Here is a 115,343-nt window from a genome sequence, read left to right as displayed (position 1 = left end):
CGAGGCGCCACGGAAACCCAGCATCGGGTTTTCTTCTTCCGGCTCGTAGAGCTTGCCGCCGATCAGGTTGGCGTATTCGTTGGACTTGAAGTCCGACAGACGCACGATGACCTTTTTCGGCGTGAACGCAGCGGCCAGGGTGCTGATGCCTTCAACCAGTTTCTCGACATAGAAACCGACCGGATCGTCGTAACCGGCAATGCGCTTGTCGACGCTGTCCTTGATGTCCTGCGGCAGCCCGGCGTAGTTCAGCAGCGCCTTGGGGTGCACGCCGATCATGCGGTTGATGATGAATTCCAGACGGGCCAGGCCCACACCGGCGTTCGGCAGTTGCGCGAAGTCGAATGCACGGTCCGGGTTACCGACGTTCATCATGATCTTGAACGGCAGATCAGGCATGGCGTCGACGGAGTTTTTCTTGATGTCGAAGCCCAGTTCGCCTTCGAAGATGTAACCGGTGTCGCCTTCAGCGCAGGAAACAGTCACGCCCTGGCCGTCTTGCAACAGCTGGGTGGCGTTGCCGCAACCGACCACGGCCGGGATGCCCAGCTCGCGAGCGATGATCGCCGCGTGGCAAGTACGGCCGCCACGATTGGTGACGATGGCGCTGGCGCGCTTCATGACCGGTTCCCAGTCCGGGTCGGTCATGTCGGAGACCAGAACGTCGCCTGGCTGGACCTTGTCCATCTCGGACACGTCCTTGATGATGCGGACCTTGCCGGCGCCGATGCGCTGGCCGATGGCGCGACCTTCAACCAGCACGGTGCCGGTTTCTTTCAACAGGTAACGTTCCATGACGTTGGCCTGGGTGCGGCTCTTCACGGTTTCAGGACGGGCCTGAACGATGTAGAGCTTGCCGTCGTCGCCGTCTTTGGCCCATTCGATGTCCATCGGGCACTTGTAGTGCTTCTCGATGATCATCGCTTGCTTGGCCAGTTCGCTGACTTCAGCGTCGGTCAGGCAGAAACGGGCGCGATCGGCCTTGTCCACGTCGATGGTCTTGACCGACTTGCCGGCCGTGGCGACTTCGCCGTAGATCATCTTGATGGCCTTGCTGCCCAGGTTGCGACGCAGGATGGCCGGACGACCGGCGGCCAGCGTGCCTTTGTGGACATAGAACTCATCCGGGTTCACCGCGCCTTGTACGACGGTTTCACCCAGGCCATAGGCGCCGGTGATGAACACCACGTCACGGAAGCCCGATTCGGTATCGAGGGTGAACATCACGCCGGCGGTGCCGGTTTCGGAGCGGACCATGCGCTGCACGCCAGCCGACAGGGCAACCAGCTTGTGGTCGAAGCCCTGGTGGACGCGGTAGGAAATCGCGCGGTCGTTGAACAGGGAGGCGAACACCTCTTTGGCGGCGCGAATAACGTTTTCGACACCACGGATGTTCAGGAAGGTTTCCTGCTGACCGGCGAAGGAAGCGTCCGGCAGGTCTTCGGCGGTAGCGGAAGAACGCACGGCCACGGCCATGTCAGGGTTGCCGGCCGACAGCGTGGCGAACGCAGTGCGGATCTCGGCGTTGAGTTTCTCGGGAAATTCGGCTTCCATGATCCATTGACGGATCTGGGCGCCAGTCTTGGCCAAGGCGTTGACATCGTCGACGTCCAGGGCGTCGAGGGCGGCGTGGATCTGATCGTTCAGGCCGCTCAGTTCCAGAAAATCACGATAAGCCTGAGCTGTCGTGGCGAAGCCACCGGGCACCGATACACCGGCACCTGCGAGGTTACTGATCATCTCGCCCAGGGATGCGTTCTTGCCCCCTACGTGCTCTACATCATGGACGCCGAGCTTATCGAGGGAAACTACGTACTCTACCAAGGTGATCTCTCCACTAACTGTGTTGGAAAAGCTCAGAAGCCGGGCGCTCGGGGGAGCGTTTGCCAGCTGTATGGCCTGGACCTGGAAAATAAGTGAGAATGCGGGCCACTGGCGGCCGGCAAATCGCGCCTATCATATCCAAGATTCGTCACTAGCTTAAGGCCCAAGGTGCAAATGAAACGATCTGCTTTCTTTATTTCCGACGGCACCGGCATCACAGCCGAAACCCTCGGCCAAAGCCTCCTGGCGCAGTTCGAAAACATTACCTTCAGCAAATTCACGCGTCCGTACATCGACAACGTGGATAAAGCGCGGGCCATGGTACAACAAATCAACAAAGCCGCCGAAACCGACGGTTTCCGGCCGATTATCTTTGACACCATCGTCAATCAGGACATCCGTGAGATCCTCGCCACGTCCAATGGTTTCATGATCGACATTTTCTCGACCTTCCTGGCGCCGCTTGAACAGGAACTGACCGAGCATTCTTCCTACACCGTCGGCAAATCCCACTCCATCGGCACCAACTCCAATTACATGGAGCGGATCGAGGCGGTGAACTTCGCCCTCGACAATGACGACGGCGCGCGCACGCATTATTACGACAAGGCCGACCTCATCCTAGTGGGCGTGTCGCGTTGTGGTAAGACACCGACGTGCCTGTACATGGCGATGCAATTCGGCATCCGCGCGGCCAACTACCCGCTGACCGAAGACGACATGGAACGCCTGCAACTGCCCACCGCCCTGCGCGCCCACCAGCACAAGCTGTTCGGCCTGACCATCGACCCGGATCGTCTCACCGCGATCCGCAACGAGCGCAAGCCCAACAGCCGCTATTCGAGCTACGCCCAGTGCGAGTTTGAAGTGCGCGAGGTGGAGAACCTGTTCCGCCGGGAGAACATTCCGAACATCAATTCCACGCATTTTTCGGTGGAAGAGATTTCGGCGAAAATCCTGGTGGAGAAAGGGGTGGAGCGGCGGTTCAAATAGTTCTGCGGCGCCCGTTATAGCGCTTTCGCGAGCAGGCTCGCTCCCACAGTTGATCTCCAGTTGACACAAAGTTTGTGTACGACAGAGATCCACTGTGGGAGCGAGCCTGCTCGCGAAGAACGATTACACGGTCTCTGCCAATGCCCTCGCCAATGCTTCAAACCCCTGCAGCAACAACCGATCATCCCCCGCCGAATGACACACACTCGCCCGAATGAATTGCGGCACTGCGGCATGCCCGACCGCAAATGCCTCCGCGGTGGCCACCAGGTAATTGTTCTGCTTGAGCTCCGCCGCAATCTGCGATGCTCGCCACGGCTCGGGCACTTCGATCCAGAAGTGTGGGCTGTGGGGATGAGTCTTGTACCCGACCTCTTCTAACATGGGGCTGACCAAACGCTTGCGGCGACTGATTTCAGCAATCTGCTGCCCCAGCAACTGCTCGGCGATACCGTTTTCGATCCACGCCGTCGCCAGCTCCATCGACAGCGGACTCGCCATCCAGCACGTCCCGCGCACCGCCGCGCTCAAACGTCCGATCAACGGTTGCGGCGCATGCAGATAACCCGCCCGTAAACCCGCCGAAACCGCTTTGCTCAGACTGCCGATCAACACCGAACGCTCCGGGGCAAAGTGGCTCAAGGGCAACGGACGCTGCTGCGCGAGCACGGCGTGGGCTTCGTCCTCGATGATCAGCAGATTATGTTGGCGACAGACCTCGGCAATCGCCTCACGTCGTGGGACGGACATCACCGCCGCCGTAGGATTTTGGAGGGTCGGCGTGCAGTACACCGCTGATACCCGATGATGCTGGCAAACCTCCGACAAAGACTCGGGCAACAATCCTTCGTCATCCATCCCGACACCGATCACCTTGATGCCGAGCATGCGGGCGACACTGATCAACCCGGGGTAAGTCAACTGCTCGGTGACCAGAGTGTCGCCGGGCTTGAGCAGCGCCATCAGCACGCAGAGCAAGCCGTGCTGGCCGCCATTGACGCAAATAACCTGCTCGGCGCTCGGCACGAAGGCCTGATGCCGCAGCCAATGGGCACCTGCCGCACGATGGCGCGGCAACCCGGCATCGGCCGTATAACCGCTAAGCAGTTGCAAGGTGTATGGATCGCTGGCCAAGGCCTGCAGGCTTTGACTCAGAAAAGCGCCTTCCTGCCCCGGAATCGGCTGATTCCGACTCATATCGAAGTAAGGCTGTGGGTCGTCGCTGACATTGCGAAAGCCGCCATCCCGCACCCGCTCCATCCCGCGCTGACGCACATAGGTGCCATCTCCTACACGAGCCACGACCAACCCTACCCGTTCCAGTTCGCCATAGGCACGGCTGATGGTGCCGATGGTCACTCCCAGGCTGTCTGCTAACAGACGATGGGGTGGCAGCTTGCTGCCGGGTTCGATCAAACCTTCGCCGATACTCTTTTCCAGGGCTTCGGCGAGGCGCTTGTACTTCACGCCGCGCCCCTGAGCCAGGCCTTCGCGCAAGATTGGCACGGTGGCAATACTTACTTTGACAGTCATTTCCATCCCGAATAGCGTGCTGAAAACAGGTTCAATCAGGGATAGACCTATTTGGTAACCGGGTCAATTTCGACGACGAAGGAGCACGATCATGTCCACGGCCCTCAGCGCCTTTTCCAGTATCCGAAAACCGTGGCTGGCCGGAGGGGTCACCAGCGTGCTGTTCCTGATCGTTTGCCTGAGTTGGGGCACGACGTGGCTGGGCATCAAGATTGCCGTCGAAAGTGTGCCCCCGCTGACCGCCGCCGGGCTGCGTTTTCTGATCGCCTTTCCGCTGTTTTTGAGCTTCGCCCTGCTGCGTCGCGAGCCGCTGCTGTTTCCCCGGCAAAGCCGCTGGTTTTTCGTGTTCGTCACCCTGTCGTATTTCAGCCTGCCGTATTACTTGCTCAACTACGGCGAGATGCACGTGTCGTCCGGCCTGACCGCGCTGCTGTTCAGCTGCATGCCGGTGTTCATCCTGCTGTTTTCCGCCGTGTTTCTGCGGCAGAAAATCTACCCTTCGCAAGTGATTGGCATCGCCATCGGTTTTGGCAGTCTGTTCATGATTATCCGCAGCCAGGGGCTGCACCTGGACCATGCCGAATTGTTCGGGGTACTGGCGATTCTGGCGGCGGCGGTCATGCATGCGCTGTGTTACGTCATCACCAAGAAGCAAGGCAGTGCGATCAGTGTGATTACTTACAACACGCTGCCCATCGGCCTGGCCGGTTTGATGCTGTTTGTGGCGGGATTGAGCGTTGAGGCTCCGGTGTTCGAAGACATCACTGCGCGTTCGTGGGGCGCCTTGCTGTATCTGGGACTTGTGGCCTCGGTGGGCGGGTTTATCGTTTACTTTTTGCTGCTCAAACGCTTGAGCCCGATCATTCTGTCGTTCGTGTTTATTATTTTTCCGGTGTTCGCGGTGGTGATTGGCGCGTGGTATGAGGGGCACAGTCTGACCCGGGAGTTGATGGGGTATTCGGCGGTGTTGCTGACCGGGTTTGCCATCACCAAATTACCCGTCGAAAAATGGCTCAAGGGTTGACGCCGGCCGCCCCTGCAGGAGCCAGGCTGCCGGCGAAGGCGTCTTCAAATACGCCTTCGCCAGTAAGTCGGATCGCCGCCCCCCTGTCTTTTGCAGGAATTCGTGTCAGATCACGAACAGGTCGACGAAGCGATTGACCGGGGTTGCCTCCAGCACAGCCTGATCCTTGCACAACGCAAAAATCTCCGCACTGCGCTGGGCGGTGAAGCGCGTCGCCAGGTTGGCCTTGAACTTGTCCTCCAGCAACGGAATGCCATCGGTGCGGCGACGGCGATGCCCGATCGGATATTCCACCACGACCTTCTCGGTGCTGGAGCCGTCCTTGAAAAACACCTGGATCGCGTTGGCGATGGAACGCTTGTCCGCCTCGAGGTACTCGCGGGTGTACTGCGGGTCTTCGACGATGACCATTTTCTCGCGCAATACATCAATGATCGGGTGCGCCGCGTGGAAACTGTCTTCGTACTGCTCGGCGACCAGATTACCGAAAGCCAGCGGCACCGCCGTCATGTACTGAATGCAGTGGTCGCGGTCGGCAGCGTTGGCCAGCGGGCCCACCTTGGAAATGATCCGGATCGCCGACTCGTGGGTGGTGATGACGATTTTGTCGATCTCATGCAGACGATTTCTAACCTGTGGATGAAGCGTCACTGCCGCTTCGCAGGCTGTTTGTGCGTGGAATTCAGCGGGGAAACTGATTTTGAACAGCACGTTTTCCATCACGTAGGTGCCGTATGGGCGGGAGAAGCTGAAGGCGCGTTTGTCTTCGGGCTTGAGCGCCAGATCGTTGTTGGTGTGGCTGAACAATACATCGTAAAAGCCCCACTGCTTCGCCGTCAGCACGCCGGGAATGCCCATCTCGCCACGCATCGCCATGTCCGCCAGGCGCACACCCCGACTGGACGCATCGCCCGCCGCCCAGGACTTGCGCGACCCGGCATTCGGCGCATGCCGATACGTGCGCAGCGCCTGGCCGTCGGCGAAGGCATGGGACAACGCTGACAGCAACTGCTCGCGATTGGCGCCCATGAGTTTGGCGGTGACGGCGGTCGAGGCGACTTTCACCAGGATGACGTGATCGAGCCCTACCCGATTGAAGGAGTTTTCCAGTGCGATCACGCCTTGAATCTCGTGGGCCATGATCATGGCTTCGAGCACTGCGCGAACGGTCAGCGGCGCATCGCCATTGGCCAGGCGCTTTTGCGACAGGTGATCGGCCACTGCGAGAATACCGCCGAGGTTATCGGACGGATGGCCCCATTCGGCGGCGAGCCAGGTGTCGTTGTAGTCGAGCCAGCGCACGATGCAGCCGATGTCCCAGGCCGCCTTGACGGGATCGAGCCGGAATGGGGTGCCTGGCACGCGTGCACCGAACGGGACGATGGTGCCTTCCACGATAGGGCCCAGGTGTTTGGTGCATTCGGGGAAGCGCAGGGCCAGCAGGCCGCAGCCGAGGGTGTCGATCAGGCAGTTGCGGGCAGTGTCGAGCGCTTCAGCGGACTCGATCTTGAAGTTGAGGACGTAATCGGCAATGTCCTGCAGGACGGTGTCGTAGTCGGGGCGGTTGTTCAGGTCGACGTTGGCGCTCATGTTCGATTCACTCTTGAAGTGGTTCGTTGATGGGACCTCGGTTCAGGGATCAATCTCGATGGGTTACAACATTCTTATTGTTGAAATCGGACCTGTAGGAGCCAGGCTTGCCGGCGAAGGCGATCTTGAGGGCGCCTTCGCCGGCAAGCCTGGCTCCTACAGGCGTTAGATGTTGTTAGAAGGAATCGCCCGGCACGCGGACGTAACCTTCCATCAACACCCGCGCACTGCGGCTCATGATGGCCTTGTTCACTTTCCATTCACCGTTCACCAGGCTAGCTTCAGCGCCCACCCGCAAGGTGCCGGACGGATGCCCGAAGCGCACGGCATTGCGTTCGATTCCACCCGCAGCGAGGTTGACCAAGGTGCCGGTAATCGCCGCTGCCGTGCCGATGGCAACGGCCGCCGTGCCCATCATCGCGTGGTGCAATTTACCCATCGACAACGCACGTACCAGCAGGTCGACATCCCCTGCCGCAATGGCTTTGCCGCTGGACGACACGTAGTCCGCCGGCTTTGCCACAAAGGCCACCTTAGGTGTGTGCTGACGCTTGGCCGCTTCGTCCAGGTCCTTGATCAAGCCCATGCGCAACGCGCCATAAGCACGGATCGTCTCGAACATCAGCAGCGCTTTCGGATCGCCATTGATCGCCCCCTGCAACTCGGTGCCGGTGTAGCCAATGTCTTCGGCATTGACGAAAATCGTCGGGATACCGGCATTGATCATGGTTGCCTTGAAAGTCCCGACGCCGGGCACTTCCAGGTCATCCACCAGATTGCCGGTGGGGAACATTGAACCGCCGCCACCCTCTTCTTCCGCGGCAGGGTCCATGAATTCGACCTGCACTTCAGCGGCGGGAAAGGTCACGCCGTCGAGTTCGAAATCGCCGGTTTCCTGCACTTCACCGTTAGTGATCGGCACGTGGGCGATGATGGTCTTGCCGATGTTGGCCTGCCATACGCGCACCACGGCGATGCCGTTCTGCGGAATGCGGCTGGCGTCCACCAAACCATTACTGATGGCGAACGAACCGACCGCTGCCGACAGGTTGCCGCAATTACCGCTCCAGTCGACGAAAGGCTTGTCGATCGAGACCTGACCGAACAGGTAATCGACGTCGTGATCAGCCTTGGTGCTTTTCGACAGGATCACGGTTTTGCTGGTGCTGGACGTCGCGCCGCCCATACCGTCGATTTGCTTGTCGTAGGGGTCGGGGCTGCCGATCACACGCAGCAACAAGGCATCGCGCGCCGGGCCGGGAATCTGTGCCGCTTCGGGCAGGTCTTTGAGGCTGAAAAACACGCCTTTGCTGGTGCCGCCGCGCATGTAGGTGGCGGGGATTTTGATCTGAGGTGCGTGAGCCATGATGGTCCTTTTAGGATCGAGCGGGACCGCAGGGTCCCGCCCGAACTCATCGTGTTAAACGGCAACCGCCGATTCTTCGAGGAAGTCCTGAGCGAAACGCTGCAACACGCCGCCGGCTTCGTAGATCGACACTTCTTCAGCGGTGTCGAGGCGGCAGGTCACCGGCACTTCGACGCGTTCGCCGTTCTTGCGGTTGATCACCAGCGTCAGTTCGGCACGCGGCGTGCGCTCACCGATCACGTCGTAGGTTTCGCTACCGTCGATGGCCAGGGTATGACGGTCGGTGCCCGGCTTGAACTCCAGCGGCAACACGCCCATGCCCACCAGGTTGGTGCGGTGGATGCGCTCGAAACCTTCAGCGGCAATCGCCTCGACACCCGCCAGACGCACGCCCTTGGCGGCCCAGTCGCGGGACGAACCCTGACCGTAATCGGCACCGGCAATGATGATCAGCGGCTGCTTGCGCTCCATGTAGGTTTCGATGGCTTCCCACATGCGCATCACTTTGCCTTCCGGCTCGACGCGAGCGAGAGAACCCTGCTTGACCTTGCCGTTTTCCTGAACCATTTCATTGAACAGTTTCGGGTTGGCGAAGGTGGCGCGCTGCGCGGTCAGGTGGTCACCGCGGTGAGTCGCGTAAGAGTTGAAGTCTTCTTCCGGCAAACCCATTTTCGCCAGGTATTCACCCGCCGCGCTGTCCAGCATGATCGCGTTCGACGGCGACAGGTGATCGGTGGTGATGTTATCCGGCAGCACCGCCAATGGGCGCATGCCCTTGAGCGGACGTGCGCCGGCCAGCGCGCCTTCCCAGTACGGCGGACGGCGGATGTAAGTGCTCATCTCGCGCCAGTCGTACAGCGGCGTGACTTTCGGGCCGGTGTCTTCATGGATGGCGAACATTGGAATGTAGACCTGACGGAACTGCTCCGGCTTGACCGACGCCTTGACCACGGCGTCGATTTCTTCGTCGCTCGGCCAGATGTCTTTCAGGCGGATTTCCTTGCCTTCGGCGTCCAGGCCCAGCACATCTTTTTCGATGTCGAAACGGATGGTGCCGGCGATGGCGTAAGCAACCACCAACGGCGGCGAAGCAAGGAACGCGTTCTTGGCGTACGGGTGAATCCGGCCGTCGAAGTTGCGGTTACCGGAGAGCACGGCGGTGGCGTACAGGTCGCGGTCGATGATCTCTTGCTGGATCACCGGATCCAGCGCACCGGACATGCCGTTACACGTGGTGCAAGCGAACGCCACGACGCCGAAACCAAGTTGCTCCAGCTCAGTCGTCAGGCCGGCTTCGTCCAGGTACAGCGCCACGGTTTTCGAACCCGGCGCCAGGGACGATTTGACCCACGGCTTGCGGGTCAGGCCGAGCTTGTTGGCGTTGCGCGCCAGCAGGCCGGCGGCAATCACGTTGCGCGGGTTACTGGTGTTGGTGCAGCTGGTGATGGCGGCGATGATCACCGCGCCATCCGGCATCTGGCCAGGAACGTCGTCCCACTGACCGGAGATGCCTTGGGCGGCGAGATCCGAGGTGGCGACGCGGGCGTGCGGGTTGCTCGGGCCGGCCATGTTGCGCACGACGGTGGACAAGTCGAACGTCAGGCCGCGCTCGTATTGCGCGCCTTTCAGGCTGTCAGCCCACAGGCCGGTTTGCTTGGCGTAGTTCTCGACCAACTGCACCTGCTCGTCTTCACGGCCGGTGAGTTTGAGGTAGTCGATGGTTTGCTGGTCGATGTAGAACATCGCCGCCGTGGCGCCGTATTCCGGGGCCATGTTGGAGATGGTGGCGCGGTCGCCGAGGGTCAGCGCGGCGGCGCCTTCGCCGAAGAATTCCAGCCATGCGCCGACCACTTTTTGCTTGCGCAGGAACTCGGTCAACGCCAGCACCATGTCAGTGGCAGTGATGCCCGGTTGCAGCTTGCCGGTCAGTTCAACGCCGACGCTTTCCGGCAGACGCATCCACGACGCACGGCCGAGCATCACGCTCTCGGCTTCCAGACCACCGACACCGATGGCGATCACGCCCAGTGCATCGACGTGCGGGGTGTGGCTGTCGGTGCCGACGCAAGTGTCGGGGAACGCCACGCCGTCACGTACCTGGATCACCGGAGACATTTTCTCCAGGTTGATCTGGTGCATGATGCCGTTGCCCGGTGGAATCACATCAACGTTCTTGAAGGCCTTTTTGGTCCAGTTGATGAAGTGGAAACGGTCTTCGTTGCGACGGTCTTCGATGGCGCGATTCTTCTCGAACGCCTCCGGGTCGAAGCCTCCGCGCTCGACGGCCAGGGAGTGGTCGACGATCAACTGCGTCGGCACCACCGGGTTCACTTGCGCCGGGTCACCACCTTGCAGGGCGATGGCGTCACGCAGGCCGGCGAGGTCGACCAGCGCGGTCTGGCCGAGGATGTCGTGGCACACCACGCGAGCCGGGAACCACGGGAAGTCGAGGTCGCGTTTGCGCTCGATGAATTGCTTCAGGGATTCGGTGAGCGTGGCCGGGTCGCAGCGACGTACCAGGTTTTCCGCCAGCACGCGTGAGGTGTACGGCAGAGTGTCGTAGGCGCCAGGCTGGATGGCCTCGACAGCCGCGCGGACGTCGAAGTAATCCAGATGGCTGCCGGGCAGCGGTTTACGGAATTCAGTGTTCATCGTCAGGACTCGGTCACGGTAGTTTCAAAAGGTGGGGCCTGGCACAGCACCTGAAATGCACACAATCCACTGTAGGAGTGAGCCTGCTCGCGATAGCGGTCAATCAGTCGACATCCATTTTGAATGTCAGTCCGTCATCGCGAGCAGGCTCGCTCCTACAGGGATCTGCGTAGAGTTCAGATCCCGGTGCAGGCCTTCACCATTCAGCGTTGTTCGATTGGCACGAACTTGCGCTGTTCGACGCCGACATACTCGGCGCTCGGGCGGATGATGCGGTTGTTGGCGCGTTGTTCGAACACGTGCGCCGCCCAGCCGGTCAGGCGCGAGCAAACGAAGATCGGTGTGAACAACTTGGTCGGGATGCCCATGAAGTGGTACGTCGACGCATGGTAGAAGTCGGCGTTCGGGAACAGTTTCTTCTGTTCCCACATGGTCGCGTCGATGGCTTCGGAAACCGGGAACAGCACGGTGTCGCCCACTTCTTCAGCGAGTTTTTTCGACCAGCCCTTGATCACTTCGTTACGCGGATCGTTGTCTTTATAGATCGCGTGGCCGAAGCCCATGATCTTGTCCTTGCGCGCCAGCATGCCGAGGGTGCCCTCGACGGCCTCTTCAGGCGACGAGAAGCGCTCGATCATTTCCATCGCCGCTTCGTTGGCGCCGCCGTGCAGAGGGCCGCGCAACGAACCGATGGCCGCGGTGACGCAGGAATACATGTCCGACAGCGTCGAGGCGCACACCCGTGCGGTGAAGGTCGAGGCGTTGAACTCGTGTTCCGCGTAGAGGATCAGCGAAACGTTCATCACTTTGACGTGCAAATCGCTCGGTTTCTTGCCGTGCAGCAAGTGCAGGAAGTGGCCGCCGATGGATTGTTCGTCGCTCACGCAGCTGATGCGCTTGCCGTCATGGCTGAAGCGATACCAGTAGCACATGATCGCCGGGAACGCGGCCAGCAGGCGGTCGGTCACGTCGTGTTGTTCGGAGAAGTCTTTCTCCGGCTCGATGTTGCCCAGGAACGAGCAACCGGTACGCATCACGTCCATCGGGTGGGCGTCGGCAGGAATGCGTTCCAGCACTTCTTTGAGCGCTTGCGGCAGGTCGCGCAGCTTGCCCAGTTTGCTGATGTAAGCGGCGAGTTGTGCCTTGGTCGGCAATTCACCGTAAAGCAGCAGATAAGCCACTTCTTCGAATTGCGCGTCGGCCGCCAGTTCGCGAACGTCGTAGCCGCGATAGGTCAGGCCTGCGCCCGATTGGCCCACGGTGGACAGAGCGGTTTGCCCGGCAACCTGGCCACGGAGCCCGGCGCCACTGAGTACTTTTGCTTCGGCCATTGCTGTCTCCAGTTTTTCTTGAATTTGTCAGGGAAACTTGTAGGAGCGATGCTTGCTCGCGAAAGCGCTGATCAGACGACATTAATGTGAATGTCAGTGCGTCTTCGTCGGATCGCCGCCCAGAGCAAGCTTCGCTCCTACAGGGCTTTCGTTACTTCTTCGCGGCAAACAACGCATCGAGCTTCTGCTCGAAGGTGTGGTAGTCGATGCGATCGTAGAGCTCCATGCGGGTCTGCATGGTGTCGATCACGTTCTGTTGCGTGCCGTCGCGACGGATTGCGGTGTAGACGTTTTCCGCCGCCTTGTTCATCGCGCGGAAAGCGGACAGCGGGTACAGCACCAGCGACACATCGGCAGCGGCAAGTTGCTCGGTGGTGTACAGCGGCGTCGCGCCGAATTCGGTGATATTGGCCAGGATCGGCGCTTTCACGCGGTTGGCGAACAGCTTGTACATGTCCAGTTCGGTGATGGCTTCCGGGAAGATCATGTCGGCGCCGGCTTCGATGCAGGCGGCGGCGCGATCCAGCGCGGATTCCAGACCTTCCACTGCCAGGGCGTCGGTGCGAGCCATGATCACGAAGCTGTCATCGGTACGCGCATCGACGGCGGCCTTGATCCGGTCGACCATTTCCTGCAGCGACACGATCTCTTTATTCGGACGGTGACCGCAGCGCTTGGCGCCGACCTGATCTTCAATATGAATCGCCGCCGCGCCGAACTTGATCATCGACTTGACGGTGCGCGCGACGTTGAACGCCGAGGAACCGAAACCGGTGTCCACGTCCACCAGCAGCGGCAGGTCGCACACGTCGGTAATGCGACGCACGTCGGTCAGCACGTCATCCAGGCCGGTGATGCCCAGGTCCGGCACGCCGAGGGAGCCGGCAGCCACCCCGCCACCCGACAGGTAAATGGCCTTGAAACCGGCGCGCTTGGCCAGCAGCGCGTGGTTGGCGTTGATCGCGCCGACCACTTGCAGCGGATGTTCGCTGGCGACCGCATCGCGGAAACGCTGGCCTGGAGTGCTCTTGTTGGAACTCATGACTCACCTCGTTCAGTGGCTGTCTGGTTAGCGCCGTCCTGGTAGTGACGGGCGATATTGCGTTTGGAGGCGCCGATGTGACGGCGCATCAACAACTCGGCTAGCTCACCGTCACGGTCGGCGATGGCGTCGAGAATTCGGTGGTGCTCGGCAAAGGCCTGGTGCGGGCGATTGGGCGTGGTGGAAAACTGGATGCGGTACATGCGCACCAGCTGGTAGAGCTCGCCGCACAGCATCTGCGTCAGGGTGCGGTTGCCGCTGCCCTGGATGATCCGGTAGTGGAAGTCGAAGTCGCCTTCCTGCTGGTAATAGCCAACGCCGGCCTGAAACGCCTCATCGCGCTCGTGGGTTTCGAGGACACGGCGCAGTTCGTCGATTTCTTCGACGGTCATGCGTTCGGCCGCCAGCCGACAGGCCATGCCTTCGAGGGATTCGCGAATCTCGTAGAGCTCCAGCAGCTCGGCATGGCTAAGCGAAACCACCCGCGCCCCGACGTGCGGTACGCGGACCAGCAGGCGCTGGCCTTCCAGTCGATGGATCGCCTCGCGCAACGGCCCGCGGCTGATGCCGTAGGTGCGCGCCAGCTCCGGCTCGGAGATCTTGCTGCCCGGGGCGATCTCGCCTTTGACGATGGCCGCCTGAATGCGGCGGAAGACGTTTTCGGAAAGCGTCTCCGATTCGTCTTGCGTAACCACCGGGGGATCGAGTTGATCCAGCATATTGTCGACACCTTGAAAGCCAATGCCGCAAAAACTAGCGAAAACAGCCGCAACAGTCAAAGGATAAATAGGTATTGTCGACAATCGTCTAATAACCGACTGCACCACAACAAGGCAGCCCTTCTGTTTATAGCCCCCCGCCAGCGCTGGCGCCATAAACCCACCGTGCTAGAATGCCGCCCGCATTTGTCTGTGACATCTGCACGGCTTGTCATAAATAGTTGATAGGCATACGAGGGAGCTTGCGCAGCGATGCCAGGGCCTTGAATTGAAGTACGGACCGCTGCGCACCAGGATTTATGAGACTCAAGCCCCTCCCGACATTCCTTTATCTTCTTTGCCTGCCCGGTTTCGCCGTGGCGGGGGAAAAGACCGTGTACGGCCTCAACGAGTATGCTTCCCTGGATGGCATCAACCTGGAAGTCGCCGCCAAACTCGACACCGGGGCGAAAACAGCGTCCCTGAGTGCCCGCGACATCAAACGTTTCAAACGCAATGGCGAGTCCTGGGTGCGCTTCTATCTGGCCATCGACGCAGCGCATTCGCACCCCATCGAACGGCCACTGGCCCGCGTCAGCAAGATCAAGCGTCGTGCCGGCGACTACGACCCGGAAGAGGGCAAGAAGTACACCGCCCGTCCGGTGATCGAGCTGGATATCTGCATGGGTTCGGCTTTACGCAGTATCGAAGTGAACCTAACCGACCGTAGCGCCTTCCAATACCCGCTCTTGATCGGCTCCGAAGCGCTGAAACGCTTCGACGCGCTGGTCGACCCCAGTCTTAAATACGCTGCTGGCAAACCCGCCTGCGCCACCGACGCACATACCGCAGAGTAATTCCAATGCGCGCTCTTACCCTCCATCTGAAACTGCTGATCGCCATCCTGGTGGTGCTGGGCATTTCAGTTACGGCCTATCAGATTTTCGTGCTCGGCATTCCCGTGACCGAGGACGCCACCGACGACTTGTGGAATATCGACGCCAAGGTCGAGTTCGTCGCCAGTGCCAAAGACCCGGTCAAGATCCAGATGTTCGTGCCGCCGCTGAGCCGCGACTACGTCAGCCTCAACGAGAGTTTCATTTCCAATAACTACGGCGTCGCCGTGAACCGCGTAGATGGCAACCGCAAGGTGACCTGGTCGGCGCGCCGGGCCAAGGGCAACCAGACCCTTTATTACCGCCTGGTGCTGACCAAGCGCTACACCGGCGAAAAATCCAAGGTCAAGGGCCCGACCTTCCGCGACAGCATCGCCGTCGAAGGTGCGGAAAAAATCGCCGCCGAAGCCCTGCTCGCGCCGATCCGCCAACACTCGGCCGACGTCGAAACCTTCATCGGCGAAGCCATCAAGCGTGTCAACAATCTCAACGATGACAACGTGAAGCTGTTGCTGGGCGGCGATCCTTCCACCGGGCACAAGGCGAAAATCGTCGAGCTGGTCCTGTCCATCGCCCACGTGCCGGTGGAAAAGGTCCACACCATCCGTCTGGTGGCCGATCAGCCGCAAACGCCGGAACTCTGGCTGCGCAGCTTCAACGGCACCGACTGGCTGTACTTCAACCCGGAAACCGGCGAACAAGGCCTGCCGTCCGACCGCCTGCTGTGGTGGACCGGCGACGAGAACCTGATCACCGTCGATGGCGGCAAGAAAGCCAACGTGACGTTCAGCCTGAACAACAGCGAAATGAACGCGATTCGACTGGCCAAGCTGACCGACGAAAACACCGACGCCAACTTCCTCGAATACTCGCTGTACGGTTTGCCCCTGCAAACCCAGCAGACCTTCATGATCATGGTGATGATCCCGATCGGCGTGCTGGTGATCCTGATCCTGCGTAACCTGATCGGCCTGCAGACCCTCGGCACCTTTACCCCGGTGCTGATCGCCCTCGCCTTCCGCGAAACCCAGCTTGGCTTCGGCATCGTGCTGTTTACGGTCATCACGGCGCTCGGGCTGTCACTGCGCTCCTACCTTGAACACTTGAAGTTGCAGATGCTGCCGAGGCTGTCGGTGGTGCTGACCTTCGTGGTGGTGCTGATCGCGGCGATCAGCCTGTTCAGCCATAAACTCGGCCTGGAACGCGGGCTGTCGGTGGCGCTGTTCCCGATGGTGATTCTGACCATGACCATCGAACGCCTGTCGATTACCTGGGAAGAACGCGGTTCCGGGCATGCGATGAAAGTGGCGATCGGCACGCTGTTTGCCGCCTCCCTGGCGCACCTGATCATGAGCGTGCCGGAGCTGGTGTACTTCGTGTTCACCTTCCCGGCGATCCTGCTGATCCTGGTGGGTTTCATGCTGGCGATGGGGCGTTATCGCGGTTACCGCCTGACTGAACTGGTGCGCTTCAAGGCTTTCCTCAAGAAGGCTGACTCTTGATGTTCGGCTTCTGGAAGACCTGGAAGGCCCTGGAAGCCCGGGGCATCATGGGGATCAATCGGCGTAACGCGGACTACGTGCTCAAGTACAACAAGCGCAGCCTGTACCCGATTGTCGATGACAAGATCATCACCAAGGAACGCGCGATCGCCGCCGGTATTCATGTGCCGGAACTGTACGGCGTGATCTCCACCGAGAAGGAAATCGATAACCTCGACAAGATCATCGGCGGGCGCACCGACTTCGTGATCAAACCGGCCCAGGGCGCGGGCGGCGACGGCATCATTGTGGTTGCCGACCGTTTCGAGGGCCGCTATCGCACGGTGTCCGGCAAGATCATCAGTCATGAGGAGATCGAGCACCATGTCTCCAGCATCCTCACCGGCCTGTATTCCCTGGGCGGTCACCGTGACCGCGCACTGATCGAATACCGCGTGATCCCGGACCAGATCTTCAAAAGCATCAGCTACGAAGGCGTCCCGGACATTCGCATCATCGTGTTGATGGGCTATCCGGTGATGGCGATGTTGCGCCTGCCGACGCGCCAGTCCGGCGGCAAGGCCAACCTGCACCAGGGCGCCATCGGCGTCGGCGTCGACCTCGCAACCGGGCAAACGCTGCGCGGCACCTGGCTGAACAACATCATCACCAAACATCCGGACACCACCAACGCGGTGGACGGCGTGCAACTGCCCTACTGGGACGGTTTCATGAAACTCGCTGCCGGCTGTTATGAGCTGTGCGGGCTGGGCTACATCGGTGTCGACATGGTGCTCGACCAGGAAAAAGGCCCGCTGATTCTTGAGCTCAATGCCCGGCCCGGGCTAAACATCCAGATTGCCAACGATTGCGGCCTGACGCTGCGCACTCATGCGGTTGAAGCGCGGCTGGAAGAGCTGAAAGCGCGCGGGGTTGTTGAGTCGGTTCAGGAGCGGGTCGAGTTTGTTCAGGAGATGTTTGGGCATATTCCTGCCGTCGAAGGCTGATCCGAAACCGAGTCGCTGCCTTCGCGGGCAAGCCTCGCTCCTACAGATCTAGCGTCGTTCACATTCTCGGCGAACGGCACAAACCCGTAGGAGCGAGGCTTGCCCGCGAAGACTGACTAACAGTCACCAAACCTCGCAACCCTGTCCCCAATCTGCCAATCCCCGACATCCCCTCTAGGAGCAAATCCTGCAGAGGACTACAATCGCACCCCCGCCTCGATGGCTGATCTGCCCCGCCCATGTTGACCTGTTCCGTACACCCGCTGCCCTATCGCGCCAACCCCGCCGAGTACTTCGCGGCGATTCGTCATGCCCCCGGTGCCGTGCTGCTCGACAGCGGCCGGCCCACCGCTGATCGCGGGCGTTATGACCTGCTCAGCGCCTGGCCGCTGCAGCAAATAGCAGTATTGCCTGACGAAAGTGGCAGCGATTTCCTGCAACGCCTTCGCGACCATCTGGCACGACTGGGTGAAGCGGCAGTCTCCGATGAACTGCCATTCGCCGGCGGGCTGATCGGTTATCTGAGTTATGACTTCGGACGGCATCTTGAACACCTGCCGAGCCAGGCGCAGGACGACCTGCAATTGCCGGATGCGCGTTTCGGGCTGTACGACTGGGCATTGATCAGCGATCACCAGTTGGCTACCAGTCAACTGGTGTTCCACCCGACACTGATCGACAGCGAGCGCCAGCGCTTGATCGCCTTGTTCAGTCAGCCTGCGGTTGAGCCGATCGAGCCGTTCAGTTTGAAAGCCCCGATGAAGGCCGACCTGAGCGCTGACGAGTATCGCCACGCACTTGAGCGCATTCAGCAGTACATCCAGGCGGGCGATTGTTATCAGGTGAATTTCGCCCAGCGCTTTCGTGCGCAATGTGCGGGTGATCCGTGGGCCGCGTATATCGCGCTGCGGGCCGCGTGCCCGACACCGTTTTCCGGTTTCCAGAGCCTGCCCGACGGCGGCGCGGTGTTGAGTCTGTCGCCTGAGCGCTTCGTCAAAGTCAGTGAACGTCATGTGGAAACCCGCCCGATCAAAGGTACCCGTCCGCGTGGCCTGACGGCTGCCGAAGACGCCGCGAACGCTGCCGAACTGCTGGCCAGTCCCAAGGACCGTGCCGAGAACCTGATGATCGTCGACCTGCTGCGCAACGACCTCGGTCGCACTTGCCGCATCGGCTCGGTGCGGGTGCCGGAGTTGTTCAGTCTGGAAAGCTATCCGAATGTGCATCACCTGGTGAGCAGCGTGACCGGCGAACTGGCGGATGACCGGGATGCGCTGGATCTGATCGCTGGCAGTTTTCCGGGCGGATCGATTACCGGTGCACCGAAGATTCGCGCCATGCAGATCATCGACGAGCTGGAGCCGACCCGTCGTGGGTTGTACTGCGGCTCGTTGCTGTACCTGGACGTGCGCGGCGAGATGGACAGCTCCATCGCCATTCGCAGCTTGCTGGTCAAGGATGGGCAGGTGTGCTGCTGGGGCGGTGGCGGGATTGTCGCGGACTCGGAATGGCAGGCGGAGTATCAGGAATCAATTACCAAGGTGAAGGTTCTGCTCGACACCCTGCAAAACCTTTGATTCCGGGCTTTTGTGGCGAAGGAGCTTGCTCCCTCGCCACAGGTTGTGTTTACAGACTTAAGGCCCGATTCGAAGCCTTGATGAACTCCTGCTTCAAGTCCTCAAAGGTATGCACCGCCGGGAACTGCGGAAACTCGCGAATCACATTATCCGGCGCATGAAACAGAATCCCCGCATCCGCCTCACCCAGCATGGTGGTGTCGTTGTAGGAATCCCCTGCCGCAATGACCCGATAGTAAAGACTCTTGAACGACAGAACCGACTGCCGCTTCGGATCTTTCTGACGTAACTGATAGCTCGTCACCCGTCCCGAATCGTCGGTGATCAAGCGATGGCACAGCAAGGTCGGGAAGCCCAGTTGACGCATCAGCGGCTGGGAAAACTCGTAGAACGTATCCGACAGAATCACCACCTGAAACCGCTCACGCAGCCAGTTGACGAACTCGATAGCGCCGTCCAGCGGCTTCAGCGTGGCGATCACTTCCTGGATGTCAGTGAGTTTCAAGCCGTGCTCGTCGAGAATCCGCAGGCGCTGCTTCATCAGCACGTCGTAGTCGGGAATGTCCCGGGTGGTCGCCCTCAGGGATTCAATACCGGTTTTTTCAGCGAACGCGATCCAGATTTCCGGGACCAGCACACCTTCGAGATCCAGACAGGCAATTTCCACAAGACACTCCCATTTGTATTGATTATTGAGTCGAGCGAGTAAAAGACTGCCGAACTCTAGCGACTCAGGCTGCCCCGCGCAACGCACAGGGCGCGCCCGCCGCCGCAGGATTTTGTTACCATCAGCCCCATATAGAGCGCCCAGCGCCACCGACCTGTAGGAAGCCGCCCTGATGAGCCCATCGTTCGATGTTGTGGAACTCGCCACGACCTATGCCAACAAATCCGCCCAGGACATCCTGAAACTTGCGTTTGCCGAGTTTGGCGATGACCTGTGGATATCTTTCAGCGGCGCCGAAGACGTGGTGCTCGTGGACATGGCCTGGAAGCTGAACAAGAACGTCAAAGTGTTCAGCCTCGACACCGGTCGCTTGCACCCGGAGACCTACCGCTTCATCGATCAGGTGCGCGAGCACTACAAGATCGACATTGAGCTGGTGTCCCCGGACTACACGAAACTGGAGCCGTTCGTGAAGGAAAAAGGCCTGTTCAGTTTCTACAAGGATGGCCATGGCGAGTGCTGCGGCATCCGCAAGATCGAACCGCTGCGTCGCAAACTGTCGGGCGTGAGCGCCTGGGCCACCGGCCAGCGTCGGGACCAGAGCCCGGGTACCCGCAGCGCCGTAGCGGTGATGGAAATCGACACCGCGTTTTCCACCCCGGAACGCACCCTCTACAAATTCAACCCGCTGGCGCAGATGACCAGCGAAGAGATCTGGGGTTACATCCGCATGCTCGAACTGCCGTACAACAGCCTGCACGAACGCGGCTTCATCAGCATTGGCTGCGAACCCTGCACCCGCCCGGTGCTGCCGAACCAGCATGAACGTGAAGGCCGTTGGTGGTGGGAAGAGGCGACGCAGAAAGAATGCGGGCTGCATGCGGGGAATATCATCAGCAAGTCCAAGGCCTGAGCCCGAGCCGGGTGAATTCCCCTGTGGGAGCGAGCCTGCTCGCGATAGCGGTGTAACAGTCAACAATACTGTTGAATGCCCCGGCAAGCCGGTCTCACTCCCGCAGGATTAGTGTTCTGTTTTATAAATGTGTACACACGAATGTCACCATAGGTGCCATTTATGTGTGCACTTTTGTTTTCTGCGCCCCAAAAAGTTACACCCTTTTTCCTGACTTCCCCAGTCGAGTTTTCCCACCTCCTCCGACGAAAAATAAAAACCTATTCAACCGGTCAATTTATATCGCCTTTTTTTCAGTCACTTATCGTGGTCCATCAACAAAACGAAATGAGAACCTATTTTTATAGATCGGTAGCTGGCATGGATCTGGCTTAAGTGCATACATGTTTTGTATACAATCAACTCAAAACATACACACACTTAGATCCGCAAGCCTGAAGCGCCCTATCCCGTACAGGCTGCAGATGCCCCGTAACCAATGATGCTTTTGCCCGCGACGAAGATTTGTCGAGCTCACGCTCATGCACAGTCATCGCGACGCCAAGCTCGGAGCCTGCCGGAATGCGTACTAGCCTCTCCAATAACAACATCGCGCTGGATCTGCCCTCCTTTCCACCCACCGCTCAAGATCAAACTGTTCAAGAACCCGTGGTGCTCAGCCCGCGCCTGCACAACAAGGACCTGGCGCCGACCAAGGCCGAAGGCCGACGCTGGGGCCGCTACAGCATCTTCGCCCTGTGGACCAACGACGTTCACAACATCGCCAACTATTCCTTCGCCATTGGCCTGTATGCGCTGGGTCTGGGTGGCTGGCAGATTCTGTTGTCCCTGGGGATCGGCGCGGCGCTGGTGTATGGCTTCATGAACCTTTCCGGCTACATGGGGCAAAAGACCGGCGTGCCGTTTCCTGTCATCAGCCGGATCAGTTTCGGTATCCACGGGGCGCAAATTCCTGCGTTGATCCGCGCCATTATCGCCATCGCCTGGTTCGGCATTCAGACGTACCTGGCGTCCGTAGTGTTTCGCGTGCTGCTGACGGCGGTGCATCCCGGCTTCGCCGACTACGACCACAACTCGATCCTTGGTCTGTCGAGCCTGGGCTGGGTATGTTTCGTGGCGATCTGGCTGGTGCAACTGGGCATCCTCGCCTACGGCATGGAAATGGTACGGCGCTATGAAGCGTTCGCCGGGCCGGTGATTCTGCTGACCGTCGCCGCGCTCGCCGCCTGGATGTACACCCAAGCCGACGCAACCATCGCCTGGTCGATCCGCGAGCCGCTGACCGGTGGTGAGATGTGGCGCAATATTTTTGCCGGCGGCGCATTGTGGCTGGCGATCTACGGGACGTTGATCCTCAACTTCTGCGACTTCGCCCGTTCATCGCCGTGCCGCAAAACCATCAAGGTCGGAAATTTCTGGGGCTTGCCGGTGAATATTCTGGTGTTCGCGGCCATCACCGTCCTGCTTTGTGGTGCGCAATTTCAGATCAATGGCCGGATCATCGAAAGCCCGACTGAAATCATCGCCTCGATCCCCAACACCTTCTTCCTGGTGCTCGGCTGCCTGGCGTTCCTGATCGTCACCGTAGCGGTGAACATCATGGCCAACTTCGTCGCCCCGGCGTTCGTGCTCAGTAACCTGGCGCCTAAATACCTGACCTTCCGCCGCGCCGGGCTGATCAGCGCAACCATCGCGGTGCTGATCCTGCCGTGGAACCTCTACAACAGCCCACTGGTGATCGTGTATTTCCTGTCCGGCCTCGGCGCCCTGCTAGGCCCGTTGTACGGCGTGATCATGGTCGACTACTGGCTTGTACGAAAAGGTCAGGTCAACGTGCCGCAGTTGTACAGCGAAGACCCCAACGGCGCTTATTACTACAGCCGCGGGGTCAATTTACGCGCCGTAGCGGCGTTCATTCCTGCCGCATTGATTGCCATCGTCCTGGCGCTGGTGCCGGGCTTCCACCTCGTTTCACCGTTCTCGTGGCTGATCGGCGCCGGGATTGGCGCAATGCTCTACCTGATCATCGCCAAGCGACAGCCCCATTACGCCGACGTCAGCGGTGAAAGCATCGCAGTCGACAACGTCTGCCACTAATCCACTCGCGGCCCGCCAGCGCCGGGCCGCAGAACCGCCCTGCAATAAGGACTACTCATGCGAATTCTCGTGGTCAACGTCAACACCACCGAATCCATCACCCAGGCCATCGCCCGATCCGCCCAGGCGGTGGCCGCGCCGGGAACGGAAATCGTCGGCCTGACGCCCTACTTCGGCGCCGACTCCATCGAAGGCAATTTCGAAAGTTATCTGGCCGCCATCGCCGTAATGGACCGGGTCATGGCCTACGACCAGCCCTTCGATGCTGTGATCCAGGCCGGCTACGGCGAACACGGTCGCGAAGGCTTGCAGGAATTGCTCAACGTGCCGGTGGTGGACATCACCGATGCAGCGGCCAGTACGGCGATGTTCCTCGGCCATGCCTATTCGGTGGTCACCACCCTGGACCGCACCGTGCCCCTGATCGAGGACCGGCTAAAACTGTCGGGGCTGTGGGACCGCTGCGCGTCGGTGCGGGCCAGTGGTCTGGCGGTGCTGGAACTGGAATCCGATCCGCAACGGGCGCTGGAGGCGATTGTCCGTCAGGCGGAACTGGCGGTGCAGGAAGACAAGGCCGAAGTGATTTGCCTGGGCTGCGGCGGCATGGCCGGGCTGGATGAACAGATTCGCCAGCGCACCGGGGTTCCGGTGGTGGATGGCGTGACGGCGGCGGTGACCATTGCCGAATCGCTGGTGCGATTAGGGTTGTCCACTTCCAAGGTGCGGACGTATGCGACGCCACGGCCAAAGAACATTATTGGTTGGCCGGGGCGGTTCGGGCGGTAGACCGCGTTATCGTTCATCGCGAGCAGGCTCGCATTGGATCTGTGTCATTCACAAATCCCCTGCTCGCGAAAGCAGCGACTCGGTCTCAAGCCAGGCTCAAACCGCACTGAACCGCTGCACCCACCCCCGCTCCGCAAACTGCTCAATAATGAAATCCACAAACGCCCGGGTCTTGCCCGGCAGCAGTTTGTGTTCCGCGTAATAGATAGAAATGTTGCCGTCGTCGACATACCAGTCCGGCAAAACCCGTTGTAACGTCCCGGCTTCCAGATACCCCACAGCAAACGGCATGCTCACCAACGCAATGCCCAACCCCTGCGCCGCCGTCGCACACGCCGCTTCCGAATCGCTCATGGTCATGCGCGCCTTCAGCGCCAGCGGGTTGTGTTGCTGAGTACGACTGGTCAATTGCCAGGAACGCACCCGACCGGTCTGTGGGGAGCGGATCAGGATGCCGTCGTGGTCCTTGAGTTGATCGGGCTCGACGATCACAGGCCGCGCCGCCAGATACTCCGCCGACGCCACCAGCACCCGATGCGCCGGCGTCAGCTTGCGCGCCACCACGCCTTGCGGCAGCTCAAATCCCCCACCAATCGCCGCATCGAAGCCCTGAGCAATCAGATCGACCTGCCGGTTGTCGAAATGCCAATCCGGGTTGATCGCCGGAAATCGCCGCAGAAACTCGCCCAGTAAGGGCACCACATATAAACGCCCGAACACCGTGCCCATGCTGACTTTCAGTGTTCCCGCTGGCCGACCCTCAGCGCTGGCGAGGTTGGCCACCGCATTCTGGATCGTGTGCAGGCTGGAACTGACTTCGCCGAGAAACAGGTGACCTGCCTCGGTCAGCGTCAGGCTTCGCGTGCTGCGCTGGAACAGCCGCACACCCAGCCGGGCCTCAAGCTTGGCAACACTTTTGCCCACCGCCGCCGGGGTCAGGCTCAAGCGTCGCGCGGCTTCGGCGAAGCTGCCAACCTCGGCGCTGCGCACGAAGCATTCGATACTGCTGAAGGTTTCCATAGGCGCCACTATAAACTTCTGGTTTACACAGACTATCGTAATTGCCGTCTACACAGCGTGTAATCCGCAATCAATACTAGGCTCCATCAACCGAGGCATCTCGCCTCGGGACTTCGGAGATCGTTATGACTACTCAGAACCTCAGCGGCAAAGTGGCTTTGATTCAAGGCGGGTCCCGCGGCATCGGCGCCGCCATTGTCAAACGCCTGGCTGCTGAAGGCGCAACCGTTGCCTTCACCTATGTCAGCTCCACGGCCAAAGCCGAAGCCTTGCAAGACAGCATCACCGGCAATGGCGGCAAAGCCCTCGCCATTAAGGCCGACAGCGCTGACGCCGAGGCCATTCGCCGCGCCGTGACCACCACCGTAGACACCTTTGGTCGCCTCGACATCCTCGTCAACAACGCCGGCGTGCTGGCCGTTGCGCCACTGGAGGATTTCAAACTCGAAGATTTCGACCAGACCCTGGCCATCAACGTGCGCAGCGTGTTCATCGCCACCCAGGCCGCCGCCAAACACATGACTGAAGGCGGTCGCATCATCAACATCGGCAGCACCAACGCCGACCGCATGCCCTTCGCCGGTGGCGGCCCTTACGCCATGAGCAAATCAGCGCTGGTAGGTCTGACCAAAGGCCTGGCCCGCGACCTCGGCCCGCGCGGCATCACCATCAACAACGTGCAACCGGGCCCGGTCGACACCGACATGAACCCGGCCGACGGTGACTTCGCTGACAGCCTGATCCCGCTGATGGCGGTGGGCCGTTACGGCACTTCCGAGGAAATCGCCAGCTTTGTGGCCTATCTGGTCGGGCCGGAAGCCGGTTACATCACAGGGGCGAGCCTGACCATCGACGGTGGTTTTGGCGCCTGATGCGCTAGACGCAATCACTATGTGGGGGCGAGTCTGCTCGCGAAAACGGTGCGTCAGGCGACATTGATGTCGTCTGACCTTCCGCTTTCGCGAGCAGGCTCGCTCCCACACTTTTTACTTCAAGCCCATTCGAGGGCTGGCAAACCACAAGCACTCGGCTTGAACGCCTTCAACGAACGAAGAATGCCATCGGCATGCGCATACTTTTCGTCAGCCATCGCCGCGTCGGGAATCGCAATCGCCGTCATCCCCGCCGCTTTCGCCGCCGTGACACCGAACGGCGAGTCTTCGAACACCAGGCAGTCTTCGGGCGCAACGCCCAGGCGCCGCGCCGCCGTGAGGAAGATGTCCGGCGCCGGTTTGGCCGCGCCCACTTCAGGGTCATCGGCCGTCACGACAAAGTCGAACAGCGCAAACCAATCGCGGTGCAAGGTGGTTTTCTGGCCGAACGACTGACGCGAAGAACTGGTGCCGACCGCGATCGGAATGTTGTTGGCTTTCAAGTGCCTGACCAGTTCCTCGGCGCCAGGCATCGCCAGCGCTTGCGGAAAACGCTCGCGCATCAGCGGTTCGCGGATCACCAGAAACTCTTCGGCGGTGATCGGCAGGTCGAGAGCCTCGACCACGTACCGCGCCAGATCACCCGCGCCACGGCCGATGATGTTCTGTTTGATGCTCCAGTCGAAGACCCGACCGTAGCGCTCGGCAATCATGGACGTGACCTCGGTATAAATGCCCTCGGTGTCCAGCAGCAAGCCGTCCATATCAAAAATCACGGCCTTGATCGGGCCGTATTCATTCAGCGGTGCATTCATCGCATCTGATCCGTTTTCTAATGACATCCCAGAGGCGGCTCAGGTGCGGCCGGGTCCGTGATCGATTAAAGGATTCAGCAGCATAGCGAGCGCGGCGGCCATCGAGCAACGGGCAATCCCTGACAGATACAAAAAGTGCTCGTCGTCATTTAGCGATTTTCCCTACATAAAACGCCTCCTTTCCCGACTTCTTTACCCGTTGATCCCAAGCAAAGTCCCGCGCTCAAACTTGATCTGCGCGAGGGACTGCGAATGTTCGTACCTGACAAGGTACTGGCCTTGAATAACGCCATCGGCCTGTTGGTGGTTGCCGCCATGGACCCCGAGCGGCCGGATGTCGAAGCGCTGTTCGCTGACTTCCGGCTTTGCCTCAATGACTACGACGCCTGGGCCGAAAGTTTCTGGACCGGCAAGGCGCTGGATATCGAGCAGGTGTTCAAGGTGGGGCACGACGTTCGCCTGGTCGCGCCGAAAAACTCCACCACCCCTGTCAGCTCGACCGTCGCCGCATGCCCGGCAGCGGGTCCCCTGACCCTCGTGCACATGTTCGACGCTGCGCGGTTCGTGCCGATCGGCAACACACCGGTGATGCTTGAGCCTTTGAACGCTGACGGTACGTTCGGCAAACCGGTTTATGACGAGATCGGCCCTAGCGGCATCCTCGAAATCCGCGAGTGCGAACGCAGCCTGCGTTATCGCATCACCTTCTTCCCGAATGTTTCCGCTGAGCATGTCAAAGCGCTTTATGCCTCCTATCAAGGCGTCATCAGCGGTCTGGAAGGCTGGCTGCGTAACGAGTGGACGACCGAATTCGAACCCTCATGGGCCGAGTTCGCCGAGGCCGGTTTCATCAAGCGTTACGGCCAGCTGCAACAGGCCGACTGGCGCGGTTTCGAGAATTCGCTGAACGGGTTGTGGGATGACGTGAAGCAGATTTACGCGCTGTTCGCGGACCTGCAAGCCAACAGTGAAAAACTCCTTGAGTACCTGACCGAAACCGAACTTGAAACGCTGCTGGAGGCTTCAGCGGAATCCATCGCCAACCTGTTGCTGGTGTTGAGTGATGAGCCGCTGATGTTCATTCATCTGGCGGCGATCACCAGTTGGCTGAGGATGTTGCCGCCGCAGTTCATCGCCGAAGTCGTGGCGCAGATTCGCACAGGCATATTGATCGGCTTCCTGCTGGCGCGCTTCACAGGCCCTGCCGGGTTGAAGCTCGGCATCAGCGCCAAGGTGCTGGACAAGGTCAAATCCGAGCGCGCGCGCAAATGGCTGGCTGCCGCGAGCCTGAGGTTGGCCGAGCTCGGCACCCAGTCCGACCTGACGACCCACGCGGGCGTACTCAAACCCCTTGCGGTCAATGTCCGAAATGCTCCGCTAAACCCCGCACCCGCCGTGCCGTTGCAGATCAACCTGGGCACTGCGCCGGTTCTGACAGTGCAGAATCCAGTCGCCATCGCTCGCGACAAATCCGCAGCCATGACCCGATTGGGTCGGCAGGAGCACCGTGACGACGTTCCCGATCAAGCGAAAAATCCCAACGGCGATAGTGCCGATTGCGGGCTGCTGACCTGCACCAACGGTTGCCCGGTGTCGATGGTCACCGGCGAAGAATTGCTGACACTGGACGATGGATCGCTTAACGGTTTGCTGCCTTTCGCGTTTACCCGGTTGTACCGAACCAGCGCCGTGGAAATGGATTGCGGGCTGGGTTGGGGCTGGAGTCATTCGCTGGCGCATCGCCTGGAGCTGGACGCAGAACAGGTCGTCTGGACCGACCATGAAAACCGTCGCACGACGTTTCCACTGCCCGGTCTTTCGCGTCCGGCGATTCATAACAGCCTGTCCCGCTCGGCCATTTATCTCGGAAACAAACCCGAGGAGCTGATTGTTGCGCTGGCGGGTGAGTCTCCACGGTTCTATCACTTTGAGAATGGTCGCCTGACGTCCATCAGTGATGCCTACGACAACCGGCTGCATATCACCCGCGACCGTCAGGATCGCATTCAACGCGTCGATAACGGCGCGGGACGTTCACTGCTGTTGCGTTACGAGCGCCGGCACATCGTTACGGTCGAGTATCAGTCGTTTCATCCCGCCGACGGGTTGGTGGACGCCTGGCGTAGAGAGCAAACGCTGATTGCCTACCGCTACGACGCCCGTCACCGCCTGATCGAAGCGACCAATGCTGCCGGCGAAAGCGAGCGGTACGACTACGACGACCAACATGTGATTCTCCAGCGGCAACTGGCCGGTGGGGCCAGCTTCTTCTGGGAGTGGGAAAGGTCTGGCAAGGCGGCCAGATGTGTCAGGCATTGGGCGACTTTTTCGCAGATGGATACGCGATATGCCTGGGATGACGACGGCGCAGTGCTGGTTAAAAACGCCGATGGCAGCGAAGAAGTTTACGTCCATGACGATAAGGCGCGATTGGTGCGCCGGGTTGAGCCGGATGGCGCAGAGCATCTCAATGCCTACGACGACCAGGGCCGTTTGACGAATGAGTGCAGTCCGTCAGGGGCAATCACTCAATATCGCTACGACGAGGTCGGGCGGCTGATCGCGCTGATTCCACCGGAAGACGAGCCAACGTCCTACGAATATCGCTACGGTTTCCTGCATGCGCGATATCGCGGTAAAGCGGTGTGGAAATACCAACGCAATGCTCAGGGGGATGTCACCGAGGCCATCGATCCCGACGGCCACATCACTCACTACCACTACGATGCTCAAGGCCGGCTACTGTCTATCCGTTACCCGGACACCAGCCGTCATGTGTTCGTGTGGAATGCCATCGGGCAACTGGTCGAAGAGACGTTGCCAGACGGCAGTCAGCGGCGGTTTTCCTACGATGTATCGGGTCGTCAGATTGCCCGTCAGGACGAACATGGTGCCGTCACTCAATACCAATGGGACGCCGTTGGCCGACTGATCCAGACGGTTCTTCCTACAGGCGCCAGCCGCGCCTTCAGTTACAACGCCTACGGCAAAATCACCGCCGAACGCGATGAACTGGGGCGGGTCACCCGTTTTTAATACGACGATGACCTGCATCTGGTCAGCCGCCGAATCAATCCCGACGGCACGCAGCTGCGTTATCGCTACGACAACGCACGGCTGCTCCTGACGGAAATTGAAAACGAATCCGGCGAACGCTATCGACTGGACTACACACCTGGCGGATTGATCCGACAGGAAACCGGCTTTGACGGCCGTCGCACAGCGTACGCCTACGACCTCAACGGCCATCTGCTGGAAAAAACCGAATTCGGTGATGACGGCTCGCAGCTGTTTACGAGTTACCAACGGGATACGGCCGGACGCCTGCTGGTCAAAAACCTGCCCGATGGCGTCAACGTCGAATATCGCTATGACAGCCTCGGTCGATTGGTCAGCGTCGATGACGGCCACGACCATCCGCTGGAGTTCGCGTACGACAAGCAAAACCGCCTGATCACCGAACATCAAGGTTGGGGCACGCTGCGCTACGGCTACGACGCTTGCGGCAAGCTCAACCATCTGCGTCTGCCGGACAACAGCCAACTCGACTATCACCACGCCAAGGGCGGTGCGCTGACAGCCATCGACCTTAACGGCACACGACTTACAAGCCACACGTATAAAGCCGACCGCGAACTGCAACGTCAGCAAGGCATGTTGTCGAGCCGGTACGACTACGATGAACAGGGTCGCCTGAAAGCTCACGCTATCAGCCAACCCCAGCATCCGCTGTATCGGCGCGACTATACCTACAGCGCCAACGGCAATCTCGAACACATCGCCGACACCCGTCATGGCCAACGCAGCTATCAATACGATCCGCTTGACCGCCTGATCCGCGTCCGCCACTCCCGCGACCAGCAGCCCGAAAGTTTCGCCCATGACCCCGCCGGCAACCTGTTGATGCAGGACCGGCCAGGCCCAGCCACCCTCAAAGGCAATCGCCTGCTGATGCAGGGCGATCGCCATTTCGACTACGACGCCTTCGGCAACCTGATCCGCGAGCGCCGCGGCGCCGCCCAAAAACTCGTCACCGAGTACCGCTACGACTGCCAGCATCGATTAATCGGCGTCACCCTGCCGAACGGCAACACCGCCAGCTACCGCTACGATGCCTTCGGCCGCCGCATCTGTAAAACCGTCGACGGCCACATCACCGAGTACTTCTGGCAGGGCGACAACCTCGTTGCCGAAAGTGGCCGCGAACATTACCGCAGCTATGTCTACGAACCCGGCACCTTCCGCCCGCTGGCCATGCTCGACGGCAAAGGCCCGCACCAGGCCTGCCCGTTCTACTACCAACTCGACCACCTCGGCACACCACAAGAACTCACCGACTACAGCGGCGACATTATCTGGGCCGCCCAATACACAGCCTATGGCCGCCTGACACGCCTGAATCGCGATACCCATCAGGTTCTGGATCAGCCATTGAGGTTTCAGGGGCAGTATTACGATGCGGAGACGGGACTGCATTACAACCGGCACCGGTACTACAACCCGGATCTGGGACGGTATCTGACGCCGGATCCGAGTAAGTTGGCGGGTGGGTTAAACGGATATCAGTACACGCGCAATCCAACGGGGTGGGTTGATCCGTTGGGGTTGAATGATTGCCCTGGAGGGGACGGGTGCAAGAGGCCTTCGTTTGGGGATGAGGATCCGGCGGGGAAGGTGAAGGTTGATGAGGGGGAGCCCGGCGTTCCATCGCCTAAACCAAAAAAACGTTATTTATATCGCGGAGATTCACGGGAATCGTGGGAGATATTTGAAGCCGGCTTTGAGCCTTTGGGAGACAGCATGGACCTTTACTTACACGCATTGGACAACCGAAGCCCTCCCAGTTTTTTTGTCAGCACCTCAACTTCGGAAAAGGAAGCTATAAAATTTGCAACGGGTTATGGATATGAAGACGGGTTCGTCTATGTAATAAAAAACATTCGTGGGATAGATGTGAATAAAAAACTTGGCATAATTTCGCCTCATAGAGGTGAGGTTGAAATAGCTTTGCCTGGCGGAGTAGACAGTCGAGACATTCTAGGTGTCACCCCCGTCAATGCCGATGGCAGCTATAAGGGCTACTCAACCCCTAACCCACGCAGGAAGTGATCGTGAGCAAATCAATAGAAATATTCATAAACACCTGCGGAGTCACCGAGAAAGTTTTAATCGAATGCGACCGAAGAAATTTGACGTTAGTTTTCACAATGAAAAATGGATTAAGAAAAACATACACAGCTCACGATCTTTATGAATGTTTTGGCCTTCTACGAGCCGATTTTCCAGAGATAAAATTTCTATGCAAAGGCGCTAAACTCAACGTTCATCCCTCGCGCATGGCATCACAAATGGCAGGTGGCATAGTGGCGTACGAACTTCATATGGGACTGCCAACTGTAGCTGAGGACGTGGTTAATATCTTCGCCTTCGAAGAACAAGACATCACAACTGACATTCAGCAACAAAGGGATTTCTACAAGCGTTGGCTCGCATCGATCGTGCACTAGCAGGGGCCTGGCAGCAGTCACTTTTAATAGTGCCGCTCAATCGACGAATGATTTTTTTCAAATTGGCTCACCGGACGCATCGTCACCGGCAATATCCGGGTCTTCAGGGGTGGCTTCAACGTCGCCACGTTTCACGTCATCAGTGGGCAATTGCTCTTCCGCAGTGTTGTCGTCCGGCGGACGTTGATCGCGACTCAAGGAATCGGTGGGCCAAGGCAGCGGGTATTCAGGGGTGTCGTCATCGTCGACTTTCAGATCAGCATTTATAAAGCACCTCTCGAAGGGCCTGAAAAACAGGCCCTGAAATTTCGAGAGCTGGGCAATGCTTGCGTTCGATCAGTGAGACGATCGGTCGATAGCACATCAACGCCGGTCAATCCTCGTCTTCTTCATCTTCTTCGACTCGACGTTTCCCTCATCCCAGCGTCATCGAAGTCGTTGAGCGGGACCGTTGCTTCATCCATCAACGATCCCGGATCTTCGTTGCCGGGGTCATTGATGAACGGAAGCCCACTCGGGCTAAGGCGACAGATTTATTTATGCCGGATGGCAGCTACAAGGGCTACTCAACTCCCAACCCACGCAGGAAGTGATCGCGAACAAAACAATAGAAATATCCATAAACTCCTGCGGAGTCACTGAGAAAAGAACCTGGATTAACCGCCGGAACCACTCGTCCCCCCACCAGCACCACCCGTCCCTCCTCCCGCACTTCCCGAACTCCCACCACTCCCACCACCGCTCATCCCGGAACCACCAGAGCTACCGGATCCTCCAGACCCACTCCCAGAACCACTCCCCATCGAACTTCCACCACTCATCGACCCGCTTCCCGCTCCCGGGCTGGTGCTACTCCCGCTCGCATCACCCGCATTCCCACCACCAATGGAGCCAGGCGGCAACGCCTTCCCGTCTCCAGAACCCGCGTTCATTTCAGTAGACGGCGGCATCCCGCCCTTATCGACCGGTGCATCGTTGCCGGAAGACTGAGCAAACGCCGCCATTGAACTGATCGACAACACGCTGCTCACCGTCAGGACCATCAATGTTGACCTGATCATGGTGCATCTCCTCTAAAAAGGTGCGTACCTGATTTCTGGCAGCATTGGCTTTTTAAAGGTGCCGCTCAATCGACGAATGGCTTTTCAGCTGGGCTCACCGGAGCCATCGTTACCGGCAATATCCGGGTCATCGGGGGTGGCCTCAACATCGCCACGCTTCACATCATCAGCCGGCACCTGCTCAACCGCAGTGTCGTCGTCCGGCGGACGTTGATCGCGACTCAGGGAATCGGTGGGCGAAGGCAGCGGGTATTCAGGGGTGTCGTCGTCATCGTCGACTTTCGGATCAGCATTCATAAAGCACCTCTCGAAGGGCCTGAAAAGCAGGCCCTGAAATTTCGAGGGCTGGACAATGCTTGCGTTCGATCAGTGAGACGATCGGTCGATAGCACATCAACGCCGGTCAATCGTCGTCTTCTTCCTCTTCTTCGTACTCGACGTTTCCCACATCCCCAGCGTCATCGGAGTCGTTGAGCGGGACCGTTGCATCATCCATCAAAGAACCTGGATCTTCGTTGCCGGGGTCATTGATGAACGGAAGCCCACTTGGGCCTTTTTCTTCCTTGCCTTCGGTTTCAGGAGTCATGGCAGTCCTCGCGACGTTGGGGGTGTATGACGTTCGAGGCGGCTTGCGACCAAACGTTCCGGGGACTACCAGGCAGATACGAAAAAACCCGGCCTGGGCCGGGTTTCTGATATCACTCGATGTCGAATCAGTGATGTTTATTCTTGTGTTTGTTTTTGTGCTTATTCTTATGACCGCCTCCAGAATGGGAGCCGCCGTTGTCGTTGCCGAGGTTGTTGCCGACCGCACCACCCGCTGCGCCACCCAGGCCTGCGCCAATGGTCGAACCGGTAGAACCGCCGAGGCTATTGCCGATCACGGAACCGCCTGCCGAACCTAACCCACCACCAATCGCGGCCTCTGTGCGACTGCCCTTGTTCGCGCCAACAGCGCTGCCCGCAGCACCGCCAACGCCGGCGCCAATCGCTGCGCCTGTGCTGCCGCCCATTTGCTGACCCACTACGTTACCCAGTGCGCCGCCAAGACCGCCACCAACTGCAGCAGTGCCATCACCGGCAGCCATTGCACCTTGAGCGACCAAAAGTCCCAGAAACAACGTGGACAATGTCAAACGCATGATATGAACCTCAAATTCCGCATCGGGGGTAAGAGTACGCATTGCGGATGGGCGTGAGTCTAGCACCTGCACTCACTGAATCCGGCCAGCGATGAAGGTTGGACATCTGCAAATTCAAAGTCTGTGAAAAACGAAACATCCAGATACGAAAAGCCCGGCATTTAGCCGGGCTTTTCGAGGTTATCGCTCAGGATCAGTGACGCTTGTGACCTTTGGCCAGATTGCTGCCCACGCCGCCGCCCAATGCGCCGCCCAAGCCTGCACCAATGGTCGAACCAGTCTTGCCGCCCAGGCTGTTGCCGATCACCGAACCACCGGCCGCACCGACGCCGCCACCAATGGCCGCTTTGGTGCGGCTGCCTTTACGTGCTGCCACGGCACTGCCGGCTGCGCCCGCAACACCCGCGCCGATTGCCGCGCCGGTGCTGCCACCCATGCTCTGGCCGACCACGTTACCCAACGCACCACCCAGACCACCACCGATCGCAGCAGTGCCATCACCGGCAGCCATCGCACCTTGAGTCACCAGAAGTCCCAGAACCAGAGCAGGCAGTGTTAAACGCATGACGAAAAACCTCAAAAATAGGGAATACCGAAAAGCCGGGGATTGAATGCTTTCGAGGAGGAAACGTCCACACAAAATCCGCCGCTCCTCGCAATTGGCGACGTTTGGACAGCTTTTATGGAAAAGGTTTTATGACAGGCAAAAAAAAGCCCGCTGGGGAACGGGCTAGGGTACTGCTTTCTAACGGATGAGCTGAGACTACGTACTTGGGTGTGAAAACTTTGTGAAAAAACATCAACAGAAAATTCTCGCTTGTCGGTCGACCATTTTTTGGGGTGTCGAGCCCCTCTAAAAATAAAAAAACCCCACTCATTGGCGGGGTTTGTCCGTTTGACCATTACTTCCTGGATGTCACTCGTTTTGGCAAAAACTTCGACCTGAGCACCTTGGTTGCCGCGGATCTGACTTTGCTGGTTTCGACCTGATCTTCACCGAAGCTCGCCACATACTCCGTCTGGCCACACTGCACGCAATTGTTGATTGGAAATTCTGCCCCGTCGTCTTCGATATACGGATCAGTCATAGCGCTTCCCCTCTCAAAGCGGGATCGATACCGGCAAGCCCTATTGCCTGAAAAATATCGACCACCAAGGCTTTTGAGACTAGCCGGTCATTACCAGACTTGTAGTTCAGATCTCCGCATGCCCGACGAATGGACCCCGCCGTTTCCTACAAAATCAGCTGGCGATCAAACAGATTCATTCCGTCACTCACCTCAACTTGACCGCCGTCCCGGTTACAAACACCACGACCATCCCACCCTTGCCGGCCGGCATGCTGATCTCAAAATCGAGCCCCACCACCGCATCCGCCTGAAGCGCCCGCGCCCGCTCCTTGATCTCGTCGGTCGCCTGAATCCGCGCTTCCTTCAACGCCCGCTCCAGCGTCTGGGAACGCCCACCGAAGAAATCCCGCATGCCGGCGAACACGTCGCGAATAACGTTGACGCCCTGCACCGACTCGGCGCTGACGATGTCCAGATAGGCGGTGATTTGGCGGCCTTCGATGGCGTGGGTTGTGGTGGTGATCATGGGGATTCCTTCTTCATAGAGGCGCGCATTATTCCTCTGCGGCCAATCGTTGAAAACAAAAAGCCCAGCAACGGCTGGGCTTCGATAATCAGGTATCACAGTTCTTCAGGCATATTTACAGAGTCAAAGAAGCTTGCCGTCGGAAGCCCCCATCCGCTTGGCGCTCCTGCGTTACTTCCCACACGCCTTTCACTATTCCTACACCATTTTCAGAAGCGACTTCGCTTATTCGCTTGAGCCAACAACGGTGCCATGATTCAAATACTAACGCCAGAAACCACAAAACCCCTGATTTCTCTCGAAATCAGGGGTTCTGGTTACATCGAATTTGGCGGTGAAGGAGAGATTCGAACTCTCGATACAATTTCTTGTATACACACTTTCCAGGCGTGCTCCTTAAGCCACTCGGACACTTCACCGTATATCTTCAAACATGTTCTGTCTGTCGAGGCGCGCTAATGTAGTCGAAAGCTTTTCTGATGGCAAACTTTTTTTGCAGAATTTTCATGCGCTTAGCGTTTCAGTCGTTCCTGTCGGTTCCGGGCGATGGCAAACCTGCCAATCTCCGGCTTCGCGCCCTCTTCTATAAGCAGAGGAATGCGCGGCGGGAGTGGCGAGCTACGCTTGCCCGGCGGGGAAAGGGTGACTGGCGGGTCAGTCACGGCGCTTTACCTGGCCTGCGGCGGTGGGTAACGTCTGCCCAACTTTCATACAAGGAATAGCGTCATGAGTGAGTTGATTTCCTACCATCTCGAAGACGGTATCGCGACCCTGACTTTGAGCAATGGCAAGGTCAATGCCATTTCCCCGGACGTGATTGCTGCGTTTAATGCTGCGCTGGATCAGGCGGTGACTGATCGTGCAGTGGTGATCATTACCGGTACGCCGGGGATTCTGTCCGGCGGTTATGACTTGAAGGTGATGACGTCCGGCCCGAAAGAAGCGGTCGCGCTGGTGACGGCCGGCTCGACGCTGGCCCGTCGTCTGTTGTCGCATCCATTCCCGGTGATTGTGGCGTGCCCTGGGCATGCGGTGGCCAAGGGCGCGTTCCTGCTGTTGTCGGCGGACTACCGCATTGGTGTCGACGGCCCGTTCAGCATTGGCCTGAACGAAGTGCAGATCGGCATGACCATGCACCATGCCGGTATCGAGATCGCGCGTGATCGTCTGCGCAAGTCGGCGTTCCACCGCTCCGTCATCAACGGTGAGATGTTTAATCCACAGAGCGCCGTGGATGCCGGCTTCCTCGACCTGGTGGTGTCGGCCGAAGAGCTGCAAAGTGCTGCGCTGGCGGCGGCGCGTCAGTTGAAGAAGATCAACATGACCGCGCACAAGAACACCAAGCTGAAAGTGCGCAAGGCGCTGCTGGATACGCTGGACAACGCGATCATCCTGGATCAGGAACACATGGGTTAAGCCCGGACAGTCTGCACAGAAAAGCCCGACCGTCGTGTCGGGCTTTTTCATACGCACGCTGTTGAAAAATCAACAACCGCTCTAGCACGCGTCTGACCCTCAAGTCGGAAACATGCGCACAAACATCGCCTATCTCCTTCCTCTATAGCGGCAATTGCCGAAAACAGTGCACATCCGTACACTGCGCCACCTTTTGTCCCGGTGGGGCCTGTAAATGCTGTTTGCGTTTCGTATGTTATTGATGGGCCTGCACTTTATTTTGGCCGGTGTGCTTGGGGTGATTCTGGGCCTGTGCCGCCCGTTCAACCCGGACAACAGCCGGTTGTGTGCGCGCCTGTATGCGTGGCCGGCGATGTGTATTTTGCGTTTGCGGGTGAAGGCCGATGTCGGACCGTTGATGGATAAGCCCGACAGCTGCGTGATCATCGCCAACCACCAGTCCAACTACGATCTGTTTGTGTTCGGCAACGTGGTGCCCCGCCGCACCGTATGCATCGGCAAAAAGAGCCTGAAGTGGGTGCCGCTGTTCGGGCAGTTGTTCTGGCTGGCCGGCAATGTGTTGATCGACCGCGGCAATGCGCACAAGGCGCGCCAGTCGATGTTGACCACCACGCACACCTTGCAGCATCAAGACACATCGATCTGGGTTTTCCCCGAAGGTACGCGCAACCTCGGGGAAGAGTTGTTGCCGTTCAAGAAAGGCGCGTTCCAGATGGCGATCGCCGCGGGCGTGCCGATCGTGCCGGTGTGTGTCAGCAGTTACGTCAAACACATGCGATTGAACCGCTGGCGTAGTGGGAAAATTCTGATCCGCTCGCTGCCGGCAATTCCTACGGCGGGATTGAGCCTGGATGACATGCCCCGGCTGATGGCACAGTGCCGCGAGCAGATGCGCGAATGCATCGAGTCGATGGACCGGCAACTCCAAGCCGTTTGACAATAAAACCCGCCTAGTGCGGGTTTTTTTCGCCTGTGAACTTCTGCCGGCGAACTCGGCAGATTTCATTGACTCTCAAGCAGCAGACAAGGCTAAGCTGAGCACGGCTCGCCACTGGGTCTTTGTTAATCAAAAGCGCAAATAAGAAGTGAACCAAAATCATGGGTAGAGTTGTTGCTGCTGCGGTTTATAGCGCCGGTAAAAAAGTCACCAATATCACCCTCGACGAAGGCGCGGCCTGGGCAGCAAAGCCTGGCCACTTTGTCTGGATCGGCCTTGAAGAGCCGAACGCGCAGGAACTGGCCAACCTGCAACGCCAGTTCAACCTGCACGAGCTGGCCATCGAAGACGCCTTGGAAAAACACAGTCGACCGAAGCTCGAAACCTTCGGCGATGCCTTGTTTATCGTCACGTATTCACCGGTCCGGCATGAAGGCAAACTGGAGTTCATCGAGACTCATATCTTTGCCGGCAACGGTTACATCATTACCGCGCGCAACGGTCATTCGGCGTCCTACGCCCTTGTCCGCCAACGTTGTGAGGCGCGTCCGCTGTTGTTGGAGCACGGGGAAGATTTCGTCCTCTATGCCATCCTCGATTTCGTGATTGAAAACTACCAGCCGGTGGGCGAAGCGATCCATGCCGAGATCGATGAGCTGGAGCGCAATGTGTTGTGCAGCGCGCTGAATGAACATGACATCCAGAAGCTGCACGGCCTGCGCCGGGACGTCTTGCGCTTGCGGCGTTATGCGGCGCCGATGGTGGAGATCGGTGAGGAACTGCAGAAGCTGAGCTTTCCGTTTATCGACAAGAACATGCGCCCGTACTTTCGCGATGTGCAGATTCACGTCACACGGCAGATGGAAGACCTGACGACCCTGGCGGACATTGCCAGCCAGACCATCGAGGTCGGTGTGTTGCTGGAGGCGTCACGGCAGAGCGTTGTGCAGCGCAAGTTTGCGGCGTGGGCGGCGATCCTGGCGTTTCCGACGGCGGTGGCGGGGATTTACGGGATGAACTTCCAGAACATGCCGGAGTTGACCTGGCATTACGGGTATTTCGCGGTGCTGGGGTTTATTGCGGTGGGATGTGTGAGTTTGTGGGCGAGTTTCAAAAAGTCCGGGTGGCTTTGAAACGCTTGTGTGGCGAGGGCGCCTGCTCCCTCGTCGCACATTCGCTGCAATGTTTTAAACCGCTTTAGCTTCTGGCTTATGCGCCACAAACCGCATCATCCACTCCGCAACGGTCGTGCCGTGATGCTCTTGCTCAAGGCTCGCCACACCTTTCGTATAAACCTGCTGACCCAGTGCCTCCTGTCGAATCTCCAACAGCGCACGGGAATAATCGTGAATGAACTCCGGGTGCCCCTGGAAGCACAGCACCTGATCGTTGATGTGGTACGCGGCGAAAGGACAGAAATCGCTCGAGGCGATAACCGTGGCGTTTTCCGGTAGCGACGTCACCTGGTCCTGGTGGCTGATCAACAAGGTCAGTTCTTCACGCACCGGACTCATCCATGGCGCCTTGGCAGCGAGTTTGTATTTGTGAGTGCCGACGCCCCAACCTTGGGTCGCTCGTTCGCTCTTGCCGCCCAGCAGCAGCGCCAACAACTGATGGCCGAAACACACGCCCAGCAACTTGTCGCCGCGTTCATAACGCTTCAGCAAGTAGGCCCGCAGGGTTTCGATCCACGGATCGGTGCCGAAGGAATCGGCCTTGCTGCCGGTGACGAGGTAGGCATCGAAGGTCAGATCGTCACTGGGGTACTCGCCCTGCATCACGTTGTACACGGTGAACTCGGCAGCGATGGGTTGCTGCGAAAACAGATTCTGGAACATCTGCCCGTAACCCTGATATTGATCGACCAGTTCCGGACGCAAGATGTCGGTTTCCAGAATGCAGATGCGTAACGACATAAAAAATACCTGACACGTGATGGGAATAATGCACACCCCAGAGCCTGCCTCGAAACACGGTGACAAGGCAAGCCCCGGAAGGCGTCATACGTCCCTTAGAACGCCTCCCCTTTGGCCGCTTTCTCCAGCAATAACGCAGGCGGCGCGAAACGCTCGCCATACTGCTGGGCCAGGTACTGGGCGCGGGCGACGAAGTCTTTCACCCCGTACTGGTTGATGAACTGCAGCGCGCCACCGGTCCAGGCCGCGAAGCCGATACCGAAGATCGAGCCGACGTTGGCGTCCGCCGTCGAGGTCAGCACACCCTCCTCCACACAACGCACGGTTTCGATGGCTTGCACGAACAGCAGGCGATCGCGCACATCCTTTGGCGAAATCTGCCCGTCGGCTTTCTCGAAACGGCTTTTCAGCTCAGGCCACAGATGTTTCTGGCCACCGACCGGGTACTCGTAGAACCCGCCCCCTGCGGCTTTACCGGGCCGCTTGTATTCGTTGAGCAGCAAGTCAATCACGGCGAACGCGGGGTGCTCAATCAGCAGTTTCCCTTCTGCTTGCAGGTCTTTGGCGGTCTGCTGGCGGATATGACTCATGAGGCTGAGGGAAACTTCGTCGGAGATCGCCAGAGGCCCGACAGGCATACCGGCCTTGCGCGCTTCCGTCTCGATCATCGGTGCACTCACGCCTTCGCCGAGCATGGCGATGCCTTCGTTGGTGAAGGTGCCAAACACCCGGGAAGTGAAGAAACCACGGCTGTCGTTGACCACAATCGGCGTCTTCTTGATTTGCAGGACGAAATCGAACCCGCGCGCCAGGGTTTCGTCGCTGGTGTTGGCGCCCTTGATGATTTCCACCAACGGCATTTTCTCCACCGGGCTGAAGAAATGCAGACCGATGAACTTCGTTTGATCCGGCACGGCGGTGGCCAGGCCGCTGATCGGCAAGGTCGAGGTGTTGGAGGCGATCACTGCGGCCGGGCCGACGACCTTTTGTGCCGCCGAGGAGACTTTGGCTTTCAGCTCGCGATCTTCGAATACCGCTTCAATGATCAGGTCGCAACCGGCCAGGTCGGCATCGTTTTCGGTGGTGTGGATCCGCGCCAGGATTGCCTCTCGCTGTTGCGGGAGCATCTGGGCGCGTGCGACTTTCTTGTCCAGCAGCGCCGCCGAGTGGGCCTTGCCCTTCTCCGCTGCTGCGAGGTTGATGTCCTTGAGCACCACTTCAATGCCGGCCGAAGCGCTGACAAAGGCGATGCCCGCGCCCATCATCCCGGCGCCCAGCACGCCGACTTTTTGCGTGACACAAGGTGCAAAACCCTTGGGCCGCGAGCCGCCGGCGTTGATCTCGTTGAGCTGGAACCAGAAGGTGCCGATCAGGTTTTTCGAAATTTGCCCGGTGGTCAGTTCCGTGAAATAGCGGGTTTCGATCAGGTGCGCGGTGTCGAAATCCACTTGAGCGCCTTCGACAGCGGCACAGAGAATCTTCTCCGGCGCAGGCATGCAGCCCTGGGTTTTGCTGCGCAGGATCGACGGTGCGATGGCGAGCATTTGCGCGACTTTAGGGTTCGACGGCGTGCCGCCGGGTATCTGATAACCCTTCGCGTCCCACCGCTGTGCGGCGGCCGGATTGGCAATAATCCAGGCGCGCGCCTTGCTCAGCAATTCATCGCGATCCGCGGCCAGTTCATCAATCAAACCCGCTTGCAAGGCCTGTTGCGGCCGGACTTTCTTGCCTTCGAGCAGGTACGGCAAGGCTTTTTCAATGCCCAGCATGCGCACCATACGGACTACCCCGCCACCGCCCGGCAGCAAGCCAAGGGTGACTTCCGGCAGGCCGAGTTGCACGGATGGATTGTCCAGCGCGACGCGGTGATGGCAGGCGAGGCAGATTTCCCAGCCACCGCCCAACGCAGCGCCATTGATCGCGGCCACCACCGGTTTGCCGAGGGTTTCCAGGGTACGCAACTGGCCTTTGAGCGTCAGGACCATGTCGTAAAAGGCCTTGGCCTCGGGTTTGCCGACCTTGATCAGTTCATTGAGGTCGCCGCCGGCAAAGAAGGTTTTCTTGCCCGAGGTGATGATGACCCCGGCAATGCTGTCCTTTTCGGCCACCAGGCGGGCGACGCAGGCGGCCATGGCCTCGCGATAGACCGCATTCATGGTGTTGGCGCTCTGGCCCGGCATGTCGATGGTCAGGACGACGATCTGGTCCTGACCTTTTTCGTAACGAATGGCTTCAGTCATGTCACTTGTTCCTTAAGGTCGAGGCTCAGAGGCGTTCGATGATGGTGGCAATGCCCATGCCGCCGCCGACACACAGGGTCGCGAGCCCATAGCGCAGACGCCGGGTTTCCAGTTCATCGAGCAGAGTGCCGAGAATGGCGCAGCCAGTGGCGCCCAGCGGATGGCCCATGGCGATGGAACCGCCGTTGACGTTGACCTTGTCCGGGTCGATGGCCATGTCCTTGATGAATTTCAGTACCACCGAGGCGAAGGCTTCGTTGACCTCGAACAGATCGATGTCTTCAACCCGCAGCCCGGCCTTGGCCAGTGCTTTGCGGGTGGCCGGCGCCGGGCCGGTGAGCATGATGGTCGGGTCGGTGCTGGTGACTGCGGTGGCGACAATCCGCGCCCGAGGCTGCAGACCCAGCGCACGGCCCTTGGCTTCGGAGCCAATCAGCATCAGGGCGGCGCCATCGACGATCCCGGAGCTGTTGCCCGGTGTGTGAACGTGGTTGATCCGCTCGACCTGGCTGTAAACGCGCAGCGCGGTGGCGTCAAAGCCCATCAGCCCCATCATCTCGAAGCTGGGCTTGAGCTTGCCCAGTCCTTCCAGGGTGGATTCGGCGCGGATGAACTCATCGTGATCGAGCAGGATGATGCCGTTCTGATCCTGCACCGGCACCAGTGATTTGTTGAACGAACCGTTGGCCCGCGCCCGCGCTGCCTTTTGCTGGGAATACAGCGCGTAGGCATCGACGTCCTGGCGGCTGAAACCTTCAATCGTGGCGATCAGGTCGGCACCGACGCCTTGCGGGGTGAAATGGCTGTGCAGATTGGTTTCCGGGTCCAGCGCCCAAGCGCCGCCGTCGCTGCCCATAGGCACACGGGACATGGATTCGACGCCGCCGACCACCACCAGGTCTTCGAAACCGGAACGAACCTTCATCGCACCCAGGTTCACGGCTTCAAGCCCCGAAGCGCAGAAGCGATTGATCTGCACGCCAGACACGCTGACGTCCCAATCGGCGACTTGTGCCGCCGTCTTGGCGATATCGGAGCCCTGATCGCCAATTGGCGTGACGCAACCGAGCACCACATCATCGACCTGGCTGGTGTCCAGCGACGTGCGCTGCTGCAACGCCGTGAGCAACCCGGCCACCAGATTTACTGGTTTGACGCTGTGCAAGGCGCCATCGGCCTTGCCTTTGCCACGGGGCGTGCGTAACGCGTCGAAAATCAAAGCTTGGGTCATGACGTCCTCGAACCTGGGCGGTGATTAAATACTGAGCTTCCACCTTAGGCCGAGCCGCCATGGATTCAATGACCGCAATGCTCACTGGCGTTGACGGACACGCTCAGACGGACGGTCACTCGGATGCGGATTAACCGATTAACGTCACCAAGCTGTCTAGCAAACGGGCGCCCAAGAAGCTGGCAATAGGCCTCATGCCTTTTTAAAAGCTTTAAGCAAGCAAACCATACGAAATGGATCTAAACCAAGCGTGACGCGGGCTCTAAGGTGAACATGTACGAAGTTGTCGTCGGGTTTTGCCGAGGCACTCGTCTTACAGGAAGTTCAGCGCTCTGCCGTCATGGAGATATGCAGGCAGGCATCAGGAAATAACAAAAAAGGCGGTCAAGCCATGTTCAAGCATTCGAAAGTACGTCAAGCCGGGCTCATTCTTTTCGCCACTACGCTGTTGTTGATTTTGCCGAACTTGACCAAGGTGATCGGTTAAGCGGTCTTCAAATAATACGGCGCCAGGTTTTTACATCGCCCTCTTAAAAATGTGACTGGCTCGCTACCCGGGCCAGCGTGGGTGTGCCAACCTTTGCGGCACTTCCACGACATGGACGGCGATCATTTGAAAACGCTCATTCTCTTTGGGGCCTTGCTGCTCAGCACGCCCTCGTATGCCGCACAGCTGAACCTTGAGCTGGGCGCGAGCAGTCGCACCTGGCAGACCGAGGAATTGCTCAAGCATCCTCAGGTCCAGACCATCACTATCAGCGACGACGTTTCCTACAAGCGGGACATGAGTTATCGCGCAGTTCCGTTGGCGGCGTTGTTGACCGGCATCAAGCCTGAAGACCATCTGCAAGCCGTGGCGCTGGACGGATTTGCCGCTGAACTGTCGGCGGCGCCGTTGCTGAACGCCAAGGGCGCGCGCGCGTGGCTGGCGATTGAAGACCCGGCGAAACCGTGGCCGGCGTTATCTGAAGGGAAACCGGGTGCCGGGCCGTTTTATCTGGTGTGGGTCGATCCGCAAGCCGGCAACATCAGCCCGGAGCAATGGCCGTTTCAAGTGGCGAGTATCAAGCGCATGGCGCCCGTGGCCGAGCGCTTTCCTGCGCTGCTGCCGGATCCGGCCTTGAAGGCGGATGATCCGGTGAACAAAGGCTTTGCGCTGTTTCAGAAGAATTGCCTGGCATGTCATCGATTGAACGGTGCAGGGGATGCGCAGTTCGGGCCGGATCTGAATATTCCGTTTAGCCCGACCGAGTACTTCGGGGCGGATTTTCTGAAGCGCTACATTCGAGATCCGCAGAGTTTGCGCCAGTGGCCTCAGGCGAAGATGCCGGGTTTTGCGCCGACGGTGTTGCCGGAGGGGGATCTGGAAATGCTGGTGGGGTATTTGAAGCATATGGCTGGGCGCAAAGCTAAGCCCTGATCCATTCCCTGTAGGAGCGAGGCTTGCCCGCGAAGGCGTAGTGTCAGTCGACATCAATGTGAATGACACTACGCCTTCGCGGGCAAGCCTCGCTCCTGCAAGGGGACCGTGGTGTTCCGGTTATTGCTGCTGAACGGAGATAATCGGCGCCGGCATCGGCGTCGGCGAAACAAACACCTTCGCGTGCATTTGCTCACACCCACCGCCCCGGCGCATCCCGCGTACAGGGCAGGCATCCAGGTAATCCAGGCCCACCGCCAGTTTCAAATGCCGTTCCGGCCGGGCCAATTCATTGGTCACATCGAAGCTGTACCAAGCGTCATCGAGCCAGGCTTCGGCCCAGGCGTGACTGGCCAGGTGTTCGCTATTCTCGCTGTACAAATACCCCGACACATAACGTGACGGAATGCCCAGGCTGCGGGCGCACGCGAGAAACGCGTGCGTGTGGTCCTGACAGACACCGGAACGCCCGGCGAAGGCCTGGGCGGCGCTGGTGTCCACTTCGGTGGAGCCCGGCGTGTAGGTCATGTGCGAATTCAGGCCATGCATCAAGTCGATCAACGCCGTGCGATCCCGGCGTTTTTTGCATTCCTTTTCCGCGAACGCACGCAGGGCTTCGTCGGCTTCGGTCAGGCGCGTGAAGCGCAGGAACGGCAGTGCCGACTGGCTTTCATGTTCGGCTTCGCGCAGCTCGTCGATGTCCACCTGGCCACGGGCGCCGATGATGATCGCCTCGTGGGGTTCGTCCATGGTCAGCACATGCAGGATGTTGCCGAACGGATCGAGTTGCGCGCGTACCGGGCGCGGCAGGTCGAGTTGCCAGCTGAGCACATGCTGACGCTCGCTGTCGTGGGGTGTCAGTCGCAGGTACTGGATGCTCGCCCGCACCTGATCTTCGTAGTGATAGGTGGTTTCGTGGCTAATGGAAAGTCTCATGCAGCCTCCAGGTAGGAACTGTGAATGGCGTTACCCAACTGGCGCACCAGCGGGATGAATTCGGTCAGCCAGGCGTGCAGGCCTTCGTCGAGAATTTCGTTGATGCCGGTGTAGCGCAGGCGCGCGTCCATCTCCGCCGCCAGACGTTGCGCGGGACGGCCATTTGCCCCCGGCAACTGGGCAAGGATCTGGTCGATTTCTTCGGTGCAGGCACGCAGGGAACGTGGCACATCGGCGCGCAGCAACAGCAACTCGGCCACATGCCGGGCACCGGGTGCATCGCGATAGATCTCGGTGTAGGCCTCGAACGACGACAACGCCCGCAACAACGCGCTCCACTGGTAATACGCGTGAGCAGTGCCGTCGCTGACCGCTTCTGCCTGATCGCCGGCCATTTCGTAGCGGGCGTCGAGTAGGCGCAACGTGTTGTCGGCCCGTTCGATAAACGTCCCCAGGCGAATGAAGCGGAACGCATCGTTACGCATGATCGTGCCGTAGGACGCGCCACGGAACAGGTGGGAACGTTCCTTGATCCACTCGCAAAAACGGCTCATGCCATAGCGACTCAGGCCTTGCTCGGCGATCCCGCGAATTTCCAGCCAGGTGGCATTGATGTTTTCCCACATGTCGGCGGTGATTCGCCCACGCACCGCATGGGCACTGGCCCGCGCCGCGCCCAGGCAGCTGTAGATGCTCGCCGGGTTGGCCGCGTCCAGTGCGAAGAAATGCAGCAGCCGCTCGGCGTGCAAATCACCGTGGCGCTCCAGGTAATCGTCCAGGGTGCCGGTAATCAGCAGCGGCATGGCCAGTTCGTGCAGACCGTCACCGCGACCGTCCTGCGGCATCAGCGACAGCGAATAACTGATGTCGAGCATCCGTGCGAGGTTTTCCGCCCGCTCCAGGTAACGCGACATCCAATACAAATCCGAGGCAGTTCTACTTAACATGGCAGGCTTCCTTCAATCCTCGACCACCCAGGTGTCCTTGGTTCCGCCGCCCTGGGAAGAATTCACCACCAGAGAGCCTTCACGCAGGGCGACACGGGTCAAACCGCCGGGCACAACCCGGGTTTCGCGGCCAGACAATACAAACGGACGCAGGTCGATATGGCGTGGCGCAATGCCGTTTTCGACAAAGGTCGGACAGGTCGACAGGGACAACGTCGGTTGCGCGATATACGCGTGGGGCTTGGCTTTGATCCGCGCGCGGAACGACTCGATTTCCGCTGCGGTCGCCGCCGGCCCCACCAGCATTCCGTAACCGCCGGAGCCCTGGGTTTCCTTGACCACCAGGTCTGGAAGATTGGCCAGCACGTGGGACAGTTCAGAAGGATTGCGACACTGGAACGTCGGCACGTTCTTCAGGATCGGCTCTTCGTCCAGGTAGAAACGGATCATGTCCGTGACAAACGGATACACCGATTTGTCGTCCGCGACCCCGGTGCCGATGGCATTCGCCAGCACCACGTTGCCGGTTCGGTAGGACGACAGCAGCCCTGGAACGCCGAGCATCGAATCCGGGTTGAACGCCAGCGGGTCGAGGAATGCATCGTCGAGGCGACGGTAAATCACGTCGACCGCCTTCGGCCCGTCCGTGGTGCGCATGAACACCTTGTCGTCGCGCACGAACAGGTCCGCGCCTTCCACCAGCTCCACGCCCATCTCTCGCGCCAAAAAGGCGTGCTCGAAAAACGCGCTGTTGAAGCGACCCGGCGTCAGCACCACCACGCTCGGATTATCGATCGGGCTGGAGCTTTTCAGAGTGTCGAGCAGCAGGTTCGGATAGTGGTCGATCGGCGCGATGCGCTGGGCCGAGAACAACTCGGGAAACAGTCGCATCATCATCTTGCGGTCTTCGAGCATGTAGCTCACGCCGCTGGGTGTACGCAGGTTGTCTTCGAGCACGTAGTACGTGCCGTCGCCATCGCGTACCAGATCGACACCGGAAATGTGCGAATAGATATCGCGGTGCAGATCGAGCCCTTGCATCGCCAGCTGGTATTGCTCGTTGGCCAGCACTTGCTCGGCCGGGATGATGCCGGCCTTGATGATGCGCTGCTCGTGGTAGAGGTCGGCGAGGAACATGTTCAACGCCTTGACCCGCTGGATACAGCCGCGCTCGACGATCCGCCATTCACTGGCGGGGATGCTGCGCGGGATGGTATCGAAGGGAATCAGGCGCTCTGTCCCCTGCTCATCACCGTAGAGCGTGAAGGTAATCCCGGCGCGATGAAATAACAGATCGGCCTCGCGTCGCCGTTGTGCCAAGAGCTCGTCAGGCGTCTCGGCCAGCCAACGGGCAAACTCCCGATAATGCGGGCGGACCTGGCCGCCGGCATCGTACATCTCATCAAAATAGGTGCGGATCATGCCGTACTCCTTGTCACCCGGACATCTAGGCATCGCAAGGCCCGTGCCATCGGCAGAAACGCTTTGTTATCAATCAGTTGGAGAATCACGCCGTTTGCACCGCACCAATCCTGTGCAGCAAACGCCCCACGCTGATCGCCCCCGCTTCATTGCAAGGCGACGTTGTCACCTATCACCAGCATAGTCAGAGTTGATTTCACTGCCCGGCCGGCGGTGCGGATAATCCGCGCATCCGCTGCAAAACCTGACCAAACTTCCCTTTAGCCGCCTGCTCAGGCGGTTTTTTTTGCCTCGGGATTCTTGTTTCAGGGTTTTGCCAAGGGGCGGATGCCACAAACGAAAACGGCCAACCCGAAGGTCAGCCGTTGCTGAGCGTTGTCACTGTTCATAACGTTATGCGAGACGCCCTCGTATTTCCTGCTTGACGCCCCACCCTTCGAGGATGCCGCCCAGAGGCTCAACCACCGCCTCGAAACCCTGTTCGAAATCGCCGATATCATCGTAGGTGGCGTACATGACTTTGCTCAGTTCGAGCGCCCATGCGCCGTCATCGCGCACACTGATTTGCGCGTTCAAGGATTCACCTTTGTATTGCCCTGCCGCCCTGCGTGCCCGCTCCTCGTCCGGGAAAATGGCGTAGAACTCGATGGGATGGAACCGTGAAAAATCGAAACCGCCTTCTTTCATGCGGCGCAACACGCTGCTGCTGATGTCTTCTTGATAGGCTGTGCTCATGAAACGTCCCCCTCAATCATGATGGATAGACTTTCCGTATTCCCGGCACGCGCAACCGATTGGTGCGAGCGATGCGGCAACCAGGTCGCCGGTGGGAAGCAAGCATGTAGCTGACAAGTCCAGACCTTAGCGATCCGTTCGCTGATCTCGATTGCAGAGTAGCCCCAAGACGGAGGCGCTGCCAAGGCCTGGATAAGAATGAGACAGGTGTTGTTCAGATTGGCGTGATGACGAGGATTTGAATGCTGTTCTGCGCTTTGAGACTTTTTACGCCGGCATCAGCGGTTCGCCCTTCCAGATCATTCAGATCCAGTTCAGCGGCGACAGGAAGGAGCCGGCCTTTGATGAGTTTCGCGGCTTGCTCGTTATCCGGGCACTTGTCGCACTCAAAGACTTCATCGACTGTTTCACCGTGATCATCCACGAAAGTGATTTTCCACTTTTGCATCAGTGCCTCCTCGAACAAACCCGCAAATGGGCTTACATCCATCTGGACGTTTGGCCTGAGTGATCGTTCAAACGGATTACCGCATGCAGGTATGAAAAACATACAGGAACCTGCAGGAGCGAAGCTTTCGCGAGCAAGCTTCGCTCCTGCAAGGGGGTTATGCGTACATCTTCAGTTTAGTCGTTGCTTGGCTTGTTGATCGCTTGCAGCACGTATTGCGGCAAGGCGAAGGCGCCGATGTGGATTTCCGGGTTGTAGTAGCGGGTGATGATGCCGCTGCCGGCGAAACGCTGTTGCAGGGTTTCGCGGGACAACTTGCGATAGGCGGTGTTGGTCGCCCCCCAGGCAAAGGTCATCGAGCCGCCGATGTAGGTCGGCACCGCGGCCTGATAGAAGTGCCAGTCCGGGAACAGACTGCGCAGGCGACCCGCGGTGGTTTTGACTTCTTCGATCTGCATGAACGGTGTGCCGTTCTGCGTGACCAGGATGCCGCCCTCGTTCAGGCAGCGACGGCAGGCCTGGTAGAAGTTTTCGGAGAACAGCACTTCACCCGGACCGATCGGGTCAGTGGAATCGGAAATGATCACGTCGAATTTTTCGGTGGTGGTGGCGACGAAACGCATGCCGTCATCGATTACCAGATTCAGGCGGGGATCATCGAACGCACCCTTGGAGTGGTTCGGCAGGAATTCCTTGCACATGTCGACCACGGTGCCGTCGATCTCGACCATGGTGATGTGCTCGATGCTGCGGTGCTTGGCCACTTCACGCAGCATGCCGCCGTCGCCGCCACCGATAATCAGTACACGTCTGGCGGCGCCATGCGCCAGGATCGGCACGTGGGTGAGCATCTCGTGGTAGATGAATTCGTCGGCCTCGGTGGTCTGGATCACGCCGTCCAGCGCCATGACCCGGCCCATGCGCGGGTTCTCGAAAATCACCAGGTGCTGGTGTTCGGTGCGCACTTCGTGCAGCAGTTTTTCCATGCGAAAACGCTGGCCGTAGCCTTCGTAGAGGGTTTCCAGGTATTCGCTGGTGGTGATGTTGCTCATGGGAAGTGCTCCGATGAATGCGGTGGCAACGGACGGTTACCCGCCCATGATGGCCAATCGATCGGCTCGATTAACCAGGAAAGGCGCGCATTCTACGTTGCGGAAGATGACAGGTCGAACCTTCTGACACCCACATACCTGTAGGAGCGAGGCTTGCCCGCGAAGAACGATAACTCGGTCTCTCTGTTAAACCGTTTAATCGTTCTTCGCGGGCAAGCCTCGCTCCTACAGGGGAGCGGTGTTGGGGTCAGATCCGCACATTGCCCCGGGGCCCGGCGATAGCCCAGATGATCAGGCCCAGGACAGGCAGCAGCAGAATCAGCAGCACCCAGATGATTTTCATCCCTGTGTCAGCGCCACTTTTGAGCACGTTGATGATTGCCCAAATGTCCAGGACAAGAATAATCAGGCCGATCAGGCCATTGAACGTGGAACCCATGGTGTCGCTCCCTAAGAGTGGTGTGCACTCTTAGGATAGCCGGGCCTTGCGAGGGTTCCGTTTTTTAAACGTGGACCGCTATTTTCAGGGCTTCGAGCGATGGCGCGGCGGTGATACCCACTTGCGCGCACAACTCGAGCACGCGCGGTACGTCGTTGCCGTAGACCAACACCACTTGCAGTTCGTCGTCGAGCAACTGGCTGAAGTTCATCAGCGTGTAACCGCCGTTTTCCTTGTTCATGCTGCCCATCTGCACCTGAATGCGGTTGAGCGCTGTCAGAGCTTCGGTCTTGGCCAGTTGCTTGGGTTTGATGTTGAAATCAACGCCGGGGCCGAACGAGGCGACGATCTGGGCGAACAGGTCGACGTAGGTGTCGGCCTGGAACAGCACGGTTTCGGGCAGGCTGCCCACTACAACCCACTCGCCCAGTGGAATCGGGAAGGAGTCGTCGTAGTTGATATCCGGATTGGCCGTCAGAAAAGCCTCGGGATCGGCGTAGGCCTGAGCCGCTTCGTCAGCGACTTTCAGGATTTCGTCATCGCTCATGCACCCGGAGCTGATTTTAGTGATGAGTTCGACGAGTGCGGCTTTCATGGGGCGGATCCTGTAGCGAGTGAATTTTGAGGGCGCGAAGGATAGCGCATTCGGAGAGAGTTACCGAGCAGACCAAAACTGCGTGGCGAGGGCGCTTGCTCCCGCTCGGCTGCAAAGCAGTCGTCAATCAGGTGAAAGCGGTCGACCTGATCTACTGCGGTGAATGGTTTTGGGGCCGCTTCGCAGCCCCGCGGGAGCAAGCTCCCTCGCCATAAAAGCCTCGATACCACAGGGGAGCGTGCGTATTCAGGCCAGCAATTTTTGCAACTGCGCGGTGGTATCGACCGCGCCCATGGTTTTCGCGGCGTCCAGCGCGGTGACGCCATTGGCATCCTTGGCTTTCGGGTCGGCGCCTTTGCTGATCAGGTAATCGACGATTTCAACGCGGTTGAACATCGCCGCCATCATCAGCGCGGTGCGGCCGTCGAAGGATGAGCCTTCCACTTGTGCGCCACCCTCGACCAACGCCTTGACCACCGCCAGGTCGCCCTTGAACGCGGCGCCGGCAATCGGGCTCTGGCCGTTGTCGTTGCGGATTTCCGGGTCGGCCTTGTGTTCCAGCAGCACTTTCACCGTCTCCACGTGGCCGTGGTAGGCGGCGAGCATCAGCAAGGTGTCGCCCTTGTGGTTGCGCAGGTTCGGCGGCAGGCCTTTGGTCAGCAACGCAGCCATCATGGCCGCATCGCCCTCGCGTGCCTTGTTGAATACCTGTTCGGCAAATTCAGCGGCTTCTTCGGGGGTCATCTGGCGGCTTTGGTCTGACATCGGGGACTCCACTGTCTGTCATTCGGAAAGCCGACAGTTTCCCGAGCAGCCCCAAGGCTGTCACTTCTTTTTTCTCAAGAGCCGCCATAGCCACATTCAATAGCGGTACTTGCCGCCGCGAATATCCGCCAGGATCTGGTCGGTGACTTGCACGTAAGTCTGGGTGCCAGGCAGCCAGGCGTAGATCGGGTCATCGCCGGTTTTGCCGGGGTCGAAGGCTTCGTCCTTGAGCCGGGTCTTCTGGTATTTGAAGGTCCCGGTGGTTTCCATTTTCACTTTCACCCGCAGGAAAAGCGGCACCGCATACGCGGGCATTTGCTCGCGGGCAAACGCCAGTAACTCGCTGAAATCCAGGGTCGCCAAGGATTCGGCAGGCGTGATCGCGGCCATGCCGGCACGTCCGTTGGTGTTCAGGATTTCCACGCCATACGCCACGGCTTCTGAAATATTCGGGTGTTGCAGCAAGATGTTCTCGACCTCGGTCGTCGAGACGTTCTCACCCTTCCAGCGATAGGTGTCCCCCAACCGATCAACAAACTGCGCATGGCCAAAACCGATATTGCGCAGCAGATCGCCCGTATTGAAGTAACGGTCGCCCCGGGTGAACACGTCGTGGAGCACGACTTTTTCAGTCTTCTGCGGATCGGTGTAACCGTCCAGCGGCGCCTTGTCGTCGATTCTCGCCAACAACAGACCCTGCTCGCCTTTGGCGACTTTGCGCATGAAGCCCTTGGCGTCACGAATCGGCTGGCCGCTGTCGTGGTCGTAGGCCACCAGCTCCCAGGCCATCAGGGAAAAACCGATGGTGTTGTCGAAGTTGAGGATGTTGGTGAAGCCGATATTGCCGTCGCTGGCGGCGTACAGCTCACAAATGTGCTCAACCGCAAAGCGCGTCTTGAACTCGCGCCAGGCGCCGGGCCGCAGGCCATTGCCGATCATCTTGCTCACGCGGTGTTTGCTGTCCTCGGCCGTGGGTGGTTGATCCACCAGGTAGCGGCATAATTCGCCGACGTAACCAAGGGTGGTCGCCTGGTATTTGCGCACGTCGTTCCAGAACTGGCTGGCGCTGAATTTGCGGCGGATGGCAAATCCTGCGGCGCCGCTGATCGCCGCCCCCCAACACACGCAGAGCCCGGTGGCGTGATACAGCGGCAAGGTGCAATAGACGACATCCTCAGGCTGCATATTCAGGGCGATCTGGCCGAAGCTCGCCGAGCTGCGCATCCAGCGACCGTGTTTGAACACGCCCGCCTTGGGCAACCCGGTGGTGCCTGAGGTGTAGATATAGAAACAAGGATCGTCGAAGAAAACCTGCTGGCTGCTGGCCGGATTTTCACTGGACGCCTGGGCGCTGGCGCTCATCAGGTTGATGAAACCATCGGGGGCATGGCCGGGATGTCGATAGGTGTCTTGATCGGCGACGAACCAGGTGCGCGTCGGCTCGATCGACACCCGCTCGCGGACGGCACTGAAAGCCGGGACCAGTTCTTCGCCCACAATGATCGCCGCAGGCGCCACGAGGTTCAGGCTGTGGGCCAGGGTGTCGCGGGTTTGCGAGGTATTGAGCAAGGCACTGATCGCGCCGACCTTGGCCACTGCCAGAATCGTCACCAGCAGTTCTGGACGGTTCTCGAGAAAAACCGCCACCACATCACCCTTGCGGATGCCCTGGGTAATCAGGTGATGGGCGATGCGATTGGCCCACTGATTGACCTGTGCATAACTCAGCGTCACGTCGCCTTGCAGCAACGCGGGCCCATCGGGATTGCGCAAGGTCGCTTGCTCGAACGTCCAGCCGAGGCCACACGCTTGGGTCGGGTCCTTGACGTTGGCAACCTTCATGCCCTTCACCACCCGAGGAATGGCTTGGGCAATGGAAGGCAGTTTGCGGAGCATCATGCTCCAGGTAATCGTGTCGCTCATGCTTGCTCCCGTTCGATCTTTTTATTGTCGGGCGGCGGTCTATGAGTCCGAAAATACGTCAGCGGTTCTTGAGCTGTACACGCGGTTTTTGAAATGTTTTGTATCCGCGCCCCGAGCGTTCGAGATCGCGAACCTCAGCGCGGGTGATTGGTTCCATCCAATCGAGGCCGACCCCGCAAAATGCAGGATGCACGATGGCCATTCATGCAGATTGCACGAAACCGAAAATCCACCAAAAATATAAATCATTGATTTATAACGATTTTAAAAATATCAGGTGCTGGCACAATCACTGCAACTACCTCTCCATGCTTGCCAATCAAGTGCTAACGGAGCTGATAGACATGAGCCTGATCCAAGAAAAATTTACCTCCCTGTTCTCCAACTTCGAAGTGAACACCCAACCACGTCCGGATGGTGGCATTCTGCTGACCCTGCGCAGCACCGAAGGCAAAGTGTTCAAGCGTTCGATTTCGTACCAGCAATTGCATGCCGGCGATCAGTTGTCGTGGGTGATCAGTGCAATTCGCCGTGATCTGGCCGAACAGGCCAGCGAACTGCCGCAGATCTCCATGCTGCAAAGCCAGCAGCGGTTTGCCCTGCCGACCTATCACTCGGCGTGAACCTTGCGGTTGTGTAGATAAACGCGCTGTAAAAAAACAGGCCGTGAGAGCTTTCGCTCCACGGCCTGTTTTGTTTTTGAAGCTGCACTGAGCCTTTGTAGGAGCGAAGCTTGCTCGCGAAGGCGATGGAGCAGATGTCAATAATGTTGACGGACACGCCGCCTTCGCGAGCAAGCTTCGCTCCTACAGGTAAGTCGTTTCGACGTTAAAAGGCGGAAAGATCAATCCGGGCAAAACTGTCGACGGTGACATGCCCTGCCAGCGCCCCGCCTTCCCGGGCCAGTCCGCAAGTGGCCATGCCAGCGGCGCGCGCCGCGTCCAGTTCCTCGACGATATCGGACAGAAACACAATCTGCGCAGCCTCCAGCCCGATCGCCTGGGTGATGCGCTCGTAAGAGTGTGCTTCACGCTTGGGCCCCGACGTGGTGTCGAAATAGCCGCTGAACAAGGGCGACAAGTCCCCCGCCTCCGAGCAACCGAAGATCAGCTTTTGTGCCTGGATCGAGCCCGAGGAATACACAAACAGTTTAAAACCGTCCTGATGCCAGCGCTTGAGCGCTTCAACGGCGTCCGGGTAAACGTGACCTTTCAACTGTCCGGCCTGATAGCCCTGCTCCCAGACCATGCCTTGCAATGCTTTCAGCGGCGTGGCCTTGCGGTCTTCGGCAATCCAGCCCAGCAGGATTTCGATCACCCGCTCAACGTCGGCGTCCGGTTCGTTGCTGTCACGGCGCACGGCGGCCAGTTGCTCGGCCACATCTGCGCGCCCGGCGTGCTGGCGAACAAATTCCGGCAGGTGTTTGGCGGCATACGGAAACAGCACGTCGAACACAAAACTCACCGCGCTGGTGGTGCCTTCGATGTCGGTGAGAATCGCTTTGATCGGCATCGGCTCAGTCCTCAAGACGCGGGAAGCGGCTGGCGATGTCTTCGCCGGTGAAGTTGGCAACCCAGCCTTCAGGGTTGTTGAACAGTCGGATCGCGACGAAGTGCGGATGCTCGCCCATGTCGAACCAGTGCGGCGTGCCGGCCGGTACGGAGATCAGGTCGTTCTTCTCGCAGAGCACCGCGTAAACGTAATCGTCGATGTGCAGGGTGAACAGCCCACGGCCGGCGACGAAAAATCGGACTTCGTCTTCGCCATGGCGGTGTTCGTCGAGGAACTTGGCGCGCAGTTCGGCTTTTTGCGGGTGATCGCTGTTCAGGCTGATCACGTCGACGGTGACGTAACCGCGCTCGGTCATCAGTTTGTCGATCTGTTCCTGGTACGCCGCGATCACTTCTTCCTGACTGGCGCCCGGCTGGATTTTCGCGGTAGCTTGCCAGCGGTCGAAACGCACGCCCTGCTCGGCCAGGGTCGAGGCGATGTCTTCGAAATGGGTCAGCACCTTGTTCGGAAGATCAGGGCTTGAGACGTGGTAAACGGACAGGCTGCTCATCAGGGCAACTCCTTAACGGTTCATGCGTTGCGGTTCATGCTTGACGGTTCAAAACCGCGCGCATCTTCAACTCGCATTCGAACAAAAATTCAAACGCTTCGATCTGCCTCAGGGCGTCGCTCATGCGCGCGCCCCAGGTGTAGAGGCCGTGGCCGCGAATCAGGTAGCCGACGCAATCGGGATGGGCTTCTAGCCAAGGCTGCACCTTGGCGGCGAGGCGCGCAATGTCCTGGTCGTTGTCGAAAATCGGCACGCACACCCGGGACTCGTGGGTCGAGACGCCGCTGAAAGCTTTTTGCAGTTCGTAATCTTCGAACTCGATGAAATCTTCTGGCGTCAGGCGCGACAGCACCGTGGCGTTCACCGAATGGGTGTGCAGCACCGCCCCGATCTCCGCGCGCCAGCTGTAGAGCTGGGTGTGCAGCAAGGTTTCGGCGGACGGTTTTTTGCCCGGTTCCAGGCTGTTGCCCAACAGGTCGGTGACCAGCACATCATCCACACCCAGCTGGCCTTTGTGCTTGCCGGACACGGTCAGCAGCGCCTCGGTCGGCGACAGGCGGGTCGAGTAGTTGCTGCTGGTGGCCGGCGACCAGCCGCGACCGTACAGAAAACGCCCGGCGTCGATGATTTCCTGGGCGAGGTGTTCACGGGTAAGGCTCATGGCCTGTCCTCTTGCATGCGTGTGGCAATGATAACGGCAGCGGCGAAGGCTGCGAGACTGGCAATACTAAAGGTGAGCGTGGCCCCGAGGGCGTTCCAGCTGTAGCCGGAATACAACGCGCCCAATGCGCCGCCAGTGCCGGCGAGCGCGGCGTAAAGCGCCTGGCCCTGACCTTGCTGACGCGCACCGAAGCTACGTTGCACGAACTGGATGGCAGCGGCGTGAAAGCTGCCGAATGTTGCAGCGTGCAGCACTTGGGCAAACAGCAGCACCCAAAGGAATTCGGCCAGCGAGCCCAGCAGCAACCAGCGCACGGCCGCCAGCAGGAAACTCACCAGCAGCACCCGACGCACCGAGAAGCGCGCGAGGATTTTGCTCATGGCCAGAAACATCAGGACTTCGGCGACCACGCCGACCGCCCAGAGCATCCCGATCACGCCTCGACTGTAACCGAGCCGTTCGAGGTGCAGGGTCAAAAAGGTGTAATAAGGCCCGTGGCTCACCTGCATCAGCGCCACGCAAGCGTAAAACGCCAACACGCCGGGATTGCGCAATTGCCTGAGAAAACCGTCTCCGGCAATGCGTTCGCCCTGAACCGGTTGAGCGTTGGGCACCCACAGGCTGCTGACGACGATGCCGGCCATGATCAGCACCAGCGCCACCGGGTAAATGTCGAGGCTCAGCCATTCGAACATCCGGCCGAGCGCGACCACGGTGATGATGAAACCGATGGACCCCCAGAGGCGGATCTGACTGTAGCGCGACGTCTGCCCTTTCAAGTGCGCCAGGGTGATGACTTCGAACTGCGGCAACACCGCGTGCCAGAAGAACGCATGCAGCGCCATGACCATCGCCAGCCAGGCGTAGGTCTGGCTGACGAAAATCAGCGAAAACGTCAGCAGGGTGCAGACGGCGCCGAAGCGCACGATGGCCAGGCGGCGGCCGGTGTAATCACCCAGCCAGCCCCAGATGTTCGGTGCCACGCAACGCATCAGCATCGGGATCGCCACCAGTTCGCCGATGCGCGCGCTGGAGAAACCCAGGTGATCGAAGTACAGCGCCAGAAACGGCGCTGTCGAACCGAGCAAGGCGAAATAGAACAGATAGAAACTGGAGAGCCGCCAGTATGGGAGCGCCGCCACGTCGTCAGACCGCAGCGGCGTTGAGGTCAGCCATTAAAGCTGACCCAGCACCGGCGTGCTCACACGCACGTCGGCATTCTGCCCGCGATGACGCAACAGGTGATCCATCAGCACAATGGCCATCATCGCTTCGGCGATCGGCGTGGCGCGGATGCCGACGCAGGGGTCATGTCGGCCCTTGGTGATGACGTCCACCGGGTTGCCATGAACGTCGATCGAGCGGCCCGGCGTGGTGATGCTCGAGGTCGGCTTGAGGGCCAGGTGCGCAACGATCGGCTGACCGGAGGAGATCCCGCCCAAAATGCCGCCCGCGTTGTTGCTGAGGAAGCCTTCCGGGGTCATTTCGTCGCGGTGTTCAGTACCGCGCTGGGCGACGCTGGCGAAACCGGCGCCGATTTCCACGCCTTTCACGGCGTTGATGCTCATCAGCGCATGGGCCAGTTCGGCGTCGAGGCGGTCGAAGATCGGCTCGCCGAGGCCTGGCATCACGCCTTCGGCGACGACGGTGATCTTCGCGCCGACCGAATCCTGATCGCGGCGCAACTGGTCCATGTAGGCTTCCAGCTCCGGCACCTTGTCCGGGTCAGGGCTGAAGAACGCGTTCTCTTCCACCGAATCCCAGGTCTTGAACGGGATCTCGATCGGGCCGAGCTGGCTCATGTAGCCGCGAATGACGATGCCCTGGGTGGCCAGGTATTTCTTGGCAATCGCACCAGCGGCTACACGCATGGCGGTTTCGCGGGCGGAACTGCGTCCGCCACCGCGGTAATCGCGCTCGCCGTATTTGTGGTGATAGGTGTAGTCGGCGTGGGCCGGGCGGAACAGATCCTTGATCGCCGAGTAGTCCTTGGACTTCTGGTCGGTATTGCGGATCAACAGGCCGATGGCGCAACCGGTGGTGCGACCTTCGAACACGCCGGAGAGGATTTCGACTTCGTCGGCTTCCTGGCGCTGCGTGGTGTGGCGGCTGGTGCCGGGTTTGCGGCGATCCAGATCGCGCTGCAGATCCTCAACGGAAATCTCCAGCCCCGGCGGGCAGCCGTCGACAATGGCGACCAACGCCGGACCATGGCTTTCGCCCGCGGTGGTGACAGTGAACAGCTTGCCGTAGGTATTGCCGGACATGCAGGACGCTCCGTGAAATGAACCTGAATACGTAATGCGCGCCAGTATACGCAGGCTACCCAAGTAGTTCATCCTCGAACCTTATGGGTGCCCGCGAGTCCAACCGGCACCTTTGTGAATGATGGCGTGATGATGCTGCGAGTTCTAGCCTTGAGCCTTACCCTGTTTACCGGCTTTGCCCAGGCCACTGTCCTGCAACGCCCGATCACTTTGGATACCGGCACCGGGGAGCTTTTCGGCTCGCTGTTGCTGCCTAAATCCGACACCCCCGTGCCCGTTGTCCTGATCATTTCCGGCTCCGGTCCTACGGATCGTGACGGAAACAACCCCGACGGCGGCCGTAACGACAGCCTCAAGCGGCTGGCCTGGGTGCTGGCCAAACACAACATCGCCAGCGTGCGTTACGACAAGCGCGGCGTGGCGGCGAGCCTCGCAGCGACGCCGGACGAGCGCAATCTGTCGGTGGAAGCTTATGTCGCCGACGCCGAGGCCTGGGGCCGCAAGCTCAAAACCGACCCGCGCTTTGGCCAGCTGATTCTGCTGGGCCACAGCGAAGGCGCCTTGATCGCCAGCCTTGCGGCGCCCAGCGTCGATGCCGCCGCGGTCATCTCCATGTCGGGCAGCGCCCGGCCGATCGACCAGGTGTTGCGTCAGCAATTGAGCAATCGCCTGCCACCGCCGTTGATGCTGCGCAGCAATGAACTGCTCGACAGCCTCAAGGCCGGCAAAACCGACGACAACGTGCCGCCGCAGTTACAGGTGATTTTCCGCCCGAGCGTGCAGCCGTATCTGATTTCGCTGTTCCGTCAGGACCCGGCGGCGGCGTTCGCCAAATTGAAGATGCCGGCGTTGATCATCCAGGGCAGCAACGACATTCAGGTCGGCGTCGGTGACGCCAGGATGCTCAAGGCGGCCAAACCGGACGCCGAACTGGCGCTGATCGAAGGCATGAACCACGTCATGCGCATCGTGCCCAACGACGTGAAACGGCAAATGGCCTCTTACAAGGACCCGCAATTGCCGTTGGCCGCCGAACTCGGCGCGCGAATCCTCGAGTTTATTGACGGACTTCGCACCAGTTAGCCACTACTCACCCTCCAGTCCTGAAAAAAACGGCCGATAAGCCTTTGTCGCCAGCGCTATGACTGACGACAAGCAGAGCTTGGACAGGATCTCGCCGTTATGACTGATACCCAGACTTCACCCGACACGACCGCTGAAAAAGACACACCGCCAGCGGTCGAGCTGCCGTGGGCGGACGTTCACGTCGAGCACCACAAGATGCTCCGCCTGGCGCCGCTGCAAACCGACCGCAATACCGGTGGGCGGCCATTGCGCTTTGTCGAATTCGGTTACGCCGACCGCCACAGCAAGGACCACAGCCTGATGCGCATGAGCATCAAGCTGCCCAGCCAGCGCGTGCGCAAAGAGCAGAACCATCTGGACGTGTGGGTCGATCACACCGCCAAGCGTGTGCATTTCGAGCCTGAAAGCGGTTTGCAGATTGAACCGATGAACCGTGGCATCGGCCGGTTCATGGCCGCCCAGGGCATCACTTGGGCGAAGAAGCGTTGGCCCGGCTACACCGTCGACGGCACGGATCTGAACAATAAAGATGCGTTGAACGAAGACACGCGCCTGCGCCGCGATCACTTTCTCAAGGCCCATGGTTTTGAAGTGGTCTACGCCGACGCCCAGCATTTGAAAGGCAGCGTCAAAGAAGTAAAGGTCGAAGACCTGCTGGGTGACTGGAACAGCGAAAAGCTGCAAGTGGTGGAAATACTCGAAGCCGCGCAGATGCTTCAACAGGCCGAGCAGAATCTGGCCGAGCAGGAAGTGAAGCTGAAGAAACACGAAGAGAAGGTCAGCAAGTACAAGCGTGAAGACGCCGGTCTGCGCTTTACCATTACGTGCCTGGTGGCGTTTGCGGTGTTTCAGGCGGGGTTACTGATCTGGATTGCTACGCACCGGTAACGATCCGAGACCGCGGCGCGGTCTTCGCGGGCAAGCCACGCTCTCACCGATTTTGCGTCGTGCCCAAATGATGCGGCACACACAAGACCTGTAGGAGCGAGGCCTGCCTGCGAAAGCGCCCTAAAGTCAGACGCGGGAAGCGAACAGGGCCTGATGATCGCGGCACTGCTCCGCACTCAACATAAACACACCATGCCCACCGCGCTCGAAATCGAGCCAGGCGAAGTCGACTTCCGGGTACAGCGCCTCAACGTGAACCTGGCTGTTGCCCACTTCAACTATCAGCAAGCCCTTCTCGGTCAAATGATCCGCTGCTTCAGCGAGCATCCGTCGCACCAGGTTCAAACCATCATCACCGCAGGCCAGGCCCAGTTCAGGTTCATGCTGATATTCGTCCGGCATGTCGGCGAAATCTTCCGCGTCAACGTAAGGCGGGTTCGACACGATCAGGTCGAAACGCTGACCCGGCAAGCCGTCAAACCCATCACCCTGAACGGTGTACACCCGCTCATCAACGCCATGGCGCTCGATGTTCTGGTTGGCCACTTCCAGCGCTTCGAACGACAGATCGGCCAGCACGACTTCGGCGTTCTGGAATTCGTAGGCGCAGGCGATACCGATGCAACCGGAACCGGTGCACAGGTCGAGAATCCGCGCCGGCTCGGCACCCAGCCACGGCTCGAAACGCTTTTCGATCAGCTCGCCAATCGGCGAGCGCGGGATCAGCACACGTTCGTCGACAATGAACGACATCCCGCAAAACCACGCTTCGCCCAGCAGGTAGGCGGTCGGAATGCGGTCTTCGATGCGGCGTTTGAGCAAGCGTTGCAGATTGACCAGTTCGTCATCTTCCAGGGCGCAGTCGAGGTAGCTGTCGGCGATTTCCCACGGCAAGTGCAAGGCACCCAACACCAGTTGACGGGCTTCGTCCCAGGCGTTGTCGGTCCCATGGCCGAAAAACAGATCCTCCCCATGGAAGCGGCTGACGGCCCAACGGATATGGTCACGCAGGGTACGAAGGCGGGAAGTGATCACGGGGGTAAACTCCAGAAAAAACGACTGGCGATTCTAACAGCCAAAACGCGCCACGACGACGCGGGAAAACAGCAGATCAGATGTAGGACATGTCCATTTTCACTGTTGGCTATTGAACAAAACCTGCATCTTGACAAGGCTGCACGCCAGCAACGACGGCGCCTGCGATAGTAGCGATTCACAGAACCGCTCAGCCAGAGGACAATGTCGCAAAAGCCCCACTCCAAGGAGCCCCAGAATGTCCGTTCCAAAAACGATGTTTCAACTCAGCGGCCGCGGTTACGCAGCAGCCAATCTGGGTCATGCGACCCTTGTCATCATCGATGCCCAGAAAGAATACCTCAGCGGCCCGCTGGCCCTGACCGGCATGGATGCTGCCGTCGCGAACATCAAGCAACTGGTGGCCGCTGCCCGTGCCGCCGGTCGTCCGATCGTGCATGTGCGCCATCTCGGCACCGTGGGCGGGCTGTTCGATCCACAGGGCGAGCGCGGTGAGTTTATCCCGGGCCTGGAGCCGCTGGCGGACGAAACCATTATCGGCAAACTGCTGCCGAGTGCGTTTCACGGCACCCCATTGTACGATCGACTGCAAGAACTCGGCTCTCTGGACCTGATCGTGTGCGGCTTCATGAGTCACTCCAGCGTCAGCACCACCGTGCGTGCCGCAAAGAACCTGGGCTTTCGCTGCACCCTGGTTGAAGACGCCTGCGCGACTCGCGATCTGCCCTACAAAGGTGGCGTACTCACAGCCGAGCATGTTCAGCACACCGAAATGGCGATCATGGCGGACAACTTCGCCACCCTCGCGCTCACTCATGAACTGATCTGATCGGCCTCGAAGAGCGGTCAATACCGCCGCTCATCCGCAAAAGCCTCTCATTTGCTGCAATTGACTTAGCCTCAGGAACAACCCGGACAACTCCCGGTCGAAGGGCCGATACCCATTGAGGAAGGTCGGAATGAAGTTATCCGATGGTTTTGACGCACGCCGCTTGCGGCCCAAGGGCCAACGCAACTGGCGTTTTCGATTCGGCGCAGCCTTTGCTGCCTTGCTGGCGACGTGCGGTGTGTTGCTGGCAATGGCCGGCGCCGCCAGCCTGCTCGGCCGCCCTCCGGCCCTGGGCGAATTGAATGCCAGCCCGCTGGGCTCGGCGATCATTCTGGCGGTTGGCCTGTTTGTGCTTTATATCGGTGTGTGGCTGTGGCGTCGATGCCGGCGTCGTTCGCGCCAATCGCGAGAGCTGAACATGTCCCCGCACCTGATGAAAAAACACGATTGAATCGAAGGCCCGGCTTTTAGGCGGGCCTCAATTGTTATGGATAGTGCCTCGACTTGGGTAAACTGGCCGCCCTTCGCGGAGGCTGACATGCAAGACGACGATTTTTCCCTGTTCAAAAGTGCGATCCAAGGCGTCAAGCCGATCAAGCACGATCGCGCCGAAACCGGCAAACCCAAGGCCGACCGCGCGCAAATCGCCAAGTTGCGTCAGGCCGCGACCGTTCGCACCGATGCCACCACCGTTGATGGTCTGTCCGATCAGTTCGTGATCGACGTCGGCCCGGAAGACGAGTTGATGTGGGCCCGTGACGGCGTTCAGGAAAGCCAGATACGCAAGCTCAAGATCGGACAGATTCCGTTCGAAGGCAGCCTCGACCTGCACGGCATGACGGTGGAAAAAGCCCGGGAAACCCTCTGGGCGTTCCTGGCTGAAGCAACCAAATTCGAAATCCGCTGTGTGCGTGTCACCCACGGCAAAGCCGTGCGTCTGGACGGCAAGCGGCCGATGATCAAAAGCCACGTCAACACGTGGTTGCGTCAGCATTCCCAAGTACTCGGCTTCACCTCTTGCCAACCGAAACATGGCGGTGCCGGCGCGGTGTATGTGATGCTCAAACGGACCATGATGGAAGGTCGTGACGAGTAAAGCTGTCGCTTCACGCTTGCAGCGCCGTGTTTGCCACCGTACCCTTGCCCTTTGCGAAAATCCCCACAGGTAGTTTCATGTCCCTGGAACAGAATTACACCGCGATTCTCGGCCAATTGGGCGAGGACGTCTCCCGCGAGGGCCTGCTCGACACGCCAAAGCGTGCCGCCAAAGCCATGCAGTACCTTTGCCGCGGCTATGAACAGACACTGGAAGAAGTCACCAACGGTGCCTTGTTCAGCTCCGACAACAGCGAAATGGTGCTGGTCAAGGACATCGAGCTTTACTCGTTGTGCGAACACCACCTGCTGCCGTTCATCGGCAAGGCTCACGTCGCCTACATCCCGAGCGGCAAAGTATTGGGCCTGTCGAAAGTCGCGCGAATCGTCGATATGTACGCTCGCCGCCTGCAGATCCAGGAAAACCTCAGCCGCCAGATCGCCGATGCGGTCCAGCAAGTCACCGGTGCCCTGGGCGTTGCGGTGGTGATCGAGGCCAAGCACATGTGCATGATGATGCGCGGTGTGGAAAAGCAGAATTCGTCGATGATCACGTCGGTGATGCTGGGTGAGTTCCGCGAAAACGCCGCGACACGCAGCGAGTTTCTCAGCCTGATCAAGTAATTCGTTACACGAAGAAAACCGGCATTCATCGCCGGTTTTTTTTCGTCTGTGAAAAATCAGGTAAGCTGCGCGCCTTCCGTTCGCCCTGTGAGGCTTATTCCGTGTTCGTAAAAGCGCTTCGTGTCGGCCTTGGCCAACTGATCATCTTCATCGACTTCATTACTCGCCCAGGCAAGAAGCAGCGCCCCGCCGCCGCTCAGGCTCAGGTCGAAACAGCGGCCAAGGACCTGACGCTGTATCAGTTCCACGCCTGCCCGTTCTGTGTGAAAACCCGTCGCACCCTGCGTCGTCTGAATGTGCCGGTAACGTTGCGCGATGCGAAGAACAACGAACAGGATCGCCAGACCCTGCTGGAGCAAGGCGGCAAGATCAAGGTGCCGTGCCTGCGCATTGAAGAAAATGGGCAGACCACCTGGATGTATGAGTCCAAGGTGATTATTGATTATCTGGATAAGCGGTTCGCAGCTGCCTGACACGGCGGATCTCGAACAAAAATAAACCGGCCCATTGGCCGGTTTATTCGTTTCTACCCTCCCCCCCAGTCGTTTCCCCGCTTGCTTGTGATGCGAGCCGGGCTCGGTCAGCGGTACGACGAAGGTCTCCCTCCCGGCGATATATCCCTATTGCCAAACTTTTCGTCTACAAAATCAAAAACATTATTTGCTTTATTTGTATACAAAAGCATAATCCACTTCGTGCGAGTTTCTGACCAGCCGGTCAACAAATTCGCAAGTGCCTCAAAGGGCCGCTGCCACCCTCATGGGTCCGGCCCTGGAAATAACAATAAAACTCTTGAGGAGTATTCGCTGTGGAAAGCCGCAAATCCGAAGCCCCGACGCTGGAACTCTCGCCGCCGTTACGCAATGGCTTGCTTGAGCGCATTTTCAAACTCAGCTTGCACGGCACCACGGTGAAGACCGAGCTGATTGCCGGTCTGACAACCTTCATCACCATGGCCTACATCATCTTCGTCAACCCCAACATCATGGCCGACGCCGGGATCGATCACGGTGCCGCGTTCGTCGCGACCTGTATCGCTGCTGCGCTCGGTTGCCTGTTAATGGGCCTGTATGCCAACTGGCCGGTCGGCCTGGCACCGGGCATGGGGCTGAACGCCTTCTTCACTTACACCGTGGTCGGCACCATGGGCTACAACTGGGAAACCGCCCTTGGCGCGGTGTTTGTTTCCGGTGTGTTGTTCATGTTCCTGACCTTTTCGCGGATTCGCGAATGGTTGCTCAACAGCATTCCTGTGAGTCTGCGCTACGCCATGGGCGCCGGCGTGGGGCTGTTTCTTGGGTTGATCGGCCTGAAAACCGCCGGCATTGTCGTTGATAGCCCGGCCACCCTGATCAAGCTCGGCTCCCTGCGCGAGCCCGGCCCGTTGCTGGCCGCCATCTGCTTCCTGATGATCGCCGTGCTCAGCTACCACAAAGTGTTCGGTGCGATCCTCATCAGCATCATCACCGTGACCCTCGCGGGCTGGGGCCTGGGCCTCGTCCACTACGAAGGCATCATGTCTGCCCCGCCAAGCCTGGCGCCCACCTGGATGGCCATGAATGTTGCCGGCGTGTTCAACGTCAGCATGATCAGCGTGGTGCTGGCCTTCCTCTTCGTGCACATGTTCGACACCGCCGGCACCCTGATGGGCGTCGCCCAGCGCGCCAACCTGGTGAACGCGGACGGCCGGATCGAAAACCTTTCTCGCGCCATGAAAGCTGACAGTGCTTCCAGCGTGTTTGGGGCTGTAGTCGGCGTCCCACCCGTCACAAGCTATGTGGAAAGTGCCGCTGGCGTAGCGGCGGGTGGTCGGACTGGTCTTACCGCCGTCACCGTGGGTGTGTTATTTATTGCAGCCATGTTCTTCGCTCCACTGGCGGGCATGATCCCTGCTTATGCAACAGCGGGTGCGCTGATTTATGTGGCGATGCTGATGATGGGCGGCATGGCGCACATCGAATGGGACGAAGCGACCGACAGCATTCCGGCGATCGTCACTGCGATCATGATGCCGCTGACGTTCTCGGTTGCCGATGGCATCGCGCTGGGCTTTATCACCTACGTGGTCCTGAAAGCCTTCACCGGCAAGCACAAGGAAATTTCCGTCAGTCTGTGGGTGTTGTGCGCGATCTTCATCGCCAAGTTTATTTTCTTGTAAGCGTTACGGCGTCAGTGTTTCAAATCAGCCTCACCCCGTCGGGTGGGGCTTTTGCACAAATGGAGGAAAGTGATGAGTCTGGAAACCTGGCTGCTGTTCAGCGGCGCTGCGCTGGTGGTGATCCTGATCCCGGGGCCCCTGTCTTTGCTGATGATCAGCAACAGTCTGAATTACGGTTTGCGCCGCTCTTACCCGGCGTTCCTGGGGGGCGTTATTGCCTCGATCTGCCTGCTCAGTGCCTCGGCGCTGGGCCTGGGCGCCCTGTTGCTGGCATCGGAACAGTTGTTTAGCGCGCTGAAAATCGTTGGTGCGCTGTACCTGTTCTACCTCGCCTGGCAGAGCTGGCAGCAATCGCGCCAGCCATCGGTTGGCGCTGAAGTGCCCCAGGCTGCACCGGTGCCACGTTTTCGTGCCCTCTTCGGACGCGCATTCGTGTTGGGCGCGAGCAATCCGAAGGATATTTTGTTCTTTGCTGCTTTCCTGCCGCAGTTTCTGAGCGCCGAACAACCGTTCCTGCCGCAGTTGCTGATGATGATTGCGACCTGGACTGTGCTGGATCTGCTGTGCAAATTAGCTTATGGGCTGGGCGCTCATGGTGCGGCCAGGTATTTATGCAGTGGCAAAGGACAAAGTTGGTTTAACCGGGTGAGCGCAGGACTCTTCAGTGGAGCGGGCGCAGCCTCCTTACTAAGCAACCACTGATCGTATTGCCCTATTACTTGAACACTTGGTTTCATTAGATGTTATCAACGCCAACGCACTAAGAAGTGTTTGCCAAGGATGGCAACACTTCAACCCCGCCCCGCAACAAACCGCAACACGCGATATAAATATATATAGTTGTCTTTTCAGAACTCCCCCTACCATGGCGCTGCGATTTTGCACACGACGCCAGGAAAAGGAAGTTCCTATGGCAATGGTTTTCCAAACCCCCGATCCCGATCACTACAATGCCGTCGAAGTGACGGATATTGAACTGCAAGCCAATGAGTACTCCCCAACCACTATTGATTTCGATAAAGAAAGCATCGCCTCCGCCCCGCAACAAACAAATGCCAATAAAAGCCAGCTACGCGTTATTGATGAGCTGTTCGGCCCTATAAAAATAGGCACCCACTCGATTACCCGGTGTGCACTGGATGCACTGGGCGCGACATCAAATGGTCAGGGATTGAACGCTCAAAACACGTTCTTTCGACACCCCAAGCGGTCTTTTATCAACGCCTTGCAATTTGACCCTTTATTTATTGAAGCGCGTATGCGATTCACCGGCACCCGGGATGATTACGCACTGCCTTCCTTGCTGTTTGAAATGGCGTCGCAACGCCCATTAACGGCTCCGCCCCTGCTAAGAGAATTACCTGATCCCGCTGCCGATCCTGAACAGTACCGCCACAAACTGGACAAATTGCTGAACGCGGCGCAGAGGCTTGATATACGCCACGCGCACTTGTCCAAAACCACACCTCCCTGGGTGAATCGGGTCAAAAGTAGCAGCATGGTCAGCATGGGGACCGGGCTTCAGGCCTTCGGTATTTACAGCGGGCTGCGCGGCCTGCAAGACGCCATTGCAAGAAAAGATCATGGCGAAGTTGTATTCAACAGCCTCAGCACTTCAGCGGAAGTCACTTCATTAGCCGTCGAAGTGGCGGTCACCAAGCAAGCAAAATACATGATCGAAGCCGGGCAAAAAGCCTACAGGGATTTTGCCAAAACCAGCTTCGGCGTTCGACTGGGGCGTGGCGCGGGGCTGATCGCGAGCGCACTGACGTTGCCCTTCGATGTCATGTCCGCCGTCAAATCCTTTAATAGCGCAGCGGCAACCACAGGCAAAGAAGCCACGGATCACTATGTCGCTGCTGGCTTGAGTGTGACCAGCGCGGCCATGACGTTGATTCTGGGTGCCGCCGCACTGGCAGGTTTCTCCTTTATCGGCCCGGTGGGGCTGACGGCCGGACTTCTGCTGGTGGCAGGTTCTCAGGTCTATGCGGCGGTACGCGTTGTCGACGATATCGATGATTACATCGAACTCACTACCCATGAGCGCCTGCGCACGGGCTGGTTCGCCTTTTGGGGAATTCTCCCCGACGACGACATACAAACCCGCCACGCGATTGCAAAATCAACGGTTGAACATTCTAGATTGTTACAAGCGACCGCCCGAAAATTACTGGAAGGAAAATTAAAAGACAGTACAGAAGTCATTGTAAACGGCAAGTTCAAGGTCGAGCTAAAGCCGACACAGGTGCCTAGCTTCGATTGGGAGGCGCAACAGTACCTATATAAAACCATACAAAAACCGCACGTCATTGATAGTAACGACACGATTGATGCTCGGAACGGTGTGACTGACGACATGCCCGGCGCGGAGTTCGGAACGCCAGGAGAGAACAAAGGTGCGGTGTGGTTTATGGGTGGCGGCGACGACACCATCGTGGGTGTTGAAAAAAAGCCAAACAGATTCTATTACGGCGCAGGTATCAAGCATCTGACCGGGGGAGAGAAAGACGATGAATTCATCTTCGAAGGCGCCGCCGAACTTCTCAAAAACGGTCCAAAAGACCCTCTACCCACTCTTCTGAAAGGTGGTTTGGGCAGCGACACGCTAGTGGTTACCGGGAGCTATCCTGAGGGCAACCGCCAAAGATTCGGGTATTTCATCGATCTGAACGAAGGACGACTGTCCATCATCACCCGTGACCAGACCAATGAGGGCCGTTTCAACTATCGGCACACGCTTCTGGAGAGCATTGAGAACGTCGAAACCCTGGCCGGTGCGCAAAACAAGGTCATCGGTACGGGCGGCCCGAATGTCATCAAGTCGCGCGGTCGCGACACCATTGAGGCGGGCGCCGGGGATGACAAAATCTATCTCCTGAACAATGAAGGTACGGCCGCCGGAGGTCCCGGAAAGGATCACTACGCGGTGGCCCATAAACCCGGCAACGTATTCATTACTGAAGATGGCGTGGAAGAGAGCGTCATTGCACTTGACTGGAGAATGGACCTGATAAAGAGCTGGAAAATCGACAATCACGAACTGGTCATCACCTCAGGCTTTGATCTCGACGATCTTAAAGAGCGGGATGTCTACATCAAGGGCGTCTATAAAACAGCCAACGATCGACGGCAACTGCAGAACAGGAAACTGACTTTCGTTACAAAGGACGGGTTTCATTTGATGCCTGAACTTCCTGAAACCATAGAGGCTGCCGGTTCCCTCGAGATTAAAACAGTCGTTACTCAACAGGGAAAAACCCAGAACCCGGTCATCCTTTACAACCGTGAATACACGATCGCACACGACAAAAACACGAGTTATTTTGTTTCGCGACTCAATAAACATACGATCCTTACAGTAAAACAACGAAGCACAAACACGCTGGCAACCCTTTATCTGGAATATGCCAGCCATGAACTGACGCGGGTCGAGGCTTACTTCAAGGTAGACCTGATGCGCCAACGTGACTTTGATCGCATCATGTATAAAGAGTGTGGTGTGACCTTTCACTTTGACAGTCAGCAATTGACTATCAACAACCTGGCCAGCTCTATCTGGGGCGGCGACCAGAGAATCACAAGCCGACTGACGCGCCCCACCAACGTGTTGAACCAAGCTGTTCTTCTGATCATGAATGACGGTGTTTCTTATAGAGTCGATCCACCCTCCTTGCCCGATTCAGCTTTTTCCAACGATCAGTTCGAAATAAACGGTCCAATGGAGCGCACCCGCCAAGTGCCGCTGCCACTCGTGGCCAGAGATGGAGCGCCTGTTTTTTGTCAGCCCTTGGACAACGAGGCCCATCACCTGGGCAACCGGGAGAAGTGCGTCCAACTGGTCGCTTACCCTGAACAAACAACCATCGAACATCTGGAGGGTGACGGCTCGACGTACCTTGTCCACCTCAGCTCCGAAATGACGCTAGGCATTTCAACGCCAGGCGCTCGAGCGAACGCCCTACTCAAATCGCCATCGGCGTCTACCTGGGAATTCGATGCAACGAGCCTCGCCTACACCAGAATCAAACGGGTGGACGACTGTCTGCTGATCGGACATACCGTCATTCACCTTCCGCACTACGACGACCCACAAGATTTGATCGATCAGATACGGGTCATCACGCCAGACGGCGTTGTCTATAAAGTCGATCTGGATTTCGACGAAGTCTATATCGACTCACTGGATGGCCGGTATTTCAAAGGCGATGTTCTGAACGAGGGCGCCCTATTGGCAGAACTGAGAGCCTTGGAAATGGAGGACCTAGCCGTTCGAAACATAGCCCTGAGAGACGGTACTGTCGGCAGTCTGTCTTACAACCTGTCGGACCGTCGTTGGATACTTGATACAGACACGTCCCGCACTGTCCTTTATGTCGACCTGGTGCCTTTACACCGGTGCGCCCACCAACTCGAACACTGTTATGAGTTGATGGAGTTTGGCACTCGTTCCACCCCTCCGGTAAGCGCCGCCGATCTGCGGATACTTTTAGACACCTGCAAACTTCTATAGCGCCTACGCAAGACTTCAAACCTCAGGATAGGCAGACGTCTTTTGTAGCAAATACCGCCACACCCTATACATATCTATCGCCTCTCGACGGCTGATCCAATCAAAACTAACCACCGTGTTTTCCAGGGCCGTGCTTCTTCACGAGCCCTGCTTTTCACCCAACTAATTTTTCGTCTGTATCAGCGGCCAGTCCTGATTCAGACCTTCACCAGATTATTATCGGATCTACGGCCATGGCTAAACCACCCAAGAAAATTCCAAACCCTAATACGCCTGGCACTTCATCATCCTCCACCAGACTCTCTTCTGAGGATGACGTGCCCAGGGTCGGCCCGTCCGGCCGTAATGACACGCCCGTGCAGGGAGAACTCGCTCCCCCTGTCCCTGCCTCAAATACGTTGCCAGGCGACACTTCCCAGCAACAGCCCGTGGTTGTCACCCACATGCCTGCTCGCACTCCTCACCCCTTTTTGCAACCGGAGAATAGGGTGTCCTGGCCTCTTGAGCAGGTTGATCAACTGATACGCATCGGTGACACCGGGCTCTTCATGAGCAAAGAGCAAAGGTTATATGCCCACATTGAATACGCAGGCATTGGCAGAGTGGAACCGAACGCCAACGGAGACTACCAAGTCTATTTCCCTTTCGCCCCTGACCATGCCGGACCGGTGCTGAAGAAGGTTGAAGGCAAGCCGCTGTGGTCCATTTTTCCGTCAACTCCAGGCGAACAAAAAGGGGGTTCGCGCGTGACCGCTTCGACCTTCGCGGCCCCCGTCCATCTGATCAACAATCCACTGGTGATCAGAAAACTACCCGCCGCTGACAGGCTTGGAATTCGTTGGCACAACCTGAGAAGTTATGTCGAGTTGCTCGACGAAGGCATTGTTCAAGTCGTCAGAAACGCGAATGGCGATTATCAGGCGACCTTCGGCCAGGAATGGACACCTTCCGGCCCCGTACTCGAGAGGGTTGGACTGACACGATTCTGGCGACGTAAAGCTCCGACGCAAACCACTGATCAACTGACGGCTCGTCAACCGTCCTCCACCGTCGAAGAAGCCGGTCCGAGCAAGCGCCAGCGCCTTGAGGAACATGAACAGCAGCCAGGCCCCCGTGGACCCGAGCAACAGGATATTCCTCTCTACCCCGCCCACCCGACCAATGAAAATCCCTACCTGTGGGCATCTTGGGGAAAGGTCAACAAGCCGCATTCAACGGAATCCATACAGATCGGTGAACTGCATTATGAAACGGTACCCAAGGTCAAAAACGTACCAAAAGTCTTGAATTACCTCCAGCATCCCCAATTCCAGCCTTCTCGTTTCGACTTGTTTGAACAGATGTTGCACGCGAAACCCTGGTTGCAGCCCGTACCGGTAGTCCTGAACAGCGATGGCAAGTGGATTGTGAATAGCACCCGCCGATTGTTTGAAAAACCGATGACAGAGTCTGTTTCAACTACCTTCCCGGACTTTTCACCGGTCACCTCGCGCGCTGTCGCAAAGCGACTATTCGAATATTCGGGGGGATCCGAGGTAATCGCCCGCGACGGCTTGTACACCACCATATTGACGCTGGATCACTGGAAGGAACGGGCGGGCATCTTTGATGCAAAGTTCGAAAATCCGATTGATTTATTGCCTGTCGCTTCACGCATGGATGATGAGGGGACAATCATTTCCATGGTGCCTCCGGAATTTGGCGAACCCTTGCGCAGGCTGGACTTCCTCCCCAGGCATTTCCAGATGGAATGGGACAGCTTTGTCGCGGATCGCTCTGACTACAACCTCAAACGGTTAGTCAGCACCGCATTGATCCGCAACGGGTATGACGTGTTTCCTTTATTGAATGAACATCGCAATCCCAAGTTGATTTTCAAACGCGAGGGTCATGACAAGGTTTACTTCCTGAAACTCGGTATCGTCGAGAAAAATGCGATTGGACTAAAACCGTCTCTTGCGCCCGAACTTGCCCACCAGGCGTTAGCTTCACAGGTGGGGAATGAAGCCCGGCAAGCGCTCATTACCGCCGACCAACAAAACAACATTGTCTGGTTATTAGGCGGCGTTCAAACAACGCCGTCTGGATGGCAGTCTGTTTTTATTATCAGAGAGCGCTGATACCGCGTTTCTTCAGTGATAGCCGCACATCATTAAACGCCCCTTATCGGGCCTCAGATACTTATTGTTTAAACATTACCCACTTATATAAACATTCAGGAATACGACCGATGGCCAAACCACCAAAAAGAGTTTCAACTTCCAATACACCTGATACCTCGACAACACTTCCAAGGTCTTCGTCAGAAGACAGCCGGGTACGAGGCGGCCATCAGGCCGCAACGGTTGGCACATCGCGGGGAGACGCCAATCCCGTTTCAGACGCCAATGTGCCAGGTTCATCGCAAAGTACCTTGCCTCGTCAGCCTGTCGTCGTTAGCGACATGTCGGCTAACCCTACAAGCGATGCCGAGATGGCTACCCGCATGATTTCCTGGCCTCGGAACAAGGTCGACGAACTATTCAGCATCGCCGACACCGGGCTTTTCATGAGCCGCCAGCAGCAGCTTTACGCCGATATTGGAGAGGAAGGCATTTTTCTGATCAGGGCAAACGCGAGAGGCGACTACCAGGTGCCTCTTCCGTTTGCCCCGGGCCAACCCGGGCCGATCCTCACGAAGGTGCCTGGCCAGGCGCAGTGGAAAATCACTCGCGAGGGCATGGTCCTTCCCATCGCAAGCGTTCCCGTGAGGCAGGAAACGCTGGAGATCATTCCTCGGCATCTGGCCGACAAACTGACGTCACCCGATGCCAACGGTCTTCGTTACGACAAGCTGAAGAGAACCTATGTCGACGTGACGGAAGAAGGCACGGTCATGGTCCGCAAAAATACGGACGGCCACTATCAGGCCTCCTCGACGAGCGAATTGATCCCTTCGGGCCCGTTACTCGAAAACATTGAAGGGATGACACTTTGGCAACGCAAGGCAACCAACACACCGGCCTCAGACGCTGAAGATTCAGGACCCACCCCAGGCAAGCGCCCTCGTCTGGACGAACAGGTCGAGGCGGCCAACCCCGTGGCCGATAACAACCCTCCTGCTGCCACCCTGAATGACAACCCGTATTTATGGGCCTCCTGGGGGAAAATAACCAAGCCTGATTCGGTGGAATCCATCATGATCGGCCAACTCCATTATCCGATCGTGCCAAAGGGGCCAATGGCCGATCAGCTCCCCCTCGTGTTCATTCAACACCCGGAATTTGCGCCCTCACGCTTCGAGGCCTTCGAGCGCATGTTGCAAGAGGCACCTTCGTTGCAACCCGTTGCCACCAGCCACCACGCCGCAACAAATACCCGGAAAGTCGACGGCGCTGCTCGGCTCTTTGAGAAAACACTGACGCAACAGGTCGCGGATGTTTACAAGGGTTTCACCGAGCCGACATCCCGCGCCGTCGCCAAGCGACTATTTGAGCTATCCAACGAGTCGGCGGAGTTCAACGGCAGCGGTTTGGCCCGAATGAAGCAAACCTTTCGCTACTGGGAGGGCAAATCGAACCTGGGCGTGCCACGGCTCGGCGACCCATTGGACATGTTGCCTGTTGCGTCCAGTAATGATGGCGCCAGACGCATCGTCGAATTACACGCTCCGGATTCCGTGACGCCTTTACAGCAGTTGAACTTCAACCCCGAGAGCACTCATGCCTGGCAGTTCTACACCGAGTTGCCCAACGCGCCGGGGCGACTTTCGTTGTTGCTCGCGTCGATACTGGGCCACAGCGGTTACAAGGTCTTCCTTCCCGCAAACGTAGAGAATGTTCAGCTCACGCCTCCAACGCTGGTATTTAAAAGGCCCAATCACGACAAGGTGTACTTTTTGAAAGTGGGACGTGTGGAGACCGATGCGATTGAAATTCTGCCGCCGTCCATGGCAGAGCTTGACGACCCTCATCTGAAGACGCGAATCGGCGACGAAGCGCACCAGTCACTGGTTACCGCCGATGCGAAGGGTGATGTGGTATGGCTGATGGGCGGCGTCCAGCACCTGCTCGCTGGAAGCCCTTCGGTGTTCATCATCAAGGAACGCTGATAGCGAAACGTGCGCACCTCGCCGTCCATCAGCGGGGTGCAACCCAAGGTATCCGTGCCAAACACAAGACAAAAAAAAGCCCGCAGTGTGAGCGGGCGAAAGACCAAAGAAGCTATATGCGCAGTCGCTTCCAGGTTGAGGCAGCTGCTTGGGGGATCAGCTGCCGCGGTACGTGGAATAGCTGTAAGGCGAAATCAGCAATGGCACATGGTAGTGATCCTGTTCCGCAGAGATGCCGAACCGCAGCACCACCACGTCCAGGAACGCCGGTTCCGGCAACTGAACACCACGGGCGCGGTAGTAATCGCCCGCATGAAACTGAACCTGATAGACCCCGGAACGGTAGTCATCGCCTTGCAGCAACGGTGCGTCGACACGGCCGTCGCTGTTGGTGATCGCGCTGGCGACCAATTCCAGCTGCGAGCCTTCAACGCGGTACAACTCGACCTTGATCGAGCTGCCCGGGCAACCGTGTGCAGCGTCCAAAACGTGTGTAGTCAAACGTCCCATTGATTCTGCGCGCCTGCCTGCATGGAGCAGTCAGACCTCGCGCCTCCCGAAGTCAGTTGAAAGGAGACCGCACCGGTTCGGAGCACGAAACGCTGCGGCGAGCGACTGATTAAGACACTTTTCAAAAAAATTGTACACAATAAAAACGACATTTTTCCAACCAGTGCCGCCATCCAGGATTTCATAACAAATCTGACGCCAAACCATGCGCTAAAAGGTCCTTCCATCCATTAGCTGACCATTCGGGCAGGTTTCTTGCAATAACATGCAAAGATGACAGCTCATCAAAAATGCAAAAAATCAGGCTTACAAAGTGAACATAAAGTTGTATACAATCAGCCCATCGCTGTGACGCCAGCCTGTCATCTCACCGCCAGGCCGCCACACAACCTGTCAACGAACAAGAAGGAAGACTGCAGTGAGCGCTGACTACCCACGCGACCTGATCGGTTACGGCAGTAACCCTCCTCACCCACACTGGCCCGGCAATGCCCGCATCGCCCTGTCGTTCGTGCTCAATTACGAGGAAGGTGGCGAGCGCAATATCCTGCACGGCGATAAAGAATCCGAAGCCTTCCTCTCGGAAATGGTCTCGGCGCAGCCGCTGCAAGGCGCGCGCAACATGAGCATGGAATCCCTTTACGAGTATGGCAGCCGCGCCGGCGTCTGGCGGATTCTGAAACTGTTCAAGGAATTCGACATTCCGCTGACCATCTTCGCCGTGGCCATGGCCGCCCAGCGTCACCCGGACGTGATTCGCGCGATGGTCGATGCCGGCCACGAGATCTGCAGCCACGGCTACCGCTGGATCGACTATCAGTACATGGATGAGGCGCAGGAACGCGAGCACATGCTCGAAGCGATCCGCGTCCTCACCGAAATCACTGGCGAACGCCCGCTGGGCTGGTACACCGGCCGCACCGGCCCGAACACCCGTCGCCTGGTGATGGAAGAAGGCGGTTTCCTCTACGACTGCGACACCTACGACGACGACCTGCCCTACTGGGAACCGAACAACCCGACCGGCAAGCCGCACCTGGTGATTCCGTACACCCTGGACACCAACGACATGCGTTTCACCCAGGTCCAGGGTTTCAACAAGGGCGACGATTTCTTTGAATACCTCAAAGACGCGTTCGACGTGCTGTATGCCGAAGGCGCCGAAGCACCGAAGATGCTGTCGATCGGCCTGCACTGCCGCCTGATCGGCCGTCCGGCGCGCCTGGCCTCGCTCAAGCGCTTTATCGAATACGCTAAAAGTCATGAACAGGTGTGGTTCAGCCGTCGCGTCGACATCGCTCGCCACTGGCACGAAACCCACCCGTACCAAGGGGCTGCCCAATGAGCACCTTCCAGACCGTCAAACCTTCGAGCCTGAGCCGCGACGCGTTTGTCGCCGCGTTCGCCGATATCTACGAACATTCGCCATGGGTGGCCGAGAAGGCCTTTGACCTGGGGCAGGACGCCTCGATCGATGAGATCGAAACCCTGCACCAGCGCATGAGCGACATCCTGTTGAGCGCCGATCATCAAAGCCAACTGGCCCTGATCAACACTCACCCGGACCTGGCCGGCAAAGCCGCTGTCCAGGGCCAGCTTACCGCGGCCAGTACTGAAGAACAGTCGGGCGCGGGGATTCACCAATGCACGGCCGAAGAGTTTCAACGCTTCACCGAGCTGAATGACGCCTACAAGGCCAAGTTCAAGTTTCCCTTCATCATGGCGGTAAAAGGCAGCAACCGGCATCAGATCCTCGCGGCGTTCGAAACGCGCATTCACAATTCGGCGGATACCGAATTCAAATGCGCGCTGGCGGAGATTAACAAGATCGCCCTGTTCCGTTTACTGACTCTCTAGCAAGCTTGGCCCGAGAAACCTCTAGAACGCTTGCGTTTCCCAGGGCCCTGCAAGCATCCCAAGCCAACTTATTAAAGGCAGACAAGAAGAATGAAAGCTTACGCCGTACCTTTCGAGAAGTTCGTCAACCTGGCCGACGCCCGCCTGGGCACCAAAATCATCTCGGTCACCGATGACTGGTTCGCAGACGCCAACCGTCTGTTCCAACCGACCCCGGCCGTATGGAAGGAGGGCGTGTTCGATGACAACGGCAAGTGGATGGACGGCTGGGAGTCGCGCCGCAAGCGCTTTGAAGGCTACGACAGCGCCGTCATCCGCCTGGGCGTTCCGGGATCGATTAAAGGCGTGGACATCGACACTTCATTCTTCACCGGCAACTTCCCGCCGTCGGCCTCCCTGGAAGCCTGCTTCCTGGCCTCGGGCGAGCCGGACGACAACACCCAGTGGACTGAAGTGCTGTCCGCCGTCGAGCTGCAAGGCAACAGCCACCATTACCACGAAATCAGCAATGACCAGGCCTTCAGCCACTTGCGTTTCAACATCTACCCGGATGGTGGCGTGGCCCGTCTGCGTGTCTACGGTATTCCGTTCCGCGACTGGTCCGCTGTCGGCGACAACGAACAGGTTGACCTGGCAGCAGCCCTCAACGGTGGCCGCGCCCTCGCCTGCTCCGACGAACACTTCGGCCGCATGAGCAACATCCTCAACCCGGGCCGTGGCATCAACATGGGCGACGGCTGGGAAACTGCACGTCGTCGCACGCCGGGTAACGACTGGGTCATCGTCGCGCTGGGTCATGCCGGCGAGATCGAAAAAGTCATCGTCGACACCCTGCACTTCAAGGGCAACTACCCGGACACGTGCTCGATCCAGGGCGCGTTCGTGAAGGGCGGCACCGACAGCCAGATCGAAACCCAATCGCTGTTCTGGCGTGAACTGCTGCCGGCGCAGAAACTGGAAATGCACGCCGAACACACCTTCGCCGAACAGATCAAGGCCCTGGGCCCGATCACCCACATCCGCCTGAACGTGTTCCCGGATGGGGGCGTGAGCCGCCTGCGGGTATTGGGCAAGGTCGCTAAATAAGCGGCGCGCCCTTCGCGGGCAAGCCTCGCGCCTACGGGCATCACCGACCGTAGGAGCGAGGCTTGCCCGCGAAGACGCCAGAACAAACAACATTGAATTCGGAAAAGAAGACCAGCATGCGCACATTGACGATTGAACCGCTGACCAAAGAAGCCTTCGCCCCTTTCGGTGACGTGATCGAAACCGACGGCAGCGATCACTTCATGATCAACAACGGTTCGACCATGCGCTTTCACAAACTGGCGACGGTGCAAACCGCCACGCCAGAGGACAACGCGATCATCAGCATTTTCCGCGCCGACGCGCAGGACATGCCGCTGACCGTCAGCATGCTGGAGCGTCACCCGCTGGGCAGTCAGGCGTTCATTCCGCTGCTCGGCAACCCCTTTCTGATCGTGGTCGCGCCACTTGGCGATGAACCTGTATCAGGCTTGGTCCGCGCCTTCGTCACCAACGGCAGGCAGGGCATTAATTACCATCGCGGCGTTTGGCACCATCCGGTGCTGACGATCGAAAAGCGGGATGACTTCCTGGTGGTTGATCGCAGTGGCACAGGCAATAACTGCGATGAGCATTTTTTCAAAGAGGATGAGCGTTTGATCCTTGCCCCCCACCAATAAGAGAAGGTCTGATCACTCGACAACAGAGTGACAGGCGAGAGGTAAAGACTGTGGAAGCACATCTGTTGGAATGGCTGAACCTGAGCGTGCGCTGGGTTCACATGATTACTGGCGTGGCCTGGATCGGTGCGTCGTTCTATTTCGTCTGGCTGGAAAACAACCTCAATCGGGTCAACCCGAAAAGTGGTCTGGCGGGCGATCTGTGGGCGATCCACGGCGGCGGTATCTACCACCTGGAAAAATACAAACTGGCCCCGCCGACCATGCCGGACAACCTGCACTGGTTCAAATGGGAAGCCTACTTCACCTGGTTGTCGGGGATCGCGCTGCTGTGCGTGGTGTTCTACTCCAACCCGACGCTGTACCTGCTGGCACCGGGCAGCAGCCTGACCGGCCCTGAAGGGGTCGCACTGGGAATCGCCTCGTTGTTCGTCGGCTGGTTCATCTACTCCTTCCTCTGCGACTCGGCCCTGGGCAAACGCCCTGCCCTGCTAGGCTTCATCCTGTTCGTGCTGATCATTGGCGCCGCTTACGGCTTCAGCAAAGTGTTCAGCGGTCGTGGTGCGTACCTGCACGTCGGCGCGATCATCGGCACCATCATGGTCGGCAACGTGTTCCGCATCATCATGCCGGCGCAACGAGCATTGGTGGCGGCGATTGCCGAAAACCGCACGCCGGACCCGGCACTGCCGGCCAAAGGCTTGCTGCGTTCGCGTCACAACAACTACTTCACCTTGCCGGTGCTGTTCATCATGATCAGCAACCACTTCCCGAGCACCTACGGCAGCCAATACAACTGGCTGATCCTGGCCGGGATCGCAGTGCTGGCGGTGTTGGTGCGTCACTACTTCAACACCCGTCATGACAGCCACAAGTTTGCCTGGACTCTGCCTGTCGCGGCTGTTGGCATGATCTGCCTGGCTTACGTTACCGGCCCGGCGCAAATGCCGAGCGCACCTGAAGTGGCCAAGGCGCCTGGCACCATCGAGTACCAGCCGCTGCCGGAAACCGCCATCGGTGGTGGTGCCAAACCTGCCGCTGCGAAGCCTGCTGAAGCACCGGTCCAGGCGTCCAACGCCGGCCCGAGTTTCGACAAGGTGCACAGCGTGATCCAGGAACGTTGCTCGGTGTGCCATTCGGCCAAACCGACCAGCCCATTGTTCAGCGCGGCTCCGGCCGGTGTGATGTTCGACACCCCCGAGCAGATCCGCCAGAACGCAGCGCGCATCCAGGCTCAGGCCGTTACCAGCCAGATCATGCCACTGGGCAACATCACCCAGATGACCCAGCAGGAACGTGACCTGATCGGGGCGTGGATTGTTCAGGGCGCTCCGACCAACTAACCGTTGAAAAGCTTCGCGGGCAAGTCGGATCGCCACACCGCTCGCTCCTACGGATATGCAGTGTCCCTGTAGGAGCGAGCGGTGCGGCGATCCGACTTGCCCGCGAATGGCCGCGCCGCGGTCAATCCTGATGCACAAAATCACAAGAATAAAAAAGATCCGAGGTGTTGCATGTCCGAGCTATCCGAAGCACGCATCCCCGACGCACCCGCAATTCAGCGTTTGCCCCTTTTGCAACTGATCCTGGTCGGCCTGCAACACGTTCTGCTGATGTACGGCGGCGCCATCGCGGTGCCGCTGATCATCGGGCAGGCCGCCGGCCTGAGTCGTGAAGAAATCGCCTTCCTGATCAACGCCGACCTGCTGGTGGCCGGGATCGCGACCATCGTGCAATCGCTGGGCATCGGCCCGATGGGCATCCGTATGCCGGTGATGATGGGCGCCAGTTTCGCCGCCGTCGGCAGCATGGTCGCCATGGCCGGCATGCCCGGGATCGGCCTGCAAGGAATCTTCGGTGCAACCATCGCCGCCGGTTTCTTCGGCATGATCATCGCGCCGTTCATGTCCAAAGTCGTGCGCTTCTTCCCGCCGCTGGTGACCGGCACGGTCATCACCTCGATCGGTTTGTCGCTGTTCCCCGTGGCCGTCAATTGGGCGGGCGGCGGTGCCGGCGCCACTCAATTCGGCTCACCGATTTACCTGGCCATTGCCGCGCTGGTGCTGGCCACCATTCTGCTGGTCCACCGCTTCATGCGCGGGTTCTGGGTCAACATTTCCGTGTTGATCGGCATGTGCCTGGGCTACGTAATCTGCGGGCTGATCGGCATGGTCGACCTCAGCGGCATGGCGGATGCGCCCTGGGTGCAGATTGTCACCCCGCTGCACTTCGGCATGCCCACGTTTGAACTCGCACCCATCCTGTCCATGTGCCTGGTGGTGGTGATCATCTTCGTCGAGTCCACCGGGATGTTCCTCGCGCTGGGCAAAATCACCGGCCAGGAAGTCTGCCCACGGATGCTGCGCCGCGGCTTGCTGTGTGATGCCGGCGCCTCGTTCTTCGCCGGTTTCTTCAACACCTTCACCCACTCTTCGTTCGCGCAAAACATCGGCCTGGTGCAGATGACCGGCGTGCGTTGCCGCTCGGTGACCATCGTTGCCGGCGGTTTGCTGGTGGTATTGAGCCTGTTGCCGAAAGCGGCGTTTCTGGTGGCCTCGATTCCACCGGCGGTACTGGGCGGCGCAGCGATTGCGATGTTCGGCATGGTGGCCGCCACCGGGATCAAGATTCTTCAGGAAGCCGACATCGGTGACCGTCGCAACCAGTTGCTGGTGGCGGTGAGCATCGGCATGGGACTGATTCCCGTGGTGCGTCCGGAGTTCTTCGCGCACTTGCCGTTGTGGATGAGTCCGATCACCCACAGCGGCATTGCGATGGCGACGTTGAGTGCGCTGTCGCTGAACCTGCTGTTCAACATTCTTGGCGGCAAAGAACGCGCCGCGATCAACGACTGTCACGCCCACTCGCATTAAGTCAGCAACGCACGAACCCTTTAGGAGCCGGTTTGCTGGCGAAGGCGGCGTGTCAGACGACATCAAAATTGGATGTTCTGACCTCATCGCCAGCAAGCCAACTCCTAAAAGGTCGGGGACTGCCTGCGCCTTGCAAAAATAAAAACAAGAGGGAGCAACAGATGATTCGGACACAGAAAAACCTGCTGTTGGGCAGTGGCCTTCTGGCCGCAAGCCAGGCCATGGCTGGCGATTTACTGCTGTGGCAGACCAACAGTCTGAGCTATTTGTACGGCAAGGATTTTGCGGTCAACCCGTCGATCCAGCAGACGATAACCTTTGAGCATGCCGACCGCTGGAAGTACGGCGACAACTTTCTGTTCGTCGACAGCACTTACTACAACGGCGAGAAAGACCGGAACAAAGGCGTTCACGCCTATTACGGCGAGTTCAGCCCGCGCCTCTCCTTCGGCAAAATCCTCGACCGCCGTTTCGAGTTCGGCCCGATCAAGGACGTGTTGCTGGCCATGACCTACGAGAATGGCGAAGACGACACCGAGGCCTACCTGATCGGCCCCGGTTTCGACCTCGCGGTTCCCGGCTTCAACTTTTTCACCTTGAACTTCTACTATCGCCAGACCGAAGGCTCGCGCCCTGGCGACGATGTCTGGCAGATCACGCCGGCCTGGTCCTACTCCCTGCCATTGGGCAACTCGAACCTGTTGATCGACGGCTACATCGACTGGGTCGTGGATAACGACCAGAACTCACAGGGCACCTACCACGCCAACTTGCACGTCAACCCGCAGATCAAGTACGACCTGGGCAAGGCCCTGGGCTGGCGGGAGAAACAGGTGTACGTCGGCGTCGAGTACAGCTATTGGAAAGACAAGTACGGCATCGAAAACAACGGCAACTTCGACACCAATGAAAACACCACCAGCCTGCTGGTGAAGGTGCACTTTTAAGATGGCCCGCAACCGTGCTCCAAACCTGTCGTCGGTGCGCTGTTGCGGGGCACTTGAGACCTGGCCAAGGAGTCAGTATTCTCCGCGGCCGCCTGAATCCGCTTTAAAAAAAAGCCCGGATTTAATTCCTGACCAGAAAGCCAACTTATCCCGGCTCTGCACGGTTCCAAGGCACTCCAAAACCCCTCTCAATCGACTGCTCTTGAGCAGCCGAGCGGGAGTTTTTTGGCTTTTCGAACGCCTTGGCTCAGCTCTTGCTATCAGCACTGAAGCTGACCGACTGGATGATTTTTTACCGCTACAGAAAAAGGCGCCACACCAGAGCGTCGACCTTAGAAAAATAACGTGGAACCACCTACTTTTTGGGAGCAACCGAATGAAACGTACGTGCACCAGCCTGATGCTCGCGGGATCGTTACTGGCCGGGGGCCAGGCCATGGCCGGCGACTTGCTGCAATGGCAGGACAACAGCCTGACTTATCTGTATGGCAAGGACTTCCAGGTCAACCCGCGCATTCAGCAGACGGTGACCTTCGAACACGCCGACGGCTGGAAATATGGCGACAACTTCTTCTTCATCGACAAGATCTTCTACAACGGCAAGGAAGACGCCTTCGCCGGTGAGAACACCTACTACGGCGAATTCAGCCCGCGTCTGTCGTTCAACAAGATCTTCGACCAGAAGCTTACGTTTGGCCCGGTCAAAGACGTGCTGCTGGCCATGACTTACGAGTTCGGGGAAAACGATACCGAGTCCTACCTGATCGGTCCCGGTTTCGACCTGGCGATCCCTGGGTTCGACTACTTCCAGCTGAACTTCTACAACCGCCATACCGAAGGCGACCGTCCGGGTGACAACATCTGGCAGGTCACCCCGGTCTGGTCCTACACCATTCCGGTCGGCGACTCGAACATCCTGATCGATGGCTTCATGGACTGGGTGGTCGACAACGACGTCAACAAAAAAGGCGAATATCACGCCAACCTGCACTTCAATCCGCAGGTCAAATACGACCTGGGCAAGGCACTGAACCTGGGCGAAAAGCAGTTGTACGTCGGCGTCGAGTATGACTACTGGAAAAACAAGTACGGCATCGAAGACAGCCAGGGTTTCAAGACTGATCAGAGCGTGACCAGTTTCCTGGTCAAGGTTCACTTCTGATCCGACGGCGTCTCTAAGGACGCCATCGCTAGCAGGCTAGCTCCCACAGTTGATCTTCGTCGCGCTGAAGATCCCCTGTGGGAGCTAGCCTGCTAGCGATAGCAACACCGCCGATCTCAGGCCGTAACCACAGGCTCCGACAACCCCAGAAACCGGCACAACTCCCCGCGCTTGGCCAACGCATCCCGCCGCCCCAGATCAATCAGCTCGCTGCAATACCCCGCCTCGAACAGCAGATAACTCAACACCCCCGCCCCGCTCGTCTTGGTCGCCCCCGGCCCGCGCAGAAACAGGCGCAACGCCGCTGGCAATTCCTGCCGATGCCGCGCGGCAATTTCATCGATCGGCTGACTCGGCGAAATCACCAACACGTCCACTGGCGCCACGCCCAACGCGCGCATCGGCGTGCCGTCGGGCAGCAAGTGACTGAACTGATTCAGACGCTGCAGCAACTCGATGTCACTTTCCAGACTGTCAATGAACGTGCTGTTGAGCATGTGCCCGCCGATCTGCGCGAGGGTCGGCTGCTGACCGGTGTAGGCGCGTTGCAGCGGTTGCTCCGGGTCGACCCCGCGCGGGTTGCCGCTGACGCCCACCACCAGCACGCGGCTGGCGCCCAGGTGCAGGGCCGGGCTGATCGGTGCCGATTGGCGCACCGCGCCATCGCCGAAATACTCTTCGCCGATTTTTACCGGTGCGAACAACAAGGGAATCGCTGAACTGGCCAGCAAGTGATCGACGGTCAATTGCGTGGGCACGCCGATCCGCCGATGGCGCAACCATGCATCGATGGTGCCGCCCCCCTGATAGAACGTGACGGCCTGCCCGGACTCATAACCGAATGCCGTGACCGCCACCGCCTGCAACTGCTTCTGGGCAATGGCCTCAGCGATGCCGTTCATGTGCAATTTGTCGTTGAGCAACCCGCGCAGCGGCGAACTGTTGAGCAAGGCCACCGGAACCTGAGCGCCGATGCCGAGCAAACTGTGGCTGACGAAGCGGCTGGCCTGATGGATCACGCCCGGCCAGTCGCTGCGCAGCACCAAGTGACTGCGAAAACCCTGCCAGAACGCAGTCAGGCGCTCGATCGCGCCACGAAAGTCCATCGCCCCGCTGGCCAGGCTCACTGCATTGATCGCCCCGGCCGAGGTACCGACAATCACCGGAAACGGATTCGCCGCGCCCACTGGCAGCAACTCCGCAATCGCCGCCAGCACGCCCACCTGATACGCCGCCCGAGCCCCGCCGCCGGAAAGAATCAACCCTGTAACCGGTTCAGCAGGACTCATCGCAACACTCCATGGTGCAAAAAAGGGATCAGCCGCGTTTCTTGTACAGCTTCGGCTCGCCCGGTGGACGGCTCTTGAAGCGCCGATGGGCCCAGAGGTATTGCTCGGGGCACTCACGCAGAGCGCCTTCGACCCACTGATTGATGCGCAGGCAATCGGCCTCTTCGGTCTCGCCAGGGAAACCTTCGAGCGGTGGGTGGATCATCAACCGATAGCCGCTGCCGTCCGCCAGACGCTCCTGGGTGAACGGAACCACCAGCGCCTTGCCCAGCCGGGCGAATTTGCTGGTGGCCGTGACCGTCGCGGCCTGAATCCCGAACAGCGGCACAAAGATGCTCTGCTTGGCGCCGTAGTCCTGATCCGGTGCGTACCAGATCGCCCGACCGGCCCGCAGCAATTTGAGCATGCCGCGCACGTCGTCGCGCTCCACGGCCAGCGAATCGAGATTGTGCCGCTCGCGGCCCCGGCGCTGGATGTAGTCGAACAAAGGATTCTTGTGTTCGCGGTACATGCCGTCGATGGTGTGCTGCTGCCCCAACAGCGCCGCGCCGATTTCCAGCGTGGTGAAATGCACCGCCATCAGGATCACGCCCTTGCCTTCGCGCTGGGCCTTTTTCAGGTGCTCCAGGCCTTCGACATGGGCCAGCTTCGCCAGACGCTGACGCGACCACCACCAGCTCATGGCCATTTCAAAGAAAGCGATGCCGGTGGAGGCGAAGTTTTCCTTGAGCAGGCGCTTGCGCTCGTCGGCGGACTTTTCAGGGAAACACAGTTCCAGATTGCGTTTGGCAATGCGCCGTCGGTCGCCGGCCAGCCGATACATCAAGGCGCCCAACAAGCGACCGATGAACAGCAGCGCCGGATATGGCAACTGAACAATCAGCCACAACAGCCCCAAGCCACACCACAGTGGCCAGAAACGCGGCATAAGAAATGTTTTTCGAAAACGCGGGCGATCCATTAAAGGTTCCGGAAAGACAATGGCCGCGCATTCTACATCGTTCGACCCGGCTTGCGGCTTGCGGGCGTTCTCGTTATAAGTCTCGGCACTTTTAGTGACAAGCCGTTGTATGCCGACCATGAGCCAAACCGAACCGCAAGACCAGGATCCCGTGTTCCAGTTGAAGGGCAGCATGCTCGCCATTACGGTGCTGGAACTGGCCCGCAACGACCTCGAGAACCTTGATCGGCAACTGGCCGCCAAGGTCGCCCAGGCGCCTAATTTCTTCAGCAATGCGCCGCTGGTGCTGGCCCTGGACAAACTCCCGGCCAGCGAAGGCGCGGTCGATCTGCCGGGCCTGATGCGCGTGTGCCGCCAGCATGGCCTGCGCACCCTGGCGATCCGTGCCAGCCGCATCGAAGACATCGCCGCCGCCATCGCGGTGGATTTGCCGGTGCTGCCGCCATCCGGCGCCCGTGAGCGTCCCCTCGACCCGCTCGAAGGCCAGGTGAAGAAAAAGCCGGAAAAGCCGCCAGAGCCGACCATCAAACCGACGAAAATCATCACGTCGCCAGTACGTGGTGGCCAGCAGATTTATGCCCAGGGCTGCGACCTGGTGGTGATCTCCTCGGTCAGCCCGGGTGCGGAACTTCTCGCCGATGGGAACATCCATGTATACGGTCCGATGCGCGGTCGCGTGCTGGCCGGGGTCAAAGGCGACACGAAAGCCAGGATTTTCTGTCAGCAGATGAGCGCTGAACTGGTCTCCATCGCCGGCCACTACAAGGTTTCCGAGGATTTGCGCCGTGACCCTTTGTGGGGCGCGGGCGTGCAAGTCAGCCTGTCAGGCGACGTGTTGAACATCATTCGGCTTTAACGGATACTGCCGCATTTTCCAAGCATCTCTAAAACGTAGCGAAAACGGCTCAAACGAAGTAGGAAAAAGGCCAAACGCAGTGTTTATCGCTGTTCTGGACCGGATTCCAGCCAAGGCTGTCCGACTGCAGTAGTTTTTCAAGAGATGTTTTTCAGGGGCTAAAAGTCCTTTTTCCTTAGGGGTGAAACACCTTGGCCAAGATTCTAGTGGTTACATCCGGCAAGGGTGGTGTGGGTAAGACCACCACCAGCGCCGCTATCGGTACCGGCCTCGCACTGCGCGGCCACAAAACAGTGATCGTCGACTTCGACGTCGGTTTGCGTAACCTCGACCTGATCATGGGTTGCGAGCGCCGTGTGGTGTATGACTTCGTCAACGTTGTGAACGGCGAAGCCAACCTGCAACAAGCCCTGATCAAAGACAAACGCCTGGAAAACCTCTACGTCCTGGCCGCCAGTCAGACCCGCGACAAAGACGCGCTGACCGTGGAAGGCGTAGAAAAAGTCCTGATGGCGTTGAAAGAAGACTTCGAATACGTGGTCTGCGACTCCCCGGCCGGCATCGAGAAAGGCGCCCACCTGGCCATGTACTTCGCTGATGAAGCGATTATCGTGACCAACCCGGAAGTGTCCTCGGTACGTGACTCGGATCGCATGCTGGGCCTGTTGGCCAGCAAATCCCGTCGCGCCGAAAACGGCGAAGACCCGATCAAGGAACACTTGCTGCTGACCCGCTACAACCCGCAGCGCGTCAGCGATGGCGAAATGCTGGGCGTTGAAGACGTCAAGGAAATCCTGGCGGTTGCCCTGCTGGGTGTCATCCCGGAATCCCAAGCGGTACTCAAGGCTTCCAACTCGGGCGTGCCCGTGATTCTCGACGACCAGAGCGACGCCGGTCAGGCATACAGCGATGCAGTCGATCGTCTGCTGGGCAAGGAAAAGCCGCATCGATTTATCGATATCACGAAGAAGGGCTTCTTCGAGCGCCTGTTTGGAGGTAGATAATGAATCTTTTTGACTTCTTTCGTGCCAGCAAAAAGGTCAGCACCGCGTCGGTAGCGAAAGAGCGTCTACAGATCATCGTGGCGCATGAACGCGGCCAACGCAGTACACCGGACTACTTGCCAGCCTTGCAGAAGGAACTGGTGGAAGTAATCCGCAAGTACGTCAATATCGGGTCCGACGACGTGCATGTCGCGCTGGAAAACCAGGGCAGCTGCTCGATCCTGGAACTCAATATCACCCTGCCGGATCGCTAGTCGGTCCAGCGGGAGCCACGGCGGCTCAGGCCCTTACGCTTTTGTAGGAGCGAAACTTGCTCGCGAAGCAGGCAACTCGGTGTATCTGATAGACCGAGATGATGTGTTCGCGAGCAAGCTTCGCTCCTACGGATGCGGGGGCCTGAGTCGCCGTTGGCGTTTGTTACGAGGCTGTTTTAATGCCGTTGTCCAACATCCGCATCATCCATGAGGACGCCGCCGTACTGGTGGTGGATAAACCGACCCTGCTGCTCTCTGTCCCTGGCCGGGCCGATGACAACAAGGACTGCCTGATCACCCGCCTGCAAGAAAACGGCTACCCGGAAGCGCGAATCGTCCATCGCCTGGACTGGGAAACGTCCGGCATCATCCTGTTGGCCCGTGACCCGGACACTCATCGCGAGTTGTCTCGGCAATTTCACGACCGCGAAACCGAAAAAGCCTACACCGCCCTGTGCTGGGGACAACCGGAACTGGACAGCGGCAGCATCGACCTGCCCTTGCGCTACGATCCGCCGACCAAGCCACGCCACGTGGTGGACCACGAGTTCGGCAAACACGCCCTGACCTTCTGGCGAGTGCTGGAACGTTGTGGCGACTGGTGCCGCGTCGAACTGACGCCGATCACCGGCCGTTCCCACCAGCTACGCGTACACATGCTTTCCATCGGCCACCCGCTGCTGGGTGACGGGCTCTACGCCCACGAACAGGCCCTGGCCGCCTGGCCGCGCCTGTGCCTGCACGCCAGCATGCTCAGCTTCACCCATCCTCAGACCGGCGAACGCTTGCGTTTCGAATGCCCGGCACCGTTTTAAGCACTGCCTGACACGCAGTCGCCCGTTTTGAAAGGATCCCCATCCGGATGCGTTTTACCGATTCCCTGGCAACACCCGTCAAGAAAACCCGACACCAACTGCTCTACCTGATCTACGGCAACCAGGACGTTTACCGGCGTGAAGCCAAGTTCAGTATCTTGACCGCGCTGTCCCACGCGAAGAACGGCAAGCTCCCGAGCATCCGAATCCTCACGGATCGTCCTCAGGACTACGCCGGCTGGCCGGTCGAAACGGTCATGCTGACCCAGGAAACCCTGACCCTGTGGCAAGGCGAAAACGGCTATCACCATCGTCGCAAGGCCTGCGCGATTGCCGCCGGCCTGCAGCATGCTGAAAAAACCCTGTTCGTCGACACCGACACGCTGTTCACCAGCGACCCGAACCTGATCTTCAACCAGATTCAGCCGCAGCACTACTTGATGGATCGCTTCGAGTACGACTGGCAGGACGTGTGTGAACGTCCCGACTATGTGAAGCTCGGCGGTTGCCTGCAGGCTCACGGCGTCAGCGCGGACAATGGTTTCAAGCTGTACAACAGCGGATTGTGCGGCGTGACCGACCGCGACAGCGCCCTGTTCGAAGAGTCGATCACGCTCATCGACGAATGGACCCGGGACGGCTTCGACATCCACACCATCGAGCAGATCGCCCTGTCGTTCGCCATGCGCGACAAACCGGTTCATGAAGCGAAAAAATACATCTATCACTACTTAGCGGAAAAACGCTTTTTCCATGCGATGCAAGCGTATTTCTTTTCTCAGCATGGCGAGCGGTTCAGCCAGGAGCTGGTCGAACTGTGCCAGGACGTGCCGCGGGTCAAACCCTTCCCATCGGCCTGGCAGCGCCTGAAAATCAAATGGAAGCTGCGTAACCAGAGTGGCGCCCTGCGCAAAGTCGGCCGCGATCTGCTTTACGGCAGCGCGGCACCCGATCATCCGTACTACACGGCCTGCCGCCACGAATGGTGGGAATGTGCCTCGCGGGAGATCCTTCGCTGGGACAAGGCTCAACAGAAAAAGCTGCTGGAGACTCATCAGAACGCCTGGCCCCCGCAATTGCCCAAGCCAGAAAAGCCCGAAGATGAGCGGATTATCATGAAGTACCTGAAAAAGCGGGTAGAGGCTGCCAGCTGACGTGACCGGTTCACGTCATGCCCAAAGGCCTCGGCCAATACGTTAAACTCCCGCCCACTGCTGTCTGGAGCTTCTTATGCGCGAAGAGTTGAACCAAGGCCTGATCGACTTCCTCAAGGCCTCCCCTACCCCGTTCCATGCCACTGCCAGCCTCGTTCAGCGTCTGGAAGCGGCGGGTTTTGTGCGCCTTGACGAGCGCGAGCCCTGGACCACTGAAGCCAACGGTCGTTACTACGTCACCCGCAATGACTCGTCGATCGTCGCGATCAAGATGGGACGGCATTCGCCGCTGCATGGCGGCATTCGCCTGGTCGGCGCCCACACCGACAGCCCGTGCCTGCGGGTCAAACCCCAGCCGGAATTGCAGCGCCAGGGTTTCTGGCAACTGGGCGTCGAAGTCTACGGCGGTGCGCTGCTGGCGCCGTGGTTTGACCGCGACTTGTCCCTGGCCGGCCGCGTGACGTTCCGCCGCGACGGCAAGGTCGAGAGCCAACTGATCGACTTCAAGGCGCCGATCGCCACCATCCCGAACCTGGCGATCCACCTCAATCGTGAAGCCAATATGGGTTGGGCCATCAACGCCCAGACCGAACTGCCCCCGATCCTCGCGCAATTTGCCGGTGACGAGCGTGTGGACTTCCGCGCCGTGCTCACCAATCAGCTGGCGCTGGAACATGGCCTGAATGCCGACGTGGTGCTCGACTACGAGCTGAGCTTCTACGACACTCAGAGCGCCGCCATTATCGGTTTGCATGGCGACTTCATCGCGGGCGCGCGCCTGGACAACTTGCTGTCGTGCTATGCCGGCCTGCAAGCCTTGCTGACTGCGGAAACCGACGAAACCTGCGTGCTGGTGTGCAACGACCACGAAGAAGTCGGTTCCTGCTCGGCGTGCGGGGCCGATGGTCCGATGCTCGAGCAAACCTTGCGTCGCCTGCTGCCTGAAGGTGACGAATTCGTGCGCACCATTCAGAAATCCTTGCTGGTCTCGGCCGACAATGCCCACGGCGTGCACCCCAACTATTCGGAAAAGCACGACGCCAACCACGGCCCGAAACTCAACGCCGGCCCGGTGATCAAGGTCAACAGCAACCAGCGCTACGCCACCAACAGCGAAACCGCCGGGTTCTTCCGCCATCTGTGCATGGCCGAAGAGGTGCCGGTGCAAAGCTTCGTGGTACGCAGCGACATGGGCTGCGGCTCGACTATCGGCCCGATCACCGCCAGCCACCTGGGCGTGCGCACCGTGGACATCGGCCTGCCGACGTTCGCCATGCACTCGATCCGTGAACTGTGCGGCAGCCACGACTTGGCCCACTTGGTCAAAGTGCTGAGCGCGTTCTACGCCTGCCAGGAATTGCCGTAATTTCGCGCCAATGAATGGCCGGAATGCTATCTGTGGCGAGGGAGCTTGCTCCCGCTCGACTGCGCAGCAGTCGCAACCCCCGGTGAATGCGTGCTGTCTGAAAGATCGCGATAGCTGGGTTTGGGGTTGCTTCGCAACCCAGCGGGAGCAAGCTGCCTCGCCACAATGATCGCGCCGCATTCATGATTGATCTCTGACCACCGGTCGCCCAAAAGCCACCTAGACTCAAGCTATCCCCTTCGACAAGGCAGTCACCCATGATCTCGATGTCTTCATTCCATGCCATGCTGATCCCCATTCTCGCCGGGATGATCTTGCTGGCAATCGGCTTCAACTTCCGCGACAAAAACGCCGGCGTGTTCGCCATGTGGATCGGCATGCTGACGATCCTCGCCACCGTGGTGTTCAAGATCCTCGCCAAACTCAACGAATAAATCCTGTCCCTGGCTCGCATTGATTTTGACGGGCTCGTACACTCGGCCGATCCGTCCCCCCCGAGGTTGACCGCCTAGTGTTCGCTCGTCTTTTCGCCCTGCCGTGTTTCCTCCTTGTCTGCCTGATGACGCTGCTGCCGATGGCGCCTGCCCAGGCGGTCGGTTTGCCGGGCTTGCTCAACAGTTCGGCAAAGGCCCAGCCAGAAGCGCAAGAACCGCTGGGCCAATCACTGGACGAAGTCATCAAGTCGCTGGAGAACGATCAGCAGCGGAGCAAACTGCTGGCGGACCTGAAAAAGCTGCGCGACGTCACCAAAAAAGCTCAGCCGGCCGCCGAAGAAGGCGTGCTCGGCCTGATCGGCGGCACACTGGCCACCTTCGAAAAACAGTTTTCCGGTGCCGACAGCCCGCTCACGCGCTGGTCCGAAGAATTTGACCTGGCCAAAGACGAACTGACCGCGCTGATGCTGCCGGCCAACGAGTGGCTGCCGATCATCTTTGCCTTCGCCATGATTCTGATGGTCTGGAGCCTGCTGGCCGCTGCGCTGATCTGGGTCAGTCACCGGGTGCGCATGCGCTTCGGCCTCACCGAAGAACTGCCGCAACACCCCAAGGCCCTGGACATGTTGCGCTTCGCCCTGCGCAAACTCGGGCCGTGGCTGATTGCCTTGGTCATCACGGTCTACATGAGCTATGCCCTGCCCTCATCCTTGGGCAAAAGCCTGGCCATGGTGCTGGCCTACGCGCTGGTGGTCGGCACCTGTTTTTCGGCGATCTGCGTGATCGCGTTTTCCTTGCTCGACGGCCCGCATCGTCATCGGGCCTTGTACATCCTGCGCCATCAAGCCTTTCGACCGTTGTGGCTGATCGGCAGTTTCGCCGCATTCGGTGAAGCACTGAGCGATCCGCGCCTGGTCGCCAGCCTGGGCAGTCACCTGGCCCACTCCGCCGCCACCGTCGCCAACGTCCTGGCGGCGCTGTCCACCGGGCTGTTCATCCTGCGTTTCCGCCGCCCCATCGCCCACCTGATCCGCAACCAGCCGTTGTCCCGACGTCTGACGCGCCGCGCGCTCAGCGACACCATCGAGATTCTCGGCACCTTCTGGTACGTGCCCGCGCTGGTGCTGGTGGGCATCTCGCTGTTCGCCACCTTCGTCTCGGCGGGCGACACCAGCACCGCATTGCGCCAGGCGCTGATCTGCACCGTGCTGCTGGTGTTGTGCATGGTCATCAACGGCCTGGTTCGTCGTCATTCGCTTAAACCGCAAAAGGGTGTGAAGCGTCATGCGCTGTATTCAGAGCGCCTGAAAAGTTTCTTCTACACCCTCGCCCATCTCGTGGTCTGGCTGGTGTTCATCGAACTGGGCCTGCGAGTCTGGGGCATGTCGCTGATTGCCTTCACCGAAGGCGAAGGCCATGAAGTCAGCGTCAAACTGTTCAGCCTCGCCGGTACGCTGATTTTTGCCTGGCTGATCTGGATCCTCAGCGACACCGCGGTGCACCACGCCCTCACCCGCTCGCGCAAAGGCCTGGCCAACGCCCGCGCGCAGACAATGATGCCGCTGATCCGCAACGTGCTGTTCGTGGCGATTTTCATCATTGCGCTGATCGTCGCGCTGGCGAACATGGGCATGAACGTCACGCCACTGCTGGCCGGTGCCGGCGTGATCGGCCTGGCCATCGGTTTCGGTGCGCAATCGCTGGTCGCGGATTTGATCACCGGCCTGTTCATCATCATCGAAGATTCCCTGGCTATCGATGACTACGTGGATGTCGGCGGCCACCTCGGCACTGTCGAAGGCCTGACCATCCGCACCGTTCGCCTGCGGGACATCGACGGCATCGTCCATACCATTCCGTTCAGCGAAATCAAAAGCATCAAGAACTACTCCCGGGAATTCGGCTACGCGATCTTCCGGGTGGCGGTGCCCGCCAGCATGGACATCGACGAGGCGATCAAACTGATGCGCGAAGTCGGCCAGAAAATGCGCACCGACCCGCTGCAACGGCGCAATATCTGGTCGCCACTGGAGATCCAGGGTGTCGAAAGTTTCGAGTCGGGCAACGCGATTCTTCGGGCGCGGTTCAAGACTGCACCGATCAAGCAGTGGGAAGTTTCACGGGCGTTCAATCTGTCGCTGAAGCGGCATCTGGATGAGGCCGGGATGGACCTGGCGATGCCGCGAATGAGTGTGCAGGTGCTGACGGCCGGTGGTGGGCCGCAGAAGGATGTATCTGCTACTTGATTGATAGGGTGGCTGTGAGGACGCCATCGCGAGCAGGCTCACTCCTACATTTGAAATGCATTCCAATGTAGGAGTGAGCCTGCTCGCGATGGGAGCGACGCGGTCTCCCTGGCTAAACCACATCCACCCCGACATGAATCGCATCATGGCGCCAAAACTCCAGGTCGCAATCGATCAACCGCTCGTGCTGATCGTAGTTGACCCGAGCAATCCGCAACCCCGGGCTCCCCACCGACACCCGTAACGCTGCCGCCGCATCCACCGACAACGCCGTCGGCACGATCTCGAAACGCACCCGACCGTAGTGCAAGTCGTAATGCCTGGCGTACAACTCGGTGATCGACTGATTCAGATCGAAATCCAGAATCCCCGGAAAGTACTGCGGATTCAGGTAGTGCTCCACATAGAGCACCAGCCGCTCATCAATGCGCCGCGCCCGGCAGATCTGAATCACACTGGACAGCGCCGGCAACTGCAACCACGCACACACCGCCGCCGACGCCGGTTGCAACCGCGCCGAAATCACCTCGGTGGACGGCACCCGCCCCTGCGCACTGACCATCGCGTGGAAGTGACTGCGCTGCATCAAGTTGTAAGCCAGACGCGGTGGCGACACGAACCAGCCACGGCGTTCCTCCCGATAAATCTGCCCTTGGGCTTCCAGTTGCAACAAGGCTTCACGCACCGTGATACGCGTGGTGCCGAACAACTCACTGAGCTTGCGCTCGGCCGGCAGTTTGCTCCCGGGCGCCAACAGGCCATGGTCGAGCTGTTCTTGCAGAACCTGCCCGATGGCTGTCACCGCTTTGGTTGTCTCGATGCGCATCAACGTTACCTATCTGGACTAGACCAGCACTGTTTCGGGGCAGAACCGTGATTCAAACTGGCTCCATCAACTCCCTGCAAGCCTAGGCACTGCTTGTGACTGGCAGATGACAAAGCCGCCGAACGGTTGCGCCAGACACCTGCAAATTCACGGCCAAGTCCTTTCGTATCAGCCCTTTAGCCATGGTCTACGCTTACTCGCAAGCCTGAGCATCACCGCTCGAAAAATGTAGGCCGACCGATCGTCGACATCAAAATGTCATCAGCGGCGCCTAAATTGGCTCAGGTATTGCTGACCTAGACCAACACAACCGCAATCGCAGCGTTGAAAACGCCCAAAGGAGCTTCGGATGAAAAAGCTTTTCCTGGCATCACTGTTAGGCTCGACCATTGCCATGTGCAGCGCCGCCATGGCCGCTGATGATATGAAAACCCTGGAAGCCGCTGCGAAAGCGGAAGGTGCGGTCAATAGCGTCGGCATGCCCGATGACTGGGCCAACTGGAAAGGCACCTGGGCAGACCTGGCCACGAAATACGGCTTGAAACACATCGACACCGACATGAGCTCGGCGCAGGAAATCGCCAAGTTCGCCGCCGAGAAGGACAACGCCAGTGCCGACATCGGCGACGTCGGCGCAGCCTTCGGCCCGATCGCGGTCAAACAAGGCGTGGTGCAACCCTACAAGCCAAGCACCTGGGACCAGATCCCGGACTGGGCCAAGGACAAGGACGGCAACTGGGCACTGGCGTACACCGGCACCATCGCGTTCATCATCAACAAGAAGCTGCTGCACGGTTCCGAAGCTCCGACCAAGTGGGCGGATCTGAAAACCGGTAAATACAAGGTGTCGATCGGTGACGTGAGCACCGCCGCCCAGGCCGCCAACGGTGTACTGGCCGCCGCACTGGCCAACGGTGGCGACGAAAAGAACCTGCAGCCAGCGTTGTTGCTGTTCGCAGATATCGCCAAGCAGGGCCGCCTGTCCATGGCCAACCCGACCATCGCCACGATGGAAAAGGGTGAAATCGAAGTCGGCGTGGTCTGGGATTTCAACGGCCTGAGCTACAAGGCCAAGATGGCGAACCCCGATGACTACGTGGTGCTGATCCCTTCCGACGGTTCGGTGATTTCCGGCTACACCACCATCATCAACAAATACGCGAAGAACCCGAACGCCGCCAAGCTGACCCGCGAATACATCTTCAGCGATGCCGGTCAGATCAACCTGGCGAAAGGTAATGCCCGTCCAATCCGCGCCGAGCACATCAAGCTGCCGGCTGACGTCCAGGCCAAGCTGCTGCCAAACGAGCAGTACAAAAAGGTCACGCCGATCAAAGACGCGGATGCGTGGGAAAAGACTTCCAAGGCTTTGCCGCAGAAGTGGAACGAAGAAGTCCTTGTTGAAATGAAATAACCCTGTAGCCCGACTTCTGTCGGGCTGATGGAGATCCAAATGCAGGAGCGAGCCTGCTCGCGAAAAGCGGACTGACATTCAACACCTGTGTTGACTGACTCAACGCCTTCGCGAGCAGGCTCGCTCCCACAATGGACCGTGGTGAATTCAAGTTTTATGAATGTCTGTTTCGCGGAGTTTTTGCCCCTATGAAGCACAACGTCATCCTTGTCGTGCTCGACGGCCTCAACTATGAAGTCGCGCGCCACGCCTTGGGGCACCTGCAGGCTTACGTCGGCGCAGGACGCGCGGCACTCTACAAACTGGAGTGCGAACTGCCGGCCCTGTCCCGACCGCTTTACGAATGCATCCTCACCGGCGTCCCGCCCATCGAGAGCGGCATCGTCCACAACAACGTCGCGCGCCTGTCCAACCAGCGCAGCATTTATCACTACGCCACGGATGCCGGCCTGACTACCGCCGCCGCGGCCTATCACTGGGTCAGCGAGTTGTATAACCGCTCGCCGTTCGAGGCCGCCCGGGATCGTCACACCGACAACCCCGACCTGCCGATCCAGCACGGTCACTTCTACTGGAACGATCACTACCCGGATTCGCACCTGTTCGCCGACGCTGAAAACCTGCGTCTGCGCCACGCGCCCAACTTTTTGTTGATCCACCCCATGAACATCGACGACGCCGGGCACAAGCACGGCCTCGACACCCCGCAATACCGCAACAGTGCCCGCTCGGTGGACATTATCCTGGCCGACTACCTGCAAACCTGGCTCGACGCCGGCTACCAAGTGCTGGTGACCGCCGACCACGGCATGAACAACGACCGCTCGCACAACGGCCTGCTGGCGGAAGAACGGGAAGTACCGCTGTTTGTCCTGGGCGATGCCTTCAGCTTCAACGCCAGCGCCGCGCCCAAACAGACTGACATCTGCGGCACGGTCTGCGAACTGCTGGGCGTGGCCCACGACAAACCTGTCTGCCGGGAGCTGCTCAAGTGAATGCCATGACCCGTGGTAAATGGCTGGCAGCGTTGTGCCTGGTGCCTTTCGCTCTGTTTTTTATCGTGTTCGAGATCGCGCCGCTGGTCTGGGTAATGATCAACAGCCTGCAATCGGAAGAGTTCGGCTGGGGCCTGGCCAACTTCACCAAGATCTTCAATTCGAAGTTCTATCTGCAAGCGATCCAGTACAGCCTCGAGATCAGTTTCTGGTCCAGCGTATTCGGGATCATCATCGCGGTGCTCGGCGCCTATTCCCTGCGCCGGGTCGACTCGAAACTGCGTAACTTCGTGAATGCTTTCGCCAACATGACCAGCAACTTCGCCGGCGTGCCCCTGGCCTTTGCCTTCATCATTTTGCTGGGGTTCAACGGCAGCTTCACCATCATGCTCAAGCAGGCCGGGATCATTCAGGACTTCAACCTGTATTCGAAAACCGGGCTGATCATTCTCTACACCTACTTCCAGATTCCATTGGGCGTGCTGCTGCTTTATCCGGCGTTCGATGCCTTGCGCGAAGACTGGCGTGAGTCCGCCGAACTGCTCGGCGCCAACGGCTGGCAGTTCTGGCGCCACATCGGTTTGCCGGTGCTGACCCCTGCGCTGCTCGGCACTTTCGTGATTTTGCTGGCCAACGCGCTTGGCGCCTACGCCACGGTTTACGCGCTGACCACCGGCAACTTCAACGTACTGCCGATCCGCATCGCGGCGATGGTGTCCGGCGACATTTCCCTGGATCCGAACCTGGCCAGCGCCCTGGCCGTGGTACTCGTGGCGTTGATGACCCTGGTGACCATCGTGCATCAGCTGCTGTTGAAGAGGAGCTACCATGTCTCGCGCTGAACTGGGCCCCGCCGGCGTCTATCACCGGGTGGTGGTGTACGTGCTGTTTGCCATTCTGTTGTTGCCGCTGGCCGGGACGTTGATCTACTCGATCGCCAGCAGCTGGTCGGCGACCATTCTGCCGAGCGGCTTTACCTTCAAGTGGTACATCCAGCTGTGGAGCGATCCGCGCTTTCTGCATGCCTTCGGGCAGTCGCTGCTCGTCTGCGTCGGCGCGTTGATTCTGTCGGTGGTGCTGATTCTGCCGCTGCTGTTCGTGGTGCATTACCACTTCCCCAAACTCGATGCGCTGATGAACATCCTGATCCTGCTGCCCTTCGCAGTGCCGCCGGTGGTGTCCTCGGTGGGGCTGTTGCAGCTCTACGGTTCCGGGCCATTTGCGATGGTCGGTACGCCGTGGATTCTGATCGGCTGCTACTTCACCATCGCGCTGCCGTTCATGTACCGGGCGATCACCAACAACCTGCAAGCGATCAACCTGCGCGACCTGATGGACGCCGCACAACTGCTCGGCGCCAGCACCTGGCAAGCCGCGTTCCTGGTGGTGCTGCCGAACCTGCGCAAGGGGTTGATGGTGGCATTGCTGCTGTCGTTCTCGTTCCTGTTCGGTGAATTCGTGTTCGCCAACATCCTGGTCGGCACCCGCTACGAAACCTTGCAGGTCTACCTCAACAACATGCGTAACAGCAGCGGCCACTTCACCAGTGCGCTGGTGATTTCCTACTTCTTCTTTGTGCTGGTTCTGACCTGGGCGGCCAATATCTTGAACAAGGACAAAAGCGAATGAGCTATGTCAGCGTCCAACATCTTCAAAAAAATTACGCGGGCACCACCGTCTTCAGCGACATCAACTGCGAAATCCAGAAAGGTGAGTTCGTCACCCTCCTCGGCCCGTCCGGTTGCGGCAAGTCCACGCTGTTGCGTTGCATCGCCGGCCTGACGTCGGTGGATGGCGGCAAGATTCTGCTGGAGGGCGTCGATCTGGTTCCGATGAGCCCACAGAAACGCGGGATTGGCATGGTGTTCCAGAGTTATGCACTGTTCCCCAACATGACCGTGGAGCAGAACATCGCCTTCGGTCTGCGCATGCAAAAGGTCAACGCCGACGACAGCCAGAAGCGTGTCGCCGAAGTGCTGAAACTGGTGGAGCTCAATGACTTCGCCGCGCGCTACCCGCATCAATTGTCGGGCGGCCAGTGCCAGCGCGTGGCCCTCGCCCGCTCATTGGTTACCCGTCCGCGGCTGTTGTTGCTGGACGAACCACTGTCGGCCCTCGATGCGCGGATTCGCAAGCACCTGCGCGAACAGATCCGTCAGATCCAGCGTGAACTCGGTCTGACCACGATCTTCGTCACACACGATCAGGAAGAAGCCCTGACCATGTCTGACCGGATTTTCCTGATGAATCAGGGAAAGATCGTACAGAGCGGCGACGCCGAAACCCTCTACACCGCGCCCGTGGATGTGTTTGCCGCCGGTTTCATCGGCAACTACAACCTGCTGGACGCCGACAGCGCCTCGAAACTGCTGCAACGGCCGATCAACCACCGCATCGCGATTCGCCCGGAAGCCATCGAGCTGAGCCTCAATGGCGAGCTGGATGCGCAAGTACGCAGCCACAGTTTGCTGGGCAACGTGATTCGCTATCGGGTCGAAGCCCGGGGCGTGGAATTGGTGGTGGATGTGCTGAACCGCTCGGCGGCCGATCTGCACCCCGATGGTCAGCGCCTGGCACTTTCCATCGATCCGACTGCCCTGTGTGAAGTAGCTTGAAAACAGCTGCAAGCTGCAAGCTGCGAGCGACAAGTTGTAAACTGCTCACCACCTCAATCACTTCTTGCGGCTTGAAATTTGCCGCTTGAAGCTGTTCTCGGAGAGAACCGCACTAATGGCCTTGGCAATTTTTGATCTGGACGAAACCCTGATCCACGGCGACTGCGCCACCCTCTGGAGCGCGCAAATGGGCCGCCTGGGCTGGGTCGATCCCGAGTCGTTCATGCGTCAGAACAACGAACTGATGGACGCTTACAGCCACGGCAAACTGCGCATGGAGGAGTACATGACCTTCAGCCTGGAGCCGATGATCGGGCGCACACCGGAAGAGGTCGAGCATCTGGTCGGGCCTTGGGTGGAAGACTTCATCGAGCCGATCATCTTCAGTGACGCCACTAAAGCCATCGCCGCCCATCGCAAGGCCGGTGACCGGATTCTGGTGATCTCGGCCTCGGGCACGCACTTGGTCAAGCCGATTGCCGACCGTCTGGGCATCGACGAGATTCTCGGCATCGAACTGGAAGTGACGCATGGCGTTTATAGCGGTCAGACCGTCGGCACCCTGACCTACCGCGAAGGCAAGATCGTCCGGTTGCTGGAGTGGCTGGATGCGGAAGAGGAGAATCTGGAAGGTGCGAGTTTCTATTCCGACTCGCGTAACGATTTACCGCTGCTGTTGAAGGTGGATTTCCCACACGTGGTGAACCCGGATCCGGTGTTGCTTGAGCACGCCGAAAAAGCCGGCTGGCCAATCCATATCTGGAAGTAACCGATATCCCTGTAGGAGCGCCGCCCGCTCGCTCCTACAGGTTCAGTGTGTCCTTCAGGTCAGGCTTGGGTCGATTATCAGGACCAGCTTCCCCGCCACCTTATTACTCGCCAACTCCGCAAACGCCGCTTCGGCGTCCTTGATCGGGTAGGTCTTCGCCAACTGGGGACTCAACCGCCCTTCAGCAAACAACGGCCACACATGCTGGCTCAAATCACTGAACAAATCCGCCTTGAACTGCTCATCACGACTGCGCAACGTCGAGCCCAGCAGTTGCACGCGCTTGGCCAGAACCTGCGCCAGATCCAGGTTCGCATCACGACCGCCCATCAAGCCGATCAGCACCCAGCGACCATCCAGAGCCAGCATTTTCAGGTTCAGCGCGGCGTAGTTGCCGCCGACCGGATCGAGAATCACATCGAACGGTCCCAGGTCGCGCAAGCTGTCCAGGTCGCCCGTGCGCACCACACCCCCCTGCGCACCCAGCGCTTCGCAATAAGCCAGACGCTCGGCGGAACCGACGCTGACCCAGCACGGGTTGCCAAAGGCCTTGCATAGCTGAATGGCCGCTGAACCGATTCCACTTGCTCCGGCGTGCAGAAGAACTTTCTCACCCGGTTTGAGCGCAGCGAGTTGAAACAAATTCAGCCAGACGGTCGCGTACACCTCCGGCAACGCCGCCGCCTCGGCCAGGGACAAACCTTCGGGGACCGGCAGCACATGCCGTCCGTCGACAACTACCTCTTCGGCCATCCCGCCCCCGGCCAGCAAGGCGCAGACCCGATCGCCGACCTGCCAGGACGAGCCCGGGCCGACTTCGCTGATCACCCCCGAACACTCAAGACCCAGTACCTGACTGGCTCCCGGCGGTGGCGGATAAAGCCCTGCTTTCTGTAACAAATCGGCGCGATTGAGGCCCGCTGCCGCCACTCGAATCCGAACTTGTCCTACATCGCATGTAGGACTGGGCTCTTCAACCCACTCCACTTGACCTTCCACGCCTTGCAATGCTTTCACCGTGCCTCCATAGTGAGTCTGGACTGAGCCCGTAGCTGTAGCGCCGGGCTTTCTTGCATTATGTGACCGGCCCTTTGTGGAACCGGCGACTTCAAAGACGGCCTAATATGCGTGATCAATTGTCTCCGCGTCGAATCAGCATGAAGCATTTTTTCCCCAGCACCGCCCTAGCCCTATTCATTGGTATCGGCCTGTTGCCGATGTCGAGCAATACATTCGCAGCCAATAGCTGGGACAAGCTTCAGCCTGATCGTGACGAAGTGATCGCCAGCCTGAACGTCGTCGAACTGCTCAAGCGCCATCACTACAGCAAGCCGCCGCTCGATGACGCGCGCTCCGTGATCATCTATGACAGCTACCTCAAGCTGCTGGATCCGTCGCGCAGCTACTTCATGGCCAGCGACATTGCCGAATTCGACAAGTGGAAGACCCAGTTCGACGACTTCCTGAAAAGCGGCGATCTCAACGCCGGGTTCACCATCTACAAGCGCTACCTGGACCGCGTCAAAGCGCGTCTGGACTTTGCCCTTGCCGAGCTGAACAAGGGCGTCGACAAAATCGACTTCAATACCAAGGAAACCTTGCTGATCGATCGCAAGGACGCCCCTTGGCTCAAGTCCACCGCAGAACTCGACGACCTGTGGCGCAAACGCGTCAAGGACGAAGTCTTGCGGCAGAAGATCGCGGGCAAGGATTCCAAGCAGATTCAGGAAACCTTGACCAAGCGCTACAAAAACCAGTTGGCGCGCCTGGACCAGACCCGTGCGGAAGATATCTTCCAGGCGTACATCAACACCTTCGCCATGTCCTACGACCCGCACACCAACTATCTGTCGCCGGATAACGCGGAAAACTTCGACATCAACATGAGCCTGTCCCTCGAGGGCATCGGCGCCGTGTTGCAGAGCGATAACGACCAGGTGAAAGTCGTGCGCCTGGTGCCTGCCGGCCCGGCCGACAAGACCAAACAGGTTGCACCGGCCGACAAGATCATCGGCGTTGCCCAAGGCAACAAAGAGATGGTCGACGTGGTCGGCTGGCGCCTGGACGAAGTGGTCAAGCTGATCCGTGGTCCGAAAGGCACCGTGGTGCGCCTGGAAGTGATTCCGGCCAGCAATGCGCCAAACGACCAGACCAGCAAGATCGTGCCGATCACCCGCGAAGCGGTGAAGCTTGAAGACCAGGCAGTGAAGAAGTCGGTGCTCAACCTGAAACAGGATGGCAAGGACTACAAGCTCGGCGTCATCGAGATCCCGGCCTTCTACCTCGACTTCAAGGCGTTCCGTGCCGGCGATCCCGATTACAAGAGCACCACTCGCGACGTCAAGAAACTGCTGACCGAGCTGCAGAAAGAGAAAGTCGACGGCGTGGTCATCGACTTGCGCAACAACGGCGGCGGCTCTCTGCAGGAAGCCACCGAGCTGACCAGTCTGTTCATCGACAAAGGTCCGACCGTGCTGGTGCGTAATGCCGACGGCCGTGTCGATGTGCTGGAAGATGAAAACCCGGGCGCATTCTACAAAGGCCCGATGGCGTTGCTGGTCAACCGCTTGTCCGCCTCGGCTTCGGAGATTTTTGCCGGCGCCATGCAGGACTACCACCGTGCACTGATTATCGGTGGCCAGACCTTCGGTAAAGGCACCGTGCAGACCATTCAGCCGTTGAACCATGGCGAGCTGAAACTGACCCTGGCCAAGTTCTACCGGGTTTCCGGCCAGAGCACCCAGCATCAGGGCGTACTGCCGGACATCGATTACCCGTCGATCATCGACACCAAGGAAATCGGCGAAAGCGCCCTGCCGGAAGCCATGCCGTGGGACACCATCCGCGCGGCCATCAAGCCGGCGGCCGACCCTTTCAAACCGTACATCACGCAGCTCAAATCCGAGCATGACGTGCGCACGGCCAAAGACGCCGAATTCGTGTTCATTCGCGACAAGCTGGCCTTGGCCCAGAAGCTGATGACGGAGAAAACCGTCAGCCTCAATGAAGCCGATCGCCGTGCGCAACACGCCGATATCGAAGCCAAGCAACTGGTGATGGAAAACATCCGTCGCAAGGCCAAGGGCGAAGAGCCGCTCAAGGAGCTGAAGAAAGAAGACGAAGACGCCATCGCGGCCGAGCCGGACAAGACCAAGCCAGAAGACGATGCCTACTTGAGCGAGACCGGGCGGATTCTGTTGGACTACCTGAAACTGAACACCGCGGTCGCCAAGCACTAAAATGATGGCAATTTAATGCTGACGCTCCCCGGAGCGTCATCAAACAGTCATCATTCTGTCGTGAAATAAAGGACTGGGAGCTCATGGCTCCCAGTCCTTTTTTTATCGCCAGAGATCGCCATGACCACCACTGAACAGCTGAGTGCATTGAGTTCCATTCTGGCTCAAAGCGGTTTGCACAGCCTGTTCCAGCCGATCATTTCCGTCTCTGAGCGACGCATTGTCGGCTTCGAAGCCCTCACTCGCGGCCCCTCGAACAGTCCGCTGCACTCCCCCATCGCATTGTTCGCGGTTGCCCGTCAGGCCGGTCGCTTGAGCGAGCTGGAAATCGCCTGCCGTGAAAGTGCCTGCCGACGCTTCAATGAACAACAGCTGCCGGGCAAACTGTTTCTCAACGTCTCTCCGGAATCCCTGTTGGAAGCCGCTCACCAACCGGGTCGCACCCTGCAATTGCTGCAGGACTTCGGCATCCCGCCGAGCCAGGTGGTGATCGAACTCACCGAACAGACCCCGACCGACGACTTCCAGTTGCTGCAAAATGCCCTGCATCACTACCGGGCGATGGGTTTTTCCATTGCGCTCGATGATCTGGGGGCCGGTTATTCGAGTTTGCGGCTCTGGTCCGAGCTGCGGCCGGATTACGTGAAAATCGACCGGCACTTTATCGACGGCATTCACCAGGATGCCCTCAAACGTGAATTCGTCGGCTCGATCCTGCAAATCGCCAAAGCCTCACGGGCACAAGTGATCGCCGAAGGCATCGAATTGCCGGAAGAACTCGCGGTGTTGACCGAGATGGGCGTCGATCTGGTGCAAGGCTACTTGCTGTGTCGGCCTCAAGAGCATCCACCTCGCGACGCCCGAGTCTTGATGCCAAAACGGGAAAGCACAGCAGTGGCTTTGAATGATGACGCCAGTGACCTCAGCGCCTTGCTCAACGACCAACCGGCCGTGGCCCGGGACACACCGACGGCCACGGTGCTGGAAGCCTTCCGCCGCCAGGCCAACCTGAACTCACTGGCGGTGCTTGACGAGCAAGGCCATCCCTGCGGCATCGTCCATCGGCATTCGCTCTCGGACGCACTGCTCAAACCCTTTGCTACCGACCTGTTCGCACGCAAGCCCATCAGCCGCTTGATGAACGACGATTTCCTCGCCGTCGAGATGAGCCAGTCACTGCAACAAGTCAGTCGCTTGATCACCAGCCGCGCGCGCCAGCGCATCGAGGAGGACTTCATCATCACCCTCAACGGCGGCTATCTGGGCCTGGGCCGGGTGATCGATGTACTCAAGCTGATTACCGAACTGAAAATCCAGCAGGCCCGCTACGCCAACCCGCTGACCCTGTTGCCAGGCAACGTGCCCATCCAGCAATGCCTGACGCGGCTGCTGCAACAGGAGCGGGAGTCGGTGATCTGTTACGTCGACATCGACAGTTTCAAACCCTTCAACGACATCTATGGCTACGGCCGTGGGGACGAAGTCCTGCTGTGTCTGGCTCAATGCCTGAACGATCGGGTGGACCCGGCCCGCGACTTCGTTGGCCATATCGGCGGGGATGACTTCCTGCTGGTGCTCGGCCCGGAAGACTGGCGCAAACGTCTGAACCAGTTGCTGGACGACTTCCACAGCCAGTGCCGACGCTTCTACCGCAGCGAACACCTGGAAGCCGGCTGCTTTATCGCACCGAATCGCCAGGGCATGCGCCAGGAGTTTCCACTGCTGTCATTGTCGATCGGCGTCGTGCATTTACACCCACAGGCCTGTGGACAACTCGATGCGAGCCAGTTGGCAGAGATGGCTTCGCAGGCCAAGCATCACGCGAAGAATGTGGCGGGGTATAGCGTGTATGTGATTGATAGTTTGGTGGTGCCGGTGGCCGAAGAAACCTTGATTGCCGGGCATCGCTAATCCTGCTTTTGTGGCGAGGGAGCTTGCTCCCGCTAGGCTGCGCAGCAGACCCAAAACCTAACTGCAATCCCAAATCCTGTGGCGAGGGACTTGTCGGACCGCCCCGCAAACCATTCACCCAGGCGCACCTGAAAAATCCGGATTACAGGTTTTTGGGGCCGCTGCGCAGCCCAGCGGGAGCAAGCTCCCTCGCCACAAATCAGCGCTGGACGCTACTCCGACGACATCGAGCCCAGCCGCCGCCTAACCACATCCAGCACATCACAGCCATCGCGCAACGGAATGGCGCAGAGCAACGCGAAGTCGCTGAGGATCATGGAATCGCATTCAACTGAACCGCGCATGGAGAGGTTCTCCAGCACTTGGGTGACGGCTCGGATTCGGTAGCGGGCGGCGTCGGTCAGAATATCGAGTGGCGCATGGGTGTCGACGAACAAGGTGGGCATGTCGCTGCAGTTGCTTGTCAGCGCCATGAAGCGGTTTTTCGGATGGGAAACTGGCTTTTCGTTGGGTGGATCAGGATGAAGTGTTGGCATTTGAGACCTTCCGATGACAATGGGAGCAGCCAAAAACCTTCCTACGGGCTTGGGTGGCAGCTATACGCGGGGTAGGAATACCGAGCATCGGAGACTCGACCACGCCGAAGCGTGCCCGCGCACAGCCGCCGCAATAGATGTTACGGACGCACATTAACGGCCGCAAATCAGGTTTCGACGCTTACGCAATACCGATGCCGAAAGGGTTCCTACACCCCACCACTGAGTGTTCAGTGACCATCAAAGGCTATCGGGTGAACTTCCTTCGCACCAGTTCATGAAAGCCGCCACAACTCGAAGGAAATCTCCGATGGTTTTCCACAGCATTAAACGCGCAGCACTTTGCGGGGGAATAATCAGGAAAGAAGTCAGGAGAAGCTGAGAACTGCGTAGGGTAAATCCCTGATCAGCCATGACTGGCTACAAAAACCACCCACGCCTACTTCGCGTCCTCCCGAGACGCCAGCTCTTTAAGCTTCATCTCAGCCAACGGATGCCCCGCCTTCGCCGCCATCTCCCAGAATCTCGCCGCTTCAGCCGGATCCGGCGCCTTGCTCGGCGTCCCCGCCAAACTGATCACTCCCACCTGATACGCCGCTTTGCCATCCCCCGCCAAAGCCGCCAGGCGCAGCAATCGCACACCCTCCTCGCGAGCCCCAAGGCCAACGCCACGAAAGGTCAGGATGTGGCCATAGAAGCTTTGCGCGCCGACATCACCCAGATTGGCCATCCGTGCGAACTGGCCTTCGAGCCAGCTCCAGCCGCGGGGCTGTCGCACGAACCACGACCAGTGAAACAATCGGCGGGCCAGCCAGTAACTGGCCCGTGCCTTGAGGCGTAAAAACACTCAGGCCTCCGCCGATTCCGGGTACTCGTATTCGAACACGCGCACCACTTCCGAAGCGTGCCATGAGGCGGCGGCGACACCGTCGGACGGTCCCGAGAAACGCCCCAGACGCTCGACGCATTCGAAGAAACCGGTGCGTGGCAGGCGGCTGGCACCCTGGCTGATCACCAGCGAGCTGCGCAGCGGCTGCTCGGCCTTGGCGTCCAGCGCAGCCAGATGCTCCAGCGCAGCGGTGAGGGTTTGCATGGCCGGCGTGGGCAACTGCAAACGTTCCAGCAAGGCTCGATAAGTCAGCAGATGCCGTTGGCGGCGGGCCTGATCCAGCTCACCCAACAACCCGTCCCAATGTTGACGACTGATGCGGACGCTCACGATTCATCCCTCCACCCTGGCACCGTCAGTTCCCAGGCCAGACTGCGGCGAATCGCAGCGTCGGGTAGACGCTCGCCACTTTCGATCAGGGCCAGATAAGACGGGCTGATGCCTACCGTGCGGGCCAGCGCCTCGATGGCGATGCCCTTCCCTTCGCGCAAACTGCGTAGTTGATCCAGACCTGGAAGAATCGGGTCTGATGATGTTGCTTGACGCGCCGGCGTGTCGGGCGCCGGTTGTTGGTTGATGCCTGCTGCTTTCAGTAGAGCCTGGTACTGAGCCCACGGCAAAACCGCGTATTCGGGCTCGCCTTCGCGTGTGATTATCTGAATATCCATGACTTCCCCGTAGGACAACGACACTTAGCGAGTCGGCACTTTTCCCTAGAAGTGTAATCCTAACAGCGGCCACGGTCGCGGGGGGTATGAATATAAGGACGATCCTCAATCGAATCAGGTTTTTTTCGGGCCTTGAAGCTGAAGTTGCTCAGGTGTATCGGGGAGCCGCTCCACCACCGCAAGCTTCTCCGGCAACTGACGTTTGCGCCAGGCACGGAACGCATTGAGTTCATCGTCGAGGACTTTCATCAACCAGGCCAGCACGGCAATGTCATCCAGCATGCCGAATACCGGGATGAAGTCGGGGATCGCATCCACCGGACTGAGGAAGTACATCAGGCCGGCCACCACCGAGATCAGCGCCTTCGGGCTGATGGCGCGGTACTCCCCACGCCAGTAGGCCAGGCACAGTGCCTGCATCAGGCGCAGATCGTCTTTGAGTTTGCCCAATCGGTTGCCCTGACTGGCCCCTTTGCTGGCGACGGCGAACAGCAGGGTCGGCAAACGTCCACGGGCAAGCAGGCGTCCGGCGAGTGGCAGGAAACGAGCGAAATTCCAAGGTGCTTTCATCATTCCTCCCGCTGAAATGTTATCCACACAAATTGTGGATAACCTTGTGAACAGAGCTATATTTCACGGCTGAAAGCCCCGTTTCATAAGGGCTCAACTCAGATCGGGCGTTTTTTACTCACATAAAAAAACCCAAGATTTCATTGACTTGGCGCGCCGGCGCGGCTAGCACGGCGTCCTCAATGGCTATGACTGCACCGTACAGCATCCGTTCGCTTTGTTTACCCTCGCTGAACGCCAGATGCAACAACGCCCCGCATAAAGCGAGGCGTTGTTTTTAAAGCAGACGCTGATTACTTGGCGGCGTCTTCTTTTGCTGGATCCTTGATCGCCAGCAGTTCCAGGTCGAATACCAGCACCGAGTTGGCTGGAATCGCCGGGCTTGGGCTTTGGGCGCCGTAGGCCAGCTCGCTAGGAATGTACAGCTTGTACTTCTCGCCAACGTGCATCAGTTGCAGGCCTTCGACCCAACCCGGAATCACGCCGCTGACCGGCAGATCGATCGGGCTGCCACGGTCGACGGAGCTGTCAAAGGTAGTGCCGTCGGTCAGCTTGCCGGTGTAGTGAACAGTCACTACGTCGGTCGGCTTTGGCTGTGCGCCATCAGCTTTCTTGACCACTTCGTATTGCAGGCCCGAAGCAGTGGTGGTGACACCCGCTTTCTTGGCGTTTTCTTCGAGGAATTTCTTGCCGGCGGCTGCCGACTCTTCGCTCATTTTGGCCATACGCTCTTCAGCACGCTTCTGCAGTGCTGCGAAGGCTTCGACCAGTTCTTCGTCCTTCAGCTTCTGTTCTTTCTTGCCGACGGCGTCTTCGATGCCTTGGGCTACGGCTTTGGAGTCCAGGTCATCCATGCCTTCCTGAGCCAGGCTCTTGCCCATGTTCAGGCCAATCCCGTAGGAAGCTTTTTGCGCCGGGGTTTTCAGCTCTACGCTGGTCTGCGAGTCACAACCCGCAAGTACCAGGCTAACCAGGGCCACCGCCGCCGCCAACCGATGCTGTTTCATGCTATTTCCTTGTTCATGCGCCTAAAGGGCAATCGAGTAAAGCCGCGAGCTTATCAGGCGGCCACGACCAATGGCTACCGGCATGAGAGCAGGAAACTTCTGATAAGTTCAGGTGTTTTAACGCATTTCGGGATTGCAGCGATGAAGCTTCTGTCATCTTGGGCCCCACAGAGACGAATACCGGATCCCACAGCATCTGGCGTAATGGCCACTTGCCGCACCTCAAGCACTGAGGCATAAGAGAGCTACAAAATCGACAAGGATGTTTATCTTGCGCCTCTTATTCCGCCTGCTGGTGTTGTTCGCTGTGCTGCTGGGGCTGGGCCTCGCCGTGGTGCTGTACTACGTCGCCAACCCGAAATTGCCGACCTGGTCCCCCGCACAACAGGTGCATTACCTCGAACAGTGGAGCGCCGCCGACCGCCAGACTTACTACTTCACCCCCCAGGGCACTCAGGTCAAAGGCTTGCGCTATGACTGGTTCAAGGAACTCGAACTGCCCTTCTCGGAACAACGCTTCGCCGCCCCGGAATACCTCGCACGCTTTGGTTTCCTGATCGACCCCGAGCAGAAACCCACACCGAACAACCCTGCCAACTTGCCCGTGGGGTTTGCCCGCCATCAAAACCCCGGCAGCCAGGACGAGTTCCTCGACATCACCTGCGCCGCCTGCCACACCGGTGAATTGCGTTTCAATGGCCAGGCCGTGCGGATCGACGGCGGTTCGGCGCAGCATGTCCTGCCTTCCAGTGTTCCTACACTACGCGGTGGCAGTTTCGGACAAGCACTTGTCGCCAGCCTGGTCTCGACTTATTACAACCCGTGGAAATTCGAACGTTTCGCCCGCAACGTGCTGGGCGAGGACTACGACACCCACCGCCAACAGTTGCGCCAGGACTTCAAAGCTTCCCTCAATACGTTCGTGAAAGTGGCCTGGAACGATACCCATCGCGGGCTCTATCCGACCGAGGAAGGCCCCGGCCGCACCGACGCTTTCGGGCGCATTGCCAATGCCAGCTTCGGCGATGCGATTTCACCTGATAATTACCGCGTGGCGGATGCGCCGGTGGACTACCCGCAACTGTGGGACATGTGGACCTTTGACTGGGTGCAATGGAACGGTTCGGCGCAGCAACCGATGGCCCGCAACATCGGCGAAGCGCTGGGCGTCGGTGCCACCCTGGATTTCTTCGACGCCAATGGCCAGCCGCTCAAAGGTGACGAGCGCTATCCGTCGAGTGTCCGCTTGCGCGACTTGCACCAGATCGAACAAACCCTGCAACGACTCAAACCACCGGCCTGGCCCGAAGCGCTGCTCGGCGCTGTCGATAAGCCTCTGGCCGTCAAAGGTCGCGAATTGTTCAGCGAAAACTGCGCCGGTTGCCACGTGCCTCGATCGGTCCAGACCAACGGGCGCTGGGTGCAACACCTGAAAATGCTGCCGGTGGATTACATCGGCACAGACCCGGGCGCGGCCAATAACATCGCCGACCATCGTTTCGACCTCAGCGCCTTGCAATGGGACCCGGCGGAGCTGGCGAAACTGGATGTGCAGTTGCAGCCGCCGCCCGCCGAACCGCTGGACATGAGCAAACTCTCGTCAGCCAAAGGCCTGGCTTACGTCACCGCTTTCGTCGGAAACCGTGCTTATCGCGAGGCGAAAATCCCCGAGGCCGAGCGTCCGGAGATGGATGGCTTCGGCCTGCCGATTGGCGTGCGTGAATTGCGCGCCTACAAGGCCCGTCCGTTGGCCGGCGTCTGGGCGACGGCGCCGTTTCTGCACAACGGTTCGGTGCCAAGCCTCTATCAACTGCTCTCGCCCCAGGATGAACGCGCAACGACCTTCTTCAAAGGCACGTTCGAGTACGACCCCAGGCACCTGGGCTATCGCACCGAGGCCTTTACCAATGGCTTCAAGTTCGACACGCGCATCACCGGCAATCACAACAGTGGCCACGAATTCCGTGCTGGCAAGTTGGGTAACGGCGTCATCGGTCGCCTGCTGCAACCGCAGGAGCGCTGGGCGCTGCTGGAGTATCTGAAAGTGTTGGGCGGCCCGTTGGAGGCACAATTGCCATGAGCAGACTGTGGATGTGGTTGGGCGCCTTTCTCGGCAAAACCCTGTTGTGGGTACTGGGCCTGGGAGTGCTCGGCTGGGCGCTGGCCACGGCGTGGTTTGCCTGGCAGCACAGTGGACCGGTATCCGCTGAAGAACTGATCCCGAATGGCGAAGCGGCGATGACTCAGGACATCATCCAGACGGCCGTGCGCATCGTCGATCAGCACCGGGAAAGCACCCGCTACCTGCGTGATGCGCACGCCAAGGCCCATGGCTGCGTGAAGGCCGAAGTCCAGGTCCTGCCGGATCTGACGCAAGCACTGCGTCAGGGCGTATTCAGCGAACCCGGCAAAACCTGGCAAGCGACGATGCGGCTGTCCAACGGCAATGCCTATCCACAGTTCGACAGTATTCGCGATGCCCGGGGCATGGCGATCAAGTTGCACGACGTGCCCGGCAAACAACTGCTCACCGATCAACAAAGCCGTGGCGAACAGGACTTTGTGATGTTCAGCCACCCGAATTTCTTCGTCAGCGATGTCGCCGAATACCGTCAGAACGTGGCCGCCCAGGCCGATGGCAAGAAGCTGATGGCGTTTTTCCCCGGATGGGATCCGCGCACATGGCAGGTCCGTCATCTGTTTATCGCTTTGGCGACACTCTCCCCTGCGCCGGAAAGTCCGACACAGACGACGTACTTTTCGGTCTCGCCCTACAAGTTCGGTAACGCCAATGCGAAGTTTCGGGTGACGCCCGACCCTGACAGTTGCCCGGCCTACACGTTGCCGGCGCAGAACCAGAAGCTGCCGAATTTTTTACGCAATGCGCTGAATCAGCAGTTGTCGACGGATCGGGTGCCCGCGTGCTTTGTCTTGCAGATCCAGCGCCAGGATCCGGGCAAGTACATGCCGATCGAGGACACGAGTATCCAATGGAAGGAAAAGGATGCGCCGTTCGAAACCGTGGCACGGATCAGGCTGCCCGCCCAGGACTTCGACACGCCAGCGCTAAACGTGCAATGCGATAACAAGTCGTTCAACCCGTGGTTCGGGCTTGAGGCTCATCGCCCGATTGGCGGGATCAACCGTCTGCGCAAGGCGGTGTACGAAGCGATCAGCGATTACCGACACAGCCGCAACGCCGAGCAATAAAGCCAAATCCCGGACAGCAAAAAGCCCGCATAAAGCGGGCTTTCTGTGTGGTGACCTGGCGTTCAGCGTTCCAGATTACCGAATATGGCGCAGCGGACGGGACTCGAACCCGCGACCCCCGGCGTGACAGGCCGGTATTCTAACCGACTGAACTACCGCTGCGCGTAGCGTTGAAAGTAAGTGGTGGGTGATGACGGGATCGAACCGCCGACATTCTGCTTGTAAGGCAGACGCTCTCCCAGCTGAGCTAATCACCCTTTACCTTCGTTGCGGGGCGCATTGTGCCACAGATTTTCGTAAAGTGTTGATTTAATTGAATAAATCTTCAAAAAAATCTGAAAACCGGTGAAACAACACATTCCGCAGGAACAACAGACAGAAAAAAACCCGCATTGAGCGGGCTTTTCCGTGGTGACCTGGCGTTCAGCATTCCAGGTTACCGAATATGGCGCAGCGGACGGGACTCGAACCCGCGACCCCCGGCGTGACAGGCCGGTATTCTAACCGACTGAACTACCGCTGCGCGTAACACTAAAGCGAATGGTGGGTGATGACGGGATCGAACCGCCGACATTCTGCTTGTAAGGCAGACGCTCTCCCAGCTGAGCTAATCACCCTTCACTTTCGGTGTGGCGCGCATTCTACGGAGCGACCCAACCTCTGGCAAGCACTTTTTACAATAATTTTTGCAGGCCTTCCAAAGGCTTAGAGAAGGGTTGGCCTATGGCTTCGCTAAGAGAATAATGCCCCCCTTTGTATAAAGGAGAGACTCGCCCCATGTGGTTCAAAAACCTGCTTATCTATCGCCTGACCCAAGATCTGCCTTTTGATGCCGAGGCGTTGGAAACTGCACTGGCCACCAAACTGGCGCGTTCATGTGCAAGCCAGGAGTTGACCACCTATGGTTTCGTCGCGCCCTTCGGCAAAGGCGAAGATGCCCCCCTGGTGCACGTCAGCGGCGACTTCCTGCTGATCTCCGCCCGTAAGGAAGAGCGCATCTTGCCGGGCAGCGTCGTGCGTGACGCCGTGAAGGAAAAGGTCGAAGAGATCGAAGCCGAACAAATGCGCAAGGTCTATAAAAAGGAACGCGACCAGATCAAGGATGAAATCATCCAGGCGTTCCTGCCGCGTGCCTTTATCCGTCGCTCGTCGACCTTCGCTGCTATCGCGCCGAAACAAGGCCTGATCCTGGTCAACTCGGCCAGCCCGAAACGCGCCGAAGACCTGCTGTCGACCCTGCGCGAAGTGATCGGCACACTGCCGGTACGTCCGCTGACCGTTAAAATGTCGCCGACCGCGACCATGACCGAGTGGGTCACCACCCAGAAAGCCGCGGACGACTTCTTTGTGCTGGACGAGTGCGAACTGCGCGACACCCACGAAGACGGTGGCATCGTGCGTTGCAAGCGTCAGGACCTGACCAGCGAAGAAATCCAGCTGCACTTGAGCACCGGCAAAGTGGTGACTCAGCTGTCGCTGGCCTGGCAAGACAAGCTGTCTTTCGTCCTCGACGACAAGATGGTGGTCAAGCGCCTGAAGTTCGAAGACCTGCTGCAAGACCAGGCAGAGCAGGACGGCGGCGAAGAAGCCCTCGGCCAGCTGGACGCCAGCTTCACCTTGATGATGCTGACCTTCGGCGACTTCCTGCCGGCGCTGGTTGAAGCGTTGGGCGGTGAAGAGCTTCCGCAAGGGATCTAAAAGCGTGTGATATCACTGTGGGAGCGAGCCTGCTCGCGAAGGCGTTGTGACAGTCGGCATTTATGTCGACTGATACACCGCATTCGCGAGCAGGCTCGCTCCCACATTGGTTTTTGTGGTGTTACTTAATAATAAGGATCAGGCCATGCGCGCCCTCGCTGCATTGAGTCGTTTTGTCGGCAACACCTTCGCTTACTGGGTACTGATTTTCGCGGTCGTGGCGTTCTTGCAGCCGACGTGGTTTATCGGCCTGAAAGGCGCGATCGTGCCGCTGCTGGGCCTGGTGATGTTCGGCATGGGCCTGACACTCAAACTCGAAGACTTCGCCGAAGTCGCTCGCCATCC

The 115,343-nt window shown here is 58.9% G+C and carries 104 protein-coding genes, 5 tRNA genes and 1 pseudogene (2 of these 110 cut by a window edge); 57 read left to right on the top strand and 53 right to left on the bottom strand.

Annotated elements, in window-relative coordinates; translation table 11 throughout:
• Window positions 1–1,824 carry the 5' portion of a phosphoenolpyruvate synthase gene (ppsA, locus tag AB4N91_RS06285; protein WP_010456532.1) on the bottom strand. 552 nt of this gene lie to the left of the window's left edge, so 1,824 of the gene's 2,376 nt are visible here — the first part of the coding sequence; its start codon is at window positions 1,822–1,824; its stop codon lies off the left edge, out of view.
• Between the two features lie 174 nt (window positions 1,825–1,998).
• Here ppsA and ppsR point away from each other — a divergent pair, with 174 nt between their 5' ends.
• Complete coding sequence (gene ppsR, locus AB4N91_RS06280) at window positions 1,999–2,817, top strand: posphoenolpyruvate synthetase regulatory kinase/phosphorylase PpsR (RefSeq protein ID WP_077748193.1); 819 nt, start codon at window positions 1,999–2,001, stop codon at window positions 2,815–2,817.
• 123 nt (window positions 2,818–2,940) lie between these two features.
• Here the strand turns inward: ppsR and AB4N91_RS06275 are convergent, their stop codons facing one another.
• Window positions 2,941–4,350, bottom strand: a complete 1,410-nt coding sequence (locus AB4N91_RS06275) for an aminotransferase-like domain-containing protein (protein ID WP_460112189.1) — start codon at window positions 4,348–4,350, stop codon at window positions 2,941–2,943.
• Window positions 4,351–4,486: 136 nt separating this feature from the next.
• Between AB4N91_RS06275 and AB4N91_RS06270 the strand changes: the two genes are divergently transcribed.
• Window positions 4,487–5,374 (top strand): DMT family transporter, encoded by an 888-nt coding sequence (locus AB4N91_RS06270; protein ID WP_172792567.1) that lies wholly within the window; start codon window positions 4,487–4,489, stop codon window positions 5,372–5,374.
• Window positions 5,375–5,479: 105 nt separating this feature from the next.
• Here AB4N91_RS06270 and prpD read toward each other — a convergent pair whose 3' ends face one another.
• The 6 genes from prpD to AB4N91_RS06240 all read right to left on the bottom strand — a co-directional run bounded on the left by prpD (window position 5,480) and on the right by AB4N91_RS06240 (window position 14,074).
• Window positions 5,480–6,964 (bottom strand): 2-methylcitrate dehydratase, encoded by a 1,485-nt coding sequence (prpD, locus tag AB4N91_RS06265; RefSeq protein ID WP_304758224.1) that lies wholly within the window; start codon window positions 6,962–6,964, stop codon window positions 5,480–5,482.
• A gap of 175 nt (window positions 6,965–7,139) precedes the next feature.
• The gene (gene prpF / locus AB4N91_RS06260; RefSeq protein ID WP_010456542.1) at window positions 7,140–8,330 is read right to left on the bottom strand and encodes a 2-methylaconitate cis-trans isomerase PrpF; all 1,191 of its coding nucleotides are present in this window, start codon (window positions 8,328–8,330) and stop codon (window positions 7,140–7,142) included.
• A gap of 54 nt (window positions 8,331–8,384) precedes the next feature.
• A complete protein-coding gene (gene acnD / locus AB4N91_RS06255; protein ID WP_010456544.1) occupies window positions 8,385–10,982 on the bottom strand; it encodes a Fe/S-dependent 2-methylisocitrate dehydratase AcnD in 2,598 nt (865 codons plus the stop codon).
• A 203-nt stretch (window positions 10,983–11,185) separates the two neighbouring features.
• On the bottom strand, window positions 11,186–12,313 hold the full coding sequence (gene prpC / locus AB4N91_RS06250) for a bifunctional 2-methylcitrate synthase/citrate synthase (RefSeq protein WP_077748190.1): 1,128 nt from the start codon (window positions 12,311–12,313) through the stop codon (window positions 11,186–11,188).
• Window positions 12,314–12,464: 151 nt separating this feature from the next.
• Window positions 12,465–13,355: a methylisocitrate lyase gene (prpB, locus tag AB4N91_RS06245; protein ID WP_010456549.1), complete on the bottom strand. Its 891-nt coding sequence runs from the start codon at window positions 13,353–13,355 to the stop codon at window positions 12,465–12,467.
• Window positions 13,352–14,074, bottom strand: a complete 723-nt coding sequence (locus AB4N91_RS06240) for a GntR family transcriptional regulator (protein ID WP_010456551.1) — start codon at window positions 14,072–14,074, stop codon at window positions 13,352–13,354. Before AB4N91_RS06240 ends, prpB begins: the two co-directional genes overlap by 4 nt.
• A gap of 299 nt (window positions 14,075–14,373) precedes the next feature.
• Between AB4N91_RS06240 and rloA the strand changes: the two genes are divergently transcribed.
• The 4 genes from rloA (at window position 14,374) to pabB (ending at window position 19,014) form a co-directional block, all read left to right on the top strand.
• Window positions 14,374–14,910, top strand: coding sequence for a retropepsin-like aspartic peptidase RloA (gene rloA, locus AB4N91_RS06235; protein ID WP_010456553.1), 537 nt, complete (start codon window positions 14,374–14,376; stop codon window positions 14,908–14,910).
• Window positions 14,911–14,915: 5 nt separating this feature from the next.
• Window positions 14,916–16,451, top strand: coding sequence for an osmotic stress tolerance membrane protein RloB (rloB, locus tag AB4N91_RS06230; protein ID WP_154913741.1), 1,536 nt, complete (start codon window positions 14,916–14,918; stop codon window positions 16,449–16,451).
• A complete protein-coding gene (locus AB4N91_RS06225) occupies window positions 16,451–17,437 on the top strand; it encodes an alpha-L-glutamate ligase-like protein (RefSeq protein ID WP_010456557.1) in 987 nt (328 codons plus the stop codon). Before rloB ends, AB4N91_RS06225 begins: the two co-directional genes overlap by 1 nt.
• Window positions 17,438–17,676: 239 nt before the next feature.
• The gene (gene pabB, locus AB4N91_RS06220) at window positions 17,677–19,014 is read left to right on the top strand and encodes an aminodeoxychorismate synthase component I (RefSeq protein ID WP_077748187.1); all 1,338 of its coding nucleotides are present in this window, start codon (window positions 17,677–17,679) and stop codon (window positions 19,012–19,014) included.
• Between the two features lie 49 nt (window positions 19,015–19,063).
• Here the strand turns inward: pabB and thrH are convergent, their stop codons facing one another.
• Window positions 19,064–19,681, bottom strand: a complete 618-nt coding sequence (thrH, locus tag AB4N91_RS06215) for a bifunctional phosphoserine phosphatase/homoserine phosphotransferase ThrH (RefSeq protein ID WP_010456561.1) — start codon at window positions 19,679–19,681, stop codon at window positions 19,064–19,066.
• A 172-nt stretch (window positions 19,682–19,853) separates the two neighbouring features.
• Here thrH and AB4N91_RS06210 point away from each other — a divergent pair, with 172 nt between their 5' ends.
• The 3 genes from AB4N91_RS06210 (at window position 19,854) to AB4N91_RS06200 (ending at window position 23,477) form a co-directional block, all read left to right on the top strand.
• Window positions 19,854–20,594: a phosphoadenylyl-sulfate reductase gene (locus AB4N91_RS06210; RefSeq protein WP_010456562.1), complete on the top strand. Its 741-nt coding sequence runs from the start codon at window positions 19,854–19,856 to the stop codon at window positions 20,592–20,594.
• Window positions 20,595–21,155: 561 nt separating this feature from the next.
• Complete coding sequence (locus AB4N91_RS06205) at window positions 21,156–22,691, top strand: NCS1 family nucleobase:cation symporter-1 (RefSeq protein WP_077748186.1); 1,536 nt, start codon at window positions 21,156–21,158, stop codon at window positions 22,689–22,691.
• A 57-nt stretch (window positions 22,692–22,748) separates the two neighbouring features.
• Window positions 22,749–23,477, top strand: coding sequence for an aspartate/glutamate racemase family protein (locus AB4N91_RS06200; protein WP_010456567.1), 729 nt, complete (start codon window positions 22,749–22,751; stop codon window positions 23,475–23,477).
• Between the two features lie 96 nt (window positions 23,478–23,573).
• On the opposite strand, the gene AB4N91_RS06195 is transcribed toward AB4N91_RS06200, so the two are convergent.
• A complete protein-coding gene (locus tag AB4N91_RS06195) occupies window positions 23,574–24,497 on the bottom strand; it encodes a LysR family transcriptional regulator (protein ID WP_010456568.1) in 924 nt (307 codons plus the stop codon).
• Window positions 24,498–24,622: 125 nt separating this feature from the next.
• Between AB4N91_RS06195 and AB4N91_RS06190 the strand changes: the two genes are divergently transcribed.
• The gene (locus AB4N91_RS06190) at window positions 24,623–25,369 is read left to right on the top strand and encodes a 3-oxoacyl-ACP reductase family protein (protein ID WP_010456571.1); all 747 of its coding nucleotides are present in this window, start codon (window positions 24,623–24,625) and stop codon (window positions 25,367–25,369) included.
• 119 nt (window positions 25,370–25,488) lie between these two features.
• On the opposite strand, the gene AB4N91_RS06185 is transcribed toward AB4N91_RS06190, so the two are convergent.
• A complete protein-coding gene (locus AB4N91_RS06185; RefSeq protein ID WP_010456572.1) occupies window positions 25,489–26,184 on the bottom strand; it encodes an HAD-IA family hydrolase in 696 nt (231 codons plus the stop codon).
• Window positions 26,185–26,436: 252 nt separating this feature from the next.
• On the opposite strand from AB4N91_RS06185, the pseudogene AB4N91_RS06180 reads away from it, so the two are divergent.
• Both AB4N91_RS06180 and AB4N91_RS06175 read left to right on the top strand, forming a co-directional pair.
• Window positions 26,437–31,293: pseudogene (locus tag AB4N91_RS06180) on the top strand (RHS repeat-associated core domain-containing protein).
• A 2-nt stretch (window positions 31,294–31,295) separates the two neighbouring features.
• A complete protein-coding gene (locus AB4N91_RS06175) occupies window positions 31,296–31,691 on the top strand; it encodes a hypothetical protein (protein WP_049870748.1) in 396 nt (131 codons plus the stop codon).
• Between the two features lie 57 nt (window positions 31,692–31,748).
• Here AB4N91_RS06175 and AB4N91_RS06170 read toward each other — a convergent pair whose 3' ends face one another.
• The 8 genes from AB4N91_RS06170 to AB4N91_RS06135 all read right to left on the bottom strand — a co-directional run bounded on the left by AB4N91_RS06170 (window position 31,749) and on the right by AB4N91_RS06135 (window position 35,909).
• Window positions 31,749–31,958 (bottom strand): hypothetical protein, encoded by a 210-nt coding sequence (locus tag AB4N91_RS06170; protein WP_042932678.1) that lies wholly within the window; start codon window positions 31,956–31,958, stop codon window positions 31,749–31,751.
• An 878-nt stretch (window positions 31,959–32,836) separates the two neighbouring features.
• On the bottom strand, window positions 32,837–33,049 hold the full coding sequence (locus AB4N91_RS06165) for a hypothetical protein (RefSeq protein ID WP_460112188.1): 213 nt from the start codon (window positions 33,047–33,049) through the stop codon (window positions 32,837–32,839).
• Window positions 33,050–33,155: 106 nt separating this feature from the next.
• Window positions 33,156–33,338 carry a hypothetical protein gene (locus tag AB4N91_RS06160; RefSeq protein ID WP_010456579.1) on the bottom strand — a complete coding sequence of 61 codons (183 nt, stop codon included), beginning with the start codon at window positions 33,336–33,338 and terminating at the stop codon, window positions 33,156–33,158.
• A gap of 127 nt (window positions 33,339–33,465) precedes the next feature.
• Window positions 33,466–33,894 (bottom strand): glycine zipper domain-containing protein, encoded by a 429-nt coding sequence (locus tag AB4N91_RS06155; protein ID WP_010456581.1) that lies wholly within the window; start codon window positions 33,892–33,894, stop codon window positions 33,466–33,468.
• Window positions 33,895–34,087: 193 nt separating this feature from the next.
• Entirely contained in the window at window positions 34,088–34,459 is a 372-nt protein-coding gene (locus AB4N91_RS06150; protein ID WP_010456583.1) for a hypothetical protein, read from the bottom strand.
• 337 nt (window positions 34,460–34,796) lie between these two features.
• Window positions 34,797–34,982 carry a hypothetical protein gene (locus tag AB4N91_RS06145; protein WP_010456584.1) on the bottom strand — a complete coding sequence of 62 codons (186 nt, stop codon included), beginning with the start codon at window positions 34,980–34,982 and terminating at the stop codon, window positions 34,797–34,799.
• A gap of 187 nt (window positions 34,983–35,169) precedes the next feature.
• Window positions 35,170–35,490, bottom strand: a complete 321-nt coding sequence (locus AB4N91_RS06140; protein WP_010456586.1) for a YbjQ family protein — start codon at window positions 35,488–35,490, stop codon at window positions 35,170–35,172.
• 329 nt (window positions 35,491–35,819) lie between these two features.
• A tRNA-Ser gene (locus AB4N91_RS06135) sits at window positions 35,820–35,909 on the bottom strand.
• Window positions 35,910–36,216: 307 nt separating this feature from the next.
• On the opposite strand from AB4N91_RS06135, the gene AB4N91_RS06130 reads away from it, so the two are divergent.
• The 3 genes from AB4N91_RS06130 (at window position 36,217) to AB4N91_RS06120 (ending at window position 38,976) form a co-directional block, all read left to right on the top strand.
• Window positions 36,217–36,906 carry a crotonase/enoyl-CoA hydratase family protein gene (locus AB4N91_RS06130; protein WP_010456588.1) on the top strand — a complete coding sequence of 230 codons (690 nt, stop codon included), beginning with the start codon at window positions 36,217–36,219 and terminating at the stop codon, window positions 36,904–36,906.
• Between the two features lie 214 nt (window positions 36,907–37,120).
• The gene (locus AB4N91_RS06125) at window positions 37,121–37,843 is read left to right on the top strand and encodes a lysophospholipid acyltransferase family protein (RefSeq protein WP_010456590.1); all 723 of its coding nucleotides are present in this window, start codon (window positions 37,121–37,123) and stop codon (window positions 37,841–37,843) included.
• A gap of 161 nt (window positions 37,844–38,004) precedes the next feature.
• Window positions 38,005–38,976, top strand: a complete 972-nt coding sequence (locus AB4N91_RS06120; protein WP_010456592.1) for a magnesium and cobalt transport protein CorA — start codon at window positions 38,005–38,007, stop codon at window positions 38,974–38,976.
• Between the two features lie 54 nt (window positions 38,977–39,030).
• Here the strand turns inward: AB4N91_RS06120 and AB4N91_RS06115 are convergent, their stop codons facing one another.
• The 3 genes from AB4N91_RS06115 to AB4N91_RS06105 all read right to left on the bottom strand — a co-directional run bounded on the left by AB4N91_RS06115 (window position 39,031) and on the right by AB4N91_RS06105 (window position 43,230).
• On the bottom strand, window positions 39,031–39,759 hold the full coding sequence (locus AB4N91_RS06115; RefSeq protein WP_010456594.1) for an amidotransferase: 729 nt from the start codon (window positions 39,757–39,759) through the stop codon (window positions 39,031–39,033).
• A 95-nt stretch (window positions 39,760–39,854) separates the two neighbouring features.
• Window positions 39,855–41,999 (bottom strand): 3-hydroxyacyl-CoA dehydrogenase NAD-binding domain-containing protein, encoded by a 2,145-nt coding sequence (locus AB4N91_RS06110; protein WP_460112187.1) that lies wholly within the window; start codon window positions 41,997–41,999, stop codon window positions 39,855–39,857.
• 25 nt (window positions 42,000–42,024) lie between these two features.
• A complete protein-coding gene (locus tag AB4N91_RS06105) occupies window positions 42,025–43,230 on the bottom strand; it encodes an acetyl-CoA C-acetyltransferase (RefSeq protein WP_102595324.1) in 1,206 nt (401 codons plus the stop codon).
• Between the two features lie 598 nt (window positions 43,231–43,828).
• Between AB4N91_RS06105 and AB4N91_RS06100 the strand changes: the two genes are divergently transcribed.
• A complete protein-coding gene (locus AB4N91_RS06100; RefSeq protein ID WP_010456607.1) occupies window positions 43,829–44,650 on the top strand; it encodes a c-type cytochrome in 822 nt (273 codons plus the stop codon).
• Window positions 44,651–44,770: 120 nt separating this feature from the next.
• On the opposite strand, the gene AB4N91_RS06095 is transcribed toward AB4N91_RS06100, so the two are convergent.
• The 10 genes from AB4N91_RS06095 to AB4N91_RS06050 all read right to left on the bottom strand — a co-directional run bounded on the left by AB4N91_RS06095 (window position 44,771) and on the right by AB4N91_RS06050 (window position 53,912).
• On the bottom strand, window positions 44,771–45,586 hold the full coding sequence (locus tag AB4N91_RS06095; protein WP_010456609.1) for a transglutaminase family protein: 816 nt from the start codon (window positions 45,584–45,586) through the stop codon (window positions 44,771–44,773).
• Window positions 45,583–46,533 carry an alpha-E domain-containing protein gene (locus AB4N91_RS06090; protein WP_010456611.1) on the bottom strand — a complete coding sequence of 317 codons (951 nt, stop codon included), beginning with the start codon at window positions 46,531–46,533 and terminating at the stop codon, window positions 45,583–45,585. Before AB4N91_RS06090 ends, AB4N91_RS06095 begins: the two co-directional genes overlap by 4 nt.
• A gap of 12 nt (window positions 46,534–46,545) precedes the next feature.
• Window positions 46,546–47,955: a circularly permuted type 2 ATP-grasp protein gene (locus tag AB4N91_RS06085; protein WP_010456613.1), complete on the bottom strand. Its 1,410-nt coding sequence runs from the start codon at window positions 47,953–47,955 to the stop codon at window positions 46,546–46,548.
• Between the two features lie 393 nt (window positions 47,956–48,348).
• Complete coding sequence (locus tag AB4N91_RS06080; RefSeq protein WP_010456615.1) at window positions 48,349–48,690, bottom strand: ribonuclease E inhibitor RraB; 342 nt, start codon at window positions 48,688–48,690, stop codon at window positions 48,349–48,351.
• A gap of 214 nt (window positions 48,691–48,904) precedes the next feature.
• On the bottom strand, window positions 48,905–49,138 hold the full coding sequence (locus AB4N91_RS06075; RefSeq protein ID WP_010456617.1) for a hypothetical protein: 234 nt from the start codon (window positions 49,136–49,138) through the stop codon (window positions 48,905–48,907).
• Window positions 49,139–49,314: 176 nt separating this feature from the next.
• Window positions 49,315–50,190 carry a polyamine aminopropyltransferase gene (gene speE / locus AB4N91_RS06070; protein ID WP_010456619.1) on the bottom strand — a complete coding sequence of 292 codons (876 nt, stop codon included), beginning with the start codon at window positions 50,188–50,190 and terminating at the stop codon, window positions 49,315–49,317.
• A gap of 247 nt (window positions 50,191–50,437) precedes the next feature.
• The gene (locus AB4N91_RS06065; protein ID WP_010456621.1) at window positions 50,438–50,629 is read right to left on the bottom strand and encodes a PLDc N-terminal domain-containing protein; all 192 of its coding nucleotides are present in this window, start codon (window positions 50,627–50,629) and stop codon (window positions 50,438–50,440) included.
• Between the two features lie 64 nt (window positions 50,630–50,693).
• Entirely contained in the window at window positions 50,694–51,224 is a 531-nt protein-coding gene (locus tag AB4N91_RS06060; protein WP_010456623.1) for a hypothetical protein, read from the bottom strand.
• A gap of 246 nt (window positions 51,225–51,470) precedes the next feature.
• A complete protein-coding gene (locus AB4N91_RS06055) occupies window positions 51,471–51,989 on the bottom strand; it encodes an ankyrin repeat domain-containing protein (protein WP_010456625.1) in 519 nt (172 codons plus the stop codon).
• A gap of 96 nt (window positions 51,990–52,085) precedes the next feature.
• A complete protein-coding gene (locus AB4N91_RS06050; protein ID WP_460112186.1) occupies window positions 52,086–53,912 on the bottom strand; it encodes a long-chain-acyl-CoA synthetase in 1,827 nt (608 codons plus the stop codon).
• A gap of 344 nt (window positions 53,913–54,256) precedes the next feature.
• Here AB4N91_RS06050 and AB4N91_RS06045 point away from each other — a divergent pair, with 344 nt between their 5' ends.
• The gene (locus tag AB4N91_RS06045; RefSeq protein WP_010456630.1) at window positions 54,257–54,535 is read left to right on the top strand and encodes a DUF3509 domain-containing protein; all 279 of its coding nucleotides are present in this window, start codon (window positions 54,257–54,259) and stop codon (window positions 54,533–54,535) included.
• 205 nt (window positions 54,536–54,740) lie between these two features.
• On the opposite strand, the gene mtnC is transcribed toward AB4N91_RS06045, so the two are convergent.
• The 5 genes from mtnC to aroC are packed head-to-tail and all read right to left on the bottom strand — an operon-like array spanning window position 54,741 to window position 58,902.
• Window positions 54,741–55,424, bottom strand: a complete 684-nt coding sequence (gene mtnC / locus AB4N91_RS06040; protein WP_145305850.1) for an acireductone synthase — start codon at window positions 55,422–55,424, stop codon at window positions 54,741–54,743.
• Between the two features lie 4 nt (window positions 55,425–55,428).
• A complete protein-coding gene (locus AB4N91_RS06035) occupies window positions 55,429–55,974 on the bottom strand; it encodes a 1,2-dihydroxy-3-keto-5-methylthiopentene dioxygenase (protein WP_010456634.1) in 546 nt (181 codons plus the stop codon).
• Between the two features lie 34 nt (window positions 55,975–56,008).
• A complete protein-coding gene (locus tag AB4N91_RS06030) occupies window positions 56,009–56,635 on the bottom strand; it encodes a methylthioribulose 1-phosphate dehydratase (protein ID WP_460112185.1) in 627 nt (208 codons plus the stop codon).
• Window positions 56,632–57,777 carry an MFS transporter gene (locus tag AB4N91_RS06025; RefSeq protein WP_460112184.1) on the bottom strand — a complete coding sequence of 382 codons (1,146 nt, stop codon included), beginning with the start codon at window positions 57,775–57,777 and terminating at the stop codon, window positions 56,632–56,634. Before AB4N91_RS06025 ends, AB4N91_RS06030 begins: the two co-directional genes overlap by 4 nt.
• A gap of 33 nt (window positions 57,778–57,810) precedes the next feature.
• Window positions 57,811–58,902 (bottom strand): chorismate synthase, encoded by a 1,092-nt coding sequence (aroC, locus tag AB4N91_RS06020; protein WP_083376042.1) that lies wholly within the window; start codon window positions 58,900–58,902, stop codon window positions 57,811–57,813.
• A gap of 129 nt (window positions 58,903–59,031) precedes the next feature.
• On the opposite strand from aroC, the gene AB4N91_RS06015 reads away from it, so the two are divergent.
• Both AB4N91_RS06015 and AB4N91_RS06010 read left to right on the top strand, forming a co-directional pair.
• Entirely contained in the window at window positions 59,032–59,985 is a 954-nt protein-coding gene (locus AB4N91_RS06015) for an alpha/beta hydrolase (RefSeq protein ID WP_460112183.1), read from the top strand.
• Window positions 59,986–60,084: 99 nt separating this feature from the next.
• On the top strand, window positions 60,085–60,876 hold the full coding sequence (locus AB4N91_RS06010) for a hypothetical protein (protein WP_172791408.1): 792 nt from the start codon (window positions 60,085–60,087) through the stop codon (window positions 60,874–60,876).
• 126 nt (window positions 60,877–61,002) lie between these two features.
• Here the strand turns inward: AB4N91_RS06010 and prmB are convergent, their stop codons facing one another.
• On the bottom strand, window positions 61,003–61,911 hold the full coding sequence (gene prmB, locus AB4N91_RS06005; protein WP_010456646.1) for a 50S ribosomal protein L3 N(5)-glutamine methyltransferase: 909 nt from the start codon (window positions 61,909–61,911) through the stop codon (window positions 61,003–61,005).
• Between the two features lie 238 nt (window positions 61,912–62,149).
• Between prmB and AB4N91_RS06000 the strand changes: the two genes are divergently transcribed.
• The 10 genes from AB4N91_RS06000 (at window position 62,150) to AB4N91_RS05955 (ending at window position 75,217) form a co-directional block, all read left to right on the top strand.
• Window positions 62,150–62,740: a cysteine hydrolase family protein gene (locus tag AB4N91_RS06000; protein ID WP_010456648.1), complete on the top strand. Its 591-nt coding sequence runs from the start codon at window positions 62,150–62,152 to the stop codon at window positions 62,738–62,740.
• Between the two features lie 130 nt (window positions 62,741–62,870).
• The gene (locus AB4N91_RS05995) at window positions 62,871–63,191 is read left to right on the top strand and encodes a hypothetical protein (protein ID WP_010456650.1); all 321 of its coding nucleotides are present in this window, start codon (window positions 62,871–62,873) and stop codon (window positions 63,189–63,191) included.
• A gap of 87 nt (window positions 63,192–63,278) precedes the next feature.
• A complete protein-coding gene (locus AB4N91_RS05990; RefSeq protein ID WP_010456652.1) occupies window positions 63,279–63,836 on the top strand; it encodes a Smr/MutS family protein in 558 nt (185 codons plus the stop codon).
• 77 nt (window positions 63,837–63,913) lie between these two features.
• On the top strand, window positions 63,914–64,459 hold the full coding sequence (gene folE / locus AB4N91_RS05985; protein ID WP_003204506.1) for a GTP cyclohydrolase I FolE: 546 nt from the start codon (window positions 63,914–63,916) through the stop codon (window positions 64,457–64,459).
• A gap of 101 nt (window positions 64,460–64,560) precedes the next feature.
• Window positions 64,561–64,932, top strand: coding sequence for a glutathione S-transferase N-terminal domain-containing protein (locus tag AB4N91_RS05980; protein WP_010456661.1), 372 nt, complete (start codon window positions 64,561–64,563; stop codon window positions 64,930–64,932).
• Window positions 64,933–65,267: 335 nt separating this feature from the next.
• Window positions 65,268–66,617 carry an NCS2 family permease gene (locus AB4N91_RS05975; RefSeq protein WP_042932677.1) on the top strand — a complete coding sequence of 450 codons (1,350 nt, stop codon included), beginning with the start codon at window positions 65,268–65,270 and terminating at the stop codon, window positions 66,615–66,617.
• Between the two features lie 72 nt (window positions 66,618–66,689).
• Window positions 66,690–67,319 carry a LysE family translocator gene (locus tag AB4N91_RS05970; RefSeq protein ID WP_154912308.1) on the top strand — a complete coding sequence of 210 codons (630 nt, stop codon included), beginning with the start codon at window positions 66,690–66,692 and terminating at the stop codon, window positions 67,317–67,319.
• A 208-nt stretch (window positions 67,320–67,527) separates the two neighbouring features.
• Window positions 67,528–71,127, top strand: a complete 3,600-nt coding sequence (locus AB4N91_RS05965; protein WP_460112182.1) for a calcium-binding protein — start codon at window positions 67,528–67,530, stop codon at window positions 71,125–71,127.
• A gap of 233 nt (window positions 71,128–71,360) precedes the next feature.
• Window positions 71,361–73,247, top strand: a complete 1,887-nt coding sequence (locus AB4N91_RS05960) for a hypothetical protein (RefSeq protein WP_460112181.1) — start codon at window positions 71,361–71,363, stop codon at window positions 73,245–73,247.
• A 110-nt stretch (window positions 73,248–73,357) separates the two neighbouring features.
• On the top strand, window positions 73,358–75,217 hold the full coding sequence (locus tag AB4N91_RS05955) for a hypothetical protein (RefSeq protein WP_460112180.1): 1,860 nt from the start codon (window positions 73,358–73,360) through the stop codon (window positions 75,215–75,217).
• 156 nt (window positions 75,218–75,373) lie between these two features.
• Here AB4N91_RS05955 and uraH read toward each other — a convergent pair whose 3' ends face one another.
• Window positions 75,374–75,727 carry a hydroxyisourate hydrolase gene (gene uraH, locus AB4N91_RS05950; RefSeq protein WP_010456673.1) on the bottom strand — a complete coding sequence of 118 codons (354 nt, stop codon included), beginning with the start codon at window positions 75,725–75,727 and terminating at the stop codon, window positions 75,374–75,376.
• Window positions 75,728–76,145: 418 nt separating this feature from the next.
• Here uraH and puuE point away from each other — a divergent pair, with 418 nt between their 5' ends.
• From puuE to AB4N91_RS05910, 8 genes are all read left to right on the top strand, one after another.
• Window positions 76,146–77,072, top strand: coding sequence for an allantoinase PuuE (gene puuE / locus AB4N91_RS05945; RefSeq protein ID WP_008031461.1), 927 nt, complete (start codon window positions 76,146–76,148; stop codon window positions 77,070–77,072).
• Window positions 77,069–77,584: a 2-oxo-4-hydroxy-4-carboxy-5-ureidoimidazoline decarboxylase gene (gene uraD / locus AB4N91_RS05940; RefSeq protein WP_169856717.1), complete on the top strand. Its 516-nt coding sequence runs from the start codon at window positions 77,069–77,071 to the stop codon at window positions 77,582–77,584. Before puuE ends, uraD begins: the two co-directional genes overlap by 4 nt.
• A 90-nt stretch (window positions 77,585–77,674) precedes the next feature.
• On the top strand, window positions 77,675–78,670 hold the full coding sequence (gene alc / locus AB4N91_RS05935) for an allantoicase (RefSeq protein ID WP_059404692.1): 996 nt from the start codon (window positions 77,675–77,677) through the stop codon (window positions 78,668–78,670).
• A 116-nt stretch (window positions 78,671–78,786) separates the two neighbouring features.
• Window positions 78,787–79,290: an ureidoglycolate lyase gene (locus AB4N91_RS05930; protein WP_010456681.1), complete on the top strand. Its 504-nt coding sequence runs from the start codon at window positions 78,787–78,789 to the stop codon at window positions 79,288–79,290.
• A gap of 50 nt (window positions 79,291–79,340) precedes the next feature.
• A complete protein-coding gene (locus tag AB4N91_RS05925) occupies window positions 79,341–80,633 on the top strand; it encodes a urate hydroxylase PuuD (protein ID WP_010456683.1) in 1,293 nt (430 codons plus the stop codon).
• Window positions 80,634–80,804: 171 nt separating this feature from the next.
• Entirely contained in the window at window positions 80,805–82,163 is a 1,359-nt protein-coding gene (locus AB4N91_RS05920) for a nucleobase:cation symporter-2 family protein (RefSeq protein ID WP_010456685.1), read from the top strand.
• Between the two features lie 161 nt (window positions 82,164–82,324).
• Window positions 82,325–83,110: an outer membrane protein OmpK gene (locus tag AB4N91_RS05915; RefSeq protein ID WP_460112179.1), complete on the top strand. Its 786-nt coding sequence runs from the start codon at window positions 82,325–82,327 to the stop codon at window positions 83,108–83,110.
• Between the two features lie 376 nt (window positions 83,111–83,486).
• Window positions 83,487–84,272, top strand: a complete 786-nt coding sequence (locus AB4N91_RS05910) for an outer membrane protein OmpK (protein WP_010456690.1) — start codon at window positions 83,487–83,489, stop codon at window positions 84,270–84,272.
• Between the two features lie 116 nt (window positions 84,273–84,388).
• On the opposite strand, the gene AB4N91_RS05905 is transcribed toward AB4N91_RS05910, so the two are convergent.
• Together AB4N91_RS05905 and AB4N91_RS05900 are read right to left on the bottom strand one after the other, a co-directional pair.
• Complete coding sequence (locus tag AB4N91_RS05905) at window positions 84,389–85,561, bottom strand: patatin-like phospholipase family protein (RefSeq protein WP_077748165.1); 1,173 nt, start codon at window positions 85,559–85,561, stop codon at window positions 84,389–84,391.
• Between the two features lie 28 nt (window positions 85,562–85,589).
• On the bottom strand, window positions 85,590–86,522 hold the full coding sequence (locus AB4N91_RS05900; RefSeq protein WP_010456694.1) for a lipid A biosynthesis lauroyl acyltransferase: 933 nt from the start codon (window positions 86,520–86,522) through the stop codon (window positions 85,590–85,592).
• Window positions 86,523–86,640: 118 nt separating this feature from the next.
• Here AB4N91_RS05900 and minC point away from each other — a divergent pair, with 118 nt between their 5' ends.
• The 8 genes from minC to AB4N91_RS05860 all read left to right on the top strand — a co-directional run bounded on the left by minC (window position 86,641) and on the right by AB4N91_RS05860 (window position 94,651).
• The gene (gene minC, locus AB4N91_RS05895; RefSeq protein ID WP_010456696.1) at window positions 86,641–87,378 is read left to right on the top strand and encodes a septum site-determining protein MinC; all 738 of its coding nucleotides are present in this window, start codon (window positions 86,641–86,643) and stop codon (window positions 87,376–87,378) included.
• A 191-nt stretch (window positions 87,379–87,569) separates the two neighbouring features.
• Complete coding sequence (gene minD / locus AB4N91_RS05890; RefSeq protein WP_010456697.1) at window positions 87,570–88,382, top strand: septum site-determining protein MinD; 813 nt, start codon at window positions 87,570–87,572, stop codon at window positions 88,380–88,382.
• The gene (gene minE / locus AB4N91_RS05885) at window positions 88,382–88,636 is read left to right on the top strand and encodes a cell division topological specificity factor MinE (RefSeq protein WP_007898843.1); all 255 of its coding nucleotides are present in this window, start codon (window positions 88,382–88,384) and stop codon (window positions 88,634–88,636) included. The genes minD and minE overlap by 1 nt, the downstream gene beginning before the upstream one ends.
• A 179-nt stretch (window positions 88,637–88,815) precedes the next feature.
• Window positions 88,816–89,451 carry an RluA family pseudouridine synthase gene (locus AB4N91_RS05880; RefSeq protein ID WP_460112178.1) on the top strand — a complete coding sequence of 212 codons (636 nt, stop codon included), beginning with the start codon at window positions 88,816–88,818 and terminating at the stop codon, window positions 89,449–89,451.
• A 47-nt stretch (window positions 89,452–89,498) separates the two neighbouring features.
• Entirely contained in the window at window positions 89,499–90,605 is a 1,107-nt protein-coding gene (locus AB4N91_RS05875; RefSeq protein WP_460112177.1) for a hypothetical protein, read from the top strand.
• Between the two features lie 76 nt (window positions 90,606–90,681).
• Complete coding sequence (locus AB4N91_RS05870; RefSeq protein ID WP_460112176.1) at window positions 90,682–91,971, top strand: M18 family aminopeptidase; 1,290 nt, start codon at window positions 90,682–90,684, stop codon at window positions 91,969–91,971.
• Between the two features lie 257 nt (window positions 91,972–92,228).
• Window positions 92,229–92,405 carry a hypothetical protein gene (locus AB4N91_RS05865; protein WP_008031437.1) on the top strand — a complete coding sequence of 59 codons (177 nt, stop codon included), beginning with the start codon at window positions 92,229–92,231 and terminating at the stop codon, window positions 92,403–92,405.
• 77 nt (window positions 92,406–92,482) lie between these two features.
• A complete protein-coding gene (locus AB4N91_RS05860; protein ID WP_083376033.1) occupies window positions 92,483–94,651 on the top strand; it encodes a mechanosensitive ion channel family protein in 2,169 nt (722 codons plus the stop codon).
• 112 nt (window positions 94,652–94,763) lie between these two features.
• On the opposite strand, the gene AB4N91_RS05855 is transcribed toward AB4N91_RS05860, so the two are convergent.
• A complete protein-coding gene (locus AB4N91_RS05855) occupies window positions 94,764–95,477 on the bottom strand; it encodes a UTRA domain-containing protein (RefSeq protein ID WP_010456716.1) in 714 nt (237 codons plus the stop codon).
• A gap of 349 nt (window positions 95,478–95,826) precedes the next feature.
• Between AB4N91_RS05855 and AB4N91_RS05850 the strand changes: the two genes are divergently transcribed.
• The 6 genes from AB4N91_RS05850 to AB4N91_RS05825 all read left to right on the top strand — a co-directional run bounded on the left by AB4N91_RS05850 (window position 95,827) and on the right by AB4N91_RS05825 (window position 101,270).
• Window positions 95,827–96,891: an ABC transporter substrate-binding protein gene (locus AB4N91_RS05850; RefSeq protein WP_077748162.1), complete on the top strand. Its 1,065-nt coding sequence runs from the start codon at window positions 95,827–95,829 to the stop codon at window positions 96,889–96,891.
• A gap of 188 nt (window positions 96,892–97,079) precedes the next feature.
• Window positions 97,080–97,886, top strand: a complete 807-nt coding sequence (locus tag AB4N91_RS05845; protein ID WP_077748161.1) for an alkaline phosphatase family protein — start codon at window positions 97,080–97,082, stop codon at window positions 97,884–97,886.
• Window positions 97,887–97,891: 5 nt separating this feature from the next.
• Window positions 97,892–98,728 carry an ABC transporter permease gene (locus tag AB4N91_RS05840; RefSeq protein WP_154501365.1) on the top strand — a complete coding sequence of 279 codons (837 nt, stop codon included), beginning with the start codon at window positions 97,892–97,894 and terminating at the stop codon, window positions 98,726–98,728.
• Window positions 98,715–99,515, top strand: a complete 801-nt coding sequence (locus AB4N91_RS05835) for an ABC transporter permease (protein WP_010456724.1) — start codon at window positions 98,715–98,717, stop codon at window positions 99,513–99,515. Before AB4N91_RS05840 ends, AB4N91_RS05835 begins: the two co-directional genes overlap by 14 nt.
• Window positions 99,512–100,501, top strand: a complete 990-nt coding sequence (locus tag AB4N91_RS05830; RefSeq protein WP_010456726.1) for an ABC transporter ATP-binding protein — start codon at window positions 99,512–99,514, stop codon at window positions 100,499–100,501. The genes AB4N91_RS05835 and AB4N91_RS05830 overlap by 4 nt, the downstream gene beginning before the upstream one ends.
• Window positions 100,502–100,616: 115 nt before the next feature.
• On the top strand, window positions 100,617–101,270 hold the full coding sequence (locus AB4N91_RS05825) for an HAD family hydrolase (protein WP_102595823.1): 654 nt from the start codon (window positions 100,617–100,619) through the stop codon (window positions 101,268–101,270).
• A gap of 54 nt (window positions 101,271–101,324) precedes the next feature.
• On the opposite strand, the gene AB4N91_RS05820 is transcribed toward AB4N91_RS05825, so the two are convergent.
• Window positions 101,325–102,287: a zinc-binding dehydrogenase gene (locus AB4N91_RS05820; RefSeq protein ID WP_077748159.1), complete on the bottom strand. Its 963-nt coding sequence runs from the start codon at window positions 102,285–102,287 to the stop codon at window positions 101,325–101,327.
• 140 nt (window positions 102,288–102,427) lie between these two features.
• Between AB4N91_RS05820 and AB4N91_RS05815 the strand changes: the two genes are divergently transcribed.
• Window positions 102,428–104,509, top strand: coding sequence for a carboxy terminal-processing peptidase (locus AB4N91_RS05815; RefSeq protein WP_010456732.1), 2,082 nt, complete (start codon window positions 102,428–102,430; stop codon window positions 104,507–104,509).
• A gap of 120 nt (window positions 104,510–104,629) precedes the next feature.
• Window positions 104,630–106,420, top strand: a complete 1,791-nt coding sequence (locus AB4N91_RS05810; RefSeq protein WP_010456734.1) for a bifunctional diguanylate cyclase/phosphodiesterase — start codon at window positions 104,630–104,632, stop codon at window positions 106,418–106,420.
• Window positions 106,421–106,632: 212 nt separating this feature from the next.
• Here the strand turns inward: AB4N91_RS05810 and AB4N91_RS05805 are convergent, their stop codons facing one another.
• From AB4N91_RS05805 to AB4N91_RS05780, 6 genes are all read right to left on the bottom strand, one after another.
• Window positions 106,633–106,956, bottom strand: coding sequence for a hypothetical protein (locus tag AB4N91_RS05805; RefSeq protein ID WP_460112175.1), 324 nt, complete (start codon window positions 106,954–106,956; stop codon window positions 106,633–106,635).
• Window positions 106,957–107,395: 439 nt separating this feature from the next.
• Window positions 107,396–107,803, bottom strand: a complete 408-nt coding sequence (locus AB4N91_RS05800) for an SEL1-like repeat protein (protein ID WP_460112174.1) — start codon at window positions 107,801–107,803, stop codon at window positions 107,396–107,398.
• Complete coding sequence (locus AB4N91_RS05795) at window positions 107,804–108,175, bottom strand: hypothetical protein (protein ID WP_003223109.1); 372 nt, start codon at window positions 108,173–108,175, stop codon at window positions 107,804–107,806.
• A complete protein-coding gene (locus AB4N91_RS05790; protein WP_077748155.1) occupies window positions 108,172–108,513 on the bottom strand; it encodes a helix-turn-helix domain-containing protein in 342 nt (113 codons plus the stop codon). Before AB4N91_RS05790 ends, AB4N91_RS05795 begins: the two co-directional genes overlap by 4 nt.
• A gap of 114 nt (window positions 108,514–108,627) precedes the next feature.
• Window positions 108,628–109,083: a YkvA family protein gene (locus AB4N91_RS05785; RefSeq protein WP_010456751.1), complete on the bottom strand. Its 456-nt coding sequence runs from the start codon at window positions 109,081–109,083 to the stop codon at window positions 108,628–108,630.
• 293 nt (window positions 109,084–109,376) lie between these two features.
• The gene (locus AB4N91_RS05780; RefSeq protein WP_010456752.1) at window positions 109,377–110,090 is read right to left on the bottom strand and encodes an FKBP-type peptidyl-prolyl cis-trans isomerase; all 714 of its coding nucleotides are present in this window, start codon (window positions 110,088–110,090) and stop codon (window positions 109,377–109,379) included.
• A 271-nt stretch (window positions 110,091–110,361) separates the two neighbouring features.
• Between AB4N91_RS05780 and AB4N91_RS05775 the strand changes: the two genes are divergently transcribed.
• Together AB4N91_RS05775 and AB4N91_RS05770 are read left to right on the top strand one after the other, a co-directional pair.
• On the top strand, window positions 110,362–112,170 hold the full coding sequence (locus tag AB4N91_RS05775; RefSeq protein WP_460112173.1) for a di-heme-cytochrome C peroxidase: 1,809 nt from the start codon (window positions 110,362–110,364) through the stop codon (window positions 112,168–112,170).
• Window positions 112,167–113,300: a catalase family protein gene (locus AB4N91_RS05770; RefSeq protein WP_460112172.1), complete on the top strand. Its 1,134-nt coding sequence runs from the start codon at window positions 112,167–112,169 to the stop codon at window positions 113,298–113,300. Before AB4N91_RS05775 ends, AB4N91_RS05770 begins: the two co-directional genes overlap by 4 nt.
• A gap of 85 nt (window positions 113,301–113,385) precedes the next feature.
• Here the strand turns inward: AB4N91_RS05770 and AB4N91_RS05765 are convergent.
• The 4 genes from AB4N91_RS05765 to AB4N91_RS05750 form a co-directional block, all read right to left on the bottom strand.
• Window positions 113,386–113,462: transfer RNA gene (locus tag AB4N91_RS05765), tRNA-Asp, on the bottom strand.
• 19 nt (window positions 113,463–113,481) lie between these two features.
• Window positions 113,482–113,557 (bottom strand) — tRNA-Val (locus tag AB4N91_RS05760).
• A 189-nt stretch (window positions 113,558–113,746) separates the two neighbouring features.
• Window positions 113,747–113,823, bottom strand: a tRNA-Asp gene (locus tag AB4N91_RS05755).
• 18 nt (window positions 113,824–113,841) lie between these two features.
• Window positions 113,842–113,917: transfer RNA gene (locus AB4N91_RS05750), tRNA-Val, on the bottom strand.
• Window positions 113,918–114,077: 160 nt separating this feature from the next.
• On the opposite strand from AB4N91_RS05750, the gene rdgC reads away from it, so the two are divergent.
• Together rdgC and AB4N91_RS05740 are read left to right on the top strand one after the other, a co-directional pair.
• Entirely contained in the window at window positions 114,078–114,998 is a 921-nt protein-coding gene (rdgC, locus tag AB4N91_RS05745; RefSeq protein ID WP_077749804.1) for a recombination-associated protein RdgC, read from the top strand.
• Window positions 114,999–115,143: 145 nt separating this feature from the next.
• Window positions 115,144–115,343, top strand: partial view of a bile acid:sodium symporter family protein gene (locus AB4N91_RS05740; RefSeq protein ID WP_460112171.1) — the 5' end (the start) only. Its footprint extends 766 nt past the window's final position; the window shows 200 of its 966 coding nt (coding positions 1–200); the start codon lies at window positions 115,144–115,146; its stop codon lies off the right edge, out of view.

The sequence above is a fragment of the Pseudomonas sp. H3_D04 genome, assembly GCF_054669175.1.
This window is presented reverse-complemented; position numbering and strand designations above follow the sequence as displayed.

Excerpts from the sequence above, each read along its gene's own strand:
- AB4N91_RS05880 (WP_460112178.1), top strand. The coding sequence starts at position 88,816 with ATGCCGTTGTCCAACATCCGCATCATCCATGAGGACGCCGCCGTACTG.
- AB4N91_RS06035 (WP_010456634.1), bottom strand. The coding sequence starts at position 55,974 with ATGAGCAGCCTGTCCGTTTACCACGTCTCAAGCCCTGATCTTCCGAAC.
- AB4N91_RS05855 (WP_010456716.1), bottom strand. The coding sequence starts at position 95,477 with ATGCGCATCGAGACAACCAAAGCGGTGACAGCCATCGGGCAGGTTCTG.
- AB4N91_RS05845 (WP_077748161.1), top strand. The coding sequence starts at position 97,080 with ATGAAGCACAACGTCATCCTTGTCGTGCTCGACGGCCTCAACTATGAA.
- ppsR (WP_077748193.1), top strand. The coding sequence starts at position 1,999 with ATGAAACGATCTGCTTTCTTTATTTCCGACGGCACCGGCATCACAGCC.
- AB4N91_RS05770 (WP_460112172.1), top strand. The coding sequence starts at position 112,167 with ATGAGCAGACTGTGGATGTGGTTGGGCGCCTTTCTCGGCAAAACCCTG.
- AB4N91_RS06045 (WP_010456630.1), top strand. The coding sequence starts at position 54,257 with ATGAGCCTGATCCAAGAAAAATTTACCTCCCTGTTCTCCAACTTCGAA.
- AB4N91_RS06085 (WP_010456613.1), bottom strand. The coding sequence starts at position 47,955 with ATGATCCGCACCTATTTTGATGAGATGTACGATGCCGGCGGCCAGGTC.
- acnD (WP_010456544.1), bottom strand. The coding sequence starts at position 10,982 with ATGAACACTGAATTCCGTAAACCGCTGCCCGGCAGCCATCTGGATTAC.
- AB4N91_RS06130 (WP_010456588.1), top strand. The coding sequence starts at position 36,217 with ATGAGTGAGTTGATTTCCTACCATCTCGAAGACGGTATCGCGACCCTG.
- AB4N91_RS05900 (WP_010456694.1), bottom strand. The coding sequence starts at position 86,522 with ATGGATCGCCCGCGTTTTCGAAAAACATTTCTTATGCCGCGTTTCTGG.
- AB4N91_RS06195 (WP_010456568.1), bottom strand. The coding sequence starts at position 24,497 with ATGGAAACCTTCAGCAGTATCGAATGCTTCGTGCGCAGCGCCGAGGTT.
- AB4N91_RS06110 (WP_460112187.1), bottom strand. The coding sequence starts at position 41,999 with ATGACTGAAGCCATTCGTTACGAAAAAGGTCAGGACCAGATCGTCGTC.
- AB4N91_RS06185 (WP_010456572.1), bottom strand. The coding sequence starts at position 26,184 with ATGAATGCACCGCTGAATGAATACGGCCCGATCAAGGCCGTGATTTTT.
- uraH (WP_010456673.1), bottom strand. The coding sequence starts at position 75,727 with ATGGGACGTTTGACTACACACGTTTTGGACGCTGCACACGGTTGCCCG.
- AB4N91_RS06190 (WP_010456571.1), top strand. The coding sequence starts at position 24,623 with ATGACTACTCAGAACCTCAGCGGCAAAGTGGCTTTGATTCAAGGCGGG.
- uraD (WP_169856717.1), top strand. The coding sequence starts at position 77,069 with ATGAGCACCTTCCAGACCGTCAAACCTTCGAGCCTGAGCCGCGACGCG.
- AB4N91_RS05785 (WP_010456751.1), bottom strand. The coding sequence starts at position 109,083 with ATGAAAGCACCTTGGAATTTCGCTCGTTTCCTGCCACTCGCCGGACGC.
- AB4N91_RS06140 (WP_010456586.1), bottom strand. The coding sequence starts at position 35,490 with ATGATCACCACCACAACCCACGCCATCGAAGGCCGCCAAATCACCGCC.
- AB4N91_RS06095 (WP_010456609.1), bottom strand. The coding sequence starts at position 45,586 with ATGAGACTTTCCATTAGCCACGAAACCACCTATCACTACGAAGATCAG.
- AB4N91_RS05815 (WP_010456732.1), top strand. The coding sequence starts at position 102,428 with ATGAAGCATTTTTTCCCCAGCACCGCCCTAGCCCTATTCATTGGTATC.
- AB4N91_RS05790 (WP_077748155.1), bottom strand. The coding sequence starts at position 108,513 with ATGGATATTCAGATAATCACACGCGAAGGCGAGCCCGAATACGCGGTT.
- AB4N91_RS06100 (WP_010456607.1), top strand. The coding sequence starts at position 43,829 with ATGGACGGCGATCATTTGAAAACGCTCATTCTCTTTGGGGCCTTGCTG.
- prpF (WP_010456542.1), bottom strand. The coding sequence starts at position 8,330 with ATGGCTCACGCACCTCAGATCAAAATCCCCGCCACCTACATGCGCGGC.
- AB4N91_RS06010 (WP_172791408.1), top strand. The coding sequence starts at position 60,085 with ATGACTGATACCCAGACTTCACCCGACACGACCGCTGAAAAAGACACA.
- AB4N91_RS06150 (WP_010456583.1), bottom strand. The coding sequence starts at position 34,459 with ATGCGTTTAACACTGCCTGCTCTGGTTCTGGGACTTCTGGTGACTCAA.
- AB4N91_RS06205 (WP_077748186.1), top strand. The coding sequence starts at position 21,156 with ATGCGTACTAGCCTCTCCAATAACAACATCGCGCTGGATCTGCCCTCC.
- prpC (WP_077748190.1), bottom strand. The coding sequence starts at position 12,313 with ATGGCCGAAGCAAAAGTACTCAGTGGCGCCGGGCTCCGTGGCCAGGTT.
- AB4N91_RS05995 (WP_010456650.1), top strand. The coding sequence starts at position 62,871 with ATGAAGTTATCCGATGGTTTTGACGCACGCCGCTTGCGGCCCAAGGGC.
- AB4N91_RS06120 (WP_010456592.1), top strand. The coding sequence starts at position 38,005 with ATGGGTAGAGTTGTTGCTGCTGCGGTTTATAGCGCCGGTAAAAAAGTC.
- minC (WP_010456696.1), top strand. The coding sequence starts at position 86,641 with ATGAGCCAAACCGAACCGCAAGACCAGGATCCCGTGTTCCAGTTGAAG.
- AB4N91_RS05870 (WP_460112176.1), top strand. The coding sequence starts at position 90,682 with ATGCGCGAAGAGTTGAACCAAGGCCTGATCGACTTCCTCAAGGCCTCC.
- AB4N91_RS05920 (WP_010456685.1), top strand. The coding sequence starts at position 80,805 with ATGTCCGAGCTATCCGAAGCACGCATCCCCGACGCACCCGCAATTCAG.
- AB4N91_RS05965 (WP_460112182.1), top strand. The coding sequence starts at position 67,528 with ATGGCAATGGTTTTCCAAACCCCCGATCCCGATCACTACAATGCCGTC.
- speE (WP_010456619.1), bottom strand. The coding sequence starts at position 50,190 with ATGAGCAACATCACCACCAGCGAATACCTGGAAACCCTCTACGAAGGC.
- alc (WP_059404692.1), top strand. The coding sequence starts at position 77,675 with ATGAAAGCTTACGCCGTACCTTTCGAGAAGTTCGTCAACCTGGCCGAC.
- AB4N91_RS05875 (WP_460112177.1), top strand. The coding sequence starts at position 89,499 with ATGCGTTTTACCGATTCCCTGGCAACACCCGTCAAGAAAACCCGACAC.
- AB4N91_RS06165 (WP_460112188.1), bottom strand. The coding sequence starts at position 33,049 with ATGAATGCTGATCCGAAAGTCGACGATGACGACGACACCCCTGAATAC.
- AB4N91_RS06240 (WP_010456551.1), bottom strand. The coding sequence starts at position 14,074 with ATGCTGGATCAACTCGATCCCCCGGTGGTTACGCAAGACGAATCGGAG.
- AB4N91_RS05865 (WP_008031437.1), top strand. The coding sequence starts at position 92,229 with ATGATCTCGATGTCTTCATTCCATGCCATGCTGATCCCCATTCTCGCC.
- AB4N91_RS05825 (WP_102595823.1), top strand. The coding sequence starts at position 100,617 with ATGGCCTTGGCAATTTTTGATCTGGACGAAACCCTGATCCACGGCGAC.
- AB4N91_RS05850 (WP_077748162.1), top strand. The coding sequence starts at position 95,827 with ATGAAAAAGCTTTTCCTGGCATCACTGTTAGGCTCGACCATTGCCATG.
- AB4N91_RS05805 (WP_460112175.1), bottom strand. The coding sequence starts at position 106,956 with ATGCCAACACTTCATCCTGATCCACCCAACGAAAAGCCAGTTTCCCAT.
- AB4N91_RS06275 (WP_460112189.1), bottom strand. The coding sequence starts at position 4,350 with ATGACTGTCAAAGTAAGTATTGCCACCGTGCCAATCTTGCGCGAAGGC.
- AB4N91_RS06160 (WP_010456579.1), bottom strand. The coding sequence starts at position 33,338 with ATGACTCCTGAAACCGAAGGCAAGGAAGAAAAAGGCCCAAGTGGGCTT.
- rloA (WP_010456553.1), top strand. The coding sequence starts at position 14,374 with ATGAGACTCAAGCCCCTCCCGACATTCCTTTATCTTCTTTGCCTGCCC.
- AB4N91_RS06210 (WP_010456562.1), top strand. The coding sequence starts at position 19,854 with ATGAGCCCATCGTTCGATGTTGTGGAACTCGCCACGACCTATGCCAAC.
- AB4N91_RS06055 (WP_010456625.1), bottom strand. The coding sequence starts at position 51,989 with ATGTCAGACCAAAGCCGCCAGATGACCCCCGAAGAAGCCGCTGAATTT.
- aroC (WP_083376042.1), bottom strand. The coding sequence starts at position 58,902 with ATGTCCGGCAATACCTACGGCAAGCTGTTCACTGTCACCACCGCGGGC.
- AB4N91_RS05835 (WP_010456724.1), top strand. The coding sequence starts at position 98,715 with ATGTCTCGCGCTGAACTGGGCCCCGCCGGCGTCTATCACCGGGTGGTG.
- AB4N91_RS06200 (WP_010456567.1), top strand. The coding sequence starts at position 22,749 with ATGCGAATTCTCGTGGTCAACGTCAACACCACCGAATCCATCACCCAG.
- AB4N91_RS06225 (WP_010456557.1), top strand. The coding sequence starts at position 16,451 with ATGTTCGGCTTCTGGAAGACCTGGAAGGCCCTGGAAGCCCGGGGCATC.
- AB4N91_RS05840 (WP_154501365.1), top strand. The coding sequence starts at position 97,892 with ATGACCCGTGGTAAATGGCTGGCAGCGTTGTGCCTGGTGCCTTTCGCT.
- mtnC (WP_145305850.1), bottom strand. The coding sequence starts at position 55,424 with ATGCCGATCAAAGCGATTCTCACCGACATCGAAGGCACCACCAGCGCG.
- AB4N91_RS05930 (WP_010456681.1), top strand. The coding sequence starts at position 78,787 with ATGCGCACATTGACGATTGAACCGCTGACCAAAGAAGCCTTCGCCCCT.
- prpD (WP_304758224.1), bottom strand. The coding sequence starts at position 6,964 with ATGAGCGCCAACGTCGACCTGAACAACCGCCCCGACTACGACACCGTC.
- AB4N91_RS06060 (WP_010456623.1), bottom strand. The coding sequence starts at position 51,224 with ATGAAAGCCGCACTCGTCGAACTCATCACTAAAATCAGCTCCGGGTGC.
- AB4N91_RS05810 (WP_010456734.1), top strand. The coding sequence starts at position 104,630 with ATGACCACCACTGAACAGCTGAGTGCATTGAGTTCCATTCTGGCTCAA.
- AB4N91_RS06105 (WP_102595324.1), bottom strand. The coding sequence starts at position 43,230 with ATGACCCAAGCTTTGATTTTCGACGCGTTACGCACGCCCCGTGGCAAA.
- AB4N91_RS06065 (WP_010456621.1), bottom strand. The coding sequence starts at position 50,629 with ATGGGTTCCACGTTCAATGGCCTGATCGGCCTGATTATTCTTGTCCTG.
- AB4N91_RS06115 (WP_010456594.1), bottom strand. The coding sequence starts at position 39,759 with ATGTCGTTACGCATCTGCATTCTGGAAACCGACATCTTGCGTCCGGAA.
- AB4N91_RS05830 (WP_010456726.1), top strand. The coding sequence starts at position 99,512 with ATGAGCTATGTCAGCGTCCAACATCTTCAAAAAAATTACGCGGGCACC.
- folE (WP_003204506.1), top strand. The coding sequence starts at position 63,914 with ATGTCCCTGGAACAGAATTACACCGCGATTCTCGGCCAATTGGGCGAG.
- AB4N91_RS06000 (WP_010456648.1), top strand. The coding sequence starts at position 62,150 with ATGTCCGTTCCAAAAACGATGTTTCAACTCAGCGGCCGCGGTTACGCA.
- AB4N91_RS05910 (WP_010456690.1), top strand. The coding sequence starts at position 83,487 with ATGAAACGTACGTGCACCAGCCTGATGCTCGCGGGATCGTTACTGGCC.
- AB4N91_RS05780 (WP_010456752.1), bottom strand. The coding sequence starts at position 110,090 with ATGAAACAGCATCGGTTGGCGGCGGCGGTGGCCCTGGTTAGCCTGGTA.
- AB4N91_RS05970 (WP_154912308.1), top strand. The coding sequence starts at position 66,690 with ATGAGTCTGGAAACCTGGCTGCTGTTCAGCGGCGCTGCGCTGGTGGTG.
- AB4N91_RS05915 (WP_460112179.1), top strand. The coding sequence starts at position 82,325 with ATGATTCGGACACAGAAAAACCTGCTGTTGGGCAGTGGCCTTCTGGCC.
- AB4N91_RS06125 (WP_010456590.1), top strand. The coding sequence starts at position 37,121 with ATGCTGTTTGCGTTTCGTATGTTATTGATGGGCCTGCACTTTATTTTG.
- pabB (WP_077748187.1), top strand. The coding sequence starts at position 17,677 with ATGTTGACCTGTTCCGTACACCCGCTGCCCTATCGCGCCAACCCCGCC.
- AB4N91_RS05960 (WP_460112181.1), top strand. The coding sequence starts at position 71,361 with ATGGCTAAACCACCCAAGAAAATTCCAAACCCTAATACGCCTGGCACT.
- AB4N91_RS05905 (WP_077748165.1), bottom strand. The coding sequence starts at position 85,561 with ATGAGTCCTGCTGAACCGGTTACAGGGTTGATTCTTTCCGGCGGCGGG.
- AB4N91_RS06075 (WP_010456617.1), bottom strand. The coding sequence starts at position 49,138 with ATGCAAAAGTGGAAAATCACTTTCGTGGATGATCACGGTGAAACAGTC.
- AB4N91_RS05955 (WP_460112180.1), top strand. The coding sequence starts at position 73,358 with ATGGCCAAACCACCAAAAAGAGTTTCAACTTCCAATACACCTGATACC.
- AB4N91_RS06145 (WP_010456584.1), bottom strand. The coding sequence starts at position 34,982 with ATGACTGATCCGTATATCGAAGACGACGGGGCAGAATTTCCAATCAAC.
- AB4N91_RS06090 (WP_010456611.1), bottom strand. The coding sequence starts at position 46,533 with ATGTTAAGTAGAACTGCCTCGGATTTGTATTGGATGTCGCGTTACCTG.
- AB4N91_RS06050 (WP_460112186.1), bottom strand. The coding sequence starts at position 53,912 with ATGAGCGACACGATTACCTGGAGCATGATGCTCCGCAAACTGCCTTCC.
- AB4N91_RS06030 (WP_460112185.1), bottom strand. The coding sequence starts at position 56,635 with ATGAGCCTTACCCGTGAACACCTCGCCCAGGAAATCATCGACGCCGGG.
- minE (WP_007898843.1), top strand. The coding sequence starts at position 88,382 with ATGAATCTTTTTGACTTCTTTCGTGCCAGCAAAAAGGTCAGCACCGCG.
- rloB (WP_154913741.1), top strand. The coding sequence starts at position 14,916 with ATGCGCGCTCTTACCCTCCATCTGAAACTGCTGATCGCCATCCTGGTG.
- AB4N91_RS05990 (WP_010456652.1), top strand. The coding sequence starts at position 63,279 with ATGCAAGACGACGATTTTTCCCTGTTCAAAAGTGCGATCCAAGGCGTC.
- rdgC (WP_077749804.1), top strand. The coding sequence starts at position 114,078 with ATGTGGTTCAAAAACCTGCTTATCTATCGCCTGACCCAAGATCTGCCT.
- prpB (WP_010456549.1), bottom strand. The coding sequence starts at position 13,355 with ATGAGTTCCAACAAGAGCACTCCAGGCCAGCGTTTCCGCGATGCGGTC.
- AB4N91_RS06080 (WP_010456615.1), bottom strand. The coding sequence starts at position 48,690 with ATGAGCACAGCCTATCAAGAAGACATCAGCAGCAGCGTGTTGCGCCGC.
- AB4N91_RS06155 (WP_010456581.1), bottom strand. The coding sequence starts at position 33,894 with ATGCGTTTGACATTGTCCACGTTGTTTCTGGGACTTTTGGTCGCTCAA.
- AB4N91_RS06015 (WP_460112183.1), top strand. The coding sequence starts at position 59,032 with ATGATGCTGCGAGTTCTAGCCTTGAGCCTTACCCTGTTTACCGGCTTT.